The 113,993-nt window shown below is 67.2% G+C and carries 94 protein-coding genes (1 of these 94 running past the window's edge); 55 read left to right on the forward strand and 39 right to left on the reverse strand.

Translation table 11 applies throughout. From position 1 onward, the window contains the following. The 15 genes from dnaA (at position 1) to ACZK2R_RS00075 (ending at position 16,909) form a co-directional block, all read left to right on the forward strand. Positions 1-1,332 (forward strand): chromosomal replication initiator protein DnaA, encoded by a 1,332-nt coding sequence (dnaA, locus tag ACZK2R_RS00005; RefSeq protein WP_005411730.1) that lies wholly within the window; start codon positions 1-3, stop codon positions 1,330-1,332. A 275-nt stretch (positions 1,333-1,607) separates the two neighbouring features. Further along, positions 1,608-2,708, forward strand: coding sequence for a DNA polymerase III subunit beta (dnaN, locus tag ACZK2R_RS00010; protein WP_005411731.1), 1,101 nt, complete (start codon positions 1,608-1,610; stop codon positions 2,706-2,708). 991 nt (positions 2,709-3,699) lie between these two features. After that, on the forward strand, positions 3,700-4,794 hold the full coding sequence (gene recF / locus ACZK2R_RS00015; protein ID WP_032128507.1) for a DNA replication/repair protein RecF: 1,095 nt from the start codon (positions 3,700-3,702) through the stop codon (positions 4,792-4,794). A gap of 112 nt (positions 4,795-4,906) precedes the next feature. Continuing rightward, positions 4,907-7,366, forward strand: a complete 2,460-nt coding sequence (gene gyrB / locus ACZK2R_RS00020) for a DNA topoisomerase (ATP-hydrolyzing) subunit B (RefSeq protein ID WP_032128508.1) — start codon at positions 4,907-4,909, stop codon at positions 7,364-7,366. A gap of 67 nt (positions 7,367-7,433) precedes the next feature. Then, positions 7,434-8,279 (forward strand): lysostaphin resistance A-like protein, encoded by an 846-nt coding sequence (locus ACZK2R_RS00025; protein ID WP_478487690.1) that lies wholly within the window; start codon positions 7,434-7,436, stop codon positions 8,277-8,279. A 71-nt stretch (positions 8,280-8,350) separates the two neighbouring features. After that, complete coding sequence (locus ACZK2R_RS00030) at positions 8,351-9,157, forward strand: M48 family metallopeptidase (protein ID WP_032128510.1); 807 nt, start codon at positions 8,351-8,353, stop codon at positions 9,155-9,157. Between the two features lie 132 nt (positions 9,158-9,289). Further along, positions 9,290-10,477, forward strand: coding sequence for a tetratricopeptide repeat protein (locus tag ACZK2R_RS00035; protein ID WP_032128511.1), 1,188 nt, complete (start codon positions 9,290-9,292; stop codon positions 10,475-10,477). A gap of 143 nt (positions 10,478-10,620) precedes the next feature. Continuing rightward, entirely contained in the window at positions 10,621-11,289 is a 669-nt protein-coding gene (locus ACZK2R_RS00040; protein WP_049399022.1) for an energy transducer TonB, read from the forward strand. 94 nt (positions 11,290-11,383) lie between these two features. Next, a complete protein-coding gene (gene exbB / locus ACZK2R_RS00045; RefSeq protein ID WP_004132614.1) occupies positions 11,384-12,145 on the forward strand; it encodes a TonB-system energizer ExbB in 762 nt (253 codons plus the stop codon). A gap of 57 nt (positions 12,146-12,202) precedes the next feature. Further along, positions 12,203-12,628: an ExbD/TolR family protein gene (locus ACZK2R_RS00050; protein WP_012509603.1), complete on the forward strand. Its 426-nt coding sequence runs from the start codon at positions 12,203-12,205 to the stop codon at positions 12,626-12,628. Between the two features lie 3 nt (positions 12,629-12,631). Then, entirely contained in the window at positions 12,632-13,045 is a 414-nt protein-coding gene (locus tag ACZK2R_RS00055) for an ExbD/TolR family protein (RefSeq protein ID WP_032129281.1), read from the forward strand. Positions 13,046-13,146: 101 nt separating this feature from the next. Next, complete coding sequence (gene cls / locus ACZK2R_RS00060; protein WP_180837986.1) at positions 13,147-14,607, forward strand: cardiolipin synthase; 1,461 nt, start codon at positions 13,147-13,149, stop codon at positions 14,605-14,607. 40 nt (positions 14,608-14,647) lie between these two features. Further along, entirely contained in the window at positions 14,648-14,917 is a 270-nt protein-coding gene (locus tag ACZK2R_RS00065; RefSeq protein ID WP_125892595.1) for a hypothetical protein, read from the forward strand. A gap of 9 nt (positions 14,918-14,926) precedes the next feature. After that, positions 14,927-15,670: a pyridoxine 5'-phosphate synthase gene (locus ACZK2R_RS00070; RefSeq protein ID WP_180837985.1), complete on the forward strand. Its 744-nt coding sequence runs from the start codon at positions 14,927-14,929 to the stop codon at positions 15,668-15,670. A 147-nt stretch (positions 15,671-15,817) separates the two neighbouring features. Continuing rightward, positions 15,818-16,909, forward strand: coding sequence for a PA0069 family radical SAM protein (locus ACZK2R_RS00075; protein WP_180837984.1), 1,092 nt, complete (start codon positions 15,818-15,820; stop codon positions 16,907-16,909). Between the two features lie 54 nt (positions 16,910-16,963). Here the strand turns inward: ACZK2R_RS00075 and ACZK2R_RS00080 are convergent, their stop codons facing one another. The 3 genes from ACZK2R_RS00080 to ACZK2R_RS00090 form a co-directional block, all read right to left on the reverse strand. Beyond that, the gene (locus ACZK2R_RS00080) at positions 16,964-17,671 is read right to left on the reverse strand and encodes a 2OG-Fe(II) oxygenase (protein WP_065724008.1); all 708 of its coding nucleotides are present in this window, start codon (positions 17,669-17,671) and stop codon (positions 16,964-16,966) included. 108 nt (positions 17,672-17,779) lie between these two features. After that, positions 17,780-18,796, reverse strand: a complete 1,017-nt coding sequence (locus ACZK2R_RS00085) for a class 1 fructose-bisphosphatase (protein ID WP_014035428.1) — start codon at positions 18,794-18,796, stop codon at positions 17,780-17,782. A 422-nt stretch (positions 18,797-19,218) separates the two neighbouring features. Next, entirely contained in the window at positions 19,219-20,421 is a 1,203-nt protein-coding gene (locus ACZK2R_RS00090) for an amino acid aminotransferase (RefSeq protein ID WP_049462449.1), read from the reverse strand. A 171-nt stretch (positions 20,422-20,592) separates the two neighbouring features. Here ACZK2R_RS00090 and ACZK2R_RS00095 point away from each other — a divergent pair, with 171 nt between their 5' ends. Continuing rightward, positions 20,593-22,683: a TonB-dependent receptor family protein gene (locus tag ACZK2R_RS00095; protein ID WP_180837983.1), complete on the forward strand. Its 2,091-nt coding sequence runs from the start codon at positions 20,593-20,595 to the stop codon at positions 22,681-22,683. 78 nt (positions 22,684-22,761) lie between these two features. Here ACZK2R_RS00095 and ACZK2R_RS00100 read toward each other — a convergent pair whose 3' ends face one another. Beyond that, entirely contained in the window at positions 22,762-23,106 is a 345-nt protein-coding gene (locus ACZK2R_RS00100) for a hypothetical protein (RefSeq protein ID WP_032129273.1), read from the reverse strand. Positions 23,107-23,252: 146 nt separating this feature from the next. Here ACZK2R_RS00100 and ACZK2R_RS00105 point away from each other — a divergent pair, with 146 nt between their 5' ends. The 3 genes from ACZK2R_RS00105 to ligD all read left to right on the forward strand — a co-directional run bounded on the left by ACZK2R_RS00105 (position 23,253) and on the right by ligD (position 27,223). Continuing rightward, positions 23,253-23,651, forward strand: a complete 399-nt coding sequence (locus ACZK2R_RS00105; RefSeq protein ID WP_010487387.1) for a hypothetical protein — start codon at positions 23,253-23,255, stop codon at positions 23,649-23,651. Between the two features lie 164 nt (positions 23,652-23,815). Further along, on the forward strand, positions 23,816-24,733 hold the full coding sequence (gene ku / locus ACZK2R_RS00110) for a non-homologous end joining protein Ku (RefSeq protein ID WP_180837982.1): 918 nt from the start codon (positions 23,816-23,818) through the stop codon (positions 24,731-24,733). A gap of 3 nt (positions 24,734-24,736) precedes the next feature. Continuing rightward, entirely contained in the window at positions 24,737-27,223 is a 2,487-nt protein-coding gene (gene ligD / locus ACZK2R_RS00115) for a DNA ligase D (protein ID WP_180837981.1), read from the forward strand. Between the two features lie 71 nt (positions 27,224-27,294). Here ligD and ACZK2R_RS00120 read toward each other — a convergent pair whose 3' ends face one another. The 4 genes from ACZK2R_RS00120 to ACZK2R_RS00135 form a co-directional block, all read right to left on the reverse strand. Further along, entirely contained in the window at positions 27,295-27,687 is a 393-nt protein-coding gene (locus ACZK2R_RS00120; protein ID WP_180837732.1) for a hypothetical protein, read from the reverse strand. A 166-nt stretch (positions 27,688-27,853) separates the two neighbouring features. Further along, on the reverse strand, positions 27,854-28,882 hold the full coding sequence (gene adhP, locus ACZK2R_RS00125) for an alcohol dehydrogenase AdhP (RefSeq protein ID WP_125892668.1): 1,029 nt from the start codon (positions 28,880-28,882) through the stop codon (positions 27,854-27,856). A 96-nt stretch (positions 28,883-28,978) separates the two neighbouring features. Further along, the gene (gene eda / locus ACZK2R_RS00130; protein WP_180837733.1) at positions 28,979-29,617 is read right to left on the reverse strand and encodes a bifunctional 4-hydroxy-2-oxoglutarate aldolase/2-dehydro-3-deoxy-phosphogluconate aldolase; all 639 of its coding nucleotides are present in this window, start codon (positions 29,615-29,617) and stop codon (positions 28,979-28,981) included. Between the two features lie 116 nt (positions 29,618-29,733). Then, positions 29,734-30,324, reverse strand: a complete 591-nt coding sequence (locus tag ACZK2R_RS00135) for a cysteine dioxygenase family protein (RefSeq protein ID WP_049399007.1) — start codon at positions 30,322-30,324, stop codon at positions 29,734-29,736. A 239-nt stretch (positions 30,325-30,563) separates the two neighbouring features. On the opposite strand from ACZK2R_RS00135, the gene ACZK2R_RS00140 reads away from it, so the two are divergent. Beyond that, positions 30,564-31,619, forward strand: coding sequence for a LacI family DNA-binding transcriptional regulator (locus tag ACZK2R_RS00140; RefSeq protein ID WP_125892672.1), 1,056 nt, complete (start codon positions 30,564-30,566; stop codon positions 31,617-31,619). 83 nt (positions 31,620-31,702) lie between these two features. Here ACZK2R_RS00140 and phhA read toward each other — a convergent pair whose 3' ends face one another. Then, on the reverse strand, positions 31,703-32,596 hold the full coding sequence (gene phhA / locus ACZK2R_RS00145) for a phenylalanine 4-monooxygenase (protein ID WP_180837734.1): 894 nt from the start codon (positions 32,594-32,596) through the stop codon (positions 31,703-31,705). A gap of 125 nt (positions 32,597-32,721) precedes the next feature. Between phhA and ACZK2R_RS00150 the strand changes: the two genes are divergently transcribed. Together ACZK2R_RS00150 and ACZK2R_RS00155 are read left to right on the forward strand one after the other, a co-directional pair. Beyond that, on the forward strand, positions 32,722-33,204 hold the full coding sequence (locus ACZK2R_RS00150) for an Lrp/AsnC family transcriptional regulator (protein ID WP_004153377.1): 483 nt from the start codon (positions 32,722-32,724) through the stop codon (positions 33,202-33,204). 87 nt (positions 33,205-33,291) lie between these two features. After that, a complete protein-coding gene (locus ACZK2R_RS00155) occupies positions 33,292-35,292 on the forward strand; it encodes a hypothetical protein (protein WP_180837735.1) in 2,001 nt (666 codons plus the stop codon). Positions 35,293-35,331: 39 nt separating this feature from the next. Here the strand turns inward: ACZK2R_RS00155 and ACZK2R_RS00160 are convergent, their stop codons facing one another. Both ACZK2R_RS00160 and ACZK2R_RS00165 read right to left on the reverse strand, forming a co-directional pair. After that, complete coding sequence (locus ACZK2R_RS00160) at positions 35,332-36,324, reverse strand: patatin-like phospholipase family protein (protein WP_019337382.1); 993 nt, start codon at positions 36,322-36,324, stop codon at positions 35,332-35,334. Positions 36,325-36,508: 184 nt separating this feature from the next. Then, positions 36,509-37,525: a TIGR00266 family protein gene (locus ACZK2R_RS00165; protein ID WP_180837736.1), complete on the reverse strand. Its 1,017-nt coding sequence runs from the start codon at positions 37,523-37,525 to the stop codon at positions 36,509-36,511. 159 nt (positions 37,526-37,684) lie between these two features. Here ACZK2R_RS00165 and ACZK2R_RS00170 point away from each other — a divergent pair, with 159 nt between their 5' ends. Further along, entirely contained in the window at positions 37,685-39,958 is a 2,274-nt protein-coding gene (locus tag ACZK2R_RS00170; RefSeq protein ID WP_071228650.1) for a TonB-dependent receptor, read from the forward strand. A gap of 112 nt (positions 39,959-40,070) precedes the next feature. Here the strand turns inward: ACZK2R_RS00170 and ACZK2R_RS00175 are convergent, their stop codons facing one another. Continuing rightward, positions 40,071-40,910 (reverse strand): acid phosphatase, encoded by an 840-nt coding sequence (locus ACZK2R_RS00175; RefSeq protein WP_049399001.1) that lies wholly within the window; start codon positions 40,908-40,910, stop codon positions 40,071-40,073. Between the two features lie 262 nt (positions 40,911-41,172). Between ACZK2R_RS00175 and ACZK2R_RS00180 the strand changes: the two genes are divergently transcribed. Continuing rightward, on the forward strand, positions 41,173-42,051 hold the full coding sequence (locus ACZK2R_RS00180) for a hypothetical protein (protein WP_180837737.1): 879 nt from the start codon (positions 41,173-41,175) through the stop codon (positions 42,049-42,051). An 11-nt stretch (positions 42,052-42,062) separates the two neighbouring features. Further along, positions 42,063-43,265 (forward strand): DUF4785 domain-containing protein, encoded by a 1,203-nt coding sequence (locus ACZK2R_RS00185; protein WP_180837738.1) that lies wholly within the window; start codon positions 42,063-42,065, stop codon positions 43,263-43,265. Between the two features lie 143 nt (positions 43,266-43,408). Here the strand turns inward: ACZK2R_RS00185 and ACZK2R_RS00190 are convergent, their stop codons facing one another. After that, on the reverse strand, positions 43,409-44,230 hold the full coding sequence (locus tag ACZK2R_RS00190; RefSeq protein ID WP_100467667.1) for an ABC transporter ATP-binding protein: 822 nt from the start codon (positions 44,228-44,230) through the stop codon (positions 43,409-43,411). 151 nt (positions 44,231-44,381) lie between these two features. Between ACZK2R_RS00190 and ACZK2R_RS00195 the strand changes: the two genes are divergently transcribed. From ACZK2R_RS00195 to ACZK2R_RS00210, 4 genes are all read left to right on the forward strand, one after another. After that, positions 44,382-45,584: a DesA family fatty acid desaturase gene (locus ACZK2R_RS00195; RefSeq protein ID WP_100467666.1), complete on the forward strand. Its 1,203-nt coding sequence runs from the start codon at positions 44,382-44,384 to the stop codon at positions 45,582-45,584. Further along, positions 45,581-45,913: an EF-hand domain-containing protein gene (locus ACZK2R_RS00200; protein WP_180837739.1), complete on the forward strand. Its 333-nt coding sequence runs from the start codon at positions 45,581-45,583 to the stop codon at positions 45,911-45,913. The genes ACZK2R_RS00195 and ACZK2R_RS00200 overlap by 4 nt, the downstream gene beginning before the upstream one ends. A gap of 19 nt (positions 45,914-45,932) precedes the next feature. Further along, complete coding sequence (gene mutM, locus ACZK2R_RS00205; RefSeq protein ID WP_180837740.1) at positions 45,933-46,745, forward strand: bifunctional DNA-formamidopyrimidine glycosylase/DNA-(apurinic or apyrimidinic site) lyase; 813 nt, start codon at positions 45,933-45,935, stop codon at positions 46,743-46,745. Between the two features lie 105 nt (positions 46,746-46,850). Next, on the forward strand, positions 46,851-48,455 hold the full coding sequence (locus ACZK2R_RS00210) for an OpgD/OpgG family glucan biosynthesis protein (protein WP_012509627.1): 1,605 nt from the start codon (positions 46,851-46,853) through the stop codon (positions 48,453-48,455). Between the two features lie 42 nt (positions 48,456-48,497). Here the strand turns inward: ACZK2R_RS00210 and ACZK2R_RS00215 are convergent, their stop codons facing one another. Both ACZK2R_RS00215 and ACZK2R_RS00220 read right to left on the reverse strand, forming a co-directional pair. Then, complete coding sequence (locus tag ACZK2R_RS00215) at positions 48,498-49,208, reverse strand: sel1 repeat family protein (RefSeq protein WP_180837741.1); 711 nt, start codon at positions 49,206-49,208, stop codon at positions 48,498-48,500. Between the two features lie 95 nt (positions 49,209-49,303). Then, positions 49,304-49,924 carry a thymidine kinase gene (locus tag ACZK2R_RS00220; protein ID WP_008264720.1) on the reverse strand — a complete coding sequence of 207 codons (621 nt, stop codon included), beginning with the start codon at positions 49,922-49,924 and terminating at the stop codon, positions 49,304-49,306. Positions 49,925-50,025: 101 nt separating this feature from the next. Between ACZK2R_RS00220 and ACZK2R_RS00225 the strand changes: the two genes are divergently transcribed. Both ACZK2R_RS00225 and ACZK2R_RS00230 read left to right on the forward strand, forming a co-directional pair. Further along, positions 50,026-52,002, forward strand: a complete 1,977-nt coding sequence (locus ACZK2R_RS00225) for a UvrD-helicase domain-containing protein (protein WP_180837742.1) — start codon at positions 50,026-50,028, stop codon at positions 52,000-52,002. A gap of 341 nt (positions 52,003-52,343) precedes the next feature. After that, complete coding sequence (locus ACZK2R_RS00230) at positions 52,344-52,871, forward strand: GNAT family N-acetyltransferase (RefSeq protein WP_180837743.1); 528 nt, start codon at positions 52,344-52,346, stop codon at positions 52,869-52,871. A gap of 98 nt (positions 52,872-52,969) precedes the next feature. On the opposite strand, the gene ACZK2R_RS00235 is transcribed toward ACZK2R_RS00230, so the two are convergent. Further along, positions 52,970-53,620 carry a YceH family protein gene (locus tag ACZK2R_RS00235; RefSeq protein ID WP_032128686.1) on the reverse strand — a complete coding sequence of 217 codons (651 nt, stop codon included), beginning with the start codon at positions 53,618-53,620 and terminating at the stop codon, positions 52,970-52,972. A gap of 101 nt (positions 53,621-53,721) precedes the next feature. On the opposite strand from ACZK2R_RS00235, the gene ACZK2R_RS00240 reads away from it, so the two are divergent. From ACZK2R_RS00240 to plsB, 4 genes are all read left to right on the forward strand, one after another. After that, positions 53,722-54,645, forward strand: coding sequence for a 5'-nucleotidase, lipoprotein e(P4) family (locus ACZK2R_RS00240; RefSeq protein ID WP_032128687.1), 924 nt, complete (start codon positions 53,722-53,724; stop codon positions 54,643-54,645). Next, positions 54,642-55,367, forward strand: a complete 726-nt coding sequence (gene pyrF, locus ACZK2R_RS00245) for an orotidine-5'-phosphate decarboxylase (protein WP_032128688.1) — start codon at positions 54,642-54,644, stop codon at positions 55,365-55,367. The genes ACZK2R_RS00240 and pyrF overlap by 4 nt, the downstream gene beginning before the upstream one ends. 425 nt (positions 55,368-55,792) lie before the next feature. Continuing rightward, positions 55,793-56,743, forward strand: coding sequence for a hypothetical protein (locus ACZK2R_RS00250; protein ID WP_180837744.1), 951 nt, complete (start codon positions 55,793-55,795; stop codon positions 56,741-56,743). After that, positions 56,743-59,379, forward strand: a complete 2,637-nt coding sequence (gene plsB / locus ACZK2R_RS00255; protein ID WP_125893005.1) for a glycerol-3-phosphate 1-O-acyltransferase PlsB — start codon at positions 56,743-56,745, stop codon at positions 59,377-59,379. Before ACZK2R_RS00250 ends, plsB begins: the two co-directional genes overlap by 1 nt. Positions 59,380-59,479: 100 nt before the next feature. On the opposite strand, the gene ACZK2R_RS00260 is transcribed toward plsB, so the two are convergent. After that, positions 59,480-59,683: a YdcH family protein gene (locus ACZK2R_RS00260; RefSeq protein WP_005421068.1), complete on the reverse strand. Its 204-nt coding sequence runs from the start codon at positions 59,681-59,683 to the stop codon at positions 59,480-59,482. A 91-nt stretch (positions 59,684-59,774) separates the two neighbouring features. On the opposite strand from ACZK2R_RS00260, the gene ttcA reads away from it, so the two are divergent. From ttcA to ACZK2R_RS00275, 3 genes are read left to right on the forward strand one after another with little or no spacing between them, the layout of a single operon-like run. Further along, positions 59,775-60,695: a tRNA 2-thiocytidine(32) synthetase TtcA gene (gene ttcA / locus ACZK2R_RS00265; RefSeq protein WP_180837745.1), complete on the forward strand. Its 921-nt coding sequence runs from the start codon at positions 59,775-59,777 to the stop codon at positions 60,693-60,695. A 36-nt stretch (positions 60,696-60,731) separates the two neighbouring features. Continuing rightward, entirely contained in the window at positions 60,732-61,637 is a 906-nt protein-coding gene (locus ACZK2R_RS00270) for a recombination-associated protein RdgC (protein ID WP_005411825.1), read from the forward strand. A 59-nt stretch (positions 61,638-61,696) separates the two neighbouring features. Then, complete coding sequence (locus tag ACZK2R_RS00275; RefSeq protein ID WP_125893009.1) at positions 61,697-62,476, forward strand: M48 family metallopeptidase; 780 nt, start codon at positions 61,697-61,699, stop codon at positions 62,474-62,476. Positions 62,477-62,925: 449 nt separating this feature from the next. On the opposite strand, the gene ACZK2R_RS00280 is transcribed toward ACZK2R_RS00275, so the two are convergent. After that, on the reverse strand, positions 62,926-63,792 hold the full coding sequence (locus ACZK2R_RS00280; RefSeq protein WP_180837746.1) for a methylglyoxal synthase: 867 nt from the start codon (positions 63,790-63,792) through the stop codon (positions 62,926-62,928). A gap of 167 nt (positions 63,793-63,959) precedes the next feature. Here ACZK2R_RS00280 and ACZK2R_RS00285 point away from each other — a divergent pair, with 167 nt between their 5' ends. Continuing rightward, complete coding sequence (locus ACZK2R_RS00285; protein ID WP_180837769.1) at positions 63,960-66,368, forward strand: ATP-binding protein; 2,409 nt, start codon at positions 63,960-63,962, stop codon at positions 66,366-66,368. Here the strand turns inward: ACZK2R_RS00285 and ACZK2R_RS00290 are convergent. The 3 genes from ACZK2R_RS00290 to ACZK2R_RS00300 form a co-directional block, all read right to left on the reverse strand. Further along, positions 66,354-67,799, reverse strand: a complete 1,446-nt coding sequence (locus tag ACZK2R_RS00290; RefSeq protein WP_014035469.1) for an FAD-dependent oxidoreductase — start codon at positions 67,797-67,799, stop codon at positions 66,354-66,356. The two genes, ACZK2R_RS00285 and ACZK2R_RS00290, sit on opposite strands and share 15 nt — an antisense overlap. Before the next feature lie 88 nt (positions 67,800-67,887). Then, positions 67,888-72,342, reverse strand: coding sequence for a glutamate synthase large subunit (gene gltB / locus ACZK2R_RS00295; RefSeq protein ID WP_478487694.1), 4,455 nt, complete (start codon positions 72,340-72,342; stop codon positions 67,888-67,890). Between the two features lie 175 nt (positions 72,343-72,517). Next, entirely contained in the window at positions 72,518-72,907 is a 390-nt protein-coding gene (locus tag ACZK2R_RS00300; protein ID WP_004133799.1) for an I78 family peptidase inhibitor, read from the reverse strand. A gap of 111 nt (positions 72,908-73,018) precedes the next feature. On the opposite strand from ACZK2R_RS00300, the gene ACZK2R_RS00305 reads away from it, so the two are divergent. Beyond that, positions 73,019-74,074, forward strand: coding sequence for a DNA topoisomerase IB (locus ACZK2R_RS00305; RefSeq protein WP_180837748.1), 1,056 nt, complete (start codon positions 73,019-73,021; stop codon positions 74,072-74,074). Here the strand turns inward: ACZK2R_RS00305 and ACZK2R_RS00310 are convergent. Then, positions 74,052-74,360 (reverse strand): hypothetical protein, encoded by a 309-nt coding sequence (locus ACZK2R_RS00310; RefSeq protein WP_004153470.1) that lies wholly within the window; start codon positions 74,358-74,360, stop codon positions 74,052-74,054. The two genes, ACZK2R_RS00305 and ACZK2R_RS00310, sit on opposite strands and share 23 nt — an antisense overlap. A gap of 194 nt (positions 74,361-74,554) precedes the next feature. Between ACZK2R_RS00310 and ACZK2R_RS00315 the strand changes: the two genes are divergently transcribed. Continuing rightward, positions 74,555-75,661, forward strand: a complete 1,107-nt coding sequence (locus ACZK2R_RS00315) for an SDR family oxidoreductase (RefSeq protein ID WP_180837749.1) — start codon at positions 74,555-74,557, stop codon at positions 75,659-75,661. A gap of 72 nt (positions 75,662-75,733) precedes the next feature. Here ACZK2R_RS00315 and ACZK2R_RS00320 read toward each other — a convergent pair whose 3' ends face one another. Beyond that, complete coding sequence (locus ACZK2R_RS00320) at positions 75,734-76,801, reverse strand: serine hydrolase domain-containing protein (protein ID WP_180837750.1); 1,068 nt, start codon at positions 76,799-76,801, stop codon at positions 75,734-75,736. 190 nt (positions 76,802-76,991) lie between these two features. Here ACZK2R_RS00320 and ACZK2R_RS00325 point away from each other — a divergent pair, with 190 nt between their 5' ends. Together ACZK2R_RS00325 and ACZK2R_RS00330 are read left to right on the forward strand one after the other, a co-directional pair. Continuing rightward, positions 76,992-77,378: a BlaI/MecI/CopY family transcriptional regulator gene (locus tag ACZK2R_RS00325; protein ID WP_180837751.1), complete on the forward strand. Its 387-nt coding sequence runs from the start codon at positions 76,992-76,994 to the stop codon at positions 77,376-77,378. 3 nt (positions 77,379-77,381) lie between these two features. Next, positions 77,382-79,376 carry a M56 family metallopeptidase gene (locus tag ACZK2R_RS00330; RefSeq protein WP_180837752.1) on the forward strand — a complete coding sequence of 665 codons (1,995 nt, stop codon included), beginning with the start codon at positions 77,382-77,384 and terminating at the stop codon, positions 79,374-79,376. 67 nt (positions 79,377-79,443) lie between these two features. On the opposite strand, the gene ACZK2R_RS00335 is transcribed toward ACZK2R_RS00330, so the two are convergent. The 3 genes from ACZK2R_RS00335 to ACZK2R_RS00345 all read right to left on the reverse strand — a co-directional run bounded on the left by ACZK2R_RS00335 (position 79,444) and on the right by ACZK2R_RS00345 (position 83,336). After that, positions 79,444-79,758: an I78 family peptidase inhibitor gene (locus ACZK2R_RS00335; RefSeq protein WP_125893021.1), complete on the reverse strand. Its 315-nt coding sequence runs from the start codon at positions 79,756-79,758 to the stop codon at positions 79,444-79,446. Between the two features lie 66 nt (positions 79,759-79,824). Next, positions 79,825-80,850, reverse strand: coding sequence for a ribonuclease H-like domain-containing protein (locus ACZK2R_RS00340; protein ID WP_125893023.1), 1,026 nt, complete (start codon positions 80,848-80,850; stop codon positions 79,825-79,827). After that, positions 80,847-83,336, reverse strand: a complete 2,490-nt coding sequence (locus ACZK2R_RS00345; protein WP_125893025.1) for a DEAD/DEAH box helicase — start codon at positions 83,334-83,336, stop codon at positions 80,847-80,849. The genes ACZK2R_RS00340 and ACZK2R_RS00345 overlap by 4 nt, the downstream gene beginning before the upstream one ends. 212 nt (positions 83,337-83,548) lie before the next feature. Here ACZK2R_RS00345 and ACZK2R_RS00350 point away from each other — a divergent pair, with 212 nt between their 5' ends. Continuing rightward, positions 83,549-84,067, forward strand: coding sequence for a hypothetical protein (locus ACZK2R_RS00350; RefSeq protein ID WP_180837753.1), 519 nt, complete (start codon positions 83,549-83,551; stop codon positions 84,065-84,067). Positions 84,068-84,106: 39 nt separating this feature from the next. Then, entirely contained in the window at positions 84,107-84,781 is a 675-nt protein-coding gene (locus ACZK2R_RS00355) for a hypothetical protein (RefSeq protein WP_180837754.1), read from the forward strand. A gap of 99 nt (positions 84,782-84,880) precedes the next feature. On the opposite strand, the gene ACZK2R_RS00360 is transcribed toward ACZK2R_RS00355, so the two are convergent. The 9 genes from ACZK2R_RS00360 to ACZK2R_RS00400 are packed head-to-tail and all read right to left on the reverse strand — an operon-like array spanning position 84,881 to position 97,238. Further along, positions 84,881-86,689, reverse strand: coding sequence for a hypothetical protein (locus ACZK2R_RS00360; RefSeq protein ID WP_180837755.1), 1,809 nt, complete (start codon positions 86,687-86,689; stop codon positions 84,881-84,883). Beyond that, complete coding sequence (locus tag ACZK2R_RS00365; RefSeq protein ID WP_180837756.1) at positions 86,686-88,854, reverse strand: hypothetical protein; 2,169 nt, start codon at positions 88,852-88,854, stop codon at positions 86,686-86,688. The genes ACZK2R_RS00360 and ACZK2R_RS00365 overlap by 4 nt, the downstream gene beginning before the upstream one ends. Continuing rightward, complete coding sequence (locus tag ACZK2R_RS00370) at positions 88,851-89,978, reverse strand: BatA domain-containing protein (RefSeq protein ID WP_180837757.1); 1,128 nt, start codon at positions 89,976-89,978, stop codon at positions 88,851-88,853. Before ACZK2R_RS00370 ends, ACZK2R_RS00365 begins: the two co-directional genes overlap by 4 nt. Next, entirely contained in the window at positions 89,975-90,871 is an 897-nt protein-coding gene (locus ACZK2R_RS00375; RefSeq protein ID WP_125893035.1) for a DUF58 domain-containing protein, read from the reverse strand. Before ACZK2R_RS00375 ends, ACZK2R_RS00370 begins: the two co-directional genes overlap by 4 nt. 7 nt (positions 90,872-90,878) lie before the next feature. After that, positions 90,879-91,862 (reverse strand): AAA family ATPase, encoded by a 984-nt coding sequence (locus ACZK2R_RS00380; RefSeq protein ID WP_004134018.1) that lies wholly within the window; start codon positions 91,860-91,862, stop codon positions 90,879-90,881. A gap of 16 nt (positions 91,863-91,878) precedes the next feature. Next, a complete protein-coding gene (locus tag ACZK2R_RS00385) occupies positions 91,879-92,586 on the reverse strand; it encodes a DUF4159 domain-containing protein (RefSeq protein ID WP_180837758.1) in 708 nt (235 codons plus the stop codon). Further along, entirely contained in the window at positions 92,586-93,920 is a 1,335-nt protein-coding gene (locus tag ACZK2R_RS00390) for a TldD/PmbA family protein (protein WP_053509475.1), read from the reverse strand. Before ACZK2R_RS00390 ends, ACZK2R_RS00385 begins: the two co-directional genes overlap by 1 nt. Positions 93,921-93,941: 21 nt before the next feature. Further along, on the reverse strand, positions 93,942-95,576 hold the full coding sequence (locus tag ACZK2R_RS00395) for a TldD/PmbA family protein (protein ID WP_032128710.1): 1,635 nt from the start codon (positions 95,574-95,576) through the stop codon (positions 93,942-93,944). Between the two features lie 30 nt (positions 95,577-95,606). Beyond that, positions 95,607-97,238 carry a TldD/PmbA family protein gene (locus ACZK2R_RS00400; RefSeq protein WP_180837759.1) on the reverse strand — a complete coding sequence of 544 codons (1,632 nt, stop codon included), beginning with the start codon at positions 97,236-97,238 and terminating at the stop codon, positions 95,607-95,609. Between the two features lie 737 nt (positions 97,239-97,975). Between ACZK2R_RS00400 and ACZK2R_RS00405 the strand changes: the two genes are divergently transcribed. Then, on the forward strand, positions 97,976-98,590 hold the full coding sequence (locus tag ACZK2R_RS00405; protein WP_065724053.1) for a DUF938 domain-containing protein: 615 nt from the start codon (positions 97,976-97,978) through the stop codon (positions 98,588-98,590). Here ACZK2R_RS00405 and ACZK2R_RS00410 read toward each other — a convergent pair whose 3' ends face one another. The 3 genes from ACZK2R_RS00410 to ACZK2R_RS00420 all read right to left on the reverse strand — a co-directional run bounded on the left by ACZK2R_RS00410 (position 98,591) and on the right by ACZK2R_RS00420 (position 104,018). Continuing rightward, positions 98,591-99,913, reverse strand: a complete 1,323-nt coding sequence (locus ACZK2R_RS00410; protein WP_180837760.1) for a type II toxin-antitoxin system HipA family toxin — start codon at positions 99,911-99,913, stop codon at positions 98,591-98,593. 3 nt (positions 99,914-99,916) lie between these two features. Further along, positions 99,917-100,174 (reverse strand): helix-turn-helix domain-containing protein, encoded by a 258-nt coding sequence (locus tag ACZK2R_RS00415; protein ID WP_004134030.1) that lies wholly within the window; start codon positions 100,172-100,174, stop codon positions 99,917-99,919. Positions 100,175-100,331: 157 nt separating this feature from the next. Beyond that, positions 100,332-104,018 carry an indolepyruvate ferredoxin oxidoreductase family protein gene (locus ACZK2R_RS00420; protein WP_180837761.1) on the reverse strand — a complete coding sequence of 1,229 codons (3,687 nt, stop codon included), beginning with the start codon at positions 104,016-104,018 and terminating at the stop codon, positions 100,332-100,334. A 168-nt stretch (positions 104,019-104,186) separates the two neighbouring features. Here ACZK2R_RS00420 and ACZK2R_RS00425 point away from each other — a divergent pair, with 168 nt between their 5' ends. Beyond that, positions 104,187-104,822: a tetratricopeptide repeat protein gene (locus ACZK2R_RS00425; RefSeq protein ID WP_032128715.1), complete on the forward strand. Its 636-nt coding sequence runs from the start codon at positions 104,187-104,189 to the stop codon at positions 104,820-104,822. Between the two features lie 589 nt (positions 104,823-105,411). On the opposite strand, the gene ACZK2R_RS00430 is transcribed toward ACZK2R_RS00425, so the two are convergent. Then, positions 105,412-106,896: an AAA family ATPase gene (locus ACZK2R_RS00430; protein WP_180837762.1), complete on the reverse strand. Its 1,485-nt coding sequence runs from the start codon at positions 106,894-106,896 to the stop codon at positions 105,412-105,414. A 123-nt stretch (positions 106,897-107,019) separates the two neighbouring features. Between ACZK2R_RS00430 and ACZK2R_RS00435 the strand changes: the two genes are divergently transcribed. The 8 genes from ACZK2R_RS00435 to ACZK2R_RS00470 form a co-directional block, all read left to right on the forward strand. Further along, a complete protein-coding gene (locus tag ACZK2R_RS00435; protein WP_010487235.1) occupies positions 107,020-107,649 on the forward strand; it encodes a ParA family protein in 630 nt (209 codons plus the stop codon). A gap of 49 nt (positions 107,650-107,698) precedes the next feature. Then, positions 107,699-108,175 (forward strand): SixA phosphatase family protein, encoded by a 477-nt coding sequence (locus ACZK2R_RS00440; protein WP_005407539.1) that lies wholly within the window; start codon positions 107,699-107,701, stop codon positions 108,173-108,175. A 4-nt stretch (positions 108,176-108,179) separates the two neighbouring features. Further along, positions 108,180-108,797, forward strand: a complete 618-nt coding sequence (locus ACZK2R_RS00445; protein ID WP_032128717.1) for a YceI family protein — start codon at positions 108,180-108,182, stop codon at positions 108,795-108,797. Next, complete coding sequence (locus ACZK2R_RS00450; RefSeq protein ID WP_125893044.1) at positions 108,794-110,845, forward strand: phospholipase D family protein; 2,052 nt, start codon at positions 108,794-108,796, stop codon at positions 110,843-110,845. Before ACZK2R_RS00445 ends, ACZK2R_RS00450 begins: the two co-directional genes overlap by 4 nt. 10 nt (positions 110,846-110,855) lie before the next feature. Then, complete coding sequence (locus ACZK2R_RS00455; RefSeq protein WP_032128719.1) at positions 110,856-111,290, forward strand: hotdog fold thioesterase; 435 nt, start codon at positions 110,856-110,858, stop codon at positions 111,288-111,290. Between the two features lie 120 nt (positions 111,291-111,410). Then, positions 111,411-112,202 carry a lysophospholipid acyltransferase family protein gene (locus tag ACZK2R_RS00460; protein WP_180837764.1) on the forward strand — a complete coding sequence of 264 codons (792 nt, stop codon included), beginning with the start codon at positions 111,411-111,413 and terminating at the stop codon, positions 112,200-112,202. Between the two features lie 52 nt (positions 112,203-112,254). Next, positions 112,255-113,244 carry a YheT family hydrolase gene (locus tag ACZK2R_RS00465; protein ID WP_050509830.1) on the forward strand — a complete coding sequence of 330 codons (990 nt, stop codon included), beginning with the start codon at positions 112,255-112,257 and terminating at the stop codon, positions 113,242-113,244. A gap of 56 nt (positions 113,245-113,300) precedes the next feature. Beyond that, positions 113,301-113,993, forward strand: the 5' end (the start) of a protein-coding gene (locus ACZK2R_RS00470; RefSeq protein ID WP_049398186.1) for a tetratricopeptide repeat protein. Its footprint extends 1,377 nt past the window's final position; only the first 693 of its 2,070 coding nucleotides appear in the window; it begins with the start codon at positions 113,301-113,303; its stop codon lies off the right edge, out of view.

Here is a 113,993-nt window from a genome sequence, read left to right on the forward strand (position 1 = left end):
ATGGATGCTTGGTCCCGTAGTCTCGAGCGCCTCGAAGCGGAGTTCCCGCCGGAAGACGTTCATACCTGGTTGAAGCCGCTGCAGGCCGATCTGCGCGTGGACAGCCTGGTGCTGTATGCACCGAATGCCTTCATCGTCGACCAGGTCCGCGAGCTGTACCTGGCCCGGATCCGCGAACTGCTGGCCCATTTCGCCGGTTTCAGCGACGTTTTTCTTGAAATCGGCTCGCGCCCGCGTCCCGTGGAGGCGCAGAACGCGCCGGTTTCCACGCCGTCGGCGCATGTGTCCAGCGAACCGCAGGTGCCGTTTGCCGGCAACCTGGACAATCACTACACGTTCGCCAACTTCGTCGAAGGCCGCAGCAACCAGCTGGGCCTGGCCGCCGCCTTCCAGGCAGCGCAGAAGCCGGGCGACCGCGCGCACAACCCGCTGCTGCTGTACGGAGGCACGGGCCTGGGCAAGACCCACCTGATGTTCGCCGCCGGCAATGCCATGCGCCAGGCCAATCCGGGTGCGAAGGTGCTGTACCTGCGTTCGGAACAGTTCTTCAGCGCGATGATCCGGGCTCTGCAGGAAAAGACCATGGATCAGTTCAAGCGCCAGTTCCAGCAGGTGGACGCGCTGCTGATCGATGACATCCAGTTCTTCGCCGGCAAGGACCGCACCCAGGAAGAGTTCTTCCACACCTTCAACGCGTTGTTCGATGGCAAGCAGCAGATCATCCTGACCTGCGACCGCTATCCGCGCGAGGTCGAAGGCCTGGAAGCACGCCTGAAGTCGCGGCTTGCCTGGGGCCTGTCGGTCGCGATCGAACCGCCGGACTTCGAGACCCGCGCTGCGATCGTGCTGGCCAAGGCACGCGAACGCGGTGCAGAGATTCCCGATGATGTTGCGTTCCTGATCGCCAAGAAGATGCGCTCCAACGTGCGCGACCTCGAAGGTGCGCTCAATACCCTGACCGCCCGCGCCAATTTCACCGGCCGCGCGATCACCACCGAGTTCGCCCAGGAAACCCTGCGCGATCTGCTGCGCGCCCAGCAGCAGGCGATCAGCATTCCCAACATCCAGAAAACCGTTGCCGACTACTACGGCCTGCAGATCAAGGATCTGCTGTCGAAGCGTCGGACCCGCTCGCTGGCCCGCCCCCGCCAGGTCGCCATGGCCCTGACCAAGGAACTGACCGAGCACAGCCTGCCCGAGATCGGCGACGCCTTTGCCGGTCGCGACCACACCACGGTGCTGCATGCCTGCCGCCAGATCCGGACCCTGATGGAAACCGACGGCAAGCTCCGCGAGGACTGGGACAAGCTGATCCGGAAGCTGAGCGAATGATGCACGGATGCCGATGAGGCGTCATCGCACAAAACGGTGCAGAATCCGGTAGCAAGCGCGGGACACGTTGTGGATAAAAATGGCGTCTGAAATCGCGTCGAATTTATCCACAGCTTTCCCCACCCCCTGGGGGTCGGTAATACAGAGGGTTTCGAGGTCTGAAATTCTTTTATTTACAAAGACTTAGCGTTGTTTTCCAGCGATTCTGTCTCTACCAGCACCACCAAGCTTTTGATTTATTCCACATTTTTTAAAGCATAGGGGCACGGAACCACATGCGTTTCACACTGCAGCGCGAAGCCTTTCTCAAGCCGTTGGCACAGGTCGTCAACGTGGTCGAACGCCGCCAGACCCTTCCGGTTCTGGCCAATTTCCTGGTCCAGGTGCAGAACGGCCAGCTGTCGCTGACCGGTACCGACCTGGAAGTGGAGATGGTGTCGCGGATCGCGGTTGAAGATGCCCAGGACGGCGAAACCACCATCCCCGCCCGCAAGCTGTTCGAGATCATCCGCGCCCTGCCCGACGGCAGCCGGATCACCGTCTCGCAGACCGGTGACAAGATCACCGTGCAGGCCGGCCGCAGCCGCTTCACCCTGGCCACCCTGCCCTCCAACGACTTCCCGTCGGTTGACGAAGTGGAAGCCACCGAGCGCGTGGCCATCGGCGAAGCGACCCTGAAGGAACTGATCGAACGCACCGCGTTCGCGATGGCCCAGCAGGACGTGCGCTACTACCTCAACGGTCTGCTGTTCGATCTGCGCGGCGATGCGCTGCGTACCGTCGCCACCGACGGCCACCGCCTGGCGCTGTGTGAAACCGATCTGGCCAAGCCCAGTGGTTCCAAGCGCCAGATCATCGTGCCGCGCAAGGGCGTGACCGAACTGCAGCGCCTGCTGGAGAGCGGCGATCGCGAGATCGAGCTGGAAGTCGGCCGCAGCCACGTCCGCGTCAAGCGCGACGATGTCACCTTCACCTCGAAGCTGATCGACGGCCGTTTCCCGGATTACGAAGCGGTGATTCCGATCGGTGCCGACCGCGAAGTGAAGGTTGATCGCGAAGCACTGCGTGCCTCGCTGCAGCGTGCCGCAATCCTGTCCAACGAGAAGTACCGCGGCATCCGCGTGGAAGTCTCGCCGGGCAACCTGAAGATCAGCGCGCACAACCCGGAACAGGAAGAAGCCCAGGAAGAGATCGAAGCCGACACCACGGTCAGCGATCTGGCCATCGGCTTCAACGTGAACTACCTGCTGGATGCCCTGTCTGCCCTGCGCGACGAGGAAGTCATCATCCAGCTGCGCGACTCCAACTCCTCGGCACTGGTGCGTGAGTCCAGCAGCGAGAAGTCGCGCCATGTGGTGATGCCGCTGCGTCTCTGACGGCAGCCTGTTCCACGTGGAACCGAACGACGCCCGGGATCTTCCCGGGCGTTTTTTTTGCAGGTTCCACGTGGAGCATCGCGATGGCCGGATCTCCAGGTATGGGTGAATGCCTTCCTTGAGATTGCTGGTTGCCGATTGATCCTGGCTGCCTTTCCGATGCAATCGGTGCTGAGCGATTGGAATCCAGGTTGTGAGCTTGGGCGCTGTCCAGCCGCTCTCGATCGAGTATGCCGTTCCGGGTCTTCAGCCTGATGCACGTTCCCCGAACTTGCCGGAGGGGTGAAGCAGATCGTGGGTCGCAACGCTGCGGTTGCTTCATCTGCAGACGCCACTGTCCACAGGTCTCGTTGGGGTCGGATCTGGGCCGGCCTAGCTTCTAAATCTGGGTATAAATCTAAAGCATGGTGGTGATGGTAGGCCCAGATTTCGTGGAGAAATGCATTATCTATTTGATTTTGAAGAGATTTATGCACCTGAAACCCCCTGTATAGAGGCCCCTCAGGCTGGGGGGGAACCTGTGGATAGTTTCGCAGGTCGGGCAAAAGGGCTTTTTTATCCACAGTTTGCCCATACCTTGTGTATAAGTCATACAGACCTGCTGTGGACAGTGTGAAACGGCGGGCTCGAATTCCTTGAAATCTGTGGAACCCTCCAGGGCATCGCATCGTAGATTTCAAGAAATCTGCGCGGTGTTCGCGCAAACCACCGTCGGGGCACCTGGCGATGCTCGCGGAATGAGGCTGAAATCGCTGAAATCTGAGGGCCGGTACCCTGCGCCGCCGCTCAGAATTCAAGGATTCCCGGGCGTATCCAGACCCAGGCGAGCCCAGGTGAGGGAGCGCCACCACGTGGAACACGCGTAGGGTTGCCAGACGGAGTCTTCAGCACAGTGGCGATGTCTGGCGCGGCACGGCTGGCTTGACCGATGCAGTAAGCTGATGGATTCCCTGCCCCTCTACCGCCTTGTGCGGATGGTCTTTCGCGCCCCATGCAGATCCGCCGCCTCGCCTTGCATCAACTGCGTCGTTTCAGTGCGGTGGACCTGTCGCCCCAGCCGGGATTGAACCTGCTGACCGGCGACAACGGTGCCGGCAAGACCAGCGTGCTCGAAGCCCTGCACTTGATGGCCTATGGCCGCAGCTTCCGTGGCCGGGTGCGCGACGGTCTGGTACGCCAGGGCCAGGAAGCGCTGGAAATCTTCGTGGAATGGGACGAACAGCGTGCCCATCACCCGCCCCACCGCCGAAAAGCCGGCCTGCGCCACAGTGGTCAGGACTGGAAGGGTCGACTGGACGGCGAGGATGTCGCACAGCTGGGTAATCTCTGCGCAGCGCTGGCCGTGGTGACGTTCGAGCCCGGGAGCCATGCACTGGTCAGTGGTGGTGGTGAACCCCGCCGCCGCTTCCTCGATTGGGGCTTGTTCCACGTGGAACCGGATTTTCTGTCCCTGTGGCGTCGCTATTCCCGGGCGCTGAAGCAGCGCAATGCCCTGCTCAAGCAGGGCGGGCCATCGCGGATGCTCGATACCTGGGATCACGAGCTGGCCGAGGCAGGAGAACCACTGACCAGCCGCCGCCAGCACTACCTGGAGCGTCTGCAGCAGCGCACGGTAGCCTTGGCGGCCAGCCTGGCTCCGCAACTCGGTATCCAGGGATTGGAGCTGAGCCCCGGTTGGCGGCGGCATGAGCTTCCCTTGGCCGATGCCCTGCTTCTGGCCCGGGAACGTGACCGGCAGGCAGGGTATACCTCGGTGGGCCCGCACCGCGCGGACTGGAGTGTGGATTTCCACAGCATTCCAGGTCGTGATGCGCTGTCCCGCGGCCAGGCCAAGCTGACGGCGTTGGCGTGCCTGTTGGCACAGGCGGAGGACTATGCGGAACAGCGAGGCGAATGGCCGGTGATCGCATTGGACGATCTGGCCTCGGAGCTGGATCGTACCCATCAGGCGCGGGTATTGGAGCGTCTGCTCAATGGGCCCGCACAGATCTTCATTACCGCCACCGAAACCCCAGCGGCGCTGCAGGAACTGACCCACATCGCCCGGTTCCACGTGGAACATGCACAGATCGTGGCTGTGCCATAGTGGGCACACCAGGGCCGCTCGACCCCGGCTGGTATAATTCGGGTTGGAATCCTTTCATTCTCGGCGCATCGCCCCAAGCGGTGCCCGACCTGCGGAGCCTACGGCAAGCGCAATGAGCGACGAACAGAACACCCCGGCAAACAACGGCAATTACGACGCCAACAGCATTACCGCCCTGGAAGGCCTGGAGGCTGTCCGCAAGCGTCCCGGCATGTACATCGGCGACGTGCATGACGGCACCGGTCTGCACCACATGGTGTTCGAGGTCGTCGACAACTCGATCGACGAAGCGTTGGCCGGCCACGCCGACCACGTTGCAGTGACGATCCACGCCGACGGCTCGGTCTCGGTGTCCGACAACGGCCGTGGTATTCCGACCGGCAAGCACGAGCAGATGAGCGCCAAGCTCGGTCGCGAAGTGTCTGCGGCCGAAGTCGTCATGACCGTCCTGCACGCAGGCGGCAAGTTCGACGACAACAGCTACAAGGTTTCGGGCGGCCTGCACGGCGTCGGCGTCAGCGTGGTCAACGCGCTGTCGCAGAAGCTGCTGGTGGACGTGTTCCAGAATGGCTCCCACTACCAGCAGGAATTCAGCAACGGCGCAGCCGTGACTGCGCTGGCCAAGCTGGAAGCCACCACCAAGCGCGGTACCACCGTGCGCTTCTGGCCGTCGACCGTCGCCTTCCACGACAACGTGGAATTCCACTACGACATCCTGGCCCGCCGCCTGCGCGAGCTGTCGTTCCTGAACTCCGGCGTCAAGATCGTCCTTGCCGACGAGCGTGGCGACGGCCGTCGCGATGACTTCCACTACGAAGGCGGCATCCGCAGCTTCGTGGAGCATCTGGCCCAGCTGAAGACCCCGCTGCACCCGAACGTCATTTCAGTCACCGGCGAGCACAACGGCATCGTCGTGGACGTGGCGCTGCAGTGGACCGACTCCTACCAGGAGACGATGTACTGCTTCACCAACAACATTCCGCAGAAGGACGGCGGTACCCACCTGGCCGGTTTCCGCGGTGCGCTGACCCGTGTGCTCAACAACTACATCGAGCAGAACGGCATCGCCAAGCAGGCCAAGATCAACCTGACCGGCGATGACATGCGCGAAGGCATGATCGCAGTGCTGTCGGTGAAGGTGCCGGACCCGAGCTTCTCCAGCCAGACCAAGGAAAAGCTGGTCAGCTCCGACGTGCGCCCGGCGGTGGAAAACGCCTTCGGTGCGCGGCTGGAAGAGTTCCTGCAGGAAAACCCGAACGAAGCCAAGGCGATCGCCGGCAAGATCGTCGATGCCGCACGTGCACGTGAAGCCGCGCGCAAGGCCCGCGACCTGACCCGCCGCAAGGGCGCGCTGGACATCGCGGGCCTGCCGGGCAAGCTGGCCGACTGCCAGGAAAAGGATCCGGCGCTGTCCGAACTGTTCATCGTCGAGGGTGACTCGGCAGGTGGTTCGGCCAAGCAGGGCCGCAACCGCAAGAACCAGGCGGTGCTGCCGCTGCGCGGCAAGATTCTCAACGTGGAACGCGCGCGTTTCGATCGCATGCTGTCCTCCGACCAGGTGGGTACGCTGATCACCGCGCTGGGCACCGGCATCGGCCGTGACGAGTACAACCCGGACAAGCTGCGTTACCACAAGATCATCATCATGACCGACGCCGACGTCGACGGCGCCCACATCCGCACCCTGCTGCTGACGTTCTTCTACCGTCAGATGCCGGAGCTGATCGAGCGTGGTTACGTCTACATCGGCCTGCCGCCGCTGTACAAGATCAAGCAGGGCAAGCAGGAGCTGTACCTGAAGGACGACCCGGCGCTGGACAGCTACCTGGCCAGCAGCGCAGTGGAAAACGCTGCACTGGTGCCGGCCACCGGCGAGCCCGGCATCGAAGGCCTGGCGCTGGAGAAGCTGCTGCTGGCCTACGCGGCGGCGCTGGATTCGATCGAGCGCAACGCACACCGCTACGACCGCAACCTGCTTGAAGCGCTGGTCGACTTCGTCCCGATGGACCTGGAAAGCCTGCGCGCTGCCGGCGAAGGCGAGGGCCTGGATGCACTGGCCAAGCGTCTCAACCAGGGCAGCCTGGGCAGCCCGCGTTTCACGCTGGAACTGCAGGACGCCAACGACGAGCGCCCGGCCGCTGTGCTGGTGACCCGTCGCCACATGGGCGAACAGCACATCCAGGTGCTGCCGATGTCGGCCTTCGAAAGCGGCGAACTGCGCGCAATCCACCAGGCATCGAAGCTGCTGCACGGTCTGGTCCGCGAAGGCGCGACCATTTCCCGCGGTGCCAAGTCGATCGAAGTCGACAGCTTTGCCAAGGCACAGAACTGGCTGCTCGAGGAGGCCAAGCGTGGCCGCCAGATCCAGCGATTCAAGGGTCTGGGTGAAATGAATCCGGAGCAGTTGTGGGACACCACGGTGAATCCGGAAACCCGTCGACTGCTGCAGGTGCGCATCGAAGATGCTGTCGCTGCCGACCAGATTTTCAGCACGCTGATGGGCGATGTCGTCGAACCGCGTCGCGACTTCATCGAAGACAACGCGCTGAAGGTCGCAAACCTGGATATCTGACACAATCGGGACACGGCCGGTGCGCGGGGAGGCGCGCCGGCCTTCGACTCTTGAACGCAGGTACCTGATGTCCGCATCCGCCCCGGTTTCCGCTCCGCCCCCGGTTCCGCCGGCTTCTGCCGCGCCGCGTGCCGTTTCGCCGTTGGCGGGGTTTTTCATCGACCTGGGTATCGCCGCTGTCACCCTGTTCGGCCTGAGCCTGATCAGCGGCCTGCTATGGGGCCTGTACCGTGGCGTGGTGGTCGGTTACGCGAACGCGCAGGCCGGCGCTGGTGCCCCCGACGCCAGTTCGGTAGCGGCGTCACTGGGCCAGCCGGGCGCGCTTGCGCAGATTCTCATGGCGCTGTTTGCCACCGGCGGCGCCGCGCTGCTGCTGTACTTCTGGCGACGGTCGGCCAATGCCGCCGAGCGCCACGCGTCGCGCCAGGCGCTGCGCCGTCCCTCCACCTGGGGCTGGACCCTGCTGGTGGCGACCCTGATCGTGCTCGGCAGCAATGGCATCGCCTTCCTGGCCAAGCAGTTCGGCATCGAGCCGGTTCCCACCAATCTGGCGCTGATGCAGAGTGCGATCGCGCGCTTCCCGTTGTTCCTGGTGCTGTTCGCGGTGGTACTGGCACCGGCCTACGAGGAGCTGCTGTTCCGCCGCGTGCTGTTTGGCCGCCTGTGGAAGGCCGGGCGCCCGTGGCTGGGCGTGGTACTGAGCAGCCTTGCTTTCGCCCTGATCCATGAAATCCCTGGCACCAGTGCCAACGGCCCGGCCGAGATCGCGCAGCTGTGGCTGGTCTATGGCGGCATGGGTGCCGCGTTCTGCTGGTTGTACCAGCGCACCGGCACGCTCTGGGCCGCGATCACCGCGCACGCGCTGAACAACGGCGTGGCGCTTGCCGCGCTTGTGTTCTTCGGGGCAACGTAACGCCGTGTCCGCTTGACGAAAGATTAAGCCGCTACGCTACACACTGCGCATATGAACACGGGGGTGGATCCATGAAACAACTGCTGCTGGCCCTTGTCATCACCACCCTGGTCAGCGCCTGCGCGACCACGACCTCTCCTACCGGCCGTCGGCAGATGGTGGGCGGGGTGTCGCAGGCGCAGCTGGACCAGCTCGGCGCACAGGCGTTCGCCGAAACCAAGCAGAAGGAAAAGATCAGCACCGACGGCCGCCAGAACGGTTACGTGCAGTGCGTGGTCAACGCCCTGGTCGCGCAGCTGCCGCCTCAGTACCGTGGCGTACGGTGGGAGACGGCCGTGTTCGTCGACAAGGAGCCCAACGCCTTCGCCCTGCCCGGTGGCAAGGTCGGCGTGAACACCGGCATCTTCACCGTCGCCAAGAACCAGGATCAGCTGGCTGCCGTAATCGGCCATGAAATCGGCCACGTCATCGCCCGCCACCACGAAGAGCGCATCACCCGGCAGATGGGTGCGCAGACCGGGCTGGCCGTGCTCGGTGCGCTGGCCGGCGCGGCCTACGGAGAAGGCGCTGCCAGCACCGTCAACCAGCTCGGGGGCATGGGCGCGCAGACCGCCTTCCTGCTGCCCGGTTCACGGACCCAGGAAAGCGAGGCCGACGTGATCGGCCAGCGACTGATGGCCCAGGCCGGTTTCAACCCGGCGCAGGCGGTCGACCTGTGGCAGAACATGATGGCCGCCAGTGGCGGCCGCAGCCCGCAATGGCTGTCCACCCACCCCGATCCAGCCAACCGTATCCAGGAACTGCGACGCGATGCACCGGGACTGACGCCGGTCTATCAGCAGGCGCAGGCGGCCGGGCTGCGGCCAAAGTGCGGATGAGTGCGCAGTTCTATGCTGTATTGCAGCACATAAAACGATTTCTCACGCCATCTGTTTCTGATACGTTTGGCGGCTCAGATTTTTCTGACAGTCCGACTTTGCCGCTATCCGGCGGTTCGATCGAGGTGAACGATGATTTTCCGTAACCACAAAGCTGTGCTTTCCGTCCTCGTCGCGACCGCCCTGACCGGCGCCGTGGTCACCGATGCCTTCGCGCAGTCCTCGCGTTCCTCCGAGCGTGGCAACCGCGGCGGCAAGCAGGCCAAGGCCGAAGCGCTGTACCCGAACGCGACCCGCGAGGAGCCGACCGTCAAGGCATCGGCCAAGCTGGGCAGCAAGCTGCAGAAGATGATCGACAGCTACAACAAGGAAAAGTTCCCGGAGACGCGCACGCAGGCCGACGCGATCCTGGCTGACAGCGCCGCGAACGAGTACGACAAGTCGCTGGCCGCGCAGCTGGCCTCGCAGGCCGCCTACCAGACCGACGACACCCCGGCTGCCGTGGCCTACCTGAAGCAGGTCCTGCAGTTCAACGGCCTGGACAACAACGGCCACTTCCAGTCGATGCTGATGCTGGGCCAGCTGCAGCTGCAGGAAGACCAGACCGCCGAAGGCCTGGCGACCCTGGACAAGTACTTCGCCGAGAGCAAGTCGACCAAGCCGGAAGAGCTGATCGCCAAGGGCCAGGCGCTGTACCAGCTGGAGCGCTACCAGGAAGCGATCCCGGTGCTGAAGCAGGCCATCGCCGGCGCCACCGAACCGAAGGACAACTGGAACCAGCTGCTGATGGCGGCCCTCTCCGAAGCCGGCCAGTCCGGTGAAGCGGTGAAGGAAGCCGAGGCGCTGGCCGCCAAGAACCCGAACGACAAGAAGGCCCAGCTGAACCTGGCCAGCATGTACATGCAGGCCGATCAGATGGAGAAGGCTGCCGCGGTGATGGACAAGCTGCGCAGCAGCGGCCAGCTCACCGAAGAGCGCGAGTACAAGCAGCTGTACTCGATCTATGCCAACACCGAACACAAGGAAAAGGACGTCATCGCGGTCATCAACGAAGGGTTGCAGAAGGGCATCCTGAAGCCGGATTACCAGGTCTACCTGGCGCTGGCCCAGTCCTACTACTACTCCGACCAGGTGCCGCAGGCGATCGATGCGTGGCAGAAGGCTGCCCCGCTGTCCAAGGACGGTGAGACCTACCTGAACCTGGCACGCGTCCTGCATGCCGAAGGTCGCATCCCGGAGGCCAAGCAGGCCGCCCAGCAGGCGCTGGCGAAGGGTGTGAAGAACCAGGCTGATGCCAAAAAAATCATCAACCTGAAGTAAGTAGGAATAACGCCTGAATGCCTGCACAGTTGATGCGCAGGCGCTCAGGATTGGTATAAGCTTGGAGGTTCCTGCGGTGTCATGCACCGCTGATCAGGGATTCCGCCCCCGGCATCCCGGCCCCACTATTGAGCTCTTGGCGCATGACGGAACAACTAGTCGTTCACCGGTACGAACAACCCGATGACAAGGGGCTGAGCTGGCCTCGCATCGTCGGCATCGCGTTTGTAATTGCCCTGCATCTGGCCGCGTTCATGATGCTCCTGATCCCCGCCGTGGCTCCCAAGGCCGTGGCTGAGAAGGAGCGCAACGTCATGGTGACGATCGTCGACGCCCCGCCGCCGCCGCCACCGCCGCCGCCGCCGCCGCCGCCGACGGATACTCCGCCGCCGCCGGTGAAGAACCTGTCGCCGCCGAAGCCGTCGCCGGTCCCGCCGCCGCCGCAGGCGCCGGTCGTGGACGTGCCGGAACCGCGCCCGAGCGATATCGTCACCCCGCCGTCGCCTCCGTCGCCGCCGGCTCCGCCGACCTCGATCGAGGCCAGCGTGGACATCTCGTCGAAGGCCATGAACCCGCCGCGCTACCCGCCGGCAGCCTTCCGCGCGGGTATCCAGGGCGAAGTGATCCTGATCATTGATGTCGATGCCAGCGGCAACGTCACCAATGTCACGGTGGAAAAGTCCAGCCGTAACCGCGACCTGGACCGTGCTGCGATGGAAGCAGCTCGCAAGTGGCGCTTCAACGCCGCTGAATCTGGCGGTAAGAAGGCGGCAGGTCGCGTTCGCGTCCCGGTCAACTTTGCGCTGAACTGATGCGTCCGGGTGGCCGCCTGGCCACCCCCGCTCCCAGTTCGATTGTTTAGCTTAGCTACACCCTTTATCACCACACACAACAAAGGTAAGCGTCATGCTGCAGGAAATTTTCATCGCCGCTGCTGCCGGGGGCAATCCGTCCAACGCCCTGTCGCAGATGGGCTTCGAGCACCTGATCCACGAAATGACCACCAAGCCGGGTGATTTCGCGGTTTCCTGGGTCGTGCTGCTGACCCTGGTCGTCATGTCGGCCATGTCCTGGTACTGGACCGTCATCAACATCTTCCGCGCCACCCGCCTGAAGAGCGCCGCTGATCGCGTCGTCAGCCTGTTCTGGGATACCCCGAACGCGCAGGACGCCATCCGTGCGATGGAAGAACAGCCGGCTTCCGAGCCGTTCTCCAAGATCGCCCTAGACGCTGCCCAGGCGGCTGCCCACCACCAGCGCGCTGAAGGCGGCGCCACCGGCGGCGTGGGTGAGAACCTGAGCCGTTCGGAGTTCGTCGACCGCGCTCTGCGTCAGGCCGTGACCCGCGAAAGCAACAAGCTGCAGTCGGGCATGACCCTGCTGGCCACCGTCGGCGCGACCGCTCCGTTCGTCGGTCTGCTGGGTACCGTGTGGGGCATCTACGGCGCGCTGATCAAGATCGGTGCCACCGGCTCCGCTTCGATCGACGCCGTTGCCGGCCCGGTGGGTGAAGCGCTGATCATGACCGCGATCGGTCTGTTCGTCGCGATCCCGGCCGTGTTCGCCTTCAACTTCTTCAGCAAGATCAACAGCGCGACCATCAGCAAGTTCGATACCTTCGCGCACGACCTGCACGACTTCTTCGCCACCGGTTCGCGCGTCCGCTAATTGCGACGCGCTGTACCCAGCGAGAACGTAGTCAACACGATCTAGACGGAGCCCGTTATGGCTTTCAGTAGTGGTAACAGCGGCGGCCCCATGGCCGACATCAACGTTACGCCCCTCGTGGACGTGATGCTGGTGCTGCTGATCATCTTCATCATCACGGCGCCCCTGATGTCCCACAAGGTCAAGGTGGATCTGCCGGAGGCCAACCTGGTCCAGAAGCCGGACGACACCAACGACCGCAAGGGCCCCATCACCCTGGCAGTCAAGGAAGATGGCTCGATCTACTGGAACGACGAAGAAATCAACAAGCAGACTCTCGAGTCGCGCTTGGCGACCGCCGCCCAGCAGACCCCGCAGCCGCCGTTGAACCTGCGTGGTGACCGCACCACCAAGATGCGTGTCATCAACGAGATGACCAAGATCGCGCAGGAACAGGGCATGCTGGACGTCGGCTTCGTCGCGACCAAAGAGAAGGGGCAGTAAGCCATGGCATTCAGTAGTGGTGGTGGCAAAGGCCCCATGGCAGACATCAACGTCACGCCCCTCGTGGACGTGATGCTGGTTCTGCTGATCATCTTCATCGTGACCGCGCCGATCATGACGTACCCGATCGCCGTGGACCTGCCGCAGCGCGTGCTCAACCCACCGCCGCAGCTGGTCGAACCGCCGCCGCCGATCGAACTCAAGATCGACGCCAGCAACCAGGTCTCGTGGAACAACAGCCCGATCAATGCGAGCGAGCTGCAGCAGCGGATGGAGAACGAGGTCCAGAAGGACCCGACCAACCAGCCGGAACTGCGCATCGATGCGAGCCCGGATTCCGAGTACGACGTGATGGCCAAGGTTCTGGCTGCCGCGAAGAACGCTCAGATGAAGAAGATCGGTTTTGTGCAGCAGTAACTGCTACACCGCAATACAACAGTCATGACGCGACTGCAGACGCCCCTGGAAACAGGGGCGTCTTTTTTATGCCTGACGGCCTGGACCGTTATGATCGGCGGATGCTCGCCCTCTTCGACTCCCTGCGCCACTGGCTCGACGGCATCGCCCACCTTGGCACGATCCTGGCGGTCGCCTATCTGCTGTACCTGTTCGCGCTGGCGGGCTGGATCATGCTGCAGAAGCGCGAGCCGGTGGCCACGCTGAGCTGGATCCTGTCGCTGGCGCTGCTGCCCTACCTGGGTCTCTTCATCTACTACCTGCTGGGCCCGCAGAAGGTGAAGCGGCAGCGCCTGCGCCGTGGCCGTGCCCGCTCGGGGATGGAGCACTACAGCGATGTCTGCCCACCCGACGCCGACTGCACCGAGCTGGCCAAGGTCGCACAGGCCACGACCGGGCTCGCGCCGAGCAGCGCCACCGAAGTCACCTGGCTGGTGGATGGCGCGGCAACCTACGCGGCCCTGCTGGACGCCATCGCGCAGGCCCGCGATCACGTGCACCTGGAGTACTACATCTTCAACCCGGACCATGCCGGCACCGCGCTGCGCGACGCCCTGGTCGAGCGCGCCCGCGCGGGCGTGCAGGTGCGCCTGCTGCTCGACGCGGTGGGTTCGTCGACCCTGCCCCGCCGCTTCCTGCAGCCGCTGCTCGACGCCGGTGGCGAAGCGATCTGGTTCCACCCACGGCAGCTGCTGAAGCCATTCAAGCGCCCGTGGTTGAACCTGCGTACCCACCGCAAGCTGGTGATCGTCGACGGCCGCCTCGCCTTCACCGGTGGCATCAACATCACCGACGACGAGGATGAAAGCCGCAGGGCGGATGCCTACCGCGACCTGCACATGCGCATCCGCGGCCACGTGGTGCGCAGCCTGCAGCTGGTGTTCGCCGAGGACTGGCTCTACGCCAGTGGACAGGATCCCTCGCGCATGGACATCGCGCGTCTGTGGCCAGCCGACATGCCGCTGCGCGGCGATGGTGCGATCAACGCCCAGGTGCTGGTCTCCGGCCCGGACTCGGGCTGGGAGACGATCCATCGCCTGCATGTGGCGGCGATCCAGGAAGCGCACGAGCGCGTCTGGCTGGTCACGCCCTACTTCGTGCCGGGCGAAGCGGCGCGGATGGCACTGACCTCGGCCGCGCTGGGCGGGCTGGACGTGCGCCTGCTGGTGCCGAAGATGAGCGATTCCTGGTTCGTCACCCAGGCCGCCCGCTCCTACTTCGACGAGCTGCTGCATGCCGGGGTGAAGATCTACGAGTACGGCCCACGCATGCTGCATACCAAGGCCTTCATCGCCGATGACGACGTCTGCATCGTCGGCAGTGCCAACTTCGATCACCGCAGCTTCCGGCTGAACTTCGAGCTGTCGATGATGATCAGCGACCGTGACCGGGTGGCTGCGCTGGCCGAACTGCTGCAGGGCGAATTCGACCGTTCCACGCGTGTGCACGACCAGGCCGGTCGTTCGCTGTGGCTGCACCGCCTGCCCGAGGCCTTCGCCCGGCTGGCCTCGCCGCTGCTCTGACGCAGCGCTACACTGCGCCGATCATCCGGGGAGCCCGACTATGTACTGGTTGTACCTGCTGCTGGCGCTGGGCTCTTTCGCCTTCGCGCTGAAGACCCCCAGCCCCGGGCTGATGACCCTGTGCCTGCTGGCCGCCCTCGCCTTCCTGTTGGCCTGGGTGCGTGGCCGCTACGTGGCCCGTTTCGGTGATCCACAGCGCGATCCGTCCACACTGGTCGATGCCGAAGAACTGCGCCGCCTGCGCGAACAGGCCCAGGCCCGCCGCGGTGACGACCCCAACGATCACGATCCATCCCCTCTTTCCAAGTAGTTTCGTTCCATGACCCAGCTCAGCGTCAACGTCAACAAGATCGCCGTCCTGCGCAATTCGCGCGGTGGTGCCGAACCGGACGTGGTACGCGCCGCCCAGGCCTGCCTGGATGCCGGCGCGCATGGCATCACCGTGCATCCGCGACCGGACCGCCGTCATATCACCGCCGAGGACGTGCTGGCCCTGTCCACGCTGACCCGTGCGCGTGGGGTGGAGTTCAACATCGAAGGCAATCCGTTCGCACCGCCGCGCGAGGGTTATCCGGGGCTGCTGCCGCTGTGTGCACAGACCCGTCCGGCGCAGGCTACCCTGGTGCCTGACAGCGACGGCCAGATCACCTCCGATCATGGTTTCGACTTCGAGCGGGATGCCGAACGACTGGGCCCGCTGATTGCCGAACTGAAAGCGATGGGTTGCCGGGTCAGCCTGTTCGTCGATGCGGGCAACCCGCTGCTGGAGCAGGCGGCCGAAGTGGGTGCGGACCGCATCGAGCTGTATACCGGGCCCTATGCGGAGGCGCATGCGGCTGGTGATGCTGACGCGATGCTGGCGCTGTTCGCCACTGCCGCACGCCGTGCACAGGCCGTTGGCCTGGGCGTGAACGCCGGCCACGATCTGTCGCAGGACAACCTGCGCGATTTCCTGGCCAACGTGCCGGACGTGCTGGAGGTGTCGATCGGCCACGCGCTGATCGGTGAGGCGCTGTACGACGGGCTGGACGCCACGGTGCGCGGGTACCTGGCGCTGCTCTGATCCCTCCCCTGTAGCGTCGAGCCCTGCTCGACTTCGGTCTTGGGCCACCCTGGGTGGGAGTCGAGCACGGCTCGACTCTACGGGTGGCGCTGAACCCTTCAGGCGGCCGTCGCAGCCATTGAGACAACCACGACGTACCCTGCCGCAATGGGTATTGCGATCAAGGGCCGAGGTTCCACGTCCCACCTTGCCGGGCGCTTTGAAAGCACTGTCAGCGAGGCGGTGGACGACGGCTGGGCGGTCGACGAGAGCGAGGAGTTCCTTGCCCCGCGCCTGCGTACCGAAGTGCGTGCCGAAACCGCGCGCAGCATCATCACCCGCAACACCTCGCCGGACGTCGGCTTCAGCCAGTCGGTCAATCCGTATCGCGGCTGCGAGCATGGATGCTCATACTGCTTTGCACGCCCCTCGCATGCCTATCTGAACCTGTCGCCGGGCCTGGATTTCGAAACCAAGCTGTTCGCCAAGACCAATGCGCCCCAGCTGCTGCGCAAGGAACTGTCGAAACCGGGCTACGTGCCGCAACCGATCGCGCTGGGCATCAACACCGATGCGTACCAACCGATCGAGCGCAAGTTCAAACTGACCCGCCAGCTGATTGAAGTCATGCTGGAAACCAAGCATCCGTTTTCGCTGATCACCAAGAACGCGCTGGTCGAGCGCGATATCGACCTGCTTGCGCCGCTGGCCGCGGAGAACCTGGTCAGCGTGCACTTCTCGGTGACCTCGCTGGACCCGCATCTTTCCGCAAAGCTGGAGCCACGTGCGTCTGCACCGCATGCGCGGCTGCGCGCGATGAAGCGCCTGCATGACGCCGGTATTCCGGTGGGCGTGATGGTGGCGCCGGTGATTCCGTGGATCAACGACAGCGAACTGGAAGCCGTGCTGGAGGCTGCACACGATGCCGGTGCCAGCACCGCCGGTTATGTGCTGCTGCGCCTGCCGCTGGAAGTGGCACCGCTGTTCCGCGAGTGGCTGGACACCCATCATCCAGATCGCGCCGCACATGTGATGAGTACCATCCAGCAGTTGCGCGGCGGCAAGGACTACGACAGCCAGTTCGGCACGCGCATGCGGGGCCAGGGCGTGTATGCCGATCTGTTGAACAACCGCTTCAAGCTGGCGCGCAAACGTCTGGGCTTCAATGCGCAGAACAGCCATTGGCCGAAGCTGGATTGCAGCCGGTTCCTGAAGCCGCTGCCGCCGAAGAAGGATTCGCCGCAGGGTTCGTTGTTCTGAGTAGAGTCGAGCTTGCTCGACTGGAGACGTAAAGGCAGTTGAGCAAGCTCGACTCTACCCCCCAAACAACTTCTGCGCACTCTGGAACAGGATCCAGCTGGTCGCGATGAACTTGTCCCCACCCTGCGGCCGGTTGCCACGATGCGTGTGGGTGAACGCAGTCGGCGCAATCAGCAGGCTGCCGGTGCGCGGCGCGATCTTCCGCCCCTGGAACAGGAACTCGGTTTCGCCCTCTTCGAAGTCGTCGTTGAGGTACAGCGTCCACAGCACGTGCCGGTGCAGGGTCTCGGCCTGCGCATCCTTCGGGTACAGCTCGCAATGCCAGTACGGGTAGCCGCCCTCGCCTGCCGCATACCACTGCAGGTTGATCGCACCCGGGCGCAGGCAGGTGCGGGCCAGATCGGCCAGCTGCTGCTGCGGCATGTCGGGGAAGTCCTCGGCAGACAGGCGTCGCGGTTGGCCGTTGCTGTCCTGGATCTGCAACATCAGCGGCGCAATCAACGCCTGTGGATAACGGCGTAGATAAGTCAGCAGGCCGTTGAACACCGCGATCTGCAGCTGCTGATCGACATCCTGCCAGCCGTCCAGGCCACTGATGCGCAGATCCTTGCTGTGCTTGAGTTCCGGGAACACGCCACTGCCCACCGCACCGGGCTGCAGGCCACGCGTAGCGCGCAGGCGCTCAACGATGGCCGCGCAGACCTCGCTGGGGACGGCGTTGTGGATGACTTCGATGAAATCGACCGGGCCCTGCTCGTGCATGCGTGCATTCCTTAGGCGGCAACGGCTTGATGGTGCCGTTTGCCGCCCTCGGTGTCACCCCGCGGTCATGTCATCGAACTGCCATGACCGCTGTCAGGCGATAGGCCGTCAGCCCTGCGCGTCGTCGTGTGCGTGGTGGTAGCGCACGGCTTCAGCCACTTCCTCGCGCGAACCCAGGAACACCGGCACGCGCTGGTGCAGTTGGTCGGGCTGGATGTCGAGGATGCGCTCGCGGCCGGTCCAGGCAGCGCCACCGGCCTGTTCGACCAGCAGGCCCATCGGGTTGGCTTCGTACATCAGGCGCAGCTTGCCGGCCTTGGACGGATCCTTCTTGTCCCACGGGTAGATGAAGATGCCGCCGCGGGTCAGGATGCGATGCACGTCGGCGACCATGCTGGCGATCCAGCGCATGTTGAAGTTCTTGCCGCGCGCGCCTTCCTTGCCCGCCAGCAGATCACCGACATAGGCCTGCATCGGCGCTTCCCAGTGACGCTGGTTGGACATGTTGATGGCGAATTCCTGGGTGGCCGCCGGAATCTGCATGTTCTCGGTGGTCAGCACGAACTCGCCCTTCTCGCGGTCCAGGGTGAAGGCATGGGTACCGTGGCCGACGGTCAGCACCAGCTGGGTGCTGGGCCCGTAGATGCAGTAGCCGGCGGCGATCTGCTTGCTGCCCGGCTGCAGGAAAGCATCATCGCCCGGCAGTTCGACGTTGGTCGGGCAGCGCAGCACCGAGAAGATGGTGCCGACGGAGACGTTGACGTCGATGTTGGAGCTGCCATCGAGGGGATCGAACAGCAGCAGGAAATCACCGCGCGGATAGATGTCCGGCACCGGCTGGCTGTGGTCCATTTCTTCGGAGGCGCAGGCGGCGAGGTGGCCGCCCCAGGCGTTGGCTTCGAGCAGGATCTCGTTGCTGATCACATCCAGCTTCTTCTGCGCTTCGCCCTGCACGTTGCCGGTACCGGCGTCGCCGAGCACGCCACCGAGGGCGCCCTTGCTGACGGCGATGGAGATGCTGGTGCAGGCGCGGGCGACGACCGCGATCAGCTGGCGCAGGTCGGCATTGATGCGGCCGGCGTGCTGTTCCTGGATCAGGAAGCGGGTCAACGAAGTACGGGACATGAGCGGGCAGGTCTCGGCAGCGGGAAAACGCCTATTGTCGCCCGTATGGCGGGGCCGTGCGTGAGCGCGGGAAGGCGTAATCGTTTCCAGATGCGTTGCGCTCGTGGCGCCTTCCTTCATGGAGGCGCAGGGCGAGGCACACCGTGGCCAGGACACGCCGTAAACCCCCCTCCGGGGTCCGGCCCAGCCGCTGGCGGCAGGGCGTTCGGGCGCTTGCGAAGCAGTGCTTCGCAGGCAAAGCGCCCTCACCCATGGGGGCTCGATCGGCGCATCCATGCGCCTCACGGTCCTGGCCACGGTGTGCCTCGCCCTGCGCTTCAGGGTTCGCCGCGAGCGCGGTGGGGATGGCAAAGGCAAGAGCAAAAGCAAAAAAACAAAGGCGCCTTTCGGCGCCTTTGTCTTCAAGCTACTGGAGCGTTGTTTCAGCCCTTGGCGACGGTGGCCACGGCCTTGGCGACGTATTCCAGGTTGTTCTGGTTCAGCGCGGCCACGCAGATGCGGCCGGTGCCGACGGCGTAGATGCCGAACTCGTCGCGCAGACGCTCGACCTGCTCACGGCTCAGGCCGGAGTAGGAGAACATGCCGGCCTGTTCGTTGATGAAGCCGAACTGCGGGGCACCGGCAGCGGCCAGCTTCTCGACCAGGCCCTGGCGCAGTGCGTGGATGCGCTCGCGCATCTCGGTCAGCTCCTGCTCCCACATCGCGCGCAGTTCCGGGTTGGTCAGCACGCCGGCCACCAGCGCGGCACCGTGGGTGGACGGGCTGGAGTAGATGGTGCGGATCACGCGCTTGACCTGGGACTGCACGGCCTTGGCGTCAGCGGCGGTCGGCGCCACCATCGACAGCGCACCCACGCGCTCGCCGTACAGCGAGAACGACTTGGAGTACGAATTGGCGACGATGAAGCTGTCGATGCCGGCTTCGGCGATGATGCGCACGGCGGCGCCGTCCTGCTCGATGCCCTTGTCGAAGCCCTGGTAGGCCATGTCGATGAAGGGGAACAGCTGCTTCTCCTTCAGCAGCTGCGCGACCTGCTTCCACTGGGTGACCGTGAGGTCGGCGCCGGTGGGGTTGTGGCAGCAGGCATGCAGCAACACCACGGTGCCGGCTTCCAGCTTGCCCAGGTCGGCCAGCAGGCCGTCGAAGTTGACGCCGTGGGTGGTCGGGTCGAAGTAGGTGTAATCCACCACCTCGAAGCCGGCCGCGCTGAACACGGCGCGGTGGTTTTCCCAGCTCGGGTTGCTCAGCGCAACGGTGGCGTGCGGCAGCAGCTTCTTCAGCACGTCGGCGCCGACGCGCAGCGCACCGCTGCCACCGACGGTCTGTGCGGTGGTGACGCGGCCGGCGGCCAGCAGCGGCGAGTCCTTGCCGAACACCAGCTCGCGCGTGGCCTGCGTGTACGCCGGCAGGCCATCGATCGGCAGGTAGCCGCGCGGTTTGGCTTCAGCGGCGAGCTGCTGCTCGATCTGCTTGACGGCGCGCAGCAGCGGAATGCGGCCGCTCTCGTCGTAGTAGATGCCCACACCCAGGTTGACCTTGGTCGGGCGGCTGTCGGCGTTGTACGCCTCGGTCAGGCCCAGGATCGGGTCGCCTGGGACCAGTTCCACGTTTGCAAAGAAGGACACGGCGGTACTCGTTCGGTAGACGGAAAGGGGGAGGAATTGCGCCACGCGGTCTGCGGCTTTTCGGCCGGAAACAGCCCATCGTAACAAAGCCTGCCGGGGCTGGCCGCCGCCATCGTCATCCGCGGCCCCGTACCATGGCGTGCGTTGCCGCCCGATCCATCAACCTGAATCATGAATCCTGCCGCACGACGCCGTTGCCTGCCGCTGTCCGCCCTGCTGCTGTCGCCCTGGGCGGCGGTGGCCGAGCCTGCATCCACCACCCTGCCTGCGGTGCAGGTTCAGGCCGCGCGGGTGCCGGGCATTGACCCGTTCGCGCTGCCGGCCAGCCAGGACACGGTCTGGATCGACGCCAGCCGTGCTGGCACCGGCGCACAGCTGTCCGAGGCGTTGGCTGGCGTACCGGGACTACTGGCGCGCGACCGGCAGAACTTCGCCCAGGATACGCAGCTGTCGATCCGTGGCTTCGGCGCGCGCTCGACCTTTGGGGTGCGCGGGGTGCGGGTGTTGATCGACGGGGTGCCGGCGACCATGCCCGATGGCCAGGGCCAGCTGTCGCATGCCAGCCTGTTGGGCGCCGAACGCATCGAGGTGCTGCGCGGGCCGTTCTCGGCGCTGTACGGCAATTCCTCCGGCGGCGTGCTGCAGGTCTGGAGCGCGCAGGGCCAGGCCGGCGACCCGTGGCGGCTGCGCGTGAACGCCGGCGCCGACAGCACGCTCAGTGTCGGCGCGCAACTGAAGGGTGCCGGCCAAGCGCTGGACTACAACATCGCCGCCAATCACTTCCGCACCGATGGCTGGCGGGACCATAGCCGCGCGCGCCGTGAATCGCTCAACGCACGTATTGGTGGTGATCTGGGCGGTGGACGGCTCGAGCTGCTGCTCAACGCGCTCGATGCCCCCGATGCGCAGGATCCGCTGGGCCTGAGCCGTTCCCAGGTGGCGGCCGATCCGCGCCAGGCCACGGCAGTGGCTCACCAGTACAACACCCGCAAATCGGTGCGCCAGCAGCAGGCTGGGTTGCGTTGGACCCGGGAAACCGACACCCAGCGCTGGCAGCTGATGGGCTATGCCGGGCAGCGTGAGGTCACCCAATACCTGCCGATTCCGCCGACCGCACAGGCCAACCCGTTGCATGCGGGCGGCGTGATCGATCTGGACGCGGGCTACGGCGGACTGGACGCGCGCTGGGGCTGGCATGGCGACCTCGCCGGCCGACCGTTGGACCTGGTGGCCGGGCTCAGTGCGGACCGCCAGCGCCAGCACCGTACCGGCTACGAGAACTTCATCGGCAGCACCCTGGGCGTGCGTGGGCGCCTGCGTCGTGACCAGATCGACACGGTGCAGAACGTGGACCAGTTCGCCCAGGCCTGGTGGCAGTGGAGCCCGCGCTGGTCGCTGCTGGCCGGGCTGCGCCACAGCGCGGTGCGCTTCGAATCCGATGACCGCTACATCACCGGGCGCAATCCGGACGACAGCGGCCACCGTCGCTATCAGGCAACCACGCCGGTGGCAGGTGTCAGCTTCGAGTCCAGCCCGCAGTGGCGGCTGCACGCCGCCGTGGGCCGGGGCTTCGAGACGCCTACCTTCAATGAGCTGGGTTATCGCGCCGACGGCCAGGCGGGATTGGCACTGGATCTGGCGGCTGCGCGCAGCCGCACTCTGGAGGTAGGCAGCAAGTGGCACGCACAGGACGGAACCCAGCTTGATATCAGCCTGTTCCGCGCAGATACCGACGATGAGCTGGCAGTTGCGAGCAACTCTGGTGGGCGCAGCACCTATCGCAACATCGGCCGCACCCGCCGCCAGGGTGTGGAACTGCAGTACCGACAGCCGCTGGCCGAGCAGCTGGAACTGCAGCTGGCATGGACATGGCTGCAGGCGCAGGTGCGCTCGCCGTACCTGACCTCGAACAGCGTGGTCGCTGCGGGCAGCCGCCTGCCTGGTGTGCCGCAGCAGCAGGCCTTCGCCAGGCTGCAGTGGACCCCCGACGACTGGCAATGGGCGCTGGAAGTCTCGGCCAGTAGCGATACCGTGGTCAACGACGTGGCCACCGAGCGTGCGCCCGGCTTTGCCCTGCTGCATCTGGAAGCCGGCCGTCGCTGGACGCTGCCGGGTGGCGAGCTGCGCGCCTTCGCCCGGCTGGAGAATGTGCTGGACCAGGCCTACATCGGCTCGGTGATCGTCAATGACGGCAATGGCCGCTTCTACGAGCCGGGACCGGGACGGCGGGCCAATGTCGGCCTGCAGTGGTCGTGGCGTTGAAGTGGTAGTGCCGGCCGCTGGCCGGCATCGCGCGGTGCAGGACGTCAGGAGGTTGCCAGCCAACGGCCGGCGCTACCGTCAGTCGGGGGCCTTGGCCGGCACGAACGGCGAGGTCGGGTCGCTGGCCGGGAAGGTCTCCTCCAGCGCCTCATCCTGGTTGTCGCTGGCGCGCTGCTTGCGCTCACGCCGCTTGAGCGGGCTTTCCTGGCCGCCACGATGGCGGTCGCCGCCGTCCTTGCGGTCCAGCGCGGCCTGTTCAGACTCGTGCTTCACCGGCAGATGCTCTCCGGCATGCTCGGCATCGAAGAACGGTGCACCGGTGCCGCGGTAGTCGGCATTGTCGGCATCGCGCTTGCCGCGCTGCTCGCCGGGAATGGGCGGGTGGTTTTCGCGCAGCGGGTCTCGTGAGGTCTCTCGGCTCATGGTCTGGTACCTGCACTCGGGGGCTCCCACTACACCGCCCTGCAGGTAAAGCCGCCGCGAACCTGGCGTCATGAACATCTCGCTCACCCCCCGGTAACGGCACCGCGCGTATTCCTGCCCACCCGCCCCCGCTGCAGGAGCCGGCCATGCCCCGTCTTGAACGACCCGCACCGTCCGTGTTCAACGCCCTGCTCGATCCGCTCGGCCAGCGCACCGCGCAGCGCCGCACGCGCCGCCAGGAAGATCCGCAGGCGGTGGCGCAGGACTACCTGCAGTACATGCTCAGTGACTACGAAGAGCGCCGAGGCCAGAGCCACCGCAACTGGCGCGATCTGTGCCCGGTGTATGCCTTCGCGCTGACCACGCATGCCGCCGACTGGCCGCGCGGTGATGCCGCCGATACCTGCGAGGAACTGGCCGAGCACTGGGAGCAGATGCGCGGGCAGTCGCGGTTGAGCTGGTCGCAGGCGAGGCCGGTGGTGGAGGACGCCTGGCGCGCACTGGACCATATTCCGGCGGCGGCGGTGAGGCCGTTGCTGCAGTAGTGCCGGCCGCTGGCCGGCAACCCCAGGAAACTTCAGTCCGCGAGCCTCAGCCGGCCAGCGGCCGGCACTACCGCTTTCCGTAGAACCCACGTGCACGGCACGGACACGGCTGGTTTACGCCCTCCGGCCCACGCTGGGCACCCTGCCCCGCCAAAGGTGCGCCCATGGCCCGCCCGATCTGGACCGGCACGTTGTCGTTTGGCCTGCTCAACGTGCCGGTGTCACTGATGTCCGGCGAACGCAAGGTCGATCTGCAGTTCCGCATGCTCGACTCCCGCGATCGCAAGCCGATCCGTTTCGAACGGGTCAACGCCGACACCGGCGAGGAAGTGCCCTGGAAGGACATCGTCAAAGCCTATGAGTACGACAAGGGCAGTTATGTCGTGCTGGAGGAAGGTGATATCCGTTCGGCGGCGCCGGAAAGCCACGAAGCGGTGGAGGTGGAATCGTTCGTGGATGCGGCGCAGATCGACCCACGCTACTACGAGAAACCGTATCTGCTGGTGCCCGGCAAGAAGGCCGAAAAGGGCTATGTGCTGTTGCGCGAAACGCTGCGCAGTACCGGCAAGGTGGGCATCGCGCGGGTGGTGGTGCGCACGCGCGAATACCTGTGCGCGGTGATGCCGCATGAGGACGCGCTGGTGTTGATGATCCTGCGCTATCCGCAGGAGCTGGTGGATCCCGAGGACTACAAGCTGCCCACCGGAAAACTGTCCGACTATCGCATCACCAGCAAGGAAACGGCGATGGCCGAACAGCTGATCGAGTCAATGGCCGGTGACTGGGATCCTTCGGATTATCACGATGAGTTCCGCGAGCGTCTGCAGCTGGTATTGAACAAGCGCATCAAATCCAAGGGCGGCACTACCCGGGTGGAAGACGAGCCCGCACCGCGTGAAGATGCCACCACCAATGTGGTGGATTTCATGGCGTTGCTTCAGAAGAGCCTGGACGCCAACAAGCGCACGCCGGCGAAGAAGACGGCAATGCGCAAGGCACCGGCGAAGAAGGCTGCGAAGAAGGCCGCCAAAAAGGCCGCAAAAAAGGCCGTAAAGAAGACCACGCGGCGCAAGGCAGGTTGAACCATGTCGCTGCACCAGTACCGGCGCAAGCGCAGACTGGGTGGTGGCGCCGGGCAGACGCCGGAGCCTGACGACACGCCCGCACGCGGCGATCCGAAGCGGCGGCCGACCTTCGTCATCCAGCTGCATCACGCAAGCTCGCGTCACTATGACTTCCGCCTGGAAATGGACGGCGTACTGAAGAGCTGGGCCGTGCCCAAGGGGCCTTCGCTGCGCGTCGGTGAGAAGCGGCTGGCCGTGGAGGTGGAAGATCACCCGTTGTCCTACGCCGGTTTCGAAGGAGACATTCCTGAAGGCCACTATGGCGCTGGCCACGTGGATGTCTTCGATCACGGCACCTGGGCCTGTGAAGGTGATCCACTGCAGGCGCTGGCGGCTGGAAAGATCGACTTCGTGCTGCACGGGCAACGCCTGGCCGGTGGCTGGAAGCTGGTGCGTACGGCAATGAAAGGGCGTCAGGTGCAGTGGCTGCTGATGAAGCGCGACGACGGCGAAGCGCGCGACGCGGAGGCGGATGACCTGCTGACGGCACCCACGCCGAAACGAGCATCTGCGGCGAAGAAGCGTTCCACAGCGAAGGCGGCGCATGCTGCACCCGTCGCACGCACGACCACGCGCAAGGCCGATGCGCGTTGGCGTGCACGCGCGCTGCAACTGCACGGCGCACGTGATACGCCCTATCCCCTTGGGTTCAAACCGCAGTTGACCGATCATCGCGACAGTGCCCCCGACGGCGAGCGCTGGCTGCACGAGATCAAGTGGGACGGCTATCGTCTGCTGGCCGATCTGCACAATGGCGAGGTGAAACTCCGCTCGCGCAACGGCCTGGACTGGACGGCCGATTTTCCCGAGGTCGCGCAGGCCGTGCTGGCACTGCCGGTGCGCGATGCGCGCCTGGATGGCGAGCTGGTGGTTCTGGACAAGGAAGGACGCAGCGATTTCGCAGCACTGCAGCGCGTGATCGATGGAAGCTCGAAGCAACCGTTGCGTTACATCGTGTTCGATCTTCCGGGTATGGCCGGCGTGGACATCAGTCGTGCGCCGCTGCTGGAACGCAAGGCGCTGCTGAAGGATTTCATCGGGCCGGCGCCCGGCACACTGGCCTTCAGCGAACACGTGGTCGACCATGGGCCGCAGGTGTTCGATGCCAGCGGCGAGGCCGGCTTCGAAGGCATCGTCAGCAAGCAGGTGGATGCGCCGTACGTAAACACCCGCGCGCGCAGCTGGGTGAAGGTGAAGCACGAAGACACCGACGAGTTCGTGATCGTCGGCTATACGGCACCCAAGGGTTCCCGGGTGGGATTCGGCTCGCTGCTTCTGGCCACGCCGGACAAGGCCGGGCTGCGCTATGTGGGCCGCGTGGGTACCGGCTTCGACGACGAGCGCCTGCGCGCGCTGCTCAAGGCACTGCAGCCTTTGGCAGTGAAGACGCCGGTGCTGCAGCTGCCGGCGCATGTGCCGTTCCGCGCCGCCAGCGTACGCTGGGTGAAACCGGTGACGGTGGCGGAGGTAGCGTTCCGTGGCTGGGGCAAGGAAGGCCTGCTGCGCCAGGCCAGTTTCAAGCGGTTGCGCAGCGACAAGCAGAAGGAGGACCTGGGAATGAGCACCGCAGATGCCGAAGCCGGAGGTGAGGTCCAGATCACCCATCCTGAGCGGGTGGTGTTTCCAAAGCAGAAACTGAGCAAGGGCGACGTGGCCGACTACTACCAGCGCATGGCGCGCTGGATCCTGCCCGAAGTCGCCGGACGTCCGCTGTCATTGCTGCGCTGTCCGGATGGCGTCGGCAAGGCCTGCTTCTTCCAGAAGCATCATGGCCCCGGCCTGGGCGATGCGGTACATGCGGTGCCCCTCCAGCAGAAGAGCGGCCGCGAGGACTATGTCTACATCGACGATGCACGTGGCCTGTTGCAGCTGGTGCAGATGAACACCCTGGAGCTGCATCCGTGGGGTGCGACCGTGGCTGACCCGGAGCATCCGGACCGACTGGTGTTCGATCTCGACCCTGGTGACGGCGTCAGCTGGGCACAGGTGAAAGCCGGTGCGCGCGACGTGCGTGGCCGCCTGCAGCAGGTGGGTCTGGAGAGCTTCGTACGCCTGTCTGGCGGCAAGGGGGTGCACGTGGTGGTACCACTGCAGCCCAAGGCTGGCTGGGGCGAAGCCAAGGCATTCTGCGAGGCGTTCGCACAGGCGATGGCGGAGCAGGCGCCGGACCGCTACGTGGCGACGATGAGCAAGGCGAAGCGCAATGGCGTCATCTTCATCGACTGGCTGCGCAACACCCGAGGCGCCACCAGCGTGTGCTCGTGGTCGCTGCGTGCACGCGATTCTGGCGGCGTGGCGGTGCCGCTGCGCTGGGAAGAACTGGCGCGGGTGAGCGCGGCCGACGCGTTTCCGATGGCCAAGGCGCTGGCGCGTGCCAAGCGGCTGAAGGGTGACCCATGGCAGGGCATCGCGCGATTGAAGCAGACGCTGCCGACGCTGAAGCGGTAGTGCCGGCCGCTGGCCGGCACCTGTAGCATGGGCGAGGTTGCCGGCCAGCGGCCGGCACTACCTGGATGCGCTCAGCGCGGATCGCGCGACGCGCGGCGGCCGAACCACCAGCCGGCCAGCAGCTGCAACGGCAGCGATGCCAGCAGCGAAATGACGAACCACAGCGGGAAATCCGCGCCGGCGCTCCACATCGCGTAACCGCATCCGAGTGCGATCAACGACCAGATCGAAAAACCATGCGAACGCGGCCACCACGGTGCGTAGTAGGTGGCGAAGGAAATGCCGGCGATGCCGCCCAGTACGCTGAAGGCCAGGTCCCACCCCAGCTGCACGCTGTTGTTGTCCGGCGACATGCCCACCAGCGGGGGCAGCCAGCTGGCGACGCTGCTGACCAGCGCAAGCGACAGTACGCCGCCGATCAGGGCGACGAGGGACAGGAACAGGGTCTTGAGCAGGCCGGGCATGCGCGCATTGTACGGCTGTCACAGAGTGCCCGGGTTGCCGGCCAGCGGCCGGCACTACCGAACCGACTGGGGTTTGCCGGCCAGCGGCCGGCACCACCGGGGGATAGGCATGGCCGCCGCGTCCGTGGGAGAGGGGGACGGAGCGACGGCGGCCATGCACAGGCGGTCAGGCGGCGAAGTCGAGCACCACGCGGCCTTCAATGGTGCCCGCGTGCATGCGCGCGAACACGTCGTTGATGTTTTCCAGGCGGTCGGTGCTGACCGTGGCCGCGACCTTGCCTTCGGCAGCGAACTGCAGCGACTCCTGCAGGTCCAGCCGGGTGCCGACGATCGAGCCACGCACGGTGATGCCGTTGAGCACCATGCCGAAGATGTCCAGCGGGAAATTACCGGGCGGCAGTCCGTTGAGCGAGACGGTGCCGCCACGGCGGACCATGCCCAGCGCCTGCTCGAACGCCTTCGGCGACACCGCGGTGACCAGCGCGCCGTGCGCGCCGCCGATTTCCTTCTTCAGGAAGGCGGCCGGATCGGTGGTACGCGCGTTCACGGTGATCTGCGCGCCGAGGTGCCGGGCCAATGCCAGCTTGTTGTCGTCCACATCCACCGCAGCCACGTTCAGCCCCATCGCGCGGGCGTACTGCACCGCCATGTGGCCCAGGCCACCGATGCCGGAAATCGCCACCCAGTCACCGGGTTTGGTGTCGGTCACCTTCAGGCCCTTGTAGACGGTCACGCCGGCGCACAGCACCGGCGCGATCTCGACGAAGCCCACGTCCTTCGGAAGCAGGCCGACATAGTTGGCATCGGCCAGTGCGTACTCGGCGAAGCCGCCGTTGACCGAGTAACCGGTGTTGCGCTGTGTCTCGCACAGCGTTTCCCAGCCACCCAGGCAGTGTTCGCAATGGCCACACGCCGAGTACAACCAGGGGATGCCGACCCTGTCGCCTTCCTTGACGTGCCCTACCCCGCCTCCCACGGCCACGACGTGCCCCACGCCCTCGTGGCCGGGGATGAACGGCGGGTTCGGTTTCACCGGCCAGTCGCCCTCGGCGGCGTGCAGGTCGGTGTGGCAGACGCCACAGGCCTCGATCTTGACCAGCACCTCGCCCGCCCCCGGGCGCGGTACCGAGACTTCCTCGATCACCAGTGGCTTGCCGAACTCACGCACGACAGCGGCCTTCATGGTCGAATTCATGTTCGGATCTCCGTAGTGCGCTTGCCCACAGAATGACGCCGGCACGAGGCCGGCGCTTTGATCACGATCAAACCTTTGAAGATTCGTGGAGCGGCTTCAGCTGGCCAGCACCGAGGCCTCGCGGGCCAGACGCTCGATCGCATCCCAGTCGCGGGTCTGCAGCAGCGCCGGGGTGGTCAGCCACGAGCCGCCCACGCACAGCACGTTGGGCAGGTGCAGGAACTGCGGCGCGGTCTGCGCGCTGATGCCGCCGGTCGGGCAGAAGCGCATATCGGCGAACGGGCCGTGCCAGGCCGCCAGCAACGCAGCGCCACCGGCCTGCACCGCCGGGAAGAACTTGAAGGTGTCGTGGCCGTGCTCCAAGCCCAGGATCAGGTCGGAGGCAGTGGCGGCACCAGGCAGGTACGGCAGGTCGGCATCACGCGCGGCGGCATACAGCGTCGGCGTGGCACCGGGGGACACCGCGAAACGCGCACCGGCCTCCTTGGCTGCCTGCATCTGCGCGGCGTTGAGCACGGTGCCGGCACCGATTACCGCATCGGGCACGGCCTCGACCATCGCCTTGATCGCATCCAGCGCCTGCGGCGTGCGCAGCGTCACTTCGATCACCGGCAGGCCGCCGCGGAACAGCGCCTGGGCCACTTCGACCGCTTCATTCACATCTTCGGGGGTGTACACCGGAATCACCGGTGCCAGCTTCAACAGCGCGCGCAGGCGCGGATCAGCGCTGGACATCGTCTTGCTCCTTGCCCGACCGGGCATCGCGGATCGCCGCCGGGTCCGGCAGCGCAGCGGCGCATGATGCCACGTGGCTCACGACGGTGCTGGTGGTGCCCCGCCCTGCCCCCGGCTCAGGCCGGGTCGGCCTGCAATGCCTGGATGCGACGCTGGTACCAGTCACCACCGAGCGGATCGAACACCGCAGAGCGCTCCATCTGCGCCTCGTACACGTGTACCGAGATCGCCAGCGCTTCGTTGCTGGCGTTGCGCAGGGTGTGGTACTCGTGCGGCGGAATCAGGCTGCCGGCACTGCCGCAGCCCCCGCGCAGCACGGCGTGGCGGCGGAAGCGGCAGCGCTCACCGTTGCGCTCCAGCAGTTCATAGCGGGTGATCTCCAGCTCGCCTGACCACACTCCCTCCACACACCACATGGCATCGTGGTCGTGCAGCGGCGTGCCCTGCCCTGGGCCCCAGCTCATGGCAATCACGCTGTAGCCGTGTTCGCGGCTGTGGTACAGCGGGCGTCGCGCGTAATGATCACTGACCGGACGGTGTACGCACTCGGGCAATTCGATGCGGCTGTCCGCGATGGCTTCCTGCAGCGCCAGCTGCAGGTCGGCGGTGATGCGCTCGGCATCACCGGAGGTCATCGCCGCGTCGACCGCAGCGATCAACCTGTCGCGGCCACGGAACACCGGAAACGGAGAAGTCTGCAGGTCCATGCCCCGACTGTAGCGGAGCCTGGTTAAGGGAATGTTGGCGTTCGCGCGCGTCGCGCCCGCATTCAAGGTGAACACGCGCGGAAGAACGGTTCAGATGGACATCAAGTAGAGCGATCACAATGGAACCTCGCGCAGCAGAAGCGGTCGAACACGACGCGATCCATCTTCGCTGCGACATTCCGCAACTTCGCGCCCCACGGGCGCAAGGCTAGAATTCTCCGACTTACCTGGTTCTACACATGTCAGTGCGAATTATTAGCGATGCCGCGTTGCCGGCATCGAAGGGCAAGGCTGCCACGATCAACGACATCGCACGACTGTCGGGAGTTTCCAAGAAAACGGTTTCAAGAATCATCAACAACTCGCCGCTGGTGCGCAAAGACACCCGCGACAAGGTTGAGGCGTTGATGCGCGAGGTCGGTTACGTGCCCGACCCCCTGGCGCGCGGCCTCGCGTTCCGCCGCTCCTTCCTGATCGGCCTGGTGTATGACGACCCGGGCGCCCAATGCATCGTCGACCTGCAGCACGGCGCGCTGGAAGCGCTGCGCGGCACCGGCTATGAACTGGTCGTGCATCCCTGCGACAGCCAGTCTCCGGACTGCGCGCACGGCGTGCGGCGCTTCGTGCAGCAGCAGAAGCTGCACGGCGTGATCCTGGGCCCGCGTGCCTCCGAGTCGGCTGCGTTGACGGAGATGCTCGACGGCATCGAATGCCGCTATGTCCGCATCAACGCGCATGTGTCGGATGACGAGGCACAGGCCGTGGTCACCCATGATCGCGACGGTGCAGCCGCGGCAGCGGGCTACCTGCTCTCGCTCGGCCACCGCGACATCGCGGTGATTGCCGGTCCGGGTGACCGCCGTACCGCACGCGAGCGCACCCATGGCTTCCTCGACCGGCTGGCGCAGGTGGGCCTGACCCTGCCGGGTGAACGCGTGCTGGAAGCAGGCGATACGTTCGAGTCGGGCGTGCATGCCGCCGAACGGCTGCTGATGGGCGGACAACGCCCCAGTGCGATCTTTGCCGGCAACGACGAAATGGCTGCCGGCGTGTACCAGGTGGCGTTGCGTGCGGGCATCGCGGTGCCGCAGCAGTTGTCGATCGTCAGCTACGACGACAGCCCACTGGCGTCGCGGCTGTGGCCGCCGCTGACCTCGGTGCGCCGCCATGTGTCCGACATCGGGCGCATGGCGGCGGCGATGCTGGTGCAGGCCGACGTGCCGGATGCGCCGACCGCAACCAGCGTGCATCCGCAATTGATGGTGCGCGGTTCCTGCCGGGCCGTGGACGGCTGAGTGCCCTGCCCTCGGCAGCAACGAAAACGGCGCATCCAGGTGCGCCGTTTTCCGTTCAATGCGAAGCGCTGTACGCCGTGCGCTTACACATCGCCGCCGTCGGCCCAGCCTTCGCCGGTGCCCTTCTGGAACACGCGGTCATCGGCCTGCACATCGCCCGCCGGCAGATGCGCCTGGTCGGCCAGCGCCGCGTAGATCGGGGTGAAGTCCGGCGAGGTCGCCTGCATCAGCTGTTCGAAACTGTCGATGACGAAGTAGGTCTTCTGGAAGGTGTCGATGCGGTACTTGGTACGCATGATCCGCTGCAGGTCGAAGCCGATGCGGTTGGGCGCGGCCGATTCCAGCGAGTACAGCGATTCGCCCTTCGACGACACGATGCCGGCGCCGTAGATGCGCAGGCCTTCGGGCGTATCGATCAGGCCGAACTCCACCGTGTACCAGTACAGGCGGGTCAGGTTCTGCAGCGCATCCGGGCCGATCGCGTGGGCTTTGACGCCGCCACGGCCGTACGCCTCCATGTAGTCGGCGAACACCGGATTCATCAGCAGCGGCACATGGCCGAACAGATCGTGGAACAGGTCCGGTTCGGCGATGTAATCGATCTGGTCCGGGCGACGGATCCACCAGGTCACCGGGAAACGACGGTTGGCCAGGTGGTCGAAGAAGTCCAGTTCCGGCAGCAGGCCTTCCACGCCGACCAGGGTCCAGCCGGTGGCGGCGCCGAGCACTTCGTTGAGCTGGTCGAAGCGCGGAATCATGTGCGCGCTCATGCCCATCTCGTCCTGTGCATCCAGGAATTCCTGGCAGGCGCGGCCGACCAGCAGTTCGCGCTGGCGCTGGTACAGCGTGCTCCAGGTGGCGTGGTCGTCGGCGCTGTAGGTGTCCCACGGCTGCTCGACGAGCGCGGTGGTATACACCGGCACGTAGCCCTTGTCGGTCTGCTGGTGTTCGACGCGGCGGGGCTGGGCGAGGTCCATGGGGCACTCCTTGACGGGATACCCACGATGCTAGGGCAGGGCGCGCGCAACAGGGTTGCAAAAGTTGCGTCGATTGGCCTTGTTGGCGCAATATCCTTGCGTACTCACCATGTTGCGGGGCAACAATGGCCGGAGAAGTCCAGTTCGATCGCACGGATATACGCCTGCTGGCTGAAATCCAGCGGGATGGGCGCGCCACCAACGCCGAGCTGGCGACACGGGTGAACCTCTCGCCCTCGGCCTGCCTGCGTCGCCTGCAGCGGTTGGAAAGCGAGGGCGTGATCGTCGGCTATGGCGCGCGGCTGGAGCCACGGCAGCTGCGGCTGGGCCTGCAGGCCTTCGTGCGCGTGCAGCTGGAAAAGCACGACCAGGCCGCCATCGGCCACTTCGTGGACAGCGTGCAGGGCTGGGATGAAGTGGTGGCCTGCCATGCACTGACCGGCGACATGGACTACCTGCTGCACGTCTACGTGCGCGACCTGGAGCACTTCTCGCACTTCCTGCTGGACCGGCTGCTCAATGCCGGCGGCGTGGCCGATGCCAATTCCAGCTTCGTGCTGCGCACGGTGAAGGGCTTCCAGGCATTGCCGCTTTCGCAGCTGGAATGAACGCGCCGCTGCGATTTGACGGCGCCGGGCGGGTAGCCGAGCATCTCCGCCCTGCGCGCGTCGCAGCGTTCCTTTCCGGTTCCACGCATGCCCGAACTCCAGCACCCGCTGCCCACCACCACGTTCCTGCCGCTGCAGCGCAAGTCGCTGGCGCGCTACGTTGCCCATGGCACGCCACCGCAGACCGCAGTGGAGCAGGCCGGCCTGATGGCCGCGCAGCTGTGCCGGACGCGCCTGCATCCGGCGGCCGAGATCGAGCGCCTGCTGCATGATGCCTGCGCGTTGTTTGCTGGCAACGAAGGCGCGGCTGCACAGCTGGCCGGGCCCGGTGGCGGTGGCCAACCGGAGCTGGATGCCTGGCTGAGCGCATTGGCCGGCCACGGCGTGCTGCTGACACCGGCGGAGATCCTGCAGGACGTCATCGCGCAGTCGCCACGGGAGTATCCGGGCCTGGCCCTGCAGCAGGCCTGTCAGGAAACCCTGGTCGAACATGAGATCCGCTTTCCCGCCACCTTTTCCAGTGACGATGACGAGGCCACGCAGGATGAGGTTGTCGCCGAGGATGCACGGTCGGTCGAACACCATGGCCTGTACACCTCCGAGCAGGCCCGCGTGCTGCGCGCCATCGCCGCCAACCCCGATGAGCTGATCGACCTCGATGGCTATGCCGGCACCGGCAAGGGCCACCTGGTGCTGGCGCTGATGGAGGCGCGGCCGGGCCGCTACACCTACGTGGCGCCCTCGCGTGGGCAGGTGGAAGCCTTCCGCGCCCGCGTGCCGGCCAGCACTGCGGTGCGCCTGCTGACCCAGATCGAGTTCGCCAACCGCGTGGCCCAGCACGCCGCGCGCAGCGGCCAGACCGGTGGCTTCGTTGCCAGCTACCGGCGCAGCACCCGTACTCCGCGCGAGATTGCCGGCCGCATCGGACTGCAGGGCATCGGTGGGCGCAGCCCGGAGCAGGTGCTGCTGACCGCGTTCGAGGCCATCAACCGTTGGTGCGCCTCGTCCGCGCCGCGCATGGCCTTCCAGCATTTCGACCGTTCGGTGCCCGCTGCGATGCTCGATGTGTCGCCGTACATGGCGGCCGCCGAGCACGTCTGGCGCTGCATGTTCGACGCCGAGCTGCAGCGGGGCACGCTGCTGAGCCTCAGCCCGGCGCACATCGGCAAGTGGCTGGCGCTGCGCGGCGTCACCCCGCCGCAGGATATGGGCATGCTGCTGGTGGACGAGGCGCATGACCTGAGCCCGTCGTGGAAGCAGTTGCTGGCCGGCCATGCGCCTGGCGTGGTCAGCCTGGGTGATCCGCACCAGTGCCTGACCGGTATGGTGCCGCGCTGGGCCGCGTCGAAGGTGCTGGAAATGCACCAGTCGGTGCGCCAGGGCAACCAGGTCGAGGGCCTGGTCAACCAGACCCTGGCACTGGATGGACTGGGCCAGGAAAGTGGGCCGTTCGTCGGTGCCACCGACCGCGCCACCGGTGTGCTGCATTACCGCGACTGGGCGCAGGTGCCGAGCGAGGGCCTGCGCATCCATGGCAGCGTCGCCGATCTGGCCCTGGACGCAGCACAGCTGCACGCACTCGGGCTGCGGCCCTACCTGCATCCGGCATCGCTGCGCGCGCTGCGCAGCGTGCTGCAGCGGCCACTGGATGCGTGGCGCCGGCGCCGCGACAGCGCATCGGACCAGGAATGGGAGCGCTTCCTGGCCACGCAGGCCGACGAAGGGCAGGGCGCGCTGGTCGAACTGTTTGCGTCTGCCGATCGGGTGCAGTCACTGCTGCAAGCGCTCGATGACCAGGACACGCCCGCTGAAGGGCGGGTGGCGCTGTGCCTGGCCGAACACGCGAAGAACCTGCAGTTCGACGTGGTCTCGCTGTCGCCCGGTTGCTTCAGTGCGGGGCAGGGCGCGCGCATCTGGCACAACCCGGTGCGCGCGGTCTATCTGGCGCTGACCCGTGCGCGACGCCAGCTGCACGTACCGGCCGATGGCATGGAACAGCTGCAGCACACGGCGACACTGCAGGAGCAGGCCCGCCAGATGCGCAGGCGCGAGCGGCAGCAGGCCAGCGGTTACCGGCCCGCGCGCTAGCACGCGCGTCGCTGTCTGGCAGCGACACGCTGGCTCAGGTCAGCACTTGTCCTTGCGGCCCATCAGCTTGCCCAGGCGCGAGGCTTCCTCGCACTTCGGCGCGGCCACCGGTGCCGGTGCGGCTGCGGCGGCACGTGCGCGCTGCAGCTGCTGGATCTTCGCGCGGATCTGCGGCATGGCTGCCATCGCGGCCTTTTCGCCTTCCAGGATTGCGGTGCCACGCTGGCTGAAATCGGCGGCGCCGATGTCCAGCACCTTCGGGCGGATGACGATGTCGGCGCGCGCCAGTTCCTGCTCGCCCAGGCGCTGGCCCATGATCGAGATGGACTGGTTGACGATGCCCAGCATGTCGGTCGGCGCCTTGCCGCTGGCCTTGCTGGAGATGTCCACGGCGATCACGAAGTCGGCGCCGAGCTGGCGCGCGGCATCCACCGGCACCGGGCTGACCACGCCGCCATCGATGTAGTTGCGGCCGCCGATCTTCACCGGTTCGAACACACCGGGAATGCTGCTGGACGCGCGCACCGCCTGGCCGACGTTGCCGCGCACGAAGATCGCACGCTCGCCGGTTTCGAGCTGGGTGGCGACGGCGGCGAACGGCTTCTTCAGGCGCTCGGCAGGACGGTTGGCAACCTGCTCGTTGACGTAGTCCTGCAGCTTCTGGCCCTGCACCAGGCCGCCGGAAAACAGGCGCACGTCGCGGATGCTGGCTTCGTCCAGCGCGACCGCCTTGCTCTGCATCTGGAACGCGTCCATGCCGCTGGCGTACAGCGCACCGACCACGCTGCCGGCGCTGGTGCCGGACACCACGGCCGGTTCGAAGCCGTTGGCCTCCAGCATCTTGATCACGCCGATGTGCGCGAAGCCCTTGGCTGCGCCGCCACCGAGGGCGATGCCGATCTTCACCGGCTTGGCCTGCGGCACCACGGTCGGCGCCGGCGGCGGTGTGGGGCGGACCGGGTCGCCACCGCAGCCGGCCAGCAGGCCGATCAGGGCGACGGACAGCAGCATGCGGGGGCGGAACAGGCTCATCGGCAGTGCGCTCGCGGCGCCGGATTCAGGAAAGGGCGCCAGCATACCGAAGCCGTGGCGGGGCGGGCAGGGTGGGAAACATCGCCCATTCATAAAGGTAGTGCCGGCCGCTGGCCGGCAATCATTGGGAACCTGGCAGCGGTTCATGAGGCTGCCGGCCAGCGGCCGGCACTACCGGAGGCGGTCAGAACCGGTTGTCGCCGTCCAGCATCCGGCCCAGGCCGCCCAGCACCGAGCCTTCGCCGCGGTTCTGGCCACCGCCCTGCGGCGCGGCCATCCACATGCGGCCGGCCAGACGCGAGAACGGCAGCGACTGCAGCCAGACCTTGCCCGGACCGGTCAGCGTGGCCAGGAACACGCCTTCGCCACCGAACAGCATGCTCTTGATGCCGGCCACCCGGCGCACGTCCATGTCTACGGTCGGGTGGTAGGCCACCACGCAGCCGGTATCCACATCCAGGCGCTCGCCGGCCGCCAGCTCGCGCTCCACCACGCAACCGCCGGCATGGATGAACACCCAGCCGTCGCCTTCCAGCTTCTGCATGATGAAACCTTCGCCGCCGAACAGGCCGGTCATGATCTTGCGCTGGAACTGCACGCCGATCTGCACGCCGCGCGCGCCGGCCAGGAAGCTGTCCTTCTGGCAGATCAGGCGGCCGCCATGCTGGTCCAGCTTCATTGCCAGCACGGTGCCGGGGTAGGGCGCGGCGAAGGCGACCTTGCCCTTGCCGTGGCCGCTCTGGGTGTAGACGGTGGCGAACAGGCTCTCGCCGGTCAGCACGCGCTTGCCGGCGGCCATCACCTTGCCCATGAAGCCGCCGCCCTGGTCGCCGTTGGCGGCGCCGAACACCGTGTCCATCTGCACGGTGGCATCCTTGAACATCAATGCGCCGGCCTCGGCAATGGCGCTCTCACCGGGGTCGAGCTCGATCTCCACGAACTGCATTTCATGGCCGACGATGCGGAACTCGATGTCGTCGGCGCGGCCGCTGGCCGCGGCGGGGACCGGCGGCGGGGTGTTCGGCATTCCCGGGGCCGCGGACTGCAGTTCGGGCACCTCGGCAATCGAGGTCCACCCGCTCATGCCCTGGCACCAGGCCAGGGCGCGCGGGTTGGCCTGCGCATAACCGCGCGCGGCCTCGTCATCAAGCGGGCCGATACGCTCGGCCTGGGCGGAGGCATGGAAGTACCACTGGGTCATCGCGGCGGCTCTGCAGGGCTGGAAAACCCCGAGTCTAGCGAGGGCGCGGGGGCCGGAGCGACGCGGCCATGAACGGCAGGCATTTGCGGGGCAGGTGCTGTATTGCAACAATTATCTGGTAGCGCCGTTTTACCACCCCTCCAAACACAGCCTACCGCCATGTCTCCGACCCGCACTTCCCGTGGCCGCCTTCCGGTCGCGCGCCCCCTCGTTGCCGCTCTTTCCGCCCTGTTGCCGCTGGTAGCAGCCGCCCAGGAAACTCCCGCTGCCAAGGATCCGGTTGCCCTTGATGCCCTGCAGGTGACCGCGCAGCGCCGCGTCGAGAACGCCAAGGACGTGCCGGTCGCGATCAGCGCGATCCAGGGCGAGAAGCTCGATGTGCTGGGTTCGGCGGGCGACGACATCCGCTTCCTGGCCGCGCGCGTGCCCAGCCTCAACATCGAGTCGTCCTACGGCCGTGCCTTCCCGCGCTTCTACATCCGTGGCCTGGGCAACACCGACTTCGACCTCAATGCGTCGCAGCCGGTGTCGCTGGTGTACGACGACGTGGTGCAGGAAAGCCCGCTGCTGAAGGGCTTCCCGCTGTTCGACCTGGCCAATGTGGAAGTGCTGCGCGGCCCGCAGGGCACGCTGTTCGGTCGCAATACCCCGGCCGGCGTGGTCAAGTTCGACTCGGCGCGCCCGTCGCAGGATGCCGACGGCTACGTGCGCGTGGGCTATGGCAGCTACAACAGCTGGAACGTGCAGGGCGCCTATGGCGGCCCGCTGACCGACCGCTGGTCGGCACGCGTCTCGGCCATCTACCAGCGCCGTGACGACTGGGTCGACAACACCCGCGCCGGTGCGCCCAACAGCGGTTTCGAAGGTTATGACGAAGCCGCCGGCCGCGTGCAGTTCCTGTACGAAGGCGACGACTTCGAAGCGCTGTTCAACCTGCACAAGCGCAAGCTCAACGGTACCGCGCGCCTGTTCCGCGCCAACATCATCCAGAAGGGTGGCAACGGCCTGGTCGAGAACTTCGATCGCGACAAGGTGGCCAACGATGGCGTCAACTTCTCCGACCTGGAAACCTGGGGCGGCAGCGCGCGCCTGCAGTGGAACCTCGGTTCGGTGACCCTGCACTCGATCACCGGTTATGAAACCGCCGAATCGCTCAATCGTGGTGACATCGACGGTGGCTACGGCGACGCATCGCTGGGCGCTGGCAACTATGGGCCGGGCTTCATCCCGTTCTCGTCGGAGTCGGCCGACGGCCTGCCGCACCATCGCCAGTGGACGCAGGAATTCCGCGTTGAATCCAACGAATGGGGCCGCTTCGACTGGCAGGCCGGCGTCTTCTATTTCGACGAAGACGTGACCATCAACAACTTCAACTACAACTCGTTGAAGCCGGGCAATCCGCAGACCGGCCACGTGGTGCAGAACCAGCGCAACAAGGCCTGGGCGGTGTTCGCCTCGGGTGACTTCGATGTCACCGACCGCTTCAAGCTGCGCGCCGGCGTGCGCTACACCCAGGACAAGAAGGACTTCAACGCCAGCGTGCTGCAGGCCGTCCTTCCGTTCGGCACCCCGGTCAGTGGCCCGTACCTGGCCAACACCGACGTCAACGACGTCAGCTGGGATGTCAGCGGCGTGTACAAGCTGACCGACAACGTGAATGCCTACGCCCGCGTGGCCAAGGGCTTCCGTGCGCCGTCGATCCAGGGCCGCCTGGCCTTCGCGCCGGGCCTGTCGCAGGCCGATTCGGAGAAGGTGATCTCGTACGAAGCCGGCATCAAGGCCGACCTGTTCGAGCGCCGCGCGCGCCTGGGCCTGAGCGTGTTCCGCTACAACGTTGACGGCCAGCAGTTGATCGCGGTGGGCGGCACCAACAACACCGCCACCCTGCTCAACGCTGACAAGACCATCGGCCAGGGCGTGGAGCTGGACCTGGAAGCCTATCTGGCTGACAACGTGCTGCTGACCTTCGGCAGCAGCTACAACGACACCGAGATCAAGGACAAGGATCTGGCGGTAGCGATCTGCGGCGGTGGCTGCACCATCAACGACCCGACCACCGTCATCAACGGTGGCACCTATGCGCTGGTGAACGGCAACCCGCTGCCGCAGGCGCCGAAGTGGATCCACAACGCGACCCTGCGTGTCGGTTTCCCGCTCAGCGATGGCAGCGAGCTGTATGCCTACACCGACTGGGCCTACCGCAGCGCGGTGAACTTCTTCATCTACGAGTCGCCGGAATTCCGCGGCCGTAGTTCGCTGGAAGGCGGCCTGCGCCTGGGCTACAACTGGGATTACGGCCAGTACGACGTGGCCGTGTTCGGCCGCAACCTGACCAACCAGACCCGCGTGGTCGGCGCGATCGACTTCAACAACCTGACCGGCTTCCTCAACGAGCCGCGTACCTGGGGCGTGGAGTTCACCGCGAAGTTCTGATGCGGTTGCTGCGTTGATGCAATGAAGAAGGGCCGGCGCAATGCCGGCCCTTCTGCTTTACACCCATCGGTAGTGCCGGCCGCTGGCCGGCAACAATTGAACCGCCAGGCGCTTACAGCGCGCTCTGCGGGCGCACCTTCAGCACCGCTTCCTCGGCCGCGCAGTCGCGGCTGGAGTGCAGGCCGGCCTTGCGCGCGGCAGCGATCTCCTTGCGTGCGGCCAGCAGGTCCTTGTTGAACGCGGCGTTGTCATGCAGGCGGGCCACGGCGGCGGCGCCCATGAAGCGGCCTTCGAGGATGTCGCTCTGCCAGTGCACGTTGCAGACCAGGCGGCTCTCGCCGTAGTTGCGGCCGCGCGCCTGGATGGCATCGGCGCGATCCGGTGCGATCTCCGACAGGATCAGGGCCCAGGCCCAGCCGATCGAGGTGTGGCCGGACGGGTATGAGCCGTTCTTGCGCAGGCCTTCTTCGTCCTTCGGCGAGCAGGTCGGTTCACCGTTGACCATGAACGGGCGCGGGCGCTGGTAGTGGTTCTTGGCGGCCTTGGTGGCGGCGCTGGCGTCGATCCGGCTGCGCTCCAGCAGGCGGTACAGCGCCGGGGTCTTCACCGCATCGACGTCGATGTCGGCGGCGCAGGAGAAGTGGTTGGCGCCTTCTGGGAAGCCGAGTTCGGCATCGACACCGGCCTGGGCGAAGCGCGGGCTGCCACGCAGCGCGCGGGCTTCACGGCTGACCTGTTCGTCGAGGGCGAGGGCGGCCGAACCGGCCACCGGCGGTGCCGGCACCAGGTCGAGGCTGGCCGGTACCGCGCTCTTGTCCAGATAGCCCACCGCCTTGGTAGTGATGTTGGCTTCGACGGCGGTCGGCTTGGCGGCGGTGGCGGCACAACCGGCCAGGGCCGCGATGACGGCAAGGCCGAGCAGCGGGCGGGCAGGGTGGGAAATCAGCGACATGGACAGGCTCCGGAGGAAAAACATCGCGCCATGATCGCAGCCCGTATACGACACCGCAGTGGCCATCGGTCATACGGCCAGACCCGGCATGGTCATCCCGGTGATATGAAAAGCGTCATCGAGTGACGTCAGTCTCCTGAATCCGGGCGCAGCGCACGGACTTTCACGCGGCCGCGCCGCGAGCATCGGCACAACGGCAAGCACCAGGGGCCGTCCAGTTCCAGCCGGGTCGGGGGGATCCGTTGACAGAGGGAGAGAAGCGATGCGCAGCACCGCAACAGGAAGTACCGTCCTGGCCCTGCTCCTCGGGCTGGCAGCCGCGCCGGCTCAGGCGGCCGACGTGGTCGGCGTGGCCTTCGTGCATGGCACCGGCGCACAGACCAACGCCACCCAGGAGTACTGGCAGCCGGCGATCATCGACACCGTGCGCCAGGGCCTGCCGAACAGCAGCAACTACGTCGTCATCAACTGTGACTTCACCCAGTACATGTGGAAGCCGGAAGCGGCCGGCTGTCTGGCCAATCAGCTGACCGGCTTCATCGACAGCCGTGGCATCACCCAGCTGGTGGTGATCACCCACTCCAACGGCGGCAACGTGATGCGCTGGATCCTGTCCAACCCGACCTATGACAGCCGCTATCCGAAGATCATCCGCACGGTGCGCAAGGTCAACGCGCTGGCACCGTCTTCGGCCGGCACGCCGTTGGCCGATGCGGTGCTCAACGGCAACACCTTTGAAACCTCGCTGGGCTGGCTGCTGGGCTACAAGAACGACGCCGTGCGCCAGCAGCAGGTGGCGAGCATGGCCACCTACAACGCGCAGAACCTGTACGGCACCGCTGGTCGCCCGGCGCTGCCCAAACCGTTCCGTGCGGTGGTGGGCAGCGATGTGGAATCGGCGGTGTGGGACAGCAACAGTTACTGCGGTGGCTATGCCGCCAACGTCGGCCTGGAGTTCACCCAGAACTGGCTGTCGTCCTGCTCCGATGGCTTCCTGGAGTGCAGCAGCCAGAAGGCCGCCGGCACCACCTGGTTCACCGACAAGGCGCTTACCCAGGGTGCAGAACCGCTCAGCCACAACCAGAGCCGCCGCGAGTGCTTCGGCCTCGGCACCCTGCTGCGCAACGACCTGACCCAGTGAGGGAGACGACCATGACGATTCAATCCACCCTGCTGGCCGGCGCCACCCTGGCAGTGCTGTCCCTTTCCGCAGCGCAGGCCGCGGAGCCGCTGCAGGCCGCCCGTGCGGGCGATCAGGTGCCTGCCGCCCTGGTAGCCGCGCCGCTTCCCACCGATGAGAGCGAACACGCGCCACTGGCCTTTGCCTGGGCGCTGGACCCAGCACAACCGCTGCAGGCGGCCACGCCGTATGCCTCGGTCAGCCGCAGCTACTGGCAGCAGGTTGATGGCACGCAGCTGCAGCGAGGCCTGGACCTGCCACTGACGGCGCCGGATGCGGTGATCCAGCTGAGCCCGACCGCAGGTGCCCGCGCGCTGCCGGCCAACACGTTGCAGGTGCGCGACCCGGCCGGCCGCAGCAGCGTGGCGCGCAGTGTCGATGCGCGCGCGCTGCAGGACGCCGGCATGCCGGTCAGCGATGGCAGCAGCATGCTGCGTACCGGCGCGACCAGTGCCGTCGGTGCGTACACGCTGCAGAGCGCGCAGGCCCAGGGCCGCTACGTGGTGCAGGTGCTGGAGCCGAACAGCCCGCTGCGGCTGGAGGTGCAGGCCAACCAGGCCCAGGTGCTGGCCGGCGGTAACATGCAGCTGCAGGCACGCCTGCTGGAAGACGGCGCCACCACCGCGCAGCTGGCATCGCGTCGTGGTGGGCTGGGCGGTGAAGCCCTGCTGGTCGCACCGGATGGCCGCAGCTGGCCGCAGCGGTTGCTGCGAACCACCGATGGCAGCCTGCGCGCGCAGGTGCGGATCCCCGCCGATGTCGGCAGCGTGCAGGGGCTGTGGGAATTGCAGGTGTTCGCCCAGGCCGACGGTGTGCTGCGCGATGGCAAGGTCGCCTTTGCGGTGGCACGGCCGACTGCCCGCTTCAGTGGACAGGCCGCGCCGGACCCGGCCAGTCGGCAGGTGGCGCTGCCGCTGCAGGTGGCCGCCGCCGGCCGCTATGAGGCGCGGGGCACGCTGTACGCCACGGCCCGCGATGGCCAGTTGAAGCCGGTCGCACAGGCACATGCGGCCGCGTGGTTCGATGGCCCGGGCGCAGGCCAGCTGGTGCTGCCGTTCGACCAGGCGGCGTTGCCGGCCGGATTCGGTGCGCCGTACGAGCTGCGCGACCTGCAGCTGCAGGACCAGAGCCGGATGGCACCGATCGAGTCGCGCGCACTGGCGTTGCGGTTCTGAGCAAAGCGGTGGCGGGCCGGAACATCCGGCCCGCTGCCCCGCCTTCTGTAGAGCCGAGCCATGCTCGGCTGCTTCTGCTCGCGGCGAACGGCAGTCGAGCATGGCTCGACTCTACAGACGGTTACGGAGAGCGATGCATCTGTCTATCCCGCGTACGCGGTCAGTCGGCCTTCCTGCTCGACCACCGTAATCGCACCGCCGAACACCGCCGACAGCGGTTCGTTGCGCAGCAGCTCGGCGCGGGTGCCATCGGCCAGTACGCGGCCGTCGCGCAGCAGCACCACCCGCTCGATCTCGGGAATGATCTCTTCGATGTGATGGGTCACCAGCACCAGGGTGATGCCCTGCTGTGCCAACACCCGCATGGTCGCCACCAGCTGCTCGCGGGCGACCAGATCCAAGCCGGTGGAGGGCTCATCCAGCAGCAGTGCCTGCGGCCGGTTGACCAGCGCGCGGGCGATCAGCACGCGGCGGGTCTCGCCGGCCGACAGCTCTGCGTAGGCGCGTTCACGCAGCGACAGCGCGCCGGTCATCGCCAGTGTCTCGCCGACGCGTGCACGCATGTCGGCGGTCACCTCGCGGAAGGCCGGTACCACGTAGCTGGCGAAGAAGCCGGACAGCACCGCCTGTTCCACGGTCAGCCCGGGCATGTCGGCCAGGTTGCTGCTGAGGTCGCCGGTGACGATGCCCAGCTGCGAGCGCAGCCGGTCCACCTGCCAGCGGTTCTGGCCCAGCACCTTCACCGCCACCGCGCCGTCGCCCTGGGCCAGCGGGTACAGCTCGCGGGTGATCAGCTTGATGAAGGTGGACTTGCCGCAGCCGTTGGGGCCGAGCAGGGCGGTGTGCTGGCCCTGCGCGATGCGCAGGCTGAGCCCGTGCAGCACCTTCACCTGGCCGCGTACCACGGTGGCGCGGTCCAGTTCGATCAAGGGGGGCAGCTCCGGCAGGGGCGGGGCGGCGGTCATGGCGCTGGCGCGTGGATCAAGGCTCGACAACTCAGGTCCCCAACTGTGAACGGTGCCTCGGATGGCGATGCAAAGCATCGCCGCAGGGATGCAGTTTGCAACGCAAGCGCCCATGATGTCTGCCATCCCCGCGTCGATCCGGAGAGCCGTCATGCCAGATGCCCTGATGTCCCTGTTGACCGGTGGTGTGCTCGGCCTGGGGTGGTGGGCCATGCTGGCGGTGCTGCTGGTCTTCACCCAGATCACCATCTTCTCGGTGACCCTGTACCTGCACCGCAGCCAGGCCCATCGCGGGGTCGATTTCCACCCGGCGCTGGCCCATGTGTTCCGCTTCTGGCTGTGGCTGACCACCTCGATGATCACCCGCGAGTGGGTGGCCATCCACCGCAAGCACCACGCCAAGGTGGAGACCGAGGACGACCCGCACAGCCCGGTCACCCGTGGCATCGGCAAGGTGTTCTGGCACGGCGTGGAGCTGTACCGCGAAGCGCGTGGCATGCGCGCGGACATCGAGCAGTACGGGCGCGGCACCCCGGATGATGCGATCGAGCGCCGCCTGTATACCCCGCATGCCACGTTGGGGCCGGTGCTGCTGTTCGCGATCAATACCGTGTTGTTTGGCCTGCCGGGCGTGGCCCTGTGGGCGATCCAGATGGCATGGATCCCGTTCTGGGCCGCGGGCGTGGTCAATGGCCTGGGGCACTGGTGGGGCTACCGCAACTACGAGTCCGCCGACACCTCCACCAATCTCACGCCGTGGGGGTTCTGGATCGGTGGCGAGGAGCTGCACAACAACCATCATGCCTTCCCCAGTTCGGCGCGCTTCGCGATGCGGCGCTGGGAGTTCGATATCGGCTGGAGTGCGATCCGCCTGCTGCAGGCGCTGCGCCTGGCCAAGGTGCTGCGGGTGGCGCCGGCCATGGACGTGCGCCCGAACATCGCGGTGCCCGATGCCGAAACCCTGAAGGCGCTGCTGTCGCACCGCTTCCAGGCGATGACCGATTACCAGCGCAATGTGTTCATGCCGGCCCTGCGCGAGGAAGCCGCGCAGGCCGGGGCCAAGCTGCGTCGCCTGCTGCCGCGTCGGTTGCGCCGCGGCCTGGTCAACGATGGCCGCTGGCTGAAGCCGGACAGTCGTGCCCAGCTCAGCGAATGGGTGGCGCAGCGCCCGCGCATCCGCACCCTGGTCGAGTACCGCGCGCGGCTGGCGGCGCTGCTCGAGGCCCGCGGCCACGATGCCGCTGAGCGCCTGCATCAGTTGCAGGCGTGGTGCCGTGAGGCCGAGGAAAGCGGGATCGCCGCGCTGCAGGCCTATGCCGCACGGTTGAAGGGCTACAGCCTGGTGGGCGCGTGAGGGCTGGGTACGGGGTTCTGCTGGCGGTGCTGCTGCCGGGCGTGGCGCTGGCCCAGGTCACCGACACCACCAGCTACCTGCAGCGGATGGACAGCGATGGCGACGGCCGGGTGAGTGAATCCGAGTACGTGCAGTGGATGCTGTATGCCTTCGACCGCATGGACCGCAATGGCGATGGCGTGCTGAGCGCAGACGAGCTGCCCGGCGGCAAAGGCAGGGCGATCAGCCGCGAGCAGCAGCGGCAGGTGATCGTGCAGCGTTTCCACAAGCAGGATGCCAACGGTGATGGCGTCCTGGATGCCCGTGAACTGGCGGCACCGCCACGCTGAGCGGGCGTAGAATCGGTTCATGCCTGAACTGCCCGAAGTCGAAACCACCCGCCGCGGCCTGGCGCCGCACCTGCAGGGTCGCCGCGTGCATGGCGTGATCCTGCGTCGCGCCGACCTGCGCTGGCCGATTCCGCCGGAAGTGGCCGAGCTGCTGCCGGGGCAGCGCATCGAGGAGATCCGCCGGCGCGCGAAGTACCTGCTGCTGGATACCGCCATCGGCAGCGCGGTGCTGCACCTGGGCATGTCCGGCAGCCTGCGCGTGCTGCCCGGTGATACGCCGGTGCGCGCCCACGACCACGTCGACATCAGCCTGGACAACGGCCGCCTGCTGCGCTTCAACGACCCGCGCCGCTTCGGCAGCCTGCTCTGGCAGCCCGCCGGTGAGATCCATCCGCTGCTGCAGGGGCTGGGCCCGGAGCCGCTGGACGACGCGTTCGACGGCGACTATCTGTTCGCCCGCAGCCGTGGCCGCAGCGCGCCGGTGAAGACCTTCCTGATGGACCAGGCGGTGGTGGTGGGCGTGGGCAACATCTACGCCGCCGAGAGCCTGTTCAAGGCCGGCATCAGCCCGCTGCGCGAGGCCGGCAAGATCTCGCGCGGGCGGTATCAGCGGCTGGCCGACGCGGTGAAGGAAACCCTCGGCTACGCCATCACCCGTGGCGGCACCACGCTGCGCGATTTCATCAGCCCTGACGGCGCACCGGGCTATTTCGAACAGGAACTGCTGGTGTACGGCCGCGATGGGCTGCCCTGCCCGAACTGTGGCCGCGCGCTGAAGCACGCCACCATCGGCCAGCGCGCCAGCGTCTGGTGCAGCCATTGCCAGCGCTGAGCCGGGCGGCCAGCGGCAGCTGAACGGGCAGGGTACGTCTCCGCTGCCCGTTAACGTTTGTCTGCCTATGATGGCCGACCTTCCCTCTGTGCCTGACGCGCCTGCATGCAACGACGCGACTTCATCCGCAATGCCTCCCTCGCCCTGGCTGCATTCGGCCTGCCGTCCCTGCCCGCGTGCGCGGCCAGCAAGAGCGGCCAGATGGGCCTGCGCCGCCTCGGCCAGCCGCAGCCGTTCGACTTCGCCACCCTGAAGGGCCAGGCGCGCGCGCTGGCACAGGCACCCTACAAGAGCCACAAGCGGGTGCTGCCGGGCCGCCTGGAAGGCCTGGACTGGGACCAGTACCAGTCGATCGGCTACCGCCAGGACCATGCGCTGTGGGCTGACCAGCCGGGCAAGTTCCAGGCCAAGTTCTTCCACCTGGGCCTGTACTTCCACTCGCCGGTGCGCATGTTCGACGTGGTCGACGGCAAGGCGCAGGAGCTGGCCTATGACGGCGCGGCGTTCAACTACGGCAAGAGCGGCATCAAGGACGGCGAGCTGCCGGCCGATCTGGGCTTCGCCGGCTTCCGCCTGAACACCCGCAAGGACACCGACCGCGACTTCGCCGCCTTCCTCGGCGCCAGCTACTTCCGCGCGGTCGGCAAGGAAGGCCAGTACGGCCAGTCCGCGCGCGGCCTGGCGATCGACACCGGCATGGGCAAGCCGGAGGAATTCCCGGACTTCATCGCCTACTACCTGGAGCAGCCGTCGGCCGATTCGGAGACGATCGTGGTCTACGGCCTGCTGGATTCGCCCAGCGTGGCTGGTGCGTACCGCTTCGCCATCACCAATGGCGACGTGCTGCTGATGGATATCGACAGCGCGCTGTACCCGCGCAAGGCGATCGAGCGGCTGGGCATCGCCCCGTGCACCAGCATGTACCAGGTGGGCGAGAACGACCGCCGCATGGCATGGGACTGGCGCCCGGAGATCCACGACACCGATGGCCTGTCGCTGTGGACCGGTGCCGGCGAATGGATCTGGCGACCGCTGCTGAACCCGCGCAACCTGCGCTTCAACATGTTCGTCGACCGCAACCCGCGTGGTTTCGGCCTACTGCAGCGCGACCGCAACTTCGACCACTACCAGGACGACGGCGTGTTCTACGAGAAGCGCCCCTGCCTGTGGGTGGAGCCGAAGGGCGAATGGGGCGAGGGCTCGGTGCAGCTGGTGGAGATTCCCACCGTGGACGAGACCTTCGACAACATCGTGGCGTTCTGGAACCCGAAGGAAAAGCCGCAGCCGGGCCAGGAGCTGCTGGTCGGCTACCGCCTGTACTGGGGCGCCGAACCGCCGGCACGGCCGCCGCTGGCGCACTGCGTGGCCAGCCGCACCGGCCTGGGTGGCGTGGTCGGCAAGAAGCGCGAGTATTTCAGCTGGCGCTTCGCGGTGGACTTCGAAGGCGGCGAACTGGCCAGGCTGATCGACAAGGGCGAGGTCGAGGCCGTGGTGGAAGCCAGCCGTGGCCGGGTCGAGATCGTGTCGGCGCGCCCGCTGCGCGAGATCAACGGCTACCGCGCGATGTTCGACCTGGTGCCGCCGGAAGGCAGCACCGAGCAGATCGACATCCGCCTGTTCCTGCGCAGTGGCGGCAAGACCCTCACCGAGACCTGGCTGTACCAGTACACCCCGCCGCCGGCAGGTGCGCCGGAGCGCACGCTGTACTGAATGGATGCGGCCCGGTGCCGGCTACATGCCGGCACCGTTGTTTCAAGGCTTGCTGTCGGTGGCGTGCGACTGGGTCGGCACACCCACTTCCACCGTGCCCCGGCGGATCTTCATCCAGGTTTCGTCCTGCCAGCGTTCGTACTGCTTCGGGTCCCAGTACTTCGGGTCGTAGAGGCGATCGGCCTTGATGGTGCGGGAGATTCCGCCGTCCATGTACACGATGTCGACGTTGTTGGACATCGAGCCGACGCGGCTGCCGGTCATCTCGCGGCGCCCCTTTCTGAGCACTTCGGCCATGCGTGGGCGCGCGACTTCGTCACCATACTCGGCGCGCAGCGCGCTTGCCTGCGCGCGCGCCGCATCATGCTGCTCCAGCGGCAGCGTGGCCCAGTACTCGTTGCGCAGCTCGACGAACAACGGATAGCCACGTTCGGCCGCCACCTCCATCCAGGCATAGGCCATGACCGGATTGCGCGGCTGCTCTACCCCGTACCAGTACATCTCGCCGAGGTAGCCCTGGGCAGGCTTGTCCGCATACCGCGCGGCCAGCCGGAAGTTGTCCATCGCGCCGTTGACATCGTTGCGACGCAGCGCGTTGACGCCCCATTGCCGGTACATCATGTCCGGGTGGCTGTCCATGAAACCGGCGCCGATCACCGCCGCATCGTCTTCACCTGACGGGCGCTCGGCCGCGGTGGCCAGCAGGGGCAGCAACAGCAGCGGCAGCAGCAGCAGCAGGAGGGCAGAGCGCATGTCGGACGTCCAGTTCGGCAGCAGGGGAGCCGCAGCCTAGGCGCGACAGCGCGTGCTTGTAAACCGCTGGAGGTCATGGCGCACCGGCGCGCCTGCTACAGCGGCAGCGGCGCCTGCGCCGGATCGATCCGCCCTTCGCCGCGGGTGATCTTCTTGAACTCGGCGCGACTGACCGACACGTAGCGGTCGTTGCCGCCGATCTCCACCTGCGGGCCGTCCTGCACCGCGTGGCCATGCTCGTCCACACGCACCGTCATCGTCGCCTTCTTGCCGCTGTGGCAGATGGTCTTGATCTCCTGCATCTCATCGGCCCAGGCCAGCAGGTACTGGCTGCCTTCGAACAGCTCGCCGCGGAAGTCGGTGCGCAGGCCGTAGCACAGCACCGGAATGCGCAGCTGGTCGACCACTTCGCTGAGCTGCCAGACCTGGGCGCGGGTCAGGAACTGCGCCTCGTCCACCAGCACGCAGCCCATCGGGCCGTTGGCTGCCAGATCCTGTTCAACCCAGCGCTGCAGGTCGGTATCGCGGTCGAAGGCCATGCCGTCCGCACGCAGGCCGATCCGCGAGGCGACCACCCCGGCGCCGGCACGATCGTCCAGGCGCGGGGTCAGGATCGCCACCCGCATGCCGCGCTCGCGGTAGTTGTGGGCGCTCTGCAGCAGGGTGGTGGTCTTGCCGGCGTTCATCGCCGAATAGTAGAAGTAGAGCTTGGCCATCGACGGATTGTACGCCGCAGCCCCGCTTCGCCGAAGCCGTTCAGCAACCCCACCGGCGGCCCGCTGTGGTCGTCACCCGGCCCCGCTACAATCCCCATCCCATGCACGGTCTCAATCCCCCCCAAGCCGCCGCCGTCCTGCACATCGAAGGTCCATTGCTGGTGCTCGCCGGCGCGGGCAGCGGCAAGACGCGTGTGATCGTGGAAAAGATCGCCCACCTGATCGGTTGCGGCCGCTATCCGGCGCGCCGCATCGCGGCGATCACCTTCACCAACAAGTCGGCCAAGGAAATGCGCGAGCGCGTGGCCAAGCGCCTGCGCGAGCAGGACGCCGACGAGGTGACCATCTGCACCTTCCATGCGCTGGGCCTGAAGTTCCTGCAGATCGAGCACGCGGCCGTTGGCCTGAAGCGCGGCTTCTCGATCTTCGATGCCGACGATGCCGCTGCGCAGATCAAGGACCTGATGTACGGGGCCAAGCCTGACGACATCGAGGACATGAAGAACCTGGTGTCGCGCGCGAAGAACGCCGGCCTGTCGCCCGAACAGGCGATGGCCGCCGCGCGCAGCAATCGCGAAAAGGAGGCGGCCAGCGTCTACGAGCGCTACCAGCTGCGCCTGACGGCGTTCAATGCGGTCGACTTCGATGACCTGATCCGTCTGCCGGTGCAGATCCTGGAAGAAAATCCGGAGATCGCGCTGGCCTGGCGCGAGCGCATCGGCTACCTGCTGGTGGACGAATGCCAGGACACCAACGACGCGCAGTACCGGCTGCTCAAGCAGCTGGCCGGTGACAAGGGCAACTTCACCTGCGTGGGTGACGATGACCAGTCGATCTATGCATGGCGCGGCGCCAATCCGGAAAACCTGCAGCAGATGGGGCGCGACTATCCCACGCTGGAGATCATCAAGCTGGAGCAGAACTACCGCTGCTCCAACCGCGTGCTGCGCGCGGCCAATGCCCTGATCGCCAACAATCCGCACGAGCACCTGAAGAAGCTGTGGAGTGACCAGGCCGACGGCGAACGCATCCGCGTGTGGGAGTGCCGCAACAGCGAACATGAGGCGGAAAAGGTTGCCGCCGAGATCGCCTTCGTGGCGCAGTCGCGCAATGTGCCGTGGAGTGATTTCTGCATCCTGTTCCGCGGCAACTTCCAGTCGCGTCCGCTGGAAAAGGCAATGCAGCTGCTGCGCATTCCCTACCACCTGACCGGCGGCACCATGTTCCTGGAACGCCAGGAAGTGAAGGACACGCTGGCCTGGCTGCGCCTGCTGGTGAACCCGGACGACGACACCGCGTTCATGCGTGCGGTGCAGTCACCCAAGCGCGACGTCGGTGCCGGCACGCTGGCCAAGCTGGCCGAGCTGGCGCAGGAGAAGGACATGCCGATGGCGCAGGCTGCCGAGGCGATCGGTGCCCTGCAGCAACTGCCCCCGCGCGCGGCCAACAGCCTGGCGCGCTTCACCGACATCCTGCGTGACCTGCGTGCACAGACCCAACAGGTCACTTCCGGCGACATGATCCGCAAGGTCGCCAAGGAATCCGGCCTGCTCAGCGAACTGCGCCAGCAGGCCAAGGAAGAGGCGAGTTACCAGCGCCGTGCCAACAACATCGAGGAACTGGCGCAGTGGTTCGAGGGGGGCCCGCGCGGTGCCACTGCCGCCGACCTGGCCGGCCAGCTGGCGCTGCTGTCGCGCAGCGACAAGGACGAGGGCGGCAACCAGGTGCGCATGATGACCATGCACGCCTCCAAGGGCCTGGAATTCCCGTACGTGTTCATCGTCGGCTGCGAGGATGGCGTGCTGCCGCACCAGGTCAGCCTGGACGAGGGCAACCTGCAGGAAGAGCGGCGCCTGCTGTACGTGGGCATCACCCGCGCCAAGATCCAGTTGTGGATGAGTTACAGCAAGCTGACCCGCAAGTTCGGTGAGCACGTGCGGTTGAAGCCGAGCCGGTTCTTCGAGGAGATTCCGGCGGAGGAGATCCAGCGCGATGGTGCTGATCTGGTGGCCGATGCGGTGCGCAAGAAGGAACGGGCGAGTGCGGGGTTGGCGGCGATCGAGGCGCTGTTCGATTGACCGGCGAACGGCGCAGCCCCTCGTGGCTGCCGCCGTTCGCAGCGCATTCGTGGTGGGCCGGGCGGGTGGGCTGGTCGGGACACGCCGTAAACCCGTCCATGGGGGCTCGGCCGCGGCTTGCTCGTGTGCGCTGTCCTGCGCACACGGCAAGACCGGGGTTGGGCGTCCTGCCCAACCCGCCCGAGGCATGCCTCGGGCCCATGCCGCGGACGGTCCCGCCCAGCCCACCTGCCCGGCCTCTGACAGGTTCCGTGCGCGCCAGCCACGGAAAAGAAAAAAGAAAATCAAAAGCAACAGCCGGGGGTTGAGGCAGAATCGGGGTTTCGGCTGGAGGTCTGCGCGTGCATCCAATTGAAAGCGAACGCCTGCGCCTGCGTGCGATTGAACCTGATCGCGATGCGGCACCGATGCTGGCGCTGTTGAATGATCCGGGCTTCGTGCGCTTCATCGGTGACCGCAACGTGCGCAGTGAAGAACAGGCGCGTGAGTACATCGCGCTGCGGGTGCTGCACAGCTACGCGTTGAATGGGTTCGGCATGTATGCGATCGAGCGCTTGTCCGATGGGGCATGGCTGGGCAATGCCGGTCTGGTGCGGCGCGATGGCCTGCCAGCGCCGGACATCGGTTACGCCGTGCTGTCGGACTTCGCCGGGCAGGGCTACGCCGGCGAGGCGGCGCGGGCGGTGTTCAACCATGCGCGCACCGTGCTGGGCGTGCAGGACCTGTATGGCATTACCGATCTGGACAACGTGGTGTCCGGGAAGATCCTGCTGGGCCTGGGCATGCAGGAGCGCGGGGTGATCCAGTTGCCGGGCATCGAAACGCCCAGCCGGCTGTACGCCACCTTGGGTGCGGCTGACGTCGGGTAGTGCCGGCCGCTGGCCGGCACAGTAGCAGCTGACGGTGGGTGCCGACCGTTGGTCGGCACGATTCAGATGCAGTGCCGACCAACGGTCGGCACCCACCATCAACCGCGCAGTTCGGCCAGCTGCGCCTGCAGCTCGGCCACGGCCGCTTCCAGCTGGGCCACGCGCTCGGCCAGGCCCGGATCGGCCGCGTCGCTGCCACCGCCGCTGCTGGCGTATTTGGCGGCGAGCGCCGCGCCGTCCACTTCACCGCACAGCAGGTGCATGTAGCGGTCTTCGCGCTGGCCGCTGGCGCGCGGCAGCACCACCAGCAGCGCGCGCTGCTGCAGGCGCTCGATGGCGTGGCGGGCTTCGTCGGCGTCGGCGAAGCGGTGCAGGCGCTCGCTGCGCGTGACCAGTTCGCCCAGGGTCTGCGGCCCACGCAGCAGCAGCATCGCCAGCAGAACGGTCTGCTGCCGGGTCAGGTCCAGCGCGGCCTGCAGGCGGTGCTCGTAACGGTCTGCGCGCGAGGAGAAGTGCTGGCGGGCCAGGCCCAGTGTTTCCAGCTGGCGCAGCGCGTGCTGCACGCTGCCGGCATCGACGTTCATCACCGGCTCGCGGGCGGTCTTCTGGTTGGCGGCCGATTGGGCGGCGTTGACCGTCAGCGGATAGGTGTCCGGGGTGGTTGCCTCCTTCTCCACCAGGCAGCCCAGCAGGCGGGCCTGCACGGCGTCGAGCAGGGGGACGTCGGGGGTCTGGGTGGAATCGGTCATGGCGGCCTCCGGAAGGGCAACGGGTCAACCGCCAAGCATAGCCGTCCCGGGACCGCCTTTGCCGGTAAAATGCGCCGGTATATCTGATTGCCGGTGAATCCATGCGTCGTCCCGTTTCCCTGTCCCTGACCCTGCTCGCCACCGCGGCGCTGGGCCTGTCCGCCTGCAAGCGCGTGGATGCGCCTGCCGCCGAAGCCGCTGCCCCGGAGGCCCCGGCCGCCGCTGCCAAGGCCGACGGCGCGCTCGATGCCACTGCCAACGACAATCTCAATGCGGTGCTGTGGATGCAGCGCGCGCAGGAGTACAAGGCGATCACCGAGCAGACCTACCGTGCCGCCGCCGACCACCTGGATGCCGCGCTGAAGGAAGCCCACTGGGATGCGCTGGTGCCGGAAGAACGCGGCAACGAGGCCAAGGGCCTGAAGCCGGCGGTGGTGCTGGACGTGGATGAGACCGTGCTGGACAACTCGCCCTACCAGGCGCGCCTGGTGCGCGACGGCAAGGAATACGACGAGCTGACCTGGGACCAGTGGGTGGCCGAAAAGAAGGCCAAGGCCATTCCGGGCGTGGTTGATTTCGCCAAGGCCGCCAACGCCAAGGGCGTGACCCTGCTGTACATCTCCAACCGCGCCGTGCACCTGAAGGACGCAACCCTGGCCAACCTGCGCGAGCAGGGCCTGCCGGTGGCCGATGACAGCGTGTTCCTGGGCCTGGGCACCGTGGTCGAAGGCTGCGAGCAGGCCGGCAGCGAGAAGAACTGCCGCCGCCGCCTGGCCGGGCAGAAATACCGCGTGCTGATGCAGTTTGGCGACCAGCTGGGCGATTTCGTCGAAGTGACCGCCAACACCAACGACGGTCGTGACGCGCTGCTGCAGCAGTACCACGACTGGTTCGGCGAGCGCTGGTGGATGCTGCCGAACCCGACCTACGGCGGCTTCGAGCCGGCGCAGTTCAACAACGACTACAGCCAGTCGCGCCAGGCCCGCCACGACGCCAAGCGCGCTGCGCTGGACTACGCGCCGTGAGCCGCGCGCCGCTGCCGCTGCGCGATGACGAGCGCCTGATCTTCGCGCTGGACGTGCCGGACCGCGTGCAGGCGCTGGAGTGGGTCGACCGCCTCGGCGACAGCGTGGCGTTCTACAAGATCGGCATGGAACTGCTCGCCTCCGGCGAGTACTTCCAGGTGCTGGACGAGCTGGCCCGCCGCGACAAGCGCGTGTTCGTCGACCTGAAGTTCTTCGACATCCCGGCCACCGCCGCGGCGGTGATCAAGCGCCTGTCGCAGTGGCCGGTCAGCTACGCCACCATCCACGGCTGGCACCCGGCGATGATGGAAGCCTGCGCCGCCGCCAACAGCAGCGACATGCGCCTGCTGGCAGTGACCGTGCTGACCTCGATGGGCCGCCCGGACCTGGCGCAGATGGGCATCGACCGTGAGCCGGTGGACGTGGTGGTCGAGCGCGCGCTGGCCGCGCAGGCGGCCGGCATCGATGGCGTGATCGCCTCGGGCCAGGAAGCCGGCCCGATCCGCGCCGCTACCGGCGCCGGGTTCTCGATCGTCTGCCCGGGCATCCGCCCCGGTGGCCCGGTCGGCGATGACCAGAAGCGTACCGTTGGCGTGGCCCAGGCCTTTGCCGATGGCGCCGATGCCATCGTGGTCGGTCGCCCGATCCGCCTGGCCGCCGATCCGCAGGCTGCGGCCCGGGCCATCCAGCAGGAAATCGCGTCGGCGTTGGCTACGCGCTGAGATTCCCCTGCGCAGTCTGCAGGCCCGAACGCCATCCCGACCCGCGCGGGATGGCGTTTTTGCATCCGCCGAAGGACTGGTTGTGCCCGAATCGCCGTAAAACCTGCCGTAGATTTCATTGCCCCGGCGCAAGGCATCAGGCTAATCAATAAAATCAATGATTTATATGACACTACGTGAAGTGTTGCCTTAACTTGAGCTGCAGCGTAGGATCGCCGCCATCCGGTCCTCGGACCGGACATGTGCCACAACACTGTCCACCGGCCCTGCGCCGGCTTGAAGAGCCTGTGATCCTCGTGATCCCGGCTCTTTTTTTTATTCCGATCAGTGACTTGCACAAGCAACTGCGGAAACCGTGACGTCCCGGCTTGCCGCTGTCACCTCGCAGGCCGCAAGATGCGGACCGGTCCGGGGAGTCCGAGTGCATGAGCGTGGCAGTGCGAGGAAGGTCTGCGCGTGGATGGGGGCTGGCAGTCATGCTGCTGGCCGTGGCCGCGTGCCGTGAACCGGCCAACGATCCGGCCAGGCCGGCAGCCGAACCGGTTGCGGCGGTGCAGGCGATGGCCCTGCGCCTGGCCGAGGACGATCTGATCGGCTACGCGAAGCTGTCGGTTCCACCCAGCCAGTACCAGCGCTTGCAGCAGGCCTGGGCCGACGGCCACAGCCAATGGCCGCTGACCGAGCTGCCGTTGGGCGACCAGCTGCTGCCGATGCTGGCCGCACTGCGCAAGCCCAACGCCAGTACCGAACTGCAGCGCAGCTTCGACCGCCAGCTGGCAGGCCAGGCCAGCGCGGTACGCCAAGCGGCGCAGTCGATGGGCAATTTCGGCGTGCAGTACCTGCGCCACCAGAAGGGCTACACGCCTGGCCAGCAGGCCCATTACGTCGCTCTGGTGCAAACCCTCGCCGAGTGGGCGCAGGGAGCACCCATCAGCGACCGCGCCCGTGCGCGCAACACCATCGCCGCGCTGGTGGGGGCCGCCGGCAAGGTCGGCTTCGACGATGAGGCCGGCCTGCAGGCCGCGGGCATGGAAGGCAGCCTGCAGCAGCTGGCGCCGTTCATCCATACCCTCAAGGCGGTGCTGGGCAGCTACGGGTTGGGCGTGGATGACGCACTGCGCAGCGTGTGCGGTGAACTGCTGTCGGTGGAGGGCGACAACGCGCTGGTACGCCTGCACTACGACCTGGCGGGGCGTGAGATGACCCTGCAGCTGCCGCTGAGCCGCCGCGAGGGCCATTGGTACCTGACCCGCACCCTGGCCGACACCGATGCCCTGCTGCGCAAGGCCGACGCGGCCCGTGCCGCAGCGGCGCCGGCACCGGCCGAGACCCCGCCCGAGGGTGGGGAAGCGGCAACACTGCCGCCTAAGCCATAATGGCGCCGATGTCGAAACAGAACCCGCTGCCGTTCCCCGGCGAAGAATCCCAGTCGACGCCCGCCGATACGGTGCCGGCGTCCCCCTCGACCGGTACCGGCCCGAACCCGGTACCGCCGCCCGCGCATGCGCGTCCGGCCGGCCGCCGCCCGCTGTGGGCTCGCCTGCTCGGCCGTCTGGTCGAGCCGTGGCTGTCGCTGAAGATCGAACCGGAAGACCCGGGCCAGTACAACGATGGCCGCCCGGTCATGTACGTGCTGGAAGACTACGGCCTGTCCAACGCGCTGATCCTGGACAAGGCCTGCCGCCAGGCCGGCCTGCCGTCGCCGCTGGTGCCGCTGGCCGGTGACCCGACCGGCCGCAAGCGCGCCTACCTGGCGCTGTCGCGGCGCAGCTCCAGCAACTCGCTGATTCCCGAACAGCGCGGCGCCAAGACCCACTCCGATTCGCTGGCCAAGGTGCTGCAGGCCCATCGCGTGCGCGATGACCTGGACGTGCACCTGGTGCCGGTGTCGATCTTCGTCGGTCGCGCGCCGGACAAGCAGAGCGGCTGGTTCGCCGTGCTGTTCTCGGAAAACTGGGCGCTGGTCGGCCGCTTCCGCCGGCTGCTGGCGGTGCTGCTCAACGGCCGCAGCACCATCGTCCGCTTTGCCCCGCCGATCTCGCTGCGCAGCACCGTGGACGAAGGCCTTGAGCCGGAGCGCACGGTGCGCAAGCTGCAGCGCGTGCTGCGTACCCATTTCCGCCGCATCCGTGAATCGGTGATCGGCCCTGACCTGTCGACGCGGCGCCTGCTGGTCGACCAGGTGCTGGCCGCCGAACCGGTGCGCGAAGCGATCGCCGCACAGGCCAAGCGCGACAATTCGAAGCCGGCCGATGCCTGGAAGAAGGCACACGCCTACGCCTGGGAAATCGCCGCGGACTATTCCAGCCCGGTGGTGCGTTCGGCCAGCTTCATGCTCAGCCACGTGTGGAACCGCATCTATGCGGGCGTGCTGGTGCACCACCTGGACAAGTTCAAGGCCGCCGCGCCGGGCCACGAAGTGGTCTACGTGCCCAGCCACCGCAGCCACATGGATTACCTGCTGCTGTCCTACCTGCTGTACGACCGTGGCATCGTGCCGCCGCACATCTTCGCGGGTATCAATCTGAACCTGCCGGTGGTCGGTACCCTGCTGCGCAAGGGCGGTGCGTTCTTCGCGCGCCGTAGTTTCCGTGGCAATCCGCTGTATTCGGCAGTGTTCTCCGAATACATGGCGCAGCTGGTGTCAGGCGGATATTCCATCGAGTACTTCGTCGAAGGTGGCCGCTCGCGTACCGGCCGACTGCTGCAGCCCAAGGGAGGTGTCATCTCGATGACCCTGCGGGCCTATCTGCGCCAGCCGCGCAAGCCGGTGCTGTTCCAGCCCATCTACATCGGCTACGAGAAGCTGATGGAAGGCAACAGCTATCTGGACGAGCTGTCCGGCCGGCCGAAAGAAAAGGAATCGATCTGGTCGCTGCTGTGGGGCATCCCCAAGGTGCTCAAGCAGAACTACGGCCAGGTGGTGGTGAACTTCGGCGAGCCGATCGAGCTGACAAGTGTTCTTGCAGCCAATGCTCCCGAATGGGATGGCCGGGCTGTGCCGGAGGATGAGAAGCCGGCTTGGCTGATGAAGACCGTCGATACTCTCGCGCAGAGCATCAACGTGCGCGTCAATGCCGCCGCCGACGTCAACCCGATCAACCTGCTGGCGCTGGCCCTGCTGTCCACGCCGAAACACGCGATGGGCGAGGCCGACCTGATCGCGCAGATCGAGCTGTGCAAGACCCTGCTGGTCGAGATGCCGTACTCGGACCGGGTGACGGTGACCCCGCACTCGCCGGAGCGGATCATCGCCCATGCCGAGGAAATCAACGTCCTCACCCGCATCAAGCACCCGCTGGGCGACGTGCTCAGCGTCAGCGGCGATACCGCAGTGCTGCTGAGCTACTTCCGCAACAACGTGGTGCACCTGTTCACCGCCTCGTCGTGGGTGGCCTGCTGCTTCCAGAACAACCGCCGCATGAGCCGCACCGGCCTGGTCCAGCTGGGCCGTACGGTATATCCGTTCCTGCAGGCCGAGCTGTTCCTGCCGTGGAGCGAGGACGAGTTCGCCCAGCGCATCGACCGGACCATCGATGTGTTCGTGCGCGAAGGCCTGCTGCAGAACGTCAACGATGACGATGGCGGCATCCTGGCGCGCAACACCGGGCAGACCGACGAGGTGTTCCGCCTGCGTGCGATCGGCCATTCGCTGCAGCAGGCGTTCGAGCGCTATTACATCGCCATCTCGGTACTGGTGAAGAACGGCCCCGGCGTGCTCGGCGCGGCCGAGCTGGAAAGCCTGTGTCAGCAGGCCGCGCAGCGGCTGAGCCTGCTCTATGCACCGGCGGCACCGGAGTTCTTCGACAAATCCCTGTTCCGTGGCTTCATCCAGAAGCTGCGCGAGCTGCGCCTGGTGTGGCCGGACGAGAACAGCAAGCTGCTGTTCGACGAACGCCTGGACGCCTGGGCCAAGGATGCCAAGTTCATCCTCGGCCGCGAGCTGCGCCACACCATCGAGCGGGTCAGCCCGGAAGCGGCCCGTCCGGACGAGCCTGCGCCGCAGGATTGAAGGCAGCGCCCGGCGATGCCCGGCGAACGGCATGCCAACCAAGGTTGGCATCTACCGGGGCGAAGCAGTAGATCCACGCCATGCGTGGATGGGCCACCGCTCAGGCCGGTTCGTCGGGAATCTGCAGGCTTTCCAGCCTGGCGATGCAGTCCTTCAGCTGAAGCTTGCGCCGCTTCAGGCGCTTGGCTTCCAGCTCGTCCTCGCCATTGGCGGCCATGCGGGTGATCTGTTCATCCAGCAGGCGGTGCTCGGCGCGCAGGGCGGCGAGGTGCTCGACGATCTCGGCGGGGCTGTAGGTGTCCACAGCCTCCGAGCATACACAGCGATGATGACTGCCGGGAGAGGGGAATCCCGACCCCCGGCCGTGGCCGCTCCGAGCCGTTAGAATGGAACCCATGAGTGCCGTGATTTCCCTTCCCGATCCCCAGCCGCGCATCGCCCGTGATCCGCGCGTGGCCGAGCGCGAGCAGCACAAGCTGGCCAAGCGCCTGCGCCGCCAGGTCGGCGAGGCGATTGCCGACTTCGGCATGATCGAGGCCGGCGACAAGGTCATGGTCTGCCTGTCCGGCGGCAAGGACAGCTACACCCTGCTGGACGTGCTGCTGCAGCTGCAGAAGAAGGCGCCGGTGCCGTTCGAGCTGGTGGCGGTGAACCTGGACCAGAAGCAGCCGGACTTCCCCGAGCACGTGCTGCCGGAGTACCTGGCCGGGCTGGGCGTGCCGTACCACATCATCGAGCAGGACACCTATTCGGTGGTCAGCCGGGTCATCCCGGAAGGCAAGACCATGTGTTCGCTGTGCTCGCGGCTGCGTCGTGGCGCGCTGTACAACTACGCCGAACTCCATGGCTTCACCAAGATCGCGCTGGGCCACCACCGCGACGACATGGTGGCCACGTTCTTCATGAACCTGTTCCACCACGCCAAGCTGTCGGGCATGCCGCCGAAGCTGCGCAGCGATGACGGCAAGCACGTGGTGATCCGGCCGCTGGCCTACGTGCGCGAAAGCGACATCGTCGAGTACGCACAGGCCCGCCAGTTCCCGATCATTCCCTGCAACCTGTGCGGCAGCCAGGAGAACCTGCAGCGCCGCCAGGTCGGCCTGATGCTGAAGCAGTGGGAAAAGGACCACCCGGGCCGCATCGAGCAGATCGCGCGTGCCATGGGCGAAGTCCGGCCCTCGCAGCTGGCCGACACCACCCTGTTCGACTTCATGGCGCTGGGCCGTCGCGACGACGCGCCGCTGCCCGACGCCCATGCCTGGCTGGCCGGTTCCCCGGCCGACGCCGACGCAGATCCCGAGACGCCCACCGTTTAAGGTCGGTCGCCCTTCCTCTTTGCCATCCGGAATTCCATGTTCTTTCGCAACCTGACGTTCTTCCGTTTCCCGACCACCACCGATTTTTCCGAAGTCGACACCCTGCTGCCGCACGCGCTGCTGAAGCCGGTCGGCGCACTGGAAATGAATTCGCGCGGCTTCATCTCGCCGTTCGGCCGCGAGGAGAAGGAACTGCTCTCCCACCGCATCGCCGAACATCTGTGGCTGACCGTGGGCGGCGAGGACAAGATCCTGCCGGCGGCGGTGGTCAACGACCTGCTCGAGCGCAAGCTGGAGGAGATCGAGGAGAAGGAAGGCCGCCGCCCGGGTGGCCGCGAGCGCAAGCGCATGAAGGACGACCTGCTGCATGAACTGCTGCCGCGCGCCTTCGTGAAGTCCTCGCGCAACGACGCCTTCATCGACCTGCAGCACGGCTACGTGGCGGTGGATACCTCCAGCCGCAAGACCGGCGAGTACTTCATGTCCGACATCCGCGGCCTGCTCGGCAGCTTCCCGGCGATGCCGCTGAATGCCGAAGTCGCACCGCGTTCGATCCTGACCGGCTGGATCGCCGGCGAGCCGCTGCCGACCGGGCTGAGCCTGGGCGAAGAGTGCGAGATGAAGGACCCGGTGGAAGGTGGCGCGGTGGTCAAGTGCCAGCACCAGGAACTGCGCTGCGACGAGATCGACAAGCACCTGGACGCCGGCAAGCAGGTGACCAAGCTGGCGCTGATCTTCGAAGACAACCTGTCCTTCGTGATCGGCGACGACCTGATCGTGCGCAAGCTGAAGTTCCTCGACGGCGCCCTGGACCAGCTGGAGCATGCCGACGAAGACGGCCGCCGCGCCGAGTTCGATGCCCGCTTCGCCCTGCAGAGCGCCGAGATCCGCCGCCTGTTCCTCTTGCTGGAAGAAGCCTTCAAGCTCAGCAAGGCTGACTGAACAGGCAGCCCGACGGCCGCCGGTCATCCGGCGGCCCGAAGCGGCGCTATGCTGGGCGCATGAGCCGTCTGCTGCGCCGCCTGATCAGCCCGACCCCGCCCGCCACCGTACAGCGCGACACCGTTCGCCTGCGCCTGGAGGATGCCGAGATCGAGGTGCTGCGCGTGCGCGATCCACGTGCGCGCCGCATCAAGCTGAGCGTGGACGAACGCGGCGCACGTTTGACCCTGCCACCGCGAGCAAGCCTGGTGATGGGCGAACGCTTTCTGGAACAGCACCGCGACTGGCTGGCATTGCAGCTGCGCCAGTACCAGGGCCAGGGCCTGCCGGCACCGCTGCAGCCCGGCGAAGACGGTGTGCTGCCCCTGCGTGGCGAACTGCTGCCGCTGCGCTGGCAGGAAGGCCGCTACGCGCGGCTGGAGATCGACGAGCACGGCGCCTGCGTGCAGTGGCCGACCCGCGGCGGTGATGCCACCCTGCGCCGCCTGCTGCGCGAGTTCTACGAAGCCCAGACCCGCGCCGACGTCGGCCGATGGCTGCCGAAGTACCTGCCCACCCTGCCGCGCGCACCCAGCCGCCTGCGCCTGAAGGTGATGTCCTCGCAATGGGGCTCACTTGCCCCGGACGGCAGCATGGCACTGGACCTGGCCCTGGTGCTGGGCCGATCCGAGGCGTTCGAGTACGTGCTGGTGCACGAACTCTGCCACCTGATCCAGCCGAATCACTCACCCGCGTTCTGGCACGAAGTGGAACAACGCTTCCCCGCCTGGCGCGAACAGCGCGATTACTTCCAGCTGGAAGGGCGACGCCTGAAGGCCATGCTCCGGCAACTGCTGTAGCGCCCGCGCTACAGCAGTTGCCCACGCATTCTTCCTCTACCCCCGCCTTCGGCGCGCCCCTTCAACAGAAGGGGCTTCACTCAAGACCGCGTGCTGAGCAGTCGAGCAAGCTCGACTCTACAGAAGCGCACACAGCGCGCGACCCGCTTCCGCTCTTGCTCTTCTTTCTCTCTTCCGTGGCTGGACACGCACGGAAACTGTCTGAGGCCGGGCGGGTGAGCCATGCAGGGGCGTTGGCGCCATGGATGGCGCCATCGAGCTTACAAGGGTGAAGGCGCTTTGCTTGCGAAGCACTGCTTCGCAAGCGCCTGAACGCACAGCCGCCAGCGGCTGGGCCGGGCCCCGGAGGGGGACTTGCAGCGACCCCTGCGCAATCCACCCCACCCGGCCAAGCACGGCTTCTGATCTGAACGACCCACCACGAGGGGCTCAGCCGTTGGTCGAAACCCTCACCCCGCCCGCAGCGCCGCCGCCGCCGCCCACCGCGCCGCCACCCGCGGCGCCGTAATGCACACCGCCTGATCGGTCACTGTCGTCACCGCGCGCTCCAGCAGCTGGATATCCGCCTCATGCTGGCGCGCCACATGCGGATCCTCGAAGAAGATCGCGCGCTGGCAACGCCCCTCCAGCACCCGGTCGGCAATCTGCGCATCACCGCCCATCGGGCCGCTCTGGTAGCGCGTCACCCACGGCGTATCACGCGGCCAGCCCCGGCTCCAGGCCAGCGCGTTCAAACGCTGGCCGGTGGTCCCGGTGGCCACCCGCTCACCGAACCGGGCCAGCACATCGAAGTGCTCATCGGCGAAGGCCAGCATCGCCGGCTTCATCGCATCGTGCGCGATCAGCGCCAGCGTCTGGCCTTCGAACGCATGCAGGTCGTCGGCGCCGGCATCGGCTGCCAGCCCGGCGTGGACGCGCTCCACCTCCACCCAGTCGCGTGCGGTGGCCACGGTCGAAATGAACGGCTTGCCGTGGATCACGCACTGCCGCTTGAGCGCGGTTGCTTCCGGAAACACCGAGGATGGATCGACCGGGTCGATCAGGTAGATCGCGCCATCCAGTGTCCGATCCGGACCCATGCCAACGACTTCGGCGACCAGCTTCATCAGGCCACCCTCGCGTCCGTAGGGATAACGGTGCAGGCCCGCGTACCCGGTCAGGAAGCCCTGCCGTTCGATCGCGTCATGGGTGCGGCCGACCGCATGCAGCGACACGCCCAGCTCGCGCAGGCCGGCCTCGCTGCTGCGCAGCCAACGGAACAGCGCAGCGCGCGCGTCGTGGTGATGAAGACGGTTGGCAGCCAGGCCGATGCGCATCGAACGCTCCGCAGGTACGGGTGAAGGCGGCAGTGTATGTCGGCATTCCCCCATCTGGATGCTTTTACAACTTTCTTCATTGCCGTCGGCCCGGGCGTCGATAGCGTGGCAGGCAGCGGTACCGCAGCGCGGCCGTTCCTTCCGCCCGCGAGATGAGGATGCCTACCGTGAATGTCGCCGGCTTCCCGGCAGCCATTGCTGTCATGTCCAGCCTGCTGCTGCCTGCCGCGGCCTCCGCCACGGGCTGCAGCACACCGCTGCGCATCGCCTGGCCGTCCGACCGTGCTCCTTTGTCGTCCAGCGAACAGGGCGAAGCCCGGGGGCTCGGCGCGGCGTACCTGAAGCTGCTGGGCGGGCAACGGCCACTGCAGCTGTTGCCCGTGCCGGCCACCAGCGTGGACCGGGACGAGCTGCCGGCCGGCACCCAGGCGCTGCTGGGATGGCCACGCTCGCAACTGCCTGCCGGATGGGTGGTCAGCACGCCCTACCTGCAGCTGCCACAGGTGATCGTGCGCCGGGAGGATGCGCCGCCGGTGCTGGGCCTGGAAGATCTACGTGGACGCATTGTGGCCAGCCCCAGCCGGGTGCCGCTGCAGGGGCTGCTGGCCGAGCAGGCAGCGGGTGCACAGCTGCTGCCTCCGGCAGCGCTGGACGATGCACTCCCGCTGCTGGGTACCGGATTGGTCGATGCGGTGGTCGCCAACCTCGGCGACGTCGAGGCGGCGTTGCGCCGCTACCAGGGCGATGCACTGCTGATCGCCGCGCCGGCCGGATTCGATGATGCCCTGGTGCTGGCGACCACGCCCGCCTGCGCCGATGTCATCGCCGGCTTCGAACAGGCGCTGTCGCAGCTGACCGACACCGAACGCGATCAGATCCGCGCGGCCTGGCTGCCGGACCGGCCGCGCAATGCTCCGTCATCGTCGCCCCTGCGCTGGCTGGTGCCGGCCTCGCTCATCCTGCTCGCCCTGGCGCTGGTCCATGCCTTCGGCTACTGGCGGGTCCATCGCGAGAGCGTGCGCCGCCGAGGGGTGGAGCAGCGCCTGCAGGAGGTGACCGCGAACCTGCCGGCGGTGGTCTACCAGGCGCGTCGTTCGGCGGGCGGCCACTACAGCTTTCCGCAGATCGCCGGGGACGTGCAGGCCCTGTTCGGAATCAGCGTGGAGACCGCGCGGATCGATCACCAGCGGTTGTTGGCCGCGGTCCACCCGGATGACCGCAACCAGGTGATGGCCTGCGTCGAGATGGCTGCATTGGCGCGTGGCCCGATCGACGTCACCTTCCGCACCCGCTCGCCACAGGGCTGGCGATGGGTGCGCTCGCATGGGCGGCCGTTGTCCTGCGACGACAGCGACGTCGAGTGGAGCGGCTACTGGATCGACGTCAGTGAGGTGCAGTCACGTACCCGCGCGCTGGCCGAAGCGCGCCGCGAGGCCGAGCAGGCGGCACAGGCCAAGGCGCACTTCCTGGCAACGATGAGCCACGAGATCCGCACCCCGATGAGCACGCTGCTGGGCATGCTCGAACGGCTGGCGGGCAGCAGGCTGGAGCCGCGCCAGCAGCAGGTGCTGGCCACCGTCGATGATGCCGCGCGGATGCTGCGGCAGATCCTCGACGATGTACTGCACAGCCAACGCCTGGAGGGCGCACCACTGCAGCTGTGGCCCACCGACCTGGCGGCACTGGTGCGCGCGGTGCAGCAGCTGCTGATGCCGGTGGCCGCCAGCCGAGGCCTGCACCTGCAGGTGGTGCTTGATCCGGAGATGCAGCCGGGATCGCTGGCCGATGGCCTGCGCCTGCGCCAGATCCTGTTCAACCTGGCCGGCAACGCGTTGAAGTTCACCCGGCACGGCCACGTGGAACTGCAGGTGCAGGTACTGCAGCAACGCGACTGGGGCCAGCGGCTGCGCCTGCAGGTAAGCGACAGCGGCGTGGGCATCAGCGAGGAGCGCCAGCAGGCGGTGTTCGCTGCCTATACCCAGGCGGAGCGCTCGACCACGCGGCGCTTCGGCGGCAGTGGGCTGGGCCTGGCGATCTGCCGCGAGCTGGCGATCTCGATGGGGGCGGAGCTGCAGCTGCGCAGCTCACCCGGGAAGGGCACCAGGGTGTGGCTGGATCTGGACCTGGATGCCTGTGAGGCACCCGTGGCCGCGCCCGCGCCGGCGGTTGCGGACGAGCGTCCATTGCCGGCGGCGCGCGTGCTGATGGCTGAAGACCATCCCACCAACCTGCATCTGCTGGAGCAGCACCTGTGTGCGCTCGGGCTGCAGGTCCACGCCTGTACCGATGGACGGTCGGCGCTTGAAGCATGGCAGGCGCAGCCGTTCGACCTGGTCATCACCGACTGCCACATGCCGGGCATGGATGGCTTCGCGCTGGCACGGGCGATCCGTGCCGATGCCTGCCCGGCGCGTGCGCAGGTGCCGATCATCGCGCTCACCGCCAGCGTGATGGAAAGCACCCGCGAAGCCTGTCGTGCGGCTGGCATCGACCACTTCCTGGCCAAGCCGGTGGAGCCGCACGCACTGCGGGCGCTGCTGGCGGCATTGCTGGTACCGGACTCAGTGGGCCAGTAGCCGCACGATGCTGGCGGCGGCATCGCGGCCTTCGGCCACGGCGGTCACCACCAGGTCAGCACCGCGCACCGCGTCACCACCGGCGAACAGGCGCGGATGCGCGGTCTGGAATGGCAGGCGGTCCTTGCCGCCGGCCACGATGCGTCCGTTGGACTGGCCTTCCACGCCCAGCTCGGCCAGCCACGCCGGCACGCTCGGTGAGAAGCCGAAGGCGATGATCACCACGTCCGCTTCCAGCAGCGATTCACTGCCTTCGATCGGCACGGCGTTCTGGCGGCCGTTGGCATCGGGCTCGCCCAGCCGGGTTTCCACCACGGTCACGCCGATCACTTCATCGTCGGCGCCGGCTTCGATCGACAGCGGCTGCCGGTTGAACAGGAAGCGCACGCCTTCTTCGCGGGCATTGGCCACTTCGCGCGCGCTGCCGGGCATGTTGGCTTCGTCGCGGCGATAGGCACAGGTGACCTTGGCCGCGCCCAGCCGCACCGCGCTGCGCACGCAGTCCATGCCGGTATCGCCGCCACCGAGCACCACCACGCGCTTGCCGTTGAGGTCGGGCAGGGCAATGGTGTCTTCCCAGCCGGCAATCGGCCGACCCTTCGGGTCATCGCCGCCCACAATGCGGCTGTTCTGTACCAGGAACGGCAGGGCCGGCAGCACGCCCTTCAGGTCCTGGCCGTCGAGGCCACCATCGGTGTAGCGGTAGGCGCCGGTGCCGACGAACACCGCGTCGTGGCTGTCCAGCAGCTGCTGCACGCTCAGGTCACGGCCGATCTCCACGCCGAGGCGGAACTGCACGCCCATGCCCTCCAGCACTTCGCGGCGGCGGTGGATCACGTCCTTGTCCAGCTTGAAGCTGGGAATGCCGAACTGCAGCAGGCCGCCGATCTGCTCATAGCGGTCGTAGACCACGGCGGCAATGCCAGCGCGGGCGAGGCGATCGGCGCAGGCCAGGCCGGCTGGACCGGCGCCGATCACCGCCACGCTGTGGCCGCTGGGCTGCACCGCGCCCAGGTCAGGGCGCCAGCCGCTGGCCAGCGCGGTATCGACGATGTACTTCTCCACCGCACCGATGGTGACCGCACCGAATTCCTCCAGCGTGCAGCTGCCCTCGCACAGTCGATCCTGCGGGCAGACCCGGCCGCACACCTCCGGCAGCGGGTTGGTGCTGTGGCACAGCGTGGCGGCTTCGTGGATGCGGTTCTCCTGCACCAGCTGCAGCCACTGCGGAATGGCGTTGTGCACCGGGCACTTCCAGCTGCAGTAGGGGTTGCCGCAATCCAGGCAGCGACCGGCCTGGTACTGGGCGTCCTCCTTGCCGAACTTGCCATACAGCTCGCCCCAGTCGCCGGACGTGCGCAGTTCCACCGGAATGCGCTGCGGCATGGTGCGGGGCAGATCGAGGAACTGGAAGGCGTGCTTGCGGCTCATGGCGGGCTCTGGAATGCGGGGGGAACGTTGCCGGCCAGCGGCCGGCACTACGTGATCCTGGGATGCCGGCCAGCGGCCGGCACTACCGTTACGCGGCGCGTCGCAGGGTTTCGGTCAGCGACTCGATGCTGGCGGCCTTCGGTTTGACCAGCCAGAACTTGCCGATGTAATCGCGGAACTCGTCCAGGATCTGCTGCGCCCAGATGCTGCCGGTCAGCTCGCGGTGGCGGCCGATCAGGCGGTGCAGGTGCTGGCGGTAGTTCTCGAAGCCCTCGGCGGAGACGCGATGGATGTCGATCAGCTCGTGGTTGTAGCGGTCGACGAAATCGCGGTCGACGTCCAGCACGTAGGCCAGGCCACCGGTGAAGCCGGCACCGAAGTTCAGGCCGACCTTGCCCAGTACCAGCACCACGCCATCGGTCATGTACTCGCAGCAGTGGTCACCGGCACCTTCCACCACCGCCAGCGCGCCGGAATTGCGTACCGCGAAACGCTCGCCGGCGCGGCCAGCGGCGAACAGCTCGCCACCGGTGGCGCCGTACAGGCAGGTGTTGCCGATGATCGCGGTGCTGCGTGCCTCGAAGCGGGCGCCGCGCGGCGGACGCACCACCAGGCGGCCGCCGGCCATGCCCTTGCCGACGTAGTCGTTGGCTTCGCCTTCCACTTCCAGGTGCAGGCCACCGACGTTGAACGCGCCGAAGCTCTGCCCGGCACTGCCGCGGAAACGCAGTTCCAGCGGCGCCTCGGCCATGCCCTGGTTGCCGTGTGCGCGTGCCACCGCACCGGCCAGGCGGGTGCCGATGCTGCGGTCGGTGTTGTGGATAAGGAAGCGGTGTTCGCCACCGCGCTTGTGTTCGATGGCCGGGGCCAGCAGGCCGTCCATCTGCGTGGCCAGGCTGTCCGGCGATTCGTACAGGCGCTGCGCGGCACAGTGACTGCCCTCGTAGCGGGCATCGGCCAGCAGGCGTGACAGGTCCACGCGCACGCCGTCGCGCGGCGCCGCCTCGATCTGCCGCAGCAGGTCGGTGCGGCCCACGATTTCTTCCAGCGAACGTGCGCCCAGGTACGACAGCCAGCCACGCACTTCCTCGGCCAGCAGGCGGAAGAAGTTCTCCACGCGCTCGGGCTGGCCGGTGAAGTGGTTCTCGCGCAGGCGCTCGTCCTGGGTGGCCACGCCGGTGGCACAGTTGTTGAGGTGGCAGATGCGCAGGTACTTGCAGCCCAGCACGATCATCGGTGCGGTGCCGAAGCCGAAGCTGTCCGCGCCCAGCAGCGCGGCCTTGACCACGTCCAGGCCGGTCTTCAGGCCGCCGTCGGTCTGCAGCAGGGTACGCCCGCGCAGGTCGTTGGCCAGCAGCGCCTGGTGCGCTTCGGCCACGCCCAGTTCCCACGGTACGCCGGCATAGCGGATCGAGCTGACCGGCGAGGCACCGGTGCCGCCGTCATGGCCAGAGATGGTGATCAGGTCCGCTCCGGCCTTGACCACGCCCGCGGCAATCGTGCCGACGCCGACATGGCTGACCAGCTTCACCGACACCAGCGCGGTCGGGTTGACCTGCTTGAGGTCGTAGATCAGCTGCGCCAGGTCCTCGATCGAATAGATGTCGTGGTGCGGCGGCGGCGAGATCAGGCCGATGCCTGGACGCGCGTAGCGCAGCCGCGCGATCAGCTCGTTGACCTTGTGCCCGGGCAGCTGGCCGCCTTCGCCGGGCTTGGCGCCCTGCGCGACCTTGATCTGCAGCACTTCGGCATTGACCAGGTATTCGGCGGTGACGCCGAAGCGGCCCGAGGCCACCTGCTTGATCTTGCTGCGCTTGGCGGTGCCATAGCGTGCGGGATCTTCGCCGCCTTCGCCGGAATTGCTGCGACCACCGAGGCGGTTCATCGCAATCGCCAGCGCCTCGTGTGCCTCAGGTGACAGTGCACCCAGGCTGATCGCCGCGGTATCGAAGCGCGGGAACAGTTCGCTGGCCGGCGCCACGTCATCGAGTGGTGTCGGCGCAGCGGCCGGCACCAGTTCCAGCAGGTCGCGCAGTGCCGACGGCGGACGCGCGTGCACGGCATCGCAGTACTGCTGCCAGGCACGCGGATCGCCGCTGCGCGCCGCGCGCTGCAGGGTGGTCACCACGTCCGGGTTGTACATGTGGTACTCGCCGCCGTGCACGTACTTCAACAGGCCGCCGACATCCACGTCCTGCTGCGCATCCCAGGCCTGCGCACACAGCTCGCGTGCGTCGGCATCCAGGCGCGCGAAACCGGCACCACCAATGCGCGAAGCGGTATCCGGGAAGCACAGGTCCACGACTTCCGGTTCCAGGCCGATGATCTCGAACAGCTGCGCGCCGCGGTAGCTGGCCACGGTACAGATGCCCATCTTCGAGATGATCTTCGACAGGCCCTTGTACACGCCCTTGCGGTAGCGGCGGCCGATCTGCGACTGCTCACCGCCCTTGCTGAGCTTGAGGATGCCGCGTCGGCCCAGATCGAACAGGGTCTGGTAGGCCAGGTACGGATACACCGCCGTGGCGCCGAAGCCGAGCAGGCAGGCCATGTGGTGCGGGTCGCGCGCGGTGCCGGTCTCGACGATGAGATTCACGTCGCAGCGCAGGCCCAGCCGCGAGAGGTGATGGTGGATGGCGCTGGTGGCCAGCAGCGCATGCACCATCGGCCGTCCGGCCACCGGGTAGCGGTCAGACAGCAGCAGCATCACCATGCCGTCGCGCGCGGCCTGTTCGGCCTCGGCACAGATGCGCTCGATGCCGGCACGCAGGCCCTCGTCTTCGCTGTAGGACAGGTCCAGCAGGCGGTTGGCCTGCACGTACTGGTCCATCTTCAGCAGCTGGCGCAGCTTGCGCTGGCTCAGTACCGGCGAGTTGAGGATGACGTGGTTCACCGTCTCCGGGCCGGCGTGGAAGATGTTGGTCTCCCTGCCGAGCTGGGTGGACAGCGACATCGCGCAGTCTTCGCGCAGCGGATCGATCGGCGGGTTGGTGACCTGCGCGAAGGCCTGGCGGAAGTAGTCGTACAGCGGGCGGCTGCGCTGGCTCAGCACCGCCATCGGCGTGTCGTCGCCCATCGAGCCAGTGGCTTCCTGCTCGGTCTCGGCCAGCGGTCGCAGCACCTGCTCCACTTCCTCGCTGCTGAGCTGGTAGAGCTTGTGGTAGCTGCGCAGCGTGCCTTCGTCGAAGGGTTCCTCCACCAGCGAGGGATCGATCAGTTCGGTCTGCAGGTAGGTCACGCCCTGCTGCAGCCATTGCTTGTACGGCGCGCGACCGCGGTTGATGCGATCCACCGCATCGGAGTCGAGCAGGTCACCGCGCTTGAGATCGATGGCCACCATTTCGCCGGGGCCGAGCTTGCCCTTGCGCACCACGCGCTCGGTCGGCACTTCCCACACACCCGCTTCGGAGGCGACCAGGAAGTGGCGGTCGGCGGTCAGCATCCAGCGCGCCGGACGCAGGCCGTTGCGGTCCAAGGTGCACACCGCATAGCGGCTGTCGCAGGCGACGATGCCGGCCGGGCCATCCCACGGCTCGCTGTTGAGCCCATGGAACTCGTAGAAGGCCGCCAGGTCCGGATCCTTGAATTCCAGCGACTGGGTGGCCGGCGGCACCAGGATGCGCAGCGCCTGGATCAGCTCCATGCCACCGGCCACCATCAGCTCCAGCATGTTGTCCAGGCTCTGCGAGTCAGAGCCGTGCATGGAGATGACGGGGTCGAATTCACCGATGTCGAAGCGCGGCGTCTTCCACACCTTGCTGCGCGCCTGCGCCCAGCGCCGGTTGCCTTCGATGGTGTTGATCTCGCCATTGTGGGCGAGCATGCGGAACGGATGCGCCAGCGGCCAGCGCGGCAGCGTGTTGGTGGAGAAGCGCTGGTGGAACACGATCGCGCTGGAGGCCAGCTCGCGGCGCTGCAGGTCCGGGAAGAAGCGGCTGAGCTTGTCCGGCAGCACCATGCCCTTGTAGCTGATCGCATCCGGGGTGAGGGTGGTGACGTAGAAGTCGGCGTGTTCGCGCAGCTGCTGTTCGCTGCGGCGACGGGCCAGGAACAGCGCCAGCGCGAAGCCGGCATCGTCCTGGCCGATGCCGGCGTCGACGAACACCTGCTCGATGCGCGGCAGCGTGTCGCGCGCCAGCTGGCCGCAGACGCTGTCATCGGTGGGCACCTCGCGCCAGCCGGCGACCTTGCAGCCGACCGCTTCCACCTGCGCCTGCAGCTGCGCGCGGCAGGCCTGCGCCGCGTCGGCGTCGTGCGGCAGGAACACCAGGCCGGCGGCGAAACGCGCAGCGACCGCGATGCCGGCTTCGCTGGCCAGCAGTTTCAGGAACGCATCGGGGCGGCGCAGCAGCAGGCCGCAGCCATCGCCGGTCAGGCCATCGGCGGCGACACCGCCACGGTGGGTCATGCGCGAAAGCGCGGCGATGGCGGTATCAACCAACAGGCGCGATGGTTGATCGTCGAGCTGGGCGACCATGCCAAATCCACAGGCATCGCGCTCGGAGCGCGGGTCGTAAAGCCCTTGGCGGTTGCGGGGGGCCATCTCTACCTCGATGCGGAATGAATTGAACGGGGACACTCAAGCCCGCTCAATCCCTGGAGCGCATCGTGAGGCCACCGGATGCCTCGACTAGATCACAGGTTGCTGCAACGCCGCAATACACGGTTGCAGGTGCAACAGAACGCGCCGGCAACCCAGTGCCGGCGCGGGGCCGGACTCAGCCGCAGCGCGCGCCGCTGACGGCGCCCTTGGCGTCCACTTCGATGTTCAGGCGGTCGCCGAGGAACTCCATCGTGGCCACGTCGTTGGGCTTGAGCACGCGCACCTGGTTGGCGCCGGCATCTTCCTGCGCCTGCTTGCCCAGCGCGTCGGTGTAGGTCTGGCCGACCAGGCTCTGCACCTGGCTGGCATCGCAGGTGCCGACCGGCGGAGCCTCGGTGGCCTTGCCGGCTTCGTCGGCCGGCGCCTTGGCGGCTTCGGCGGCCTGCTGGGCGTGGGCCGTGGCCGAATCCTGTTCATCCAGCGCCGGTGCCTGGCAGGCGGTCAGCGCCAGCACGGCCGGCAGCAACAGGGCGGAGAGCGAACGGGCGCGAATCGGGAACGACATCATGACTCCGGAAGGGGTTGTGAAGACCCGAGCATAGCGGCGAACCGGCCCTCACGTGTTTGTCTTGTGTTATCGACAGGATCGCGGCATGGCGACGGCGACACTACCGACATGCCAACCCCCTCTACTCCCGAACGACAGGCCGCACGCGCGGCCGGCCTGCGCTATGTCGATGACACCCAGCCGGGCATCAGCCGGCGCCGCGCCGGCAAGGGTTTCAGCTACCGCGATGCCGATGGCCACGCGATACGCGACGCCACCACCCTGCAACGCATCCGGGCGCTGGCGATTCCGCCGGCGTATACCGCCGTATGGATCTGCGCCCACGCCAACGGCCACCTGCAGGCCACCGGCCGCGATGCACGCGGACGCAAGCAGTACCGCTACCACGCCGACTGGGCCAAGGAGCGCGACGCCGGCAAGTTCGACCGCATCATCGCCTTTGGCGAGGCCTTGCCCACGCTGCGGCGGCGGTTGTCGCGGGATCTCAAGCGACCTGGGTTTCCGCAGGAAAAGGTGCTGGCCATGGTGGTGGCGCTGTTGGCGGACACCCTGGTGCGGGTCGGCAATGAAACCTATGCACAACAGAACCGTTCGTTCGGACTGACCACACTGCGCAACCGCCATCTGGAACTGCTGCGCGGCGGCCGGGTGCGCATGCGCTTCCGCGGCAAGTCCGGGCAGCTGCAGGAGGTGACCGTGGGCGACCGCAGGCTGGGGCTGCTGGTGCGGCGCCTGCAGCAGCTGCCGGGGCAGGCGCTGTTCCAGTACCGCGATGATGACGGTGCGCTGCAGCCGGTGGAATCCGGCGCGGTGAACGACTACCTGCGCGAGGTGATGGGCGAGGACTTCACTGCCAAGGATTTCCGCACCTGGGGTGGCACGGTGGCGGCGGTGCAGGCGTTTGCCGCCACCGAACTGCCGGAACCGGCCAGTCAGCGCGCGCTGGCGCAGGCGCAGCGCGCGGTGGTGTGCGAAGTGGCATCGCTGCTGGGCAACACTCCGGCGGTGTGCCGCAAGGCCTACATCGACCCGTGCGTGTTCGCCGGCTGGGAACGCGGCGAACTGGCCACGCTGGCCGGCCTGCGCGGGCCGCGCCAGTGGGAACAGGCCACCCTGCGCGTGCTGCGCAGGGCGCGCCGGCTCAACCGCAGTAGATCGCGGTGATGTTGTTGGTGCGGCCCTTTTCGATGGTCAGGCGGTCGCCGCCTTCGCTGGCCGGCGGTACCCGCGGACCGTCATGGCGCAGCACCCGCACATGCAGGCTGTCGCTGTCCACGCGTGCGCGGGCCACGGTGGCATCCGAAGCGGCCAAGCCCAGTGCGCCGCGCACCATGTCGCTGTGGCACTGCCCGGAAATGACGCCGTCGATCGGCTGCACCTGGGCCATCGGTGTGCTGCTGCAGGCGGCGAGGGCGAAGCAGACGGCGGTGGTAGCGATGGCATGTTTCATGGTGGCGTTCCTTGTGTGGTTGCGTGCAGCGTGCGACGTCGCACGTGGTGGCGGAATGAATACCGTGCACATCGTGGACACGGTGCGCTCACTGCCGCCAACAGCATAGGTGGAGACACTGCAGGCCCGGCGGATGCCGCCCCGGGTAGTGCCGGCCGCTGGCCGGCAACCCCATTCCCCCCGAGGAGACCTGCATGGCCACCGCCAAGAAGACCCCCGCCCGCCGCAAGGCATCGCCGAAGGTGCGCAAAGGCAGCACCGCAATCAAGACCGTCGCCGACCCCGATCGCCCGCGCGTGGTGAAGACCGCAACCCGCAAGGCGGCTGCCGGCGATCCGCGGGCAGCGCGCGTCGCGGCCCGGCAGCGGCGCCTGCAGGACCAGGAAAAGGCCAAGGATGTGCGCGCGGCAAAGAAGGCAACAAAGAAGACCGCGACCCAGGCAGGCGCACGCCGTCAGCCGGAGGCGATGCCGGCGCAGCAGCTGGCCAAGCCAGGGCACGAACACGAACTGGAGCTGGCGCCGCGTTTCCTTGCACCGGACTACACCGGCAGCGGCAAGCTGCAGGGGATGCGTGCGATCGTCACCGGTGGCGATTCCGGCATTGGCCGTGCAGTGGCGGTGCTGTTCGCACGCGAAGGCGCCGATGTGGCGGTACTGCACCTGGACGAGGCCGAGGACGCGGACATCACCCGCCAGCACGTGGAGCGCGAAGGCGGCCGCTGCGTGGTGATCGCCGGCGACGTGCGCGATCCGCGTTTCTGCAACAAGGCGGTCAAGCAGGTGGCCAAGGCGTTCGGCGGCATTGACATTCTGGTCAACAATGCCGCGTTCCAGCTGCATTGCGCGCGGCTGGAAGACCTGGAAGACGCGCATCTGCAGGAAACCCTGCAGACCAACATCGGCGGTTACATACAGATGGCGCGCGCGGTACTGCCGCATCTGGGCGAGGGTGCCAGCATCATCAACACCGGTTCGGAAACGGGAATCTTCGGCAGCAAGGCGCTGATCGACTACTCGGCCACCAAGGGCGCCATTCATGCCTTCACCAAGGCGCTGGCCAGCCAGCTGCTGCCGCGTGGCATCCGGGTCAACTGCGTGGCGCCGGGACCGGTGTGGACGCCGCTGAACCCGGCCGACAAGCCGGCGGAGGACGTGGCGGAGTTCGGCAAGGACAGCGACATGGGGCGGCCCGCACAGCCTGAAGAACTGTCGCCGGCCTATGTATTCCTGGCCTCGCCGGTCTGTGCCAGCTACATCAGCGGGGTGATCCTGCCGGTGATGGGCGGGCCGCACGGCTGACGCACCGATTCTGCCGGAAATGGCCGTCGGCGCGGCCGATGCTCCGGTAGTGCCGGCCGCTGGCCGGCAGCCTCAGGGCACGGTCACCGCAGGCGCATAAAGATCGGCAATGCGCGGAATGAACTGCTGTGGATTGGCACCGACCAGATTGGTCAGCACCACCACCGCGACGTCGCGGTCGGGATAGACCACGAAGGCCGAGCGCGCACCGCCGATACCGGCCACCTGCAGATCGGGCGATGTGCGCAGCACCGGCCAGCCGCCCGCCCATGGGCCGGCACGGCCATCGGTGAGGCGCTCTGCGGTCCACATCCTCTTCCGAGCTGCATCCTGAAGCAGGCGCCCGTCGGTCAACGCGACCAGCCAGCGCGCGGTGTCGTCGGCGGTGGTGAGGATGCCACCACCGGCCCACAGTGAAGGCGGCATGTCGTAGAACCAGTGCGACAGGCGGGACGGTGCATCCGCAGCGTCGGTGGCACGCGGGGCCAAGCTGTACATCGTCGCCGCATCCGGAATCAGGTCGTAGCTGTCGCCGAAGGTGGTGCGGGCCATGCGCGCGCTGCTGAACTGGCCGGTGGCGAGGAAACGTTCGTAGGGCATGCCGGATTGCTGCGCGATGATCCGTGCCAGCAGTACGTAGTTGGTCTGGTTGTAGGCGAAGCGCTGCCCGGGTGCGGCTTCGACCGGCCGCGCAGTGACGGCTGTCCACGCCTGCGCTTCGGAGCCACCGCCCAACAGCCCGTTCGCATCAAGGATGTCCGGAAGGCCTGAGGTATGCGCAAGCAACTGGCGTACGCGTACGTCTCTCCACGCTGCCGGAAGATCATCCAGGTAACGCGAGGCCGGCGCGTCCAGATCCAGCTGCCCCTGCTGGGCCAGCTGAGCGGCAGCCACGCCGGTGAACGCCTTGGTGGCCGAATTGAGCGGAAAGCGGGTGTCGCGCGAGGCGAGCACACCGTTCTCGACATTGGCCAGGCCGTAGGCCTCGGATAACACGATCTGCCCGTCTTTGATCACCGCGACCTGCAGCCCGGGAATGCGCTGCTCCAGCATGATCTGGCGGATCAGCCGGCGGGTCTGGTCGTTGGCCTGGTCCTGGCTGGCGGAGATGGCGGCGAAGGGCAGGGCAGTGATGAGCATTAGCACGACTCGAAGCATTGGGCGGAACATGCGGGATTCCGGCGGGGCGTCGAGGATCGGATGCAGCGGGCGCGTCAAAGGTTTAAGCGCGAGGTGTGCCTACCGTTCGTCGGCCCATGACTTCCGGGGGGTTGACTACAGTTGTCGTCACGCAGACAGTGGCGACACGTGTAGTCAAGGGAGTGGTGTCATGCGTGGCAAGACGATCGGGGACCAGGAACTGGCCCTGCTGCAGTACATCGATGAACATGCGCCGGCCAGCGTCGGCGAGGTCGCCAGTGGCTACGGCGAGGCCCGTGGCCTGGCCCGGTCCACCGTGCTGACGATGATGGAGCGGCTGCGGGCGAAGGGGTATCTTCGTCGCCAGCAGCAGGACGGCGTCTACCACTACCAGGCCACGCGTGGCCCGGAAAGCGTGCTGCAGGGTGCAGTGGCCCAGTTCGTCGACAACACCCTGCAGGGCTCGGTGTCGCCGTTCGTGGCCTACCTGTCGCAGCGCCAGCAGGTCAGCGACAACGAGCTGGCCGAGCTGGAAGCGCTGGTCGCCGAACTCCAATCGCGCCGCCACGAGGGCTGAGCCATGGACACCACGATGCTGATCCCGTTGTTGGAACGGCTGGGCTGGACCAGCCTGCAGACCGTGCTGCTGGTGGCCCTGGTGTACGGCGTGTGCCGCGCGTTGCCGTCGCTGTCGGCGGCCACCCGCTGCCGCCTGTGGTGGCTGGTGTCGCTGCAGGCCGTGCTCGGCCTGTTCTGGAGCCAGCCGCTGCAGCTGGCTTGGTTGCCCGCACCGCAGGCGGTGGCGATGACCGCCACCGACGTTGCCGCAGATCTGGTCTACCCGCTGGCACCGGAAGCCTCGGCGCAGCTGCTGGCGGCGATGCCGGTGCCTGCAGCGGACGTGCCGGCAGTTGCGTGGTGGGCCGTTGCACTGGCTGCGCTGTGGGCATCCGGTGTGCTGCTGATGGCCCTGCGCACCTTTGGTGAATGGCGCCGCTGCCGCGCGCTGCTGGCCGCCGCCTATCCCTGCGAGGACGAAGCGCTGGTGCAGGCCCTGCAACTGGCCTCCGATGCGCACGGCGTGCGTCCTGCGCCGCGGTTGTGGATGAGCACGCAGGTGGACGCACCGCAGCTGGTCGGGCCGTTCCGCCCGGTGCTGCTGCTGCCGGCCGGCGACAACGCCCTGCAGGGTGATGCGCTGGACCTGGCACTGACTCACGAACTGCAACACCTGCAGCGGCGTGACCTGCAGTGGGGCCTGCTGCCCGCACTGGCCCAGCACCTGTTCTTCTTCCACCCGCTGCTGCGCCTGTCGGTGCGCGAATACGCACAGGCCCGCGAAGAAGCGGTGGATGCGGCCGTGGTTGGCCAGCATGGCGCGAGTCGTCAGGCCTATGGCCGCCTGCTGTTGCAGCTGGGCGTGGCACCGCAGCCACACCTGGGCGTGGCCAGCGCCGCGCCGAACACCACCAGCCTCAAGCGTCGCCTGCTCTCGCTGCAGCCGCGCCGGGCCTGCCCGCGCATTCTGGCGATGGCACTGACCGCCGTCGTGGTGCTCGTGGGCGTGGCACCGATGCGGCTGGTCGCTGCGCCAGTGCCACCGGCACCGCCCGCGCCGCCGGCCGCACCGAAGGCCGTGGTGCCGCCGCCGCCGAAGGCTCCGAACGCGCCGCCCGCAGCGCCTTCGGCCGCGCGCGTTCCGGCCGTGCCAGTGGCGCCCGCGCCGCCTGCCGAGCCGGCCGATGTCGAGGCGCTGTCAGGCCCAGACGATGCCGATGTGGCGGTCGACGTGGATGTCGACGTGGATACCGACATGCACAGTAAACATTCGACTTCCCACACCACCTCCATCACCACCTACGGGCGCCTGGATCTCGGCAAGTCGCCGTTGCAGGCCTACGTGCTGGTCGATGGTGATTCGACCTTCGCCAATGGCGGCATCGACGATGTAACGGTGGCCCGCAGGCAGCTCGGCAAGGGGCCGGCGCTGTGGTTCCGCCAGGGCGACAAGCGCTATGTGGTGCGCGACCCGATGCTGATCCAGACCCTGCAGCGCGCCTACAGCGGCGCCGCAGACCTCGGTCGCCAGCAGAGCGAACTGGGCCGCCAGCAGAGTGCGCTGGGTCGCGAGCAGGGCGAACTCGGCAGGCAGATGGGTGAGATGGGCCGCCTGCAGGGCGAGGAGTCACGCCGCCTTGCGCTGGCCGCCGCTGAGGTAGCGCGCAGCGCGATGGCCGCCCACGACATCAACCGTGAGGCCGCGGCAGAAGCAGCGAAGGCGGCGCGTGGTGCGACCAGCGATATGGCCGTTGCACGTGAGGCTGCACGCGAGGCCGCCGCTGAGGCACGTCGTGCAATGCAGGAAGCCCGCAGCGAGGCCGCGCAATCCGGCCGCACCCGTGACATGCAGCGCCTGGCCAGCCAGCAGTCTGAACTGGCCAGCCGACAGGCGGCACTGGGCAGCCAACAGGCCGCGTTGGGCGAGCGTCAGGCACGCGTGCATGCGCAGGCATCGCAGCAGGCACAGCAGGTGATCGCGCGCGCACTGGCCAGCGGCAAGGCCGAGCGCCTCTGAGCGGTAGTGCCGGCCGCTGGCCGGCAATGTGGGGTGCCGGCCAGCGGTCGGCACTTCCTTGGGAACATCAACCGCAGCTGGCGCGCTCGATGCGGTTCTGCGCATCCACCTGCACGGTCACGCGGTCCTGGCGGAAGTCCATGGTCACCGCCATGCCCGGCTTGACCACCCGTGCACCGCGCGCGCCGCTGTCAGCCACCAGTTTCTTGATCGTGGCTTCGTCGGCGGTCTTGCCGGTGAAGGCCTCCAGCGCCTCCGGCCTGCATTCGTGTGCGGTATCGGCCACGGGCGCCGGCGCGGGATCATGGGTGGTGCTGCTGCCGGCGTGACTGCAGGCGGCCAAGGGCAGGATGGCGAGCAGGACCAGGGGGTTGAGGCGCATCGTCGGGCTCCAGGCGTGGATGGTGGCGGCAGTGTCACCGCTGCCACCGTCAGGCCGCGTCAACGCCTACTGCCCGACCAGCGCCAGGGTTTCGCGTTCACGTTGTTCTTCCCGTACCAGCCGCTGCAGCAGCAGGGCCAGGGTCACCACGTCCTGGTGGTTGTGGTCGGCCACCCGGCGCAGGTTCACCGCGTCGCCGCCGCGCAGGAAGCGCAGCCATGCGCCCGGCGCTTCAGAACCGGGCAGGTCGTCCTCGCGCACTACGCGCAGCAGCTGGCGTTCGATGGTGGACAGCTTGCAGTTCTCCCACGTGCCGCGATAGCGGCGGCGGGTGGGATAGAGCAGGTCGACGTGATCCAGCGCGCTGATCGGGCAGCGCTGGCGGGCCAGCCGGTAGCGCGCCTTCAGCAGCGGCGCATCGTAGCTGCGGCCGTTGTAGCTGCAGAACACGGTGGACGGCTGCAGCCAGCGGGCGAAGGTGGCCAGCATCGCATCCTCGGCGGCCATCGTCGCCAGCAGCAGCTGGCGGATGCGCAGGCCTTCGCCGCGTTGCGGGCACACATGCCAGTCGGCGGCACCGATCATGAAGGCACGGGTGCCGGTGCCGCCGGCCAGGCCGGTGGTCTCGGTATCGAAGAACAGCAGATCGCGTGGGGCCACGTGTTCGCCTTCGCGGCGGGCGAAATCCAGTGACAGCGGCTGCGACGGAATGGGCTGCGGCTGCAGCGATTCGATCAGGAACAGGCCCGGTGCGATCTCCTCGCCGGGCAGCTGGCGATCCTGCGCGCTGGCGCGTGCCGGCGCGGCTCCACCCCGCGAACGCAGGCCGAGCAGGCGATGCAGGCTGCCCACTTCCGGCCGACGCAGCGGTGCGGGTGCCGGTGTGGAGGCCGCTGCACCGGTCGGCTTGTGGCGGATTTCCTGTTCGACCCAGGCGAACACCGAACGCTCGGCCGGTGGTTGCCGCGCATCGTTGGCGGCAACCGGTGCCGCAGGTGATGCGGGCGGCGGCTCGGGCGCAGCCGGCGTGACTGCCTTCGGGTCACCGGCCTGCTTCCGCAGCAGGCGCAGCTTGTCCAGGCTCAGGCTCACGGGGCCAGCAGCTCCATCGGGTCGCGGGTGGTCACCACCACGTCGGGCACGTGCTGGCAGGCCTCGGCATCGAACAGGTCCAGCACACGCAGCGCCAGAGCGCGCGGCGAGGTGTCATCCTCTTCCTGCGCGGCCAGCACCGGGCCGACACAGGCCGGGCAGCCGGCCTTGCAGTCGCAGCGCTGCACCAGTTCGCGCGCGCGCTGCACCAGTTCGGCCTGGCGCTGCCACAGCGGCTCGCTGAGGCCGACGCCGCCGGGGAAGTTGTCGTACAGGTAGACGGTGGGCACGAACTCCTGCAGCAGCTCCACCACACCAGGATCACCTTCGCTGCCGCGCAGTTGACCACGGCCGCTCTGGTCGGCGATCGCGAACCAGGAACCATCGCCGTTGCCCACCGACTTCTGCAGGTCGCGCGCATCGGCCATCACCGCCACGGTGGCGACGATGTGCAGCGCATAGGCGGCGCCGAGGAAGCCATCCAGCGCATCCTGCTTGCTGGCGAAGGCGCGCAGCAGCAGTGCCTGCGGTAGCTGCCACCACACCGCAGTGGTGTGCAGTTCCTGGTCGGGCAGGTTCACCGGGCCGTAGCCGATGTTCTCGTGGGTGTAGTAGCGGATCTTCTTGTAGCCGGCCACGCGGCGCACCACGTGCACCTCGCCATGATGCGAATCGCCACGCCCGGCCACGCCACCATCGAAGCGGTCCAGCACCTTGAGCTTGGTGAAGTCGATGCTGTCGGTGTAGTAATCCACATGCGTGCGGGTGACATAGGCCTTGCGGCCGTCCCAGTCGAGCGTCTCCACCTGGTAGGGCGTGGACTGCACCATGTGGATCGCGCCCTCGTACAGGGTGAGCGCGGCGGCGGAGTAATCCACTTCGGCGATGATCTGCTGGCGGCCATCGCTGCGATCGACCACCACGAAGTTGCCATCGGCCACTGCGCGCAGGCTGACTGCGTTGGCCGGATAGCTGTCGGCGATCCATTCCCAGCGTTCGCCTTCGCGGTGGATCACCTCGGTTTCAGCCAGCGCTTCCAGGAACACTTCCGGGTCGATCGGGCCGAAGCCATCGCCAACCCGGAACGGCAGCTCGAACGCCGCGCAGCGGATGTGGTCGAACAGGATCAGCGGCTGGTCCGGCGCGATGCGCGCGTGCTCGGGCGAGGCCTCGGCGAAGAAGTCCGGATGCCGCACCACGTACTGGTCCAGCGGCTGCGAACTGGCCACCATCACCCCAAGCGCCGGCTGCTGACGGCGGCCGGCACGGCCGAAGCGCTGCCAGGTGGCGGCCACGCTGCCGGGGTAGCCGTTGAGGATGACCACGTCCAGGCTGCCGATATCCACGCCCAGCTCCAGCGCCGAGGTGCTGACGATGCCGTCGATGTTGCCCGCGCGCATCGCACGCTCGGTCTCGCGGCGTTCGGTGGGCAGGTAGCCGCCACGGTAGGCGCGGACGCGCGGCGGCTTGCGCGGGTCGTGGTCGAAGATGTCCTTCAGGTACTTGGTCAGCACCTCGACCATCAAGCGGGTCTGCGCGAACACCAGGGTCTTCAGCCCAGACTTGATCGCGATGCGCGCGATGCGGTTGCTCTGCGAGCGTGCCGAGGCGCGCAGGCCCAGGTCCGGATTGATTACCGGCGGGTTCCACAGCAGCACCTGCTTGGGCCCGCTGGGCGCGCCGGATTCGGTGATGGCGGTGACCGGTGCCTCGATCAGCGCCTCGGCATGCGCCTGCGGGTTGCCGATGGTGGCCGAGCACAGGATGAACTGCGGTTGCACGCCGTAGAACGCGCAGATGCGCTTGAGCCGGCGCAGCACGTTGGTGACGTGGCTGCCGAACACGCCACGATAGGTGTGCACTTCGTCGATGACGATGTAGCGCAGGTTCTCGAAGAACTGCGCCCACTTGGTGTGATGCGGGAGGATCGCCTGGTGCAGCATGTCCGGGTTGGACACCACGATGTCGCCGTGCAGGCGGATGGCCTGGCGCGCATCGCCGGGAGTGTCGCCATCGAAGGTGAAGGCCTTTACGCCGAGGTCGCCGGCGCGGTTGAGTTCCAGCAGCTCGGCCACCTGGTCCTGGGCCAGTGCCTTGGTCGGGAACAGGTACAGCGCCTTGGCCTTGTCCTGCATCGCCGCGCTGACCACCGGCAGGGTGTAGCACAGCGACTTGCCGCTGGCGGTGGGGGTGACGATGGCCACGTGCTCGCCGCGCTGGCTGGCGTTCCAGGCCTCGGCCTGGTGGCTGTAGAGCTGTTCGATGCCACGTGCCTTCAGGGCGGCAGCCAGGGCCGGCGGAACCGAATCGGGAATGGGCGCATAGCGGCCTTCGCGGCCGGGAATGGCAAAGCTGCCGGTGATGCGGTCCTGGTAGCGGCGCTGCAGGCGCGCGCTGAGCAGTGCGCCGTCGCGGGCGGGCAGGCCATCGCGGGTGGCGAGCTTCTGCTCGGCATCGGCGGTGCGCTTGGCGAGTTCGTAAGCCATGGAAAGTGGAGCCGGGACGGATTGCGAGGGGTCACATGGCACCACACTCACGTCTCAGGATGTGAGACACCGCACACCAAGGGCATGAACCGTTCAGTGCTCGCGTCCCGTGGCGTCGCCGCATCTCCCCTGGCTGAACAGCTGCCAGTGCAGCAACGAAATCTGAAGCCGGCATCCGTATCCTTGGGTGCTGGACGCAACCAACAGGGTGGATGGCTGTGGCACGACGTGGAACGCAGGGAGCCGTCCTGGCCAGCATGCTGCTGGCCGGTATCGCGCAGGCGCAGCAGGCCACGCCGGTAGCGGTGCCCGACCCGGCGCCCGAACCTTCTGCAGATGCGCCGACGGCAACCACCGCGCCGATCTCCACCACCCTGCCGCAGGACAACGTCACCACCCTTGGCGAAGTGCGTGCGCTCAAGCCCGAAGACGAGCCGCTGGATCTGTACCGTTTCAAGAACCCGGTGAAGTTCGGCGACAACCGCTTCAGTCGCGACTGGAGCGAACCGCCGTCGCCGGAGCAGGTCAGCATGGGCGGTGGCTACATCATGATGGGCGTGGTCAAGGGTGTGATGGCGGCGGCCAAGGGGATCAACAAACTCACCGGCGGACCGGCGCAGATCCAGGCCGCCGTGGCGCGGCCACCGCCGGAGCTCAGTGCCGAACAGCAGCAGCGTGCGCTGCGGTTCTCCCAGGAGCAGGATGCCGGCGATGCACCGCCGGTGAAGTAGGCCGGTATATCCTGCCGGCTCCCCACCGCTAGTGCTGCCATGTTCCTGCGTTCGATCTGCCTGCTGGCCGCATTGCTGCCGGCGTCCGCCTTCGCCGATGGCATCGCCGATGATGGCGCCTGCCGCAATGGCGCGTTTCCCTCTGAACAGAGCCGGTTCGCTCTGGCGCGGGTGGTCGATGCGCCCCGTCTGTACCTGCTTGGCGACATGGACGGCTGCCCGGCGAAGGGCGAACCGGCCTGCCGACAGCGCAGCTATGTGGTCAATGGCGATACCGTGGTGACCGGGCGTGATCTTGGCCGCTACCGCTGCGCGTTCTTCCCGAACAAGGTGGGTGGCAGTGCTGGCTGGGTGGACCGCAGCAAGCTGCAGGCGTTGCCGGTGGTCGTGCCGTCGCTGCAGGATTGGGCGGGCCACTGGAAGGACGGCGACAACGGCCTGCGCATCACCGTGCAGGGCGGGCAGCTGCATGTGGAGGGTGACGCCTACTGGCCCTCCGCCAACCCCACGCCGGAGCAGCGTCCCTACGGGCCGAACATGGGCCAGGTGGAAGCGCGCGCGGCGCCGCGTGGTGCCGATGTCGAGTTTGTAGAGGACACCTGCAAGGTGCGCGTGCATTCGCTGGGGGAGGTGCTGATCGCGGCCGACAACAGCGAATGCGGTGGCATGAACGTGCGCTTCAACGGCGTGTACCGGCGCGCGGGCACGCGTTGACCTCGCGGAAAGGCGCCAACCAAGGTTGGCATCTACCAGGGCAACCGGCCAGTAGATCCACGCCATGCGTGGATGCTGTCCGCGATCCAATCGATGGGCTCAGCGTCGCCGTTCCAGCCACCACAGCAGCGATGCGCACAACACGAACGCCAGCCACCACGGCCAGCGTGGGCCTGCCACGGGTTGCATCACTGACGCGTCTGCCGGCGTGCTGGCAGCCAGTGCACGTGTGGTCGCATCGATCATCGCCTGCCGATGCAGCGTCGGTGCATCCTTCGGGTCGAACACATAGCGCCAGACAACGCTGCCGCCATGCTGCAGGCGCTGCCAGCCCGGTTCGCGGGGCCACCAGCCAGCGCAGCGCAGCGCCGACGTCGCGCCATCGACGATCAGGGGTACATCGTCGCCACGCTTGTTGAAGACATGCAGCGGCGCCTGCACACCGCACAGCGCCTGTCGTTCGCCTGCCCAGCCGATCGGTTGCGGTGACCACAGCGCATCAGCGCTGCCCTGTGCACGTGCCAGCGTGGCCACCACGCCGCTCCACAGTTCGCCGTGGCGGTCGTCGCGCCCGGCCAGTACCCAGCGCCAGCTGTCGGTCAGCGGCAGCAGGCCGATGCGGCCCTTGCCGGCAGCGCGCCAGCCACCGACAGCCTTGCCCGTGCCATCCTGCAGCAGGGCGGTGCTGCCCGGTGCCTGCAGCGCGAGTGCTTCCAGCGCAGGCAGGGGAGCATTGTGCGAGCTGCGGTCAGCCTCTTCGCCGTAGCCGGTCGGCAGCGTACCCGCGGCGAGCGGGCCACGCCGTGCAGCGAGGACCGCGCTGTCGCCGTCGCCGGGAAGTTCGAGGGCGTGGCTGCTGCCATCGCCTTGCACCGGTAGACCAATATCCTGCAGGCGCTGGCGCGCGCTGGCCGAAGGTGCGCCCGCACTGCGTACCAGCACGCCCAGTCCCTCGCGCAACGCCTGGCGCATGGCAGCCAGCTGGCCGGCACTCAATGCGGCCAGGCTGCGCTCGTCCAGCAGCAGCAGATCGCTGCGCGCGAGTGACGCCGCATCCAGCGCGACCGCGCCATCTCCCACGCTGACACCCGCCCCGGTATCGGCCTGCACCTGCACGCGGATGCCGGCATCGGCCGCCCAACGCCGCAGGTACTTCAGCTCTGGGCCCGGCGCGCTGGCGCGCACCAGCAGGCGCAGCGGTGCGGCCGGCAGGGTCTGCTGCGGCACCGGTACGCTGTCCACCACATGGCCGTCGGCATCGAGCAGGCGCAGCTGGAACACGCTGCGGCCTTCGGCGCGGGCGATGCCGCTGAGCTTCACGCGCCCGTCCTCGGCAACGTCCGTGCGATCAACCACGCTGTCGGCGGGGTCAAGCAGCTCTGCTTTCGCCTTGGCCGCGCCACGCGCCTGTGCCTGGACGTCAAAACGAGCACCGGGAGCGACATCGGCCGGTGGTTGCAGCGCGATCCAGCCGCGCGGCTCCGGTGCGGCCTGCCAACGTACATCCGGCGGCAACACCGCGTCGCGATCACGTGCGGCGAGGCCCGCACCGACCAGTGTCAGTGTGGACGCCGGATGCTGGCGCAGCGCGGTGGCCAGGTCGGGAACGCGCTGTGCGCCGGAAATATCGGCAGCTTCGGGCAAAAGCAACAGCGGGCCTTCGCTGGCCGGGAGCGCGCCGGCCTTGCCGGCATCGGTTCCGAGGACCACCAGCCCGCCTGCGGGTTGCTGGCGGGTGGGCGGCACCAGGCAGAAATACAGCAGCGCGGCGACGATGATCTGCAGTGCGATCACGATCCACCGGCGGCCAGGGTGGGCGGTGTTTCCACGCAGCTGGCGCACGCTGGCGATGACCACGATCAGGGCAAGTGCCAGTGCAATCCACAGGTCCACAGCGGAGGCGTTCATGGCTGCGCCTCCAGCGCATCAAGGTACCGCTGCCCCATCGCATCGGCGGCACTGCGCCGCATCGCCTGCGGCAGCGGACGCTGCAGCGCCCGCCACAACTGTGCACGCAGGCGCTGGCGACAGTCTTGGCAACCGGGCTCGATGCGCAGCTGCTCGATGGCCGCAGCCAGATCGAGTGCATCGGGCAGGTAGGCCGCGTTGCGCTGCTGCCAAGTCGCGAGCGCATCCAGATCCGGCGCGCCGGTGTCGTCGCCGAGACGCTGCCAGGCTTCGACGATGGCCGGATCGGGCGGGGTGCGGGCGGCCAGCGGCAGTTCCCGACTGGCCAGTCCAGCGCGATCACCGCCGAGGCGGCGGCCTTCATCGATCGGTGGCAGTTCCGGCCCGACCCGGGCCAGATAGATGCGCTCGGCCTGCTGCACCTGCTTGATGAAGCCCAATGCCTTGTAGGCGAAGGGCAATGCCTGCTCCGGTCGGCCCTGGCGCAGCTCGCCTTCGGCCGACCACATCTGGTCAAGCGCCGCCTTCAGCGTGGCACGGGTCTGCGGATCGAGCAGAGTGGCCGCCTCGGCGTGGTCATGGGTGTGTCCGTACTCGGAGAGCACGTCGGTGGCGCTGCCGAACACCGGCGGCGTATCGGCATTGGCCGGCTTGCCGCCGTGGTCGTGGCCATGCGCGTCGTGCGCTCCGGCCTCGGCGCCATGGTCGTGATCGTCGTCGTGATCGTGGTCGTCTGCGGCGGGCGTATCGCTGGTGGGCAGGTCGCTGGTCGGCGGTGGCTTCGGCGCACCTTCGCTTTCCTCACCCAGGAACTGGCCGTAGCGCAGGCGCAGGATGCGCTGGTCGACGCCGATCGCATCGCTGCGCTTCACGAAGTCCTCGGCGGCCAGGCTGCGTCGTTGCCGGATCAGCGCTTCGGCATCGATGATGATCTGCCGCTGGCTGCGGAAGTAGGCAGGCAGGGTCTTCTTGATGCGGCCTTCCAGCTCTGCACCGAGTGCGACTTCGGCGCTGGGCAGGCGCAGGATCACGCTGCTGCTGCGTCCGGTCTGCGGCGTGGGCGCATGGTTGTCGCGCACTTCCAGCTGGGCGATGACATCGTTGCCGGGCTGTGCGCCCAGCGCAGCCAGATCAAGGGTATGGGCGAAACGCCGCGCGGTGGCTTCGCCGCTGCCGGCAAGCGTGACGCTGCGCTTCACGAAGGTGATGTTCTCACCGCTGCCCTGGGTGGTGGTGATCGACAGCGTTGCCTGCGCCGCGACACCGTAATCGTCGCTGGCCTCGAAGCGCAGCGCCCATTGCCGTTGCCCGGGCGTGCCCAGCACCAGGCTGGCGGCCGGCTCCAGCACGCGCACGCTGGGCGCGCGGTCGGCCACAACATCCAGCCGGTACAGGCGGGTTTCGGCCAGCGCCGGTTCGCTCACCACGCGGTACAGCACCGGCGTGCGCGCCACATCCTGTGCCTGCCACTGCCCATCGCGCTCGCTCAGCGGCAGCCGTCGACCATCGTGGAACTGCAGCCATGCCTTGGCCGGTGCGTGGTCGAAGCGCAACGACCACGACAGCTGGCTGTCGGCGGCGACCTTTGCATCCAGCGTGCTCTGCGTCAGCGTGGCTTGCCCGGTGTAAGCCGGTGCGTCGATGCGCAGGCGACTGGACTGCAGTTGCAGCGGGCCTGCGGACGCCGTGCTGCCTGGCGCCGACGTGCGAGCAGGCGCGGAACCGGGATTCGAACGCGGCCAGCCGAGTGCCAGCGCAACGATGGCCAGGCCTGCGATCCAGCACAGCGCCAATGCCCCACGCGGCCAGCGCGGACGCAGTTCCGGCATCGCGCGTTCCAGCGTGGCCAGCACGCGCGCGCGCTGGCGCTGCTGCAGCGGATTGAGGGTGAGCGTATCGGCGAACAGCAGATCGGCACTGTCCTCGCTGGTACCGCCGGCATCGAGCTGGCGCTGCGCCCACTGCGGGTCCAGCTGGCGGGAACGTGCCGTGGCGAGCGCTGCGCAGGCGAGCAGGCTGACCGTGCCGACCACGCAGGCGATATCGAAGCCCGCCAGGCGCAGCGCCAGCGTCGTCGCGGCCAGCGCCCACGGCAGGCCCAGCAGCAGGGTAATGAGTGCACGGCGACGGCGTGCGCGTTGCCAGGCGTGCTGCAGAGTGTTCATGTGGCCACCCTGCGCCGGCGACTGCTGGCCATCCAGCGCTCCAGCGCGAACAGCAGCACGATGGTCAGCAGCAACCAGGCGGTTGGCTCCCGCACCGGCGGTGTTGCCGCAGGCAACGCAGACCGATAGGGCGCCTGGTCCCTTGCATCGCCGAGGCGCGGCGAAGGGGGCGCTTGCAGCGCCAGCAGCAGGGCACGCGGCAACTGCGGATCGCGCAGCGCAGCGTTGCCTGAGGCGTCCCAGTCACCGGGCAGAGACAGCAGGACACCGTGGCCGATGCGTTGCTGCCACAGCAGCGGGGTGCCCTCGGTGTTGCGCAGCAGGATGCTGGCGCTGGCAGCAGGCTTGCCGGCAGTCATAGTCATGACACGACTGCCGTCGCGCAGCCACGCCTGCCAGTTCGCCGGCAGTGCATCGTTGCGGCTCCATACGCCGATCTCGCCGCGTTCGGGCAGGGTATCCGCCACCAGAGGAGCGAGCGGCGCCTGCACGCCCCACGCGCGCTGCAGTGCATTCAACCAGTGCTGGGCAGCGGCCGAAGCATCGCTGTGCACGCGCAGGCGCGGCGACGTTGCGGCACGCGGTTGCGCAGTGACCGGCATCGGCTGCGGGCGCCACTGCACCTCGCGCGACAGCTGCAGGCGTGCGCCGTCCAGGCCGGGCAGGGGATCGGGAACGTGCACGGTCAATGCGGTGCCAACGGGCAGCTGCGCGTCCAGTTCGCGCAGCAGGCTGGGCAGGGATGCACTGGCTGCAGGTGGCGCCTGATCAATGGCCGGGAAGCCGGGCGCCAGCCAGTGCCAGTTGCGATCCGCAGCGGTACCGCGCAGTGCGGCGGCATCCAGTCCCGGGGCCACCACCGTCCATGCACTGGAGGCCGGCACGGGCCCGGTCAACGCAGGCCGTGCCAGCAGCAAAGCCAGCGCGGCAAGCAACAGCAGGCGCACCAGCAGCAATGGCCAGTCATCGAAGCGGATGCGCTGGCGTGGCCGGATCTGTGCGCGCAGCCAGCGCAGCGCGGCGAAATCCAGCGGTGTGTACGGATGGCGGCGGGCGAGGTGGATCAACAACGGCAACAGCCCTGCGGCGAGCGCGGCCAGGCCCAACGGGAACAGCAGGATCATGCACCGCCCCCACGCCCGAACAGCGCCTGCAGTGGTTGATCCAGCGGCTGGTCGAGCCAGCCGGTGGCACTGGCGATGCCACTGGCCTGCAGGCGCGACTGCAATGCGTTGCGTGCGCCAGCGAAGCGCTGCAGGTAGTCGCTGCGGATCGCCGCGCCATCGCCCAGCAGTTCCTCGCCGGTCTCCGGATCGCGGAAGCGATGGCCGGCGTCGAACGGGAAGTCGCGTTCGTCGGCAGTCAGGATCTGCAGCAGGGCCACTTCGCGGCGCGCGCTGGCCAGTTGTTCCAGCAGCACGATGCCGGCCTCGTCGAAGCCATCACCGATCGCCAGCAGCAGGTCGCCCGGACGCACGCGCTCCCACAGCGGGCGCAGGCGATCGGCCGCAGGCCAGCCGCCGCGTGCCTGCAGGGCATGCAGTTGCAGATGCACGCGGTCACGCTGGCGTGCGCCGTTCGCTGCGGGTACCAGCTGCAGGCCATCGCCATTGATCGCCAGCAGGCCGAAACGGTCGCCCTGCTGCAGGGCCAGCTCCACCACGCACGCGGCCACGCCGCGCATGTGGTCCAGGCGCGTGCGCTGCGGTGCCGCGCGATCGGCCTGGCCGGCCGAGGCGGTGGCATCGAGCAGCAGCCAGACCGTGATCGGGCTTTCGCGTTCGGATTCGCGCACGAAGAAGCGGTCCGAGCGTGCATACAGCTTCCAGTCGATCTGGCGCAGCTCGTCTCCCGGTTCGTAGGCCCGGTACTGGGCGAATTCGAGGCCCGCACCGCGGCTGCGGCTGGCGTGCTGGCCGATGCCGCTTGCGCCGCTCGCCAGGCGCGGCCGCAACCGCAGCAGGCGCAGGCGCGCACGCAGTTCCGGTGGCAACGTCAGCGGGGCACCTGCGTTCACGCGTGGCTCAACCCGGGAACGGCACGGCCTGCAGCAGGGCGGCGACCACGTCGTCGGCACGCTTCTGCTCGGCCTCGGCGGCGAACGACAGCAGCAGGCGATGACGCATCACCGGCGCGGCCAAGGCCTGCACATCCTCACGGGTGGCGGCGAAGCGGCCCTGCAGCAATGCGCGTGCTTTCGCCGCCAGCACCAGCGATTGCCCGGCGCGTGGGCCAGCGCCCCATTTCACCCATTGGTTGATTGCTGCCGGTGCGCCCTCGCCGGGACGGCTGGCGCGCACCAGGCGGGTGATCCAGGCCAGCACATCGGGGCTGACATGCACCTGGCGCACCGCGGCCTGCAGGGCAATCACCGCTTCGGCATCCATCACCTTCGGCACCGCGTCGGTGGCACCGCCAGTGGTCTGTTCCAGGATCTGCCGCTCTTCGTCCTCGCTCGGGTAATCCACCAGCACGTGCAGCAGGAAACGATCCAGCTGTGCTTCCGGCAGCGGGTAGGTGCCGGCCTGCTCGATCGGGTTCTGCGTGGCCAGCACGAAGAACGGTGCAGGCAGTGCATACGTGGTGCCTGCGTAGCTGACGGTACGCTCCTGCATCGCTTCCAGCAGCGCGGCCTGGGTCTTGGGCGGGGTACGGTTGAGTTCGTCGGCCAGCAGCAGGTTGGTGAAGATCGGGCCCTGCTGGAAGCGGAAATGGCGATGGCCGGTGCCGTGATCTTCCTCCAGCAACTCCGTACCGAGGATGTCGCTGGGCATCAGGTCGGGGGTGAACTGCACGCGCCGGAACTGCAGTTCCAGCGCCTGCCCGAGCGAGCGCACCAGCAGGGTCTTGCCCAGTCCCGGGGCGCCTTCCAGCAGGCAGTGGCCGCCGGCCAGCAGGCCGATCAGCAGCTGCTCGACCACGGTGTTCTGGCCAACCACCGCGCGTGCGAGCGCAGCGCGCAGATCGTGCAGGCGCGGCAGCAGGGAGTCGAGGTCAGCGGTGGTCATGGGCGTGCAGGTCCTATCAATTGTTCAACGCGTACATCACGATGTTGACGCCGAAGCGGGTGTTGTCTTCGGCCAGGAAACGCTTGTTGCGCCAGTCGTAGTCCCACTCGCAGCCGTAGTCCTTGTTGCTGTAGAGCAGGCCCAGGCGGCCGTCGACCTCGATGCCCTTCAGGTAGTCGTGCACCAGGTCGTCGCCCCAGCCGTTGAGCTCGAAGCTGGTGGCCGGTGGCCCATCGGGGAAGCGGAAGAAGCTGCGGTACAGCGCGTGGCTGTCGGGCAGCTTCTGCAATGCCTTCGGTCCAAACAGGCGACCCATCTGCGCCTCGAACGAGGTGGCGAACAGGCCGTCGATATCATGGTTGCAGTCGTCGACGAAGACGAAGCCGCCATTGCGCACGTAGCGCACGAAGTTCTGCCGCTCGGCGGCGTTGAACTCCACCAGTGTGTGCCCGGCCAGGTAGCAGAACGGCGCTTCCAGCATGCGCGGGTCGGCCAGCGCCACCACGTGTTCCTGCGGATCCACGCGCAGCGAGGTGTAGTCAATCAGCGAGGTGATCAGGTTGGACGGCATGCGCGCGTCCACATCCCAATCGCCGGAGTCGTACTGCAGGCGGGTGAACCAGAAGTCGTAGCGCGAACTGCGCGGGCCTGACTGCGCCAAGGCCGGCAGCACCGCCGCCGAAGCGGCAGCGGCCAACCAGCGCAGGCAGGCCCGGCGATCCATCAGACCGCGTCGGACAGCGAGGTGAAGGTGAAATCGCGCAGCTTCATCGGCGGGATCATCATCACGTAGCTGGATTCATCACCGGCCACGCGCACCGGCTTGCCCAGCTCTTCGATGTTGTTGAGCATGATCACCGGCGATTCGTTGAAGCGGAAGTTCTTCACCGGGTGCTTGATCTGGCCGTTCTCGATGTAGAAGGTGCCGTCGCGGGTCAGGCCGGTCAGCAGCACGGTCTGCGGATCAACCATGCGGATGTACCAGGTACGGGTGACCAGGATGCCCTTCTGGGTACCGCGCACCAGCTCGGCGGTGCTCTTGTCGCCACCGCTCATCAGCAGGTTGCCCGGCGTGGCCTTGGCGGTCTTGCCCTGCTTCTGCGCCCAGAAGCGCGAGTAGTCGAGGTTGGCGATCCTGCCGTTCTCGATGATCGCCATGCGTTCGCGCGGCATGCCTTCGCCGTCCCACGGCAGCACCGGTGCATCCGGATGCCAGGGGTCGGCAATCATGGTCACGCGCGGGTCGTAGACCTGCTCGCCCAGCTTGTTGCCGCCGCCCTTCTTCGACAGGAAGCTGCGTCCTTCATCGGCCGAGCGTGCGCTGAAGAAGTTCATCATGAAGCTGATCAGGCCGGCGGCCGCGGCGGGCTCCAGGATGACCGTGTACTTGCCCGGCTCCAGCGCCTTGGCTTCGGCCGATTCGGTGGCCTTGCGCATGGCGATGCGGATGTCCTGGTCGGCCTTGAAGTCGGCCGCATCCTTCAGGTTGCGGCCGACCCAGCCCGAACCGCGGCCATCTTCGGTACGCACGGTGCAGGTGTAATCGAAGTTGGTGGTGCGCTGGTAGGCGAAGTTGCCGTTGCTGTTGGCGGTGGCCTGGAAGCCCTGGCCGTCTTCGAGGAAGCCGGCGGCGATCAGGCCGTGGCCACGGCACGGGGCGATCGAATCGGCGGCGACCTTGGCGCGGAACGCCGGATCGATCGCTGCAGTGGATTCGCTGAAGGTCGGGCTGGCGCGATAGCTCTGCTTGCCGATGGCCGGCATGAACTCCGGGTTCTCCGGCGCCAGGCGCGCCAGGTCTTCGGCACGGCGCACCACGCGTTCCAGCGCGGCGTCGTCGAACTCGTTGATCGAGGCCGTGCCGACGCGCTTGCCGAAGGCGACGGTGACCGCCAGCTCGGTGTTGTCGACGATGCCACTGGTGGAGACGTTGTTCAGCGCGAAACGGATGTTGCCGCTGATCGCGCCGGCCAGCACGGCGGTGCATTCGTCGGCCTTGGACAGGGCGATGACCTTGTCGAGGATGGCCTTGGCCTGGGCTTCGGTGAAGATACTCATGGTGTAAGGGCTCCTGACCGATCAGCCGAGGCTGCGTGCGGTGTTGATGACGTTGATGCCGTTGAAGCGCGCAGTCGACGAACCGTGCGAGACCGCCGAAACCTGGCCCGGCTGGCCCTTGCCGTCGAAGAACGAACCGCCCAGGCGGTAGTCGCGCTCGTCGGCCACGGCGGTGCAGGCGTTCCAGAACTCCGGTGTGCGGATCTGGTAGGCCACGTCTTCCAGCATGCGGGTGATCTGGCCGTTCTTGATCTCGTAGAACAGCTGGCCGCCGAACTGCGCGTTGTAGCGCTGCTGGTCGATCGAGAACGAACCATCACCGATGATGTAGATGCCGTTCTCCACGTCCTTGATCAGGTCCGGCACGCTCAGCGGCTTCTTGCCCGGTGCCATCGACACGTTGGCCATGCGCTGGAACTGCACGCTGGACCACGAGTCGGCGTAGCAGCAGCCGTCGGACTCGGTCTTGCCGAGGATGTGGGCCTGGTCGCGGATGGTCTGGTAATCCACCAGTTTGCCGTTGCTGATCAGGTCCCAGCGCTTGCACTTCACGCCTTCATCGTCGTACGCCACCGCACCGAGGCTGCCCGGCTGGGTCTTGTCGGCGAAGATGTTGACCAGTTCGCTGCCGTACTGGAAATGCTGTTCGCGCTTGTCCAGGGTGGCGAAGCTGGTGCCGGCGTAGTTGGCTTCGTAGCCGAGCACGCGGTCCAGCTCCAGCGGGTGGCCGATCGACTCATGGATGGTCAGCCAGGTGTGCGACGGGTCGAGCACCAGATCGTACTTGCCCGGCTTAACGGACGGGGCCTTCAGCTTCTCCTGCGCCTGCTTGGCGGCGGCGATGGCATCTTCCTTCATGTTGTAGGAAGAGCTGTAGTTGACCACGCCATTCGGGCTGACCACCTTGCCGGCAGCCGCGCCGTCCAGATACTCGTAGCCCAGGCCCATCGGCGAGGACAGGCCTTCGCGGGTACGGAACTTGCCGCTGGACTTGTCGATGGCGGTGATCGTCATCGGTGCCCAGATGCGGTGCACGTCCTGGTCGATATAGGAACCATCGGTGGAGGCGAAGTACTTCTGCTCGTTGACCAGGAACAGCATCGAGTTGACGAAGCTGGCACCGGCGCCCATCGCCGCAGCGTTGACGTCCAGCAGCAGGCCGACCTTGTCCTTGATCGGCACTTCCATCGCATTCTTGCGGATAGGCGTGCGCCAGCTCACCTCACCCACGCCCGGCGCCTTGGCCAGCTGTACCGGTGCGGTCTGCACGCCGGCATTGGCCTTGGCGATTGCTGCGGCCTGCTGCGCGGCCTTGGCTACATCGGCCGTACCCAGCGCATTGGTGGCGGCGAAGCCCCACGCACCGTTGACGATCACGCGGATGCCAACACCGGTGGACTCGGTGTTCACCACGTTCTGCACCTTGTCCTCGCGGGTGATCACGAACTGCCGCAGGTAGCGGCCGATGCGCACGTCGCAGTAGGTGGCACCGGCCTGGCGGGCAGCGGCCAGTGCTGCATCGGCCAGGCGCTTCTTCAGCCCTAGGTCCAGCGTGCTCTGCAGTTGCTCGGCGGCAATCGCCTTGCCGAAGAAGGAGGGCACGATCAGCCCGCCCGCGGTAAGCCCGGTCAGGGCCAGGAAGTCACGTCTTTGCAAGGCTGCTCTCCATGTCGAAGGATGGGTGGCTCAAGCGCCGAGACTGCGCGCGGTGTTGATGATGTTGATGCCGTTGAAGCGGGTGGTGGACGAACCGTGCGAGACCGCCGAGACCTGGCCGGGCTGGCCCTTGCCGTCGAAGAACGAACCACCCAGGCGGAAGTCACGCTCGTCGCAGATGGCAGTGCACGCGTTCCAGAACTCCGGCGTGCGGATCTGGTAGGCCGCATCCTCGACCATGCCGGCGATCTTTCCGTCCTTGATCTGGTAGTACAGTTGGCCGCCGAACTGCGCGTTGTAGCGCTGCTGGTCGATCGAGTACGACCCGCGGCCGTGGATGTAGATGCCGTTCTCCACGTCCTTGATCATGTCCTCGACGCTGAGTGGCTTTTTGCCAGGTGCCAGTGAAACGTTGGCCATGCGCTGGAACTGCACGCTGGACCAGGAATCGGCGTAACTGCAGCCATGCGAGGCATCGCGGCCGAGGATGTGGGCCTCATCGCGGGTGGCCTGGTAATCGACCAGGATGCCGTCGCGCACCAGATCCCAGCGCTGGGTCTTCACGCCTTCGTCGTCGTAGCCGACCGCACCGAGGCTGCCCGGTTGGGTCTTGTCGGCGAAGAAGGTGACGATGTCGCTGCCCCAGCGGAAACCGGCATCGCGCTTGTCCAGCGTGGCGAAGCTGGTGCCGGCGTAGTTGGCTTCGTAGCCGAGCACGCGGTCCAGCTCCAGCGGGTGGCCAACGTTCTCGTGGATGGTCAGGAACAGGTTGGACGGGTCCAGCACCAGGTCGTACTTGCCCGGCTTCACCGACGGCGCCTTCAGCTTCGCGCGCGCGTGGCGGGCGGCGGCGATGGCGTCCTCGACCGGGTCGTAGGAATCGCGGTAGGCGGTGATGCCACCGGGCAGCTGCACCTTGCCGCGCGCATCGCCATCGAGGAACTCGTAGCCCATGCCCATCGGCGAGGACAGGCCGGCACGAGTGCGGAACCTGCCGCTGGCCTTGTCGATGGCGGTGGCAGTGAACGGCAGCCAGATGCGATGGATGTCCTGGTCGATGAACGAGCCGTCGCTGGAGGCGAAGTACTTCTGTTCATTGACCAGGAACAGGGTGGAATTGATGTAGTCGGCGCCCGCATTCAGCGCGGCGGCGTTGAGTGCCAGCAACAGCTCGACCTTGTCCTGGATCGGCACCGCCATCGCGTTCCTGCGCACTGGGGTCTGCCAGCGCACCTCGCCCACCGACGGCGTCGGTGCCAGCTGCACCGGCCGGGTCTGGATGCCGGCGTTGGCGCGGGCGATCGCTGCGGCCTGCTCGACCGCCGCGCGCACGGCAGCCTCGGTCTGCTGGTGGGTGGCGGCAAAGCCCCAGGCGCCGTTGACGATCACCCGCACGCCGACACCGGACGATTCGCGGTTGGTCACATTGCCGACCTGGTGCTCGCGGGTGATGACCGACTGGTTGAGATAGCGGCCGATGCGCACGTCGCAGTAGCTGGCCTTGGCGGTGCGTGCGGCGGCGAGCGCAACGTCCGCCAGGCGTCTGCGCTGGGCGGTATCGACCGGGGCGAGCAGCTGCTCGGCGGCGATGGCACGGGAATGCGGCAGCAGCAGGCCCGCCAGGCCCAGACCGGAAAAAGCCAGGAACTCACGTCGTTGCACAGCGTTTCTCTCTCTCGCTTGCGTGCGGTTGGCAACGGGCCGGACCGATCACGTCAACTCCTCGACTTTCGCCAGCGCGGCGCGTCCGGGCAAGTGACTGCAGTCATGGTTGGGTGGGTTTCGGCAGGGCTTGCAGCCCTGCACCTGCTCAATGCAACGGCAACGGCAACGGCCAAAGCCAGAGCGGCATTCCGTGGGTTGGTGGGGCGGTGTCGGACTGCGGGGACGCCGCAAGTACGTCCCTGTAGGCTTGGCAGCCGCATCCATGCGGCTGACACCCCGCAATCCGACACCGCCCCACCTTCGACAGGTTCACTCGGCTGTTGGTAGGTGTCGACCTTGGTCGACACGTCTGTCAGATATCGAAATGTATCCGGGGTCAGAGCCGTTCCGACAGACCGCAGAAAACTGTCGAAGGCGGGGTGGGTCCGGTTGCGGGGGCGTGAGCGCCATGGATGGCGCGACCGAGCCTCCATGGGTGAGGGCGCTTTGCTTGCGAAGCACCGCTTCGCAAGCGCCCGAACGCACAGCCGCCAGCGGCTGGGCCGGACCCCGGAGGGGGATTCACGGCGTCCCCCGCAACCGGACCCACCCCGCCATCCCCCAGGAAGCCCGCGCTGTTGCAGTTGCTTTGGCTGTTGCTGTTGCTCCGGCTCCTGCGGGTGCAGGGCTGCAAGCCCTGCCGAGCAACACCCCCTCGTGCACAATGGGGCCGACCCCGCCTGGACCCCGTCCTGATGTCGAGCAAGCCGTATTCAGAAGCCTGCGAGCGCAACCGCGAACCCATCGCCACTGCACTCGACCCGTGGATGGGCGACCGTCATCGGGTGCTGGAGATCGGCAGTGGCACCGGCCAGCACGCGGCCTTCTTCGCCGAACGCTGGCCGTGGCTGCGCTGGCAGCCCAGCGATCATCCGGACCATCTGCCCGGCATCGAGGCCTGGCGTGCGGAGGCCGCGCTGCTCAATCTGCTGCCGCCGGTGGCGCTGCAGGTGGAACTGCCCCCGGCGCCGGGCCTGTCGTTGCCCGAGGGCAGCACGTTCGATGCCGCATTCAGCGCCAACACGTTGCACATCATGAGCTGGGAGCACGTGCAGGCGCTGTTCGCCGCGCTGCCATCGGTGATGCGCCACGGCGCGCTGCTGGCGGTGTACGGCCCGTTCAACTACGGCGGCCGCTACACCAGCGACAGCAACGCGCAGTTCGATGCGTGGCTGAGGACGCGCGATCCTCGTAGCGGCATCCGCGATAGCGAAGCGGTGCAGGCGCTGGCGGCCGACAATGGCTTCACCCGTCTGGGTGACGTGGCGATGCCGGCCAACAACCGCCTGCTGCTGTGGCGGCTGGGCTGATCAGGCGTCCGGCGACATGCTGGAAAGGCGTGCCGCTGCAGCGCGCAGCCCGTTGAAAATGGGTTCGGACACGTTTACGGGGAAATCACTTGGGAGCTGACGCGTGACCTGCTCGATGGCGGGTTCGACGGCTGCGATCAGCGCTTCGATCCACGGCTCTGCACCATCAGCGACACCACAGGCGCGTGCGGTTTCGTTCCAGTGGCGTCGTCGCACAAGGTGCAGCTTCCGGTGGTGGTTCTTGCCCTGGACGGACATGGCGAGCTGTGCATTCCGCGGGTCGAGCTGGTTTGGCCCCCTGCCCAGGATGGGATGCACCGACAATACGTCGTAGACGGGCGTCAGGCGGAAGCGTCCATCGACTTCGAGGTAGACACTGAAGTTCTTGGCATGTCCATCGGTTGCAGCCAACATCCAGAAAAGAATCTGCGTCTTGAAGAAGGTCTCGCGATCCTTGAAATGCTCGGATTGTCGAAGCAGATCCATGATGGTCACGATGCCTGGGCCGCCATCGGATTCATACTTCCTGGCGGCGGGCAGACCGAAGACCTGGCACATGTCTTCCTGCGGCAGCCGCAGCCACCACCGGCGATCCGCAGAAAGGCGGCGGTCGAATCGCTCCACAATGAGCGCGCGTTCGTCCTTGAAGCGTCCCATCTGCGTATTCGCAACGGGGATTCCAAAGGCGGAAAGCAGCTGCATGCACAGCCATTCGTTCTCGACGGATTGGTGCATGTCCGCCCGCATGTTGCCCACAATGCCAAGCGGCAGCTTGAAGATATGGGTGGATGGGGTACTGCCGGTAGGAATGCACCACTGGCCAGCATGCAGCAGAAGTCCCGTCTTCTCCTGCGCACCGGCGATGGATATGCGGAACGCATCATCACTGGTGGGTGTGCCAGGCAGGTTCCCTGTCGTCACCTGACGCAGGATCGCAGCGACGCCTGATTCGTTCAACGCTTCGCACGTAATTTGCTGGATGTCCCCCGGTGTATGCGAAAGCGGCAGCAGTTGCGCTGCGCCGACGCAATCCCGGCCAATGGCTTCGAGAAGATCGAATGTGTCGCTGCTGCGCGTGGAGAACCTGTCGCGGATCCGGTTGCGGATGACACCGTTGTCGGGAAGAAGGTTGTCGAAGTAGTTGTTGACGACATTGCCCCGATGGCTCTCGCCCTCCGGGAGCAGGGGCAGTGAGAGTGACAACGGCCGGGACTGGGCGGAGCTGATCCACGAGTCGACGTACGAAAGCCGGGAAGAGCCGCTCCGGACATCATCCCAGAGCGCGACCTCGACACCATTCATCCAGACCCGCAGCGTACCCATGGCTCACCACTCCAACGTTGACGTTGTCTCCGGGGGACTTCGCTGCTGCAATCTGACTTCCAGACCCAGCACTGCCCAGACCCGCATCAGTCGTTCGAAGCTTGCCGATGCCGGGTCGCGCTCTAATGCGCCTACTGCCTGGCGGCTTATGCCGAGCTGTGCCGCCAACTGCGCTTGGCTCAGGCCCGCCTGGCGCCTGAACGCACGCATCAGCGGTGCCAGTTGTTGAGGTGTCCTCACCGTGTGCAGCGGCCTGTCCATATCGGCAGTCCCCGAGAAAGTGACCGTACGCGAGCGTGTACGCAAAGGATAGGTTGCATTACGACAAGCAACCTATCTCTTTCCTTCGCTGGAGGCAACCTATCGATTGCTATCTCAGTATGCAATCAATAGGTTGCTTTTGCGCCGTCAGCGGCGCTCAAGCCACCTGCACGATATGCAGCGCCTTCGGGTTTCGCCACTGCGCCAGCAGGGCGGCTTCGCGCGCCTTGGCCTGCTCGAAATGCGCTTCCTTGACGTGGCCGAAGCCTCGGATGTGCTCGGGCACGCTGGCGATTTCCACCGCCAGTGCCAGGCGGCCGTCTTCCAGGCCGTCCAGCAGCAGCTGCACGGTGGCCTCGTAGTCACCGATCAGCTTGCGCTCCATGCGGCGTTCCTCGGTGCGGCCGAACACATCAAGTCGGCCGCCACGCAGGAACTTCAGCTTGGCCAGCAGGCCGAAGGCCTTGAACATCCACGGGCCATATTCCTTCTTCAGCAACCGGCCCTGCTCGTCCTTCCTGGCGAACAGCGGCGGTGCCAGGTGGAAGCGCAGCTGGTAATCGCCCTCGAACTGCTGCTGCAGGCGGCGCTGGAAGTCGCCACTGGTATACAGGCGGGCCACTTCGTACTCGTCCTTGTAGGCCATCAGCTTGAACAGGTAACGGGCTACGGTCTCGGTCAGCGCGGTGGAACCGCCGATGCGGTCGGCTTCGGCGGCGCGCACGCGCTCGACCAGGCTGCGGTAGCGGTTGGCGTAGGCAGCGTCCTGGTACTCGACCAGGAACGCGGCGCGGCGCTCGATCATTTCATCCAGCGAGCGCGACAGGCGGGCGTCGTCCAGCGGCAGGAACGCAACATCGCCACCGTGCGAGGGCAGGCCACGCAGTTCGCGTTCGTCGCCGGTGTTGCGCGGTGCGGCGGTGGCACCCCATTCGTTGCCCTCCCACTCGCCCGGCGGCAGCGGGTGCAGCGGGCCCGGAGTGGATTCGGTATCGGTGTGGCGGTTGCGCACCAGGCCGGCGGCCTGCTGCACGGCCTGCGGGTCGACCACGGCCAGGCGGCCCCAGGCGAAGGCCTGCTGGTTCATCGCCACGGCCGCACCGTTGAGCTCGATGGCGCGCATCAGTGAATCGAACGACAGCGGCACCAGGCCCTGCTGCCACGCATAGCCGAGAATGAACAGGTTGGCGGCGATCGCATCGCCCAGCAGCGCGGTGGCCAGCTGGGTGGCATCCAGCAGCAACGGCTCCTGGCCGCCCAGCGCCACGCGCACACCGGCCACGATGTCGGCGGCGGGGAACTGCATGTCCGGGCGGGTGGTGAAGGTACCGGGCATCGCTTCGTAGGTGTTCAGCACCACCTGCGAACGGCCGGCACGCACCTTCGACAGGGCCCAGTAGTCGTTGACCACCACCATGTCGCAGCCCACCACCAGGTCAGCCTCACCGGCGGCGATGCGCACGGCGTGGATGTCTTCGGGACGACGGGCGATGCGGATGTGCGTGGTCACCGCGCCGCCCTTCTGTGCCAGGCCGGTCTGGTCGAGCACGGTCGCACCCTTGCCTTCCAGGTGGCCGGCCATGCCCAGCAGCGCGCCGATGGTCACCACGCCGGTACCGCCGACGCCGGTGATCAGGATGTTCCAGGGCTGTTCGAGGGTGCCGCGGATGGCCGGTGCCGGCAGGTTGTCCAGCAGGGTGGAAGCATCGCGCTTGCTGCCCTTGCGCGGCTGGCCACCGTGCACGGTGACGAAGCTCGGGCAGAAACCGTTCACGCAGGAATAGTCCTTGTTGCAGTTGGACTGATCGATCTCGCGCTTGCGCCCGAACTCGGTTTCCTTCGGTAGCACCGACACGCAGAAGCTCTTCTTGCCGCAGTCACCGCAGCCTTCGCAGACCAGCGAATTGATCAGCACGCGCTTCTGCGGATCTTCCAGCTTGCCGCGCTTGCGGCGGCGGCGCTTCTCGGTGGCGCAGGTCTGTTCGTAGATCAGGATCGAAACCCCCTTCACCTCGCGCAGGCGCTTCTGCACCTCATCCAGCTCGCTGCGGTCGTGGAACTCGACGTCGCTGGGGAAGTGCTCGCGCTGGCCGGTCCACTTGCCGATGTTGTCCGACAGCACCACGATGGTGTGGATGCCTTCGGCGCGCATCTGCTTTGCGATGTCCGGCACGCTCAGCGGGCCGTCCACCGGCTGGCCGCCGGTCATCGCCACCGCGTCGTTGTAGAGGATCTTGTAGGTGATGTTGACGCCGGCGGCGACCGCCTGGCGGATCGCCAGCGAGCCGCTGTGGAAATAGGTGCCGTCGCCCAGATTCTGGAATACGTGCGGGGTGTCGGTGAACGGCGCCTGCCCGGCCCAGGTCACGCCTTCGCCGCCCATGTGAGTGAAGGTGTCGGTGCTGCGGTCCATCCAGGTCACCATGTAGTGGCAACCGATGCCGGCCAGCGCCCGCGAGCCTTCCGGCACCTGGGTAGAGGTGTTGTGCGGGCAGCCCGAGCAGTAGTGCGGTACGCGCGGGAAGCTGGCGCGCGGCAACGCAAGCTCGGCTTCCTTCTCCTGCATCCACTGCAGGCGCTGCTCGATCGATTCGTTGTTGAAGAACTTCTGGATGCGGCGACCGATCACGCCGGCGATGGTGGCCGGCGTCAGCTCACCGGTGGACGGCAGGATCCATTCGCCGCTTTCATCGTACTTGCCGACGATGGACGGGCGCTGGCCCCAGCTGGCCGGCCAGTTGAAGAACTGTTCCTTCATCTGGCGCTCGATGAAGGCACGCTTCTCCTCCACCACGATGATGTCTTCCAGGCCCTGCGCGAAGCGCGCGATGCCCTGCGGTTCCAGCGGCCAGGTCATGCCGACCTTGTACACGCGGATGCCGATGCCGGCGCACGCGGCTTCGTCCAGGCCCAGGTACTCCAGCGCCTGCAGCACGTCCAGGTAGCTCTTGCCGGTGGTGACGATGCCCAGCCGCGCGCGCGGCGCATCCATCACCACCTTGTCGATGCCGTTGGCGCGGGCAAAGGCCTGTGCGGCCTTCACCGCATAGCGGTGCAGGCGCATTTCCTGGTCCAGCGGCGGGTCTGGCCAGCGGATGTTGAGGCCACCCGACGGCATCTCGAAGTCTTCCGGCAGCACGATGCGGCGCGCCATCGGATCGACCTGCACCGACGCCGACGATTCCACCGTCTCGGCGATGGTCTTGAAGCCGACCCAGCGGCCGGTATAGCGGCTCATCGCCCAGCCCAGCAGGCCCATGTCGAGGATGTCCTGCACGCCGGCCGGGTTCAGCACCGGCATCATCGCGCTGACGAACTCGTCCTCGCTGCCGTGCGGCAGCGTCGAACTGCGGCAGGCATGGTCATCGGCGGCCAGTGCCAGCACGCCACCGTAGCGCGAGGTGCCGGCGGCATTGGCGTGCTTGAACACGTCGCCGCAGCGGTCCACGCCCGGGCCCTTGCCGTACCACATGCCGAACACGCCCTGCACGTTGGCGCCGGGGAACAGGTTGGTCTGCTGCGTGCCCCACACCATGGTGGCGCCCAGGTCCTCGTTCAGGCCCGGGGTGAACTTCACCTTGGCTGCTTCAAGGTGCTTGCGCGCGCGCCACAGCTCCAGGTCGAAGCCACCCAGCGGGCTGCCACGGTAGCCGCTGACAAAGCCGGCGCTGTCGATGCCTTCGGCGGCGTCGCGCAGCCGCTGCATCAGCGGCAGCCGCACCAGCGCCTGCACGCCACTCAGATAGATCCGCCCCTCGCTGCGGGTGTACTTGTGGTCGAGCGTGTAATCACGGTCGAGCAGGTCGGCGGACGAGGGCGAAGTGAGTTGCGCGGTACTGGTCATGGCTGGCCCGGTAGGATCGGCTGGCACCGGCCGCGTGCAGGCACGCGGCGGGAAAGGCGCGAATTGTAGCAGCGGGGCCGCGAGGCCCCGGCACTCGCGCCCGCGGCGGTGCTGGGGTTAGGATCGGGGAGAGAGAGGGAGGCTGCAGTTGCGGCCTGGGGAGAAGGGATGTCAGTTCCAGGAAAGATCCTGGCCAGCGTGCTGCTGGCCTCGGGAGTGGCCACGGCGTGGGCCGCGCCGGCCGTGCCGGCACCACAGGAGTTCTACTTCGACAACGACCTGGCGGCAACGCCGATGGTGGCGGTGCAGGGCGAGGGCGATGAGCTGGTGGCCCAGCTGGTCAAGCTGCGTGAGCGCGGCCGCCGCGCGGTGGAGGCGACGGTGCAGCTGGCATCGGTGGCCGGTGCGCAGGGCCGGGGCGAGCTGGCCGAGCAGCTGTATGGCGAGGCGATGAAAGAGGCGCCGGCACAGAGCAGCAGCGGCCGCAGCGTGCGCTGGAACTACGGTTGGGACCTGCTGCGCCAGGGCAAGCCGGAGGCGGCGCTGGAACAGTGGCTGGTATCGGCCAGCAACGCCCGTACGAAGCCCACCTGGGTGCCACCGACCTATGCGTTGGCATTGTGGCGGATGGGGCAGAAGCAGGAGGCGGTGCAGTGGTATGCGGCTGCGGTACGCACCGAGCCGACGCAGTGGAGTACCACGGCCAACTATGGGCAGCTGCTGCCGCAGTGGCGTGAGGATGAGCGCGCGTCGCTGGCCGAGGTGCAGCAGGCCTGGGCGGCCGCACCACCTGCCTGGCCCTGAGGGAAGGGGTTCGGCCGGGTTGCACCCGGCACCCGCAGAGGCAACAGCTGAAGCAACAGCAACAGCCGAAGCAACAGCGGGCTTCCTGCGGGATGGCGGGGCACTGTGGGTTTGCGGGGCCGCCGTAAACCCGTCCTGGGGGCTTGGTCGCCGCATCCATGCGGCTCACACCCCGCAAACCCACAGTGCCCCGCCTTCGACAGATTCCGGCAGCTGTTGGTAGGTGTCGACCTTGGTCGACACGGTAGATCCACGCCATGCGTGGATGAATCTGTAACGGAATCGACTATTCGATATCTGATCGAAATGCAGCCGAGTGTGGGCTCGGCTCTACAGGAAGCGGCCAGCCAACCGGCTTTTGCTTCTGCTCTTCTTCTTTTTTCTTTTCCGTGGCGGACGCACTCGGAAATTGTCAGAGGCCGGGCGGGGTGGGTTCGCGGGGGTGTCCGCGGCATGGATGCCGCGGCCAAGCCCCCATGGACGGGTTGACGGCGTCCCCCGCGAATCCATCCCGCCCGGCCAAGCGCGGCTTTTGATGTTCACAGTCAACCAGCCGCCACGAGGGGCTGCGCCGTTCGCTGGAAACCCCTCAGTCGTCCGCGGAAACCGTCCGCCCCGACGCCCACGCACGCAGTGCTTCTACCTGCTCTGCCATCAGCACCGACAGCGGTCGGGTGGCGCGGATCTCGGTCATCAGCAGCTCGGTGTCCAGCGGCCGGCCCTCGGCATGCGCCGCATACAGGCCAGCCACGATCGCCTGCTCGATCTCGGCGCCGGAAAAACCATTGGCGGCCGCCGCCAGCGCGGGCAGCGCGAAGTCGTCGGCGTTGAGCTGGCGCCGGCCCAAGTGCAGCCGCAGCAGTTCCACGCGCACGTCGGGCGAGGGCAGATCGACGAAGAAGATCTCGTCGAAGCGGCCCTTGCGCAGCAGCTCGGCGGGCAGCTCGTGCACCTGGTTGGCGGTGGCGACGATGAACACCGGTGCCTTGCGTTCGGCCATCCAGGTCAGCAGGTAACCGAGCACGCGGCGTGACACGCCGCCGTCCTCGCCTCCGCTGGCCAGGCCCTTCTCGATCTCGTCCATCCACAGCACGCAGGGCGCGAGTTGTTCGGCCGAGGCCAGTGCCTGGCGCAGGTTGGCTTCGGTCTCGCCGTGGTACTTGTTGTACAGCGCGCCCACGTCCAGGCGCAGCAGGGGCACGCCGAAGCCGGCGGCGGTGGCCTTGGCCAGCATCGACTTGCCACAGCCCTGTACGCCCAGCAGCAGCATGCCGCGCGGCGGGTCCAGCCCGGCCGGGGCGGAGCCGGCAATGAACGCCACCCGGCGTTGGTTGATCCAGCGCTTGAGCCGGTTGGCACCGGCCACATCGCCGAAGCGCGCGCTGTCATGTTCGAAGAACAGGTGGCCGCTGCGGTTGAGCAGCTCGAACTTCAGCCGCGCCAGCTGTGGCAGGTCGTCGTCGCGCAGTGCGCCATCGGCGTAGATCAGCTGGCGCGCGATGCGCCGGGCATCGACCAGGCTCAGGCCCTGCAGGTTCTTCAGGATTTTCTTCACCGCCTCGCTGTCGACTTCAACCCGGCGGCCGCCATGCTCGCGCGCATAGGCGTCGGCCTCCTCGCGCAGCATCTTCAGCAGGGCATTGGCATCGGGCAGGCGCGGGTTGAAGCGCACGGCCAGCGCTTCCAGCTCGGCCGGCAGCTCCACTTTGGCACCGATCAGCACCAGCACATGCGGCTCGCTGTGGCGGCGCTGGATCAGGTCGCGCAGGGCGCGCTGGTGGCTGGCATAGCCCAGGTAGGGGTGGAAATCGAGCAGCAGGTAGACCCCGCGCTGCCCGGCCTGGCGGATCATCTGCAGGGCCGCGCTGGCGTCGGGTGGCCCGGCCGGCGGATCTTCGCTGTCCAGGTCGATGCGGCGCAGGCCCTCGGTGATCGACCACCGGTGCAGCGCCCGCCAGACGTGCATCAGTGTCTGCCGGAACAGGTCGACGATGCGACCCTCGTCCTGGGTCTCGATCACGATCAAGGGGGTGTTGGCGCGGATCAGTGCGCTCAGGTCCTGCAGCTCGCTCATGCCGGTTCGATCCTTCGGGGGCGCCACGATAGCAAAGGCGATGGCCGCTGGTTCAGCACGACGCTACCTACCGTCACCATCACCGGTGTACGCTCGGGGCACGTACCCGGAAGCGAGGCTGGCATGAAGACGATCCTGGTGGCCGGTTCCAAGGGCGGGGTGGGCAAGACCACCGTCGCCACCCACCTGGCCGCGTACGCGGCATTGCAGGGCAAGGCCACGGTGATTGCCGATGCCGACCCGCAGGGTTCCAGCACCCGCTGGGCACAACGCCGTGCCGGGCTGGAAAGCGCGGTGCTCCCCATCGACGTGTATCGGAAGAAGCAGTGGGCGCAGAAGCTGCCCGACGGCACCGACACCGTCATCATCGATGCGCCGGCCGGTGCCCTGGCTGACGATATTCCCCATTTCCTCGATGCAGCCGACGCGGTGGTGGTACCGGTGCTGCCCTCGGCGCTGGACATCGAAGCGATCGTCGGCTTCCTCAACAGCCTGGCCCAGAACCCGCGCGTGCACAGCCGCAAGCTGCCGGTGGGGCTGGTGCTCAACCGTACCAAACCATGGACCCAGACCTCGCAGCAGGCGCTGCAGATGCTGGGTGAATGGCCGTACCCGGTGGTCGCGCAGCTGCGCGACAGCCAGAGCTATGTGGTCATGACCGGCCTGGGCCGCAGCCTGTTCGACTACCGCTCGGCCCAGGTGCGCGAGCACCAGGCCGACTGGGAGCCGCTGCTGTCCTGGCTGAAGCTTTGATGCCTGCGTCACTCTTTCTGCTGCATCCTCTTCTTCATGGAAACCCGCGATGCGTGAACTGATCCTGCTGCGCCATGCCCATGCCGAACCGGCTACCCCCGGCCAGGCCGACCTCGACCGGCCGTTGTCGCCGGTGGGGCTCGCCGAAGCCGAAGCCGCCGGCAAGTGGCTGAAGGAGAACAACCTGCTGCCGGACTGTGTGCTGTGCTCACCGGCGCGGCGCACCCGGGAGACCCTGGAAGCCGTGCTCGGCACCATCGGCTATGTCGAGAAGCGCCTGGAAGACCGCATCTACGAGGCTACCCCCGGCACCCTGGCGGCGCTGGTGGACGACCGCCGTGACCTCGACCGGGTGCTGATCGTCGGCCACAACCCCGGCCTGGAGCGCCTGGTGGCGTTGATGACGGAAGGCACCAGCAGCGACTATCGCGGCATGCCGCCGGCCGGCATTGCCGTGCTCGGCTTCCCGCGCGAGGCCTCGATCGAGCCGGGCGTGGCCAGCCTGAACGCGTTCTGGTGGCCGTGATCCAATGAGCCTGGCGCGGCGCAGCCGCTTTCTGCTGCCCGTGCTGCTGGCTTCCGGCGCGGCCTGGGCTGCCGCGCCACCGCCAACGCCCTTGCCGCCGGTGGTCGCTGAAGCGCACCGGGTCCTGCACCTGGATACCCAGCGCTCGCAGATCGGTTTCGAGGTGCGGACCCGCTTCGGGCAACGCATCGAAGGCCTGTTCCCGCACTTCGAGGGTCGCATCGAGATCCTCTCCGACGGCCGCCACCAGGTGCACCTGAAGATGTTCACGCGCTCGGTCGAGATCCCCGGCAAGGCGCGCTACACCGGCTGGATGCGCGGCGAGGAGTTCTTCGACGCAGGCCGCCACCCGGTGGTCGAGTTCGACTCGCTGCCGTACTGGCCGGAGACCGTGGAAGACGGGGGCGACATCAACGGGCGGCTGACCCTGCGCGGGATCAGCCACCCCGAGACACTGAAGGTCGAGAAGGCGGATTGCGCCCGACCCGGCTATGATTGCGACGTCGTCAGCCGCGGTACCGTGCAGCGAGGCCGGTATGGAATGGACAGCTGGCAGCTTGCCTTGAGTGACCGAGTGACCTTCGTATTGCGAGCGCGCCTGAGCGAGGCGCCGAAACCGTGAACCTCCTGCTGCGTGTACTGGCGCTGGCAACCGTGTTGCTGGGCAGCGGTTGTGCATCGCTGTCCAATGCCGAGCGCGACCGCGCCGAAGCGATCGCCGTGCAGGCGCGCTCGATCCAGGTCGACTGTCAGCGCGCCGACCGCTGCGCACAGGATTCGCCGCTGCGGGCGCTGGCCGGCCGGGCGTTCACCGAATCCACCCCGGAGCAGCCGCGCCACTACGCCACCCTGCTGGACGAGGGCGAGGGCGCCCTGGTGGCGCGCCTGAACCTGCTGCGCAGTGCCACCCGCAGCATCGACCTGCAGACCTACATCTTCGACAAGGACGACAGCGCGCGGCTGGTTATCGACGAACTGCTGGCCGCGTCGCGGCGCGGGGTGAAGGTGCGCGTGCTGATCGACCAGCTCTCGGCGATCTCCGACCTGCAGATCCTTGGCGCATTGTCCGGCGCCCACCAGAACTTCCAGCTGCGGGTCTACAACCCGACCTTCGGCAAGGCCCGGCTGAACTACTTCGATTACGCCGGCAGCGTGCTGTGCTGCTTCCGTCGCTTCAACCAGCGCATGCACAACAAGCTGCTGGTGATCGACGATGCGATCGGCGTGGTCGGCGGCCGCAACTACCAGGACGACTATTACGACTGGGATCGCGAGTACAACTTCCGCGATCGCGACGTCATGATCGCCGGCCCGGAAGCGCGGGCGATGGCGGCCAACTTCGATGCGTTCTGGCGCGCCAAGCGCAGCGTGCCGGCCGAGCGCCTGAATGACGTGGGCCGCACCCTGCTGCGCGAAGGCGTGCCGGTGCTGCCGCCCGCCACGTTCCGCCGCCCGGAGCGGGTGCAGCGGGTCAGCGCTGAAGCCAATGACATGGAGTTCGTCACCCGTTCCTTCGTGGATACCGCGCTGCCGGTGGCCTCGGTGCGCTACGTCGCCGACCTGCCGCGCAAGCACCGCCGCGAGAAGGCCGATGCCCCGCTGGCCGGCCAGCATGTGACCGAGCCGCAGCTGGACGCACTCATTGCCGGTGCGCAGAAGGAAGTGATCCTGCAGACGCCGTACCTGGTGCTGTCCAAGCCGGCGCAGAAGCTGTTCCGCGAGCTGCGCAAGCGCCCGCAGCCGCCGCGCGTGGTGGTGTCCAGCAACAGCCTGGCGGCCACCGACAACCCGATCGTGTATGCGCTGTCGTACAAGTACAAGCGACGCAACATGCGCGAACTGGGCTTCAACATCTTCGAGTACAAGCCGTTCCCGCTGGATGCACCGGTCGACTACCGCAATCTGCTGCCCGACCCGATCGCCGCGCCCGGAGGCGACGACGACGGCGGGCGCAATCCGCTGATCGGCGGCAGCGCCGCTGGCAGCAATGCCGGTGGTGGCAGCGAAGGGGATCTGGCCGCGCCCCGCAAGCAGGTGGCGGTGCATCATCCGCGTACCGGCAGTGCCTACCAGAACGCGCGCGAACGTCGCCGCGCCGCCGGCAGCGAGGTGGAAACGCGCCTGCTGCGCACCGAGACGCGTCCGTCGTTCCTGGGCAGCAAGGCGGTCAACAAGCCGTTGCCGGTCACCCGCAAGGGCGCCCGCATGGGCCTGCACGCCAAGTCGCTGGTGGTCGATCGCCGCATCGGCGTGGTCGGCACCCACAACTTCGATCCGCGCAGCGAGAACTACAACACCGAAGGCGCGGTGATCATCGACGATCCGGTGTTTGCCGAGCAGCTGGCCGAGAGCATCCTGCGCGATACCCATCCGCAGAACTCGTGGACAGTGGCGCCGCGGGCCAAGCCGCCAGTGCTGTCGGGCCTGAACTACAGCGTCGGCAAAGCCTCCGAAGCGCTGCCGATCCTCGACTTCTGGCCGTGGCGCTACGCCACCGACTACGAGTTCAAGCCCGGTCCGGACTGCCCACAGCCGCTGCCACGGCAGGACCCGGCGTTCCACAACTGCTACGTCGCCGTCGGCGACTTCCCCGAAGTCAACGTCGGCCCGAAGTGGCTGCTGGTGCGCATGCTGACTGCATTCGGCGCCGGCCTCGTTCCCATCCTCTGAAGGTGCCCGCATGACCCAGGTATTCCGCGAAGCCGTTTCCATCGAGCAGCTCAACGCGCTCAGCCGCAACACGGCGATCGAATCCCTCGGCATCGTCTTCAGCGCTGCGGGCGAAGACTGGCTGCAGGCCACCATGCCGGTGGACGAGCGCACCCGGCAGCCGTACGGCATCCTGCACGGCGGTGCCTCGGTGGTGCTGGCCGAGACCTTGGGCAGCAGCGCCGGCAACCTGTGCGTGGATACCGGCAAGCAGATCTGCGTGGGCCTGGAAATCAACGCCAACCACGTGCGCGCCGTGCGCTCGGGCACGGTCACCGGCACCGCCCGCGCGCTGCACGTCGGCCGCAGCACCCAGCTGTGGGAGATCCGCATCGAAGACGAGCAGGGCCGGCTGGTGTGCATCTCTCGGCTGACCCTGGCGGTGGTGGCCGCCGGCCACGGTTGAGCCCCCGGCGGGCGTGTTGACGGCGGCAGAACCCAGCGTTCCCCGCCGATTGCCCCGGTCAATGGCGGTTATGGCCTAAATCGGCTGGCAGCTGCTGCGGCGCTCCGGTATCGTGCGCGGATGACTTCCCCCACTCCGGCCCCCCGTGGCGGCGTGGCGCGTGTGTGCCGTTACCTGTACCGCGTACCGCTGCTGTTGGTCCACATCATCGTGTTCCTGCCGCTGATCCTGATCGGCATGCTTCCGCCGTGGGGCGAGCTGCGCGTGGGCGAGGATACCTTCGGGGCGAAGGTGGTGAACTGGTGGCAGGGGGGCCTGATGTGGATCTTCGGCTTCCGCCTGTCACGGGTGGGCCAGCCCTTGCCCGGTGCCGTGCTGTTCGTCGCCAACCACGTCAGCTGGGTGGACATCAGCATCCTGCACAGCGAGCGCATGATGGGCTTCGTCGCCAAGCGCGAAATCGCCAGCTGGCCGCTGGTCGGTTGGCTCGCCGCGCGCGGGCAGACCATCTTCCACCAGCGCGGCAATACCGAATCGCTCGGTGGCGTGATGCAGGTGATGGCCGATCGCCTGCGTGCCGGCAAGGCAGTAGGCGTGTTCCCGGAAGGGCGCACCCGCGGTGGCCATGAAGTGGGGCCGTTCCATGCCCGCATCTTCCAGGCCGCGGTCGAAACCGGTGTTCCGGTGCAGCCTGTGGCGCTGGTCTATGGGTTCAAGGGTGACGCACAGACCATCGTGGCATTCGGCCCGGGCGAGAGTTTCGCCGCCAATTTCCTGCGCCTGCTGGGTGAGCCGGCGCGGCATACCGAAGTGCATTTCCTGGAGCCGATCGGTACCCAGGACCTGGAAGGCCGTCGACGCATCGCGGAAACCTCGCGCGCGCGCATCGTGGCGGCCATGAGCACCGGCTGAGGGCACGGTGGCCCTGGTCCCGCCACCCGTCCTGGACGCCGGTACACCGACGTTGCATGCGACTGACTACCAGCCGCCGCGCTGGCTGCGCAATCCGCACCTGCAGTCGATGCTCAGCTCCAGCCGCATGCGCCTGCAGCGCGGCCTGCTGCTGCTGGCCGCCACCGGTGCGGTCAGCGAAGAGCTGATCCTCGACGGCGGTGATGGCGTGCGCCTGCAGGGCTGGCACAGCCATGTCGAAGGCCGCGAACCGAAGGGCATGGCCCTGCTGCTGCATGGCTGGGAGGGCAGTGCCGAATCCAGTTACATGCGCATGGCTGCCGCGCGCATGATCGAACAGGGTTTCGATGTTGTGCGGCTGAACTTCCGCGACCATGGCAACACCCACCATCTGAACCCCGGCATCTTCCACTCCAACCTGATCGATGAAGTGGTGCATGCCGCGGGTGACATCGCCCAGCGCTGGCCGCAGCTGCCGCTGGTGGCCGCCGGCTATTCGCTGGGTGGCAACTTCGTGCTGCGCCTGGCCCTGCGCGCGCCGGCTGCCGGCGTGCCGCTGCTGCGGGTGGCCTCGGTGTGCCCGGTGCTGGACCCGGGGCTGACGATGGAGAGCATCGAAAACGGCCCGGCGATGTACGACTGGTACTTCCGCCGCAAATGGGCCGGCTCGCTGCGCCGCAAGCGCGATCTGTTTCCCGAGCTGAGCGACTGCGACGATCGCGTGCTGAAGCTGGACATCCGTGCACTGACTGCCTGGCTGGTCGAACGGCACACCACCTTCGGCTCGCTGCAGGCCTATTTCGATGGCTATTCGATTGCCGGTGACCGCCTGTCCACCCTGCAGGTGCCGGCCGACATCCTGATGGCGCAGGACGACCCGGTGATCCCGTACGCGACCTTCAGCGATTGGCAGCTGCCGCGCCAGGCGCACCTGGAAACCGCCTGCTGGGGAGGCCACTGCGGCTTCCTGGAAAACTGGCGGGGTGACGGCTTCTCCGAGCGCTGGGTGGCACAGCGCCTGCAGCGGGTGCTGGCGGGCTGAACCGGCACCGGTGCGTGGACCGCTACAATGCGGGTTTGCACTTGAACCGGACCGCCATGCAAGACCAGATCATCCAAGCGTTGCGCCAGAACCAGGCCGACCAGGCCGTGCAGCTGGCCCAGGCGTGGACCCGTGATGAACCCGGCCAGGCCGAAGCCCACCGCTGGCTGGCGCTTGCGCTGCAGCAGCAGGGCAAGGCCGAGGATGCGATGGAGGCGCTGCAGCAGGCGTTGCAGCTGGCCCCCGATGATGCCCAGCTGCACCTGCAGCACGCTGGCCTGCTGCTCGCCCTGCGCCAGTACCAGGGCGCTGACGAAGCGCTGGCACGTACCACCGGGCTTGACCCGAACTCATTCGCCGCCTATCTGATGCAGGCGCACCTGGCGATCGGCCGCAACGACTTCGATGAAGCCCAGCGCCTGTCCACGCTGGCCTCGCGCGTTGAGCCGGACCACCCGGAACTGCTGACCATCGACGGCATGATCGCGCTGCGCCGCGACGACCCGGATCGTGCGCTGACGCTGCTGTCGGCGGCCAACCAGGCGCAGCCCAACGACACCCGCGTGCTGTACGCACTGGGCTTCGCCTACCTGGGCAAGGACATGCTGGCCTTCGCCGAGCAGGCGTTCCGCCGCGTGCTGGAGCTGAACCCGGCCATCAGCTCGCTGCATGGCCTGGTAGTGCAGTTGGCGCTGCGCCAGGGCAACCTGGAGGCGGCTGCCGAAGCGATGCAGATCGCGCTTCAGCAG

Source organism: Stenotrophomonas sp. 96582_Sma, assembly GCF_056480905.1.

What these genes read in the sequence shown, in the direction of transcription:
- dnaA (WP_005411730.1), top strand. Translation starts at nt 1, where the DNA reads ATGGATGCTTGGTCCCGTAGTCTCGAGCGCCTCGAAGCGGAGTTCCCG.
- dnaN (WP_005411731.1), top strand. Translation starts at nt 1,608, where the DNA reads ATGCGTTTCACACTGCAGCGCGAAGCCTTTCTCAAGCCGTTGGCACAG.
- recF (WP_032128507.1), top strand. Translation starts at nt 3,700, where the DNA reads ATGCAGATCCGCCGCCTCGCCTTGCATCAACTGCGTCGTTTCAGTGCG.
- gyrB (WP_032128508.1), top strand. Translation starts at nt 4,907, where the DNA reads ATGAGCGACGAACAGAACACCCCGGCAAACAACGGCAATTACGACGCC.
- ACZK2R_RS00025 (WP_478487690.1), top strand. Translation starts at nt 7,434, where the DNA reads ATGTCCGCATCCGCCCCGGTTTCCGCTCCGCCCCCGGTTCCGCCGGCT.
- ACZK2R_RS00030 (WP_032128510.1), top strand. Translation starts at nt 8,351, where the DNA reads ATGAAACAACTGCTGCTGGCCCTTGTCATCACCACCCTGGTCAGCGCC.
- ACZK2R_RS00035 (WP_032128511.1), top strand. Translation starts at nt 9,290, where the DNA reads ATGATTTTCCGTAACCACAAAGCTGTGCTTTCCGTCCTCGTCGCGACC.
- ACZK2R_RS00040 (WP_049399022.1), top strand. Translation starts at nt 10,621, where the DNA reads ATGACGGAACAACTAGTCGTTCACCGGTACGAACAACCCGATGACAAG.
- exbB (WP_004132614.1), top strand. Translation starts at nt 11,384, where the DNA reads ATGCTGCAGGAAATTTTCATCGCCGCTGCTGCCGGGGGCAATCCGTCC.
- ACZK2R_RS00050 (WP_012509603.1), top strand. Translation starts at nt 12,203, where the DNA reads ATGGCTTTCAGTAGTGGTAACAGCGGCGGCCCCATGGCCGACATCAAC.
- ACZK2R_RS00055 (WP_032129281.1), top strand. Translation starts at nt 12,632, where the DNA reads ATGGCATTCAGTAGTGGTGGTGGCAAAGGCCCCATGGCAGACATCAAC.
- cls (WP_180837986.1), top strand. Translation starts at nt 13,147, where the DNA reads ATGCTCGCCCTCTTCGACTCCCTGCGCCACTGGCTCGACGGCATCGCC.
- ACZK2R_RS00065 (WP_125892595.1), top strand. Translation starts at nt 14,648, where the DNA reads ATGTACTGGTTGTACCTGCTGCTGGCGCTGGGCTCTTTCGCCTTCGCG.
- ACZK2R_RS00070 (WP_180837985.1), top strand. Translation starts at nt 14,927, where the DNA reads ATGACCCAGCTCAGCGTCAACGTCAACAAGATCGCCGTCCTGCGCAAT.
- ACZK2R_RS00075 (WP_180837984.1), top strand. Translation starts at nt 15,818, where the DNA reads ATGGGTATTGCGATCAAGGGCCGAGGTTCCACGTCCCACCTTGCCGGG.
- ACZK2R_RS00080 (WP_065724008.1), bottom strand. Translation starts at nt 17,671, where the DNA reads ATGCACGAGCAGGGCCCGGTCGATTTCATCGAAGTCATCCACAACGCC.
- ACZK2R_RS00085 (WP_014035428.1), bottom strand. Translation starts at nt 18,796, where the DNA reads ATGTCCCGTACTTCGTTGACCCGCTTCCTGATCCAGGAACAGCACGCC.
- ACZK2R_RS00095 (WP_180837983.1), top strand. Translation starts at nt 20,593, where the DNA reads ATGAATCCTGCCGCACGACGCCGTTGCCTGCCGCTGTCCGCCCTGCTG.
- ACZK2R_RS00100 (WP_032129273.1), bottom strand. Translation starts at nt 23,106, where the DNA reads ATGAGCCGAGAGACCTCACGAGACCCGCTGCGCGAAAACCACCCGCCC.
- ACZK2R_RS00105 (WP_010487387.1), top strand. Translation starts at nt 23,253, where the DNA reads ATGCCCCGTCTTGAACGACCCGCACCGTCCGTGTTCAACGCCCTGCTC.
- ku (WP_180837982.1), top strand. Translation starts at nt 23,816, where the DNA reads ATGGCCCGCCCGATCTGGACCGGCACGTTGTCGTTTGGCCTGCTCAAC.
- ligD (WP_180837981.1), top strand. Translation starts at nt 24,737, where the DNA reads ATGTCGCTGCACCAGTACCGGCGCAAGCGCAGACTGGGTGGTGGCGCC.
- ACZK2R_RS00120 (WP_180837732.1), bottom strand. Translation starts at nt 27,687, where the DNA reads ATGCCCGGCCTGCTCAAGACCCTGTTCCTGTCCCTCGTCGCCCTGATC.
- adhP (WP_125892668.1), bottom strand. Translation starts at nt 28,882, where the DNA reads ATGAATTCGACCATGAAGGCCGCTGTCGTGCGTGAGTTCGGCAAGCCA.
- eda (WP_180837733.1), bottom strand. Translation starts at nt 29,617, where the DNA reads ATGTCCAGCGCTGATCCGCGCCTGCGCGCGCTGTTGAAGCTGGCACCG.
- ACZK2R_RS00135 (WP_049399007.1), bottom strand. Translation starts at nt 30,324, where the DNA reads ATGGACCTGCAGACTTCTCCGTTTCCGGTGTTCCGTGGCCGCGACAGG.
- ACZK2R_RS00140 (WP_125892672.1), top strand. Translation starts at nt 30,564, where the DNA reads ATGTCAGTGCGAATTATTAGCGATGCCGCGTTGCCGGCATCGAAGGGC.
- phhA (WP_180837734.1), bottom strand. Translation starts at nt 32,596, where the DNA reads ATGGACCTCGCCCAGCCCCGCCGCGTCGAACACCAGCAGACCGACAAG.
- ACZK2R_RS00150 (WP_004153377.1), top strand. Translation starts at nt 32,722, where the DNA reads ATGGCCGGAGAAGTCCAGTTCGATCGCACGGATATACGCCTGCTGGCT.
- ACZK2R_RS00155 (WP_180837735.1), top strand. Translation starts at nt 33,292, where the DNA reads ATGCCCGAACTCCAGCACCCGCTGCCCACCACCACGTTCCTGCCGCTG.
- ACZK2R_RS00160 (WP_019337382.1), bottom strand. Translation starts at nt 36,324, where the DNA reads ATGAGCCTGTTCCGCCCCCGCATGCTGCTGTCCGTCGCCCTGATCGGC.
- ACZK2R_RS00165 (WP_180837736.1), bottom strand. Translation starts at nt 37,525, where the DNA reads ATGACCCAGTGGTACTTCCATGCCTCCGCCCAGGCCGAGCGTATCGGC.
- ACZK2R_RS00170 (WP_071228650.1), top strand. Translation starts at nt 37,685, where the DNA reads ATGTCTCCGACCCGCACTTCCCGTGGCCGCCTTCCGGTCGCGCGCCCC.
- ACZK2R_RS00175 (WP_049399001.1), bottom strand. Translation starts at nt 40,910, where the DNA reads ATGTCGCTGATTTCCCACCCTGCCCGCCCGCTGCTCGGCCTTGCCGTC.
- ACZK2R_RS00180 (WP_180837737.1), top strand. Translation starts at nt 41,173, where the DNA reads ATGCGCAGCACCGCAACAGGAAGTACCGTCCTGGCCCTGCTCCTCGGG.
- ACZK2R_RS00185 (WP_180837738.1), top strand. Translation starts at nt 42,063, where the DNA reads ATGACGATTCAATCCACCCTGCTGGCCGGCGCCACCCTGGCAGTGCTG.
- ACZK2R_RS00190 (WP_100467667.1), bottom strand. Translation starts at nt 44,230, where the DNA reads ATGACCGCCGCCCCGCCCCTGCCGGAGCTGCCCCCCTTGATCGAACTG.
- ACZK2R_RS00195 (WP_100467666.1), top strand. Translation starts at nt 44,382, where the DNA reads ATGCCAGATGCCCTGATGTCCCTGTTGACCGGTGGTGTGCTCGGCCTG.
- mutM (WP_180837740.1), top strand. Translation starts at nt 45,933, where the DNA reads ATGCCTGAACTGCCCGAAGTCGAAACCACCCGCCGCGGCCTGGCGCCG.
- ACZK2R_RS00210 (WP_012509627.1), top strand. Translation starts at nt 46,851, where the DNA reads ATGCAACGACGCGACTTCATCCGCAATGCCTCCCTCGCCCTGGCTGCA.
- ACZK2R_RS00215 (WP_180837741.1), bottom strand. Translation starts at nt 49,208, where the DNA reads ATGCGCTCTGCCCTCCTGCTGCTGCTGCTGCCGCTGCTGTTGCTGCCC.
- ACZK2R_RS00220 (WP_008264720.1), bottom strand. Translation starts at nt 49,924, where the DNA reads ATGGCCAAGCTCTACTTCTACTATTCGGCGATGAACGCCGGCAAGACC.
- ACZK2R_RS00225 (WP_180837742.1), top strand. Translation starts at nt 50,026, where the DNA reads ATGCACGGTCTCAATCCCCCCCAAGCCGCCGCCGTCCTGCACATCGAA.
- ACZK2R_RS00235 (WP_032128686.1), bottom strand. Translation starts at nt 53,620, where the DNA reads ATGACCGATTCCACCCAGACCCCCGACGTCCCCCTGCTCGACGCCGTG.
- ACZK2R_RS00240 (WP_032128687.1), top strand. Translation starts at nt 53,722, where the DNA reads ATGCGTCGTCCCGTTTCCCTGTCCCTGACCCTGCTCGCCACCGCGGCG.
- ACZK2R_RS00250 (WP_180837744.1), top strand. Translation starts at nt 55,793, where the DNA reads ATGAGCGTGGCAGTGCGAGGAAGGTCTGCGCGTGGATGGGGGCTGGCA.
- plsB (WP_125893005.1), top strand. Translation starts at nt 56,743, where the DNA reads ATGGCGCCGATGTCGAAACAGAACCCGCTGCCGTTCCCCGGCGAAGAA.
- ttcA (WP_180837745.1), top strand. Translation starts at nt 59,775, where the DNA reads ATGAGTGCCGTGATTTCCCTTCCCGATCCCCAGCCGCGCATCGCCCGT.
- ACZK2R_RS00270 (WP_005411825.1), top strand. Translation starts at nt 60,732, where the DNA reads ATGTTCTTTCGCAACCTGACGTTCTTCCGTTTCCCGACCACCACCGAT.
- ACZK2R_RS00275 (WP_125893009.1), top strand. Translation starts at nt 61,697, where the DNA reads ATGAGCCGTCTGCTGCGCCGCCTGATCAGCCCGACCCCGCCCGCCACC.
- ACZK2R_RS00280 (WP_180837746.1), bottom strand. Translation starts at nt 63,792, where the DNA reads ATGCGCATCGGCCTGGCTGCCAACCGTCTTCATCACCACGACGCGCGC.
- ACZK2R_RS00290 (WP_014035469.1), bottom strand. Translation starts at nt 67,799, where the DNA reads ATGAGCCGCAAGCACGCCTTCCAGTTCCTCGATCTGCCCCGCACCATG.
- gltB (WP_478487694.1), bottom strand. Translation starts at nt 72,342, where the DNA reads ATGGCCCCCCGCAACCGCCAAGGGCTTTACGACCCGCGCTCCGAGCGC.
- ACZK2R_RS00300 (WP_004133799.1), bottom strand. Translation starts at nt 72,907, where the DNA reads ATGTCGTTCCCGATTCGCGCCCGTTCGCTCTCCGCCCTGTTGCTGCCG.
- ACZK2R_RS00305 (WP_180837748.1), top strand. Translation starts at nt 73,019, where the DNA reads ATGCCAACCCCCTCTACTCCCGAACGACAGGCCGCACGCGCGGCCGGC.
- ACZK2R_RS00310 (WP_004153470.1), bottom strand. Translation starts at nt 74,360, where the DNA reads ATGAAACATGCCATCGCTACCACCGCCGTCTGCTTCGCCCTCGCCGCC.
- ACZK2R_RS00315 (WP_180837749.1), top strand. Translation starts at nt 74,555, where the DNA reads ATGGCCACCGCCAAGAAGACCCCCGCCCGCCGCAAGGCATCGCCGAAG.
- ACZK2R_RS00320 (WP_180837750.1), bottom strand. Translation starts at nt 76,801, where the DNA reads ATGCTCATCACTGCCCTGCCCTTCGCCGCCATCTCCGCCAGCCAGGAC.
- ACZK2R_RS00325 (WP_180837751.1), top strand. Translation starts at nt 76,992, where the DNA reads ATGCGTGGCAAGACGATCGGGGACCAGGAACTGGCCCTGCTGCAGTAC.
- ACZK2R_RS00330 (WP_180837752.1), top strand. Translation starts at nt 77,382, where the DNA reads ATGGACACCACGATGCTGATCCCGTTGTTGGAACGGCTGGGCTGGACC.
- ACZK2R_RS00335 (WP_125893021.1), bottom strand. Translation starts at nt 79,758, where the DNA reads ATGCGCCTCAACCCCCTGGTCCTGCTCGCCATCCTGCCCTTGGCCGCC.
- ACZK2R_RS00345 (WP_125893025.1), bottom strand. Translation starts at nt 83,336, where the DNA reads ATGGCTTACGAACTCGCCAAGCGCACCGCCGATGCCGAGCAGAAGCTC.
- ACZK2R_RS00350 (WP_180837753.1), top strand. Translation starts at nt 83,549, where the DNA reads ATGGCTGTGGCACGACGTGGAACGCAGGGAGCCGTCCTGGCCAGCATG.
- ACZK2R_RS00355 (WP_180837754.1), top strand. Translation starts at nt 84,107, where the DNA reads ATGTTCCTGCGTTCGATCTGCCTGCTGGCCGCATTGCTGCCGGCGTCC.
- ACZK2R_RS00360 (WP_180837755.1), bottom strand. Translation starts at nt 86,689, where the DNA reads ATGAACGCCTCCGCTGTGGACCTGTGGATTGCACTGGCACTTGCCCTG.
- ACZK2R_RS00365 (WP_180837756.1), bottom strand. Translation starts at nt 88,854, where the DNA reads ATGAACACTCTGCAGCACGCCTGGCAACGCGCACGCCGTCGCCGTGCA.
- ACZK2R_RS00370 (WP_180837757.1), bottom strand. Translation starts at nt 89,978, where the DNA reads ATGATCCTGCTGTTCCCGTTGGGCCTGGCCGCGCTCGCCGCAGGGCTG.
- ACZK2R_RS00380 (WP_004134018.1), bottom strand. Translation starts at nt 91,862, where the DNA reads ATGACCACCGCTGACCTCGACTCCCTGCTGCCGCGCCTGCACGATCTG.
- ACZK2R_RS00385 (WP_180837758.1), bottom strand. Translation starts at nt 92,586, where the DNA reads ATGGATCGCCGGGCCTGCCTGCGCTGGTTGGCCGCTGCCGCTTCGGCG.
- ACZK2R_RS00390 (WP_053509475.1), bottom strand. Translation starts at nt 93,920, where the DNA reads ATGAGTATCTTCACCGAAGCCCAGGCCAAGGCCATCCTCGACAAGGTC.
- ACZK2R_RS00405 (WP_065724053.1), top strand. Translation starts at nt 97,976, where the DNA reads ATGTCGAGCAAGCCGTATTCAGAAGCCTGCGAGCGCAACCGCGAACCC.
- ACZK2R_RS00410 (WP_180837760.1), bottom strand. Translation starts at nt 99,913, where the DNA reads ATGGGTACGCTGCGGGTCTGGATGAATGGTGTCGAGGTCGCGCTCTGG.
- ACZK2R_RS00415 (WP_004134030.1), bottom strand. Translation starts at nt 100,174, where the DNA reads ATGGACAGGCCGCTGCACACGGTGAGGACACCTCAACAACTGGCACCG.
- ACZK2R_RS00420 (WP_180837761.1), bottom strand. Translation starts at nt 104,018, where the DNA reads ATGACCAGTACCGCGCAACTCACTTCGCCCTCGTCCGCCGACCTGCTC.
- ACZK2R_RS00425 (WP_032128715.1), top strand. Translation starts at nt 104,187, where the DNA reads ATGTCAGTTCCAGGAAAGATCCTGGCCAGCGTGCTGCTGGCCTCGGGA.
- ACZK2R_RS00430 (WP_180837762.1), bottom strand. Translation starts at nt 106,896, where the DNA reads ATGAGCGAGCTGCAGGACCTGAGCGCACTGATCCGCGCCAACACCCCC.
- ACZK2R_RS00435 (WP_010487235.1), top strand. Translation starts at nt 107,020, where the DNA reads ATGAAGACGATCCTGGTGGCCGGTTCCAAGGGCGGGGTGGGCAAGACC.
- ACZK2R_RS00440 (WP_005407539.1), top strand. Translation starts at nt 107,699, where the DNA reads ATGCGTGAACTGATCCTGCTGCGCCATGCCCATGCCGAACCGGCTACC.
- ACZK2R_RS00445 (WP_032128717.1), top strand. Translation starts at nt 108,180, where the DNA reads ATGAGCCTGGCGCGGCGCAGCCGCTTTCTGCTGCCCGTGCTGCTGGCT.
- ACZK2R_RS00455 (WP_032128719.1), top strand. Translation starts at nt 110,856, where the DNA reads ATGACCCAGGTATTCCGCGAAGCCGTTTCCATCGAGCAGCTCAACGCG.
- ACZK2R_RS00460 (WP_180837764.1), top strand. Translation starts at nt 111,411, where the DNA reads ATGACTTCCCCCACTCCGGCCCCCCGTGGCGGCGTGGCGCGTGTGTGC.